The organism is Pseudomonas sp. GW822-FHT02G04 (assembly GCF_058802085.1).
In genome coordinates, this window is the sequence record NZ_JBXANU010000029.1 from 1 (window position 1) to 83,513 (window position 83,513).

General features: G+C 59.2%; 81 protein-coding genes and 1 tRNA gene. 42 read left to right on the top strand and 40 right to left on the bottom strand.

The window, feature by feature from the left end; all coding sequences use genetic code 11:
- Positions 1-256 precede the first annotated feature (256 nt).
- Positions 257-2,149: a penicillin-binding protein 2 gene (gene mrdA / locus AC1RO5_RS25975; protein ID WP_493178423.1), complete on the top strand. Its 1,893-nt coding sequence runs from the start codon at positions 257-259 to the stop codon at positions 2,147-2,149.
- An 11-nt stretch (positions 2,150-2,160) separates the two neighbouring features.
- Here mrdA and AC1RO5_RS25980 read toward each other — a convergent pair whose 3' ends face one another.
- On the bottom strand, positions 2,161-3,120 hold the full coding sequence (locus AC1RO5_RS25980) for a LysR family transcriptional regulator (RefSeq protein ID WP_493178424.1): 960 nt from the start codon (positions 3,118-3,120) through the stop codon (positions 2,161-2,163).
- Between the two features lie 156 nt (positions 3,121-3,276).
- Here AC1RO5_RS25980 and AC1RO5_RS25985 point away from each other — a divergent pair, with 156 nt between their 5' ends.
- The 9 genes from AC1RO5_RS25985 to AC1RO5_RS26025 all read left to right on the top strand — a co-directional run bounded on the left by AC1RO5_RS25985 (position 3,277) and on the right by AC1RO5_RS26025 (position 12,712).
- Positions 3,277-4,578 carry an MFS transporter gene (locus AC1RO5_RS25985; RefSeq protein ID WP_493178425.1) on the top strand — a complete coding sequence of 434 codons (1,302 nt, stop codon included), beginning with the start codon at positions 3,277-3,279 and terminating at the stop codon, positions 4,576-4,578.
- Positions 4,575-5,330, top strand: a complete 756-nt coding sequence (locus AC1RO5_RS25990) for a class II aldolase/adducin family protein (protein ID WP_007940199.1) — start codon at positions 4,575-4,577, stop codon at positions 5,328-5,330. Before AC1RO5_RS25985 ends, AC1RO5_RS25990 begins: the two co-directional genes overlap by 4 nt.
- Positions 5,327-6,268 (top strand): 2-hydroxyacid dehydrogenase, encoded by a 942-nt coding sequence (locus AC1RO5_RS25995; RefSeq protein ID WP_493178427.1) that lies wholly within the window; start codon positions 5,327-5,329, stop codon positions 6,266-6,268. The genes AC1RO5_RS25990 and AC1RO5_RS25995 overlap by 4 nt, the downstream gene beginning before the upstream one ends.
- Before the next feature lie 127 nt (positions 6,269-6,395).
- Positions 6,396-7,775, top strand: coding sequence for an MFS transporter (locus AC1RO5_RS26000; protein WP_493178428.1), 1,380 nt, complete (start codon positions 6,396-6,398; stop codon positions 7,773-7,775).
- An 18-nt stretch (positions 7,776-7,793) separates the two neighbouring features.
- A complete protein-coding gene (locus AC1RO5_RS26005) occupies positions 7,794-8,186 on the top strand; it encodes a RidA family protein (RefSeq protein WP_493178430.1) in 393 nt (130 codons plus the stop codon).
- Entirely contained in the window at positions 8,179-8,799 is a 621-nt protein-coding gene (locus tag AC1RO5_RS26010) for an RraA family protein (protein ID WP_413695812.1), read from the top strand. The genes AC1RO5_RS26005 and AC1RO5_RS26010 overlap by 8 nt, the downstream gene beginning before the upstream one ends.
- Before the next feature lie 46 nt (positions 8,800-8,845).
- A complete protein-coding gene (locus tag AC1RO5_RS26015) occupies positions 8,846-10,156 on the top strand; it encodes an OprD family porin (RefSeq protein ID WP_493178431.1) in 1,311 nt (436 codons plus the stop codon).
- An 85-nt stretch (positions 10,157-10,241) separates the two neighbouring features.
- Positions 10,242-11,471 (top strand): Zn-dependent hydrolase, encoded by a 1,230-nt coding sequence (locus AC1RO5_RS26020; protein ID WP_493178432.1) that lies wholly within the window; start codon positions 10,242-10,244, stop codon positions 11,469-11,471.
- Between the two features lie 215 nt (positions 11,472-11,686).
- Positions 11,687-12,712 (top strand): histone deacetylase family protein, encoded by a 1,026-nt coding sequence (locus AC1RO5_RS26025; RefSeq protein WP_493178435.1) that lies wholly within the window; start codon positions 11,687-11,689, stop codon positions 12,710-12,712.
- A 105-nt stretch (positions 12,713-12,817) separates the two neighbouring features.
- On the opposite strand, the gene AC1RO5_RS26030 is transcribed toward AC1RO5_RS26025, so the two are convergent.
- The 3 genes from AC1RO5_RS26030 to mfd are packed head-to-tail and all read right to left on the bottom strand — an operon-like array spanning position 12,818 to position 19,561.
- Positions 12,818-15,511, bottom strand: coding sequence for an SNF2-related protein (locus tag AC1RO5_RS26030; RefSeq protein ID WP_493178436.1), 2,694 nt, complete (start codon positions 15,509-15,511; stop codon positions 12,818-12,820).
- Between the two features lie 11 nt (positions 15,512-15,522).
- Positions 15,523-16,101 (bottom strand): CsiV family protein, encoded by a 579-nt coding sequence (locus AC1RO5_RS26035; protein ID WP_493178439.1) that lies wholly within the window; start codon positions 16,099-16,101, stop codon positions 15,523-15,525.
- A 10-nt stretch (positions 16,102-16,111) separates the two neighbouring features.
- Positions 16,112-19,561 carry a transcription-repair coupling factor gene (gene mfd / locus AC1RO5_RS26040; protein WP_493178441.1) on the bottom strand — a complete coding sequence of 1,150 codons (3,450 nt, stop codon included), beginning with the start codon at positions 19,559-19,561 and terminating at the stop codon, positions 16,112-16,114.
- A gap of 354 nt (positions 19,562-19,915) precedes the next feature.
- Between mfd and AC1RO5_RS26045 the strand changes: the two genes are divergently transcribed.
- Positions 19,916-21,379, top strand: a complete 1,464-nt coding sequence (locus AC1RO5_RS26045) for a glyceraldehyde-3-phosphate dehydrogenase (protein ID WP_253426155.1) — start codon at positions 19,916-19,918, stop codon at positions 21,377-21,379.
- Between the two features lie 100 nt (positions 21,380-21,479).
- Here AC1RO5_RS26045 and AC1RO5_RS26050 read toward each other — a convergent pair whose 3' ends face one another.
- Both AC1RO5_RS26050 and AC1RO5_RS26055 read right to left on the bottom strand, forming a co-directional pair.
- Complete coding sequence (locus AC1RO5_RS26050) at positions 21,480-22,169, bottom strand: endonuclease (protein ID WP_493178442.1); 690 nt, start codon at positions 22,167-22,169, stop codon at positions 21,480-21,482.
- Positions 22,170-22,173: 4 nt separating this feature from the next.
- Entirely contained in the window at positions 22,174-22,464 is a 291-nt protein-coding gene (locus AC1RO5_RS26055) for a DUF1654 domain-containing protein (protein ID WP_007940214.1), read from the bottom strand.
- Between the two features lie 156 nt (positions 22,465-22,620).
- Here AC1RO5_RS26055 and AC1RO5_RS26060 point away from each other — a divergent pair, with 156 nt between their 5' ends.
- From AC1RO5_RS26060 to AC1RO5_RS26095, 8 genes are all read left to right on the top strand, one after another.
- Positions 22,621-23,073, top strand: coding sequence for a hypothetical protein (locus AC1RO5_RS26060; protein WP_493178443.1), 453 nt, complete (start codon positions 22,621-22,623; stop codon positions 23,071-23,073).
- Positions 23,074-23,248: 175 nt separating this feature from the next.
- Complete coding sequence (locus AC1RO5_RS26065) at positions 23,249-24,205, top strand: sugar ABC transporter substrate-binding protein (RefSeq protein ID WP_007940218.1); 957 nt, start codon at positions 23,249-23,251, stop codon at positions 24,203-24,205.
- Positions 24,206-24,261: 56 nt separating this feature from the next.
- Complete coding sequence (locus AC1RO5_RS26070) at positions 24,262-25,815, top strand: sugar ABC transporter ATP-binding protein (protein ID WP_493178445.1); 1,554 nt, start codon at positions 24,262-24,264, stop codon at positions 25,813-25,815.
- The gene (locus tag AC1RO5_RS26075; protein ID WP_007940220.1) at positions 25,812-26,789 is read left to right on the top strand and encodes an ABC transporter permease; all 978 of its coding nucleotides are present in this window, start codon (positions 25,812-25,814) and stop codon (positions 26,787-26,789) included. The genes AC1RO5_RS26070 and AC1RO5_RS26075 overlap by 4 nt, the downstream gene beginning before the upstream one ends.
- Positions 26,790-26,792: 3 nt before the next feature.
- Positions 26,793-27,812: a LacI family DNA-binding transcriptional regulator gene (locus AC1RO5_RS26080; protein ID WP_493178446.1), complete on the top strand. Its 1,020-nt coding sequence runs from the start codon at positions 26,793-26,795 to the stop codon at positions 27,810-27,812.
- 24 nt (positions 27,813-27,836) lie between these two features.
- The gene (gene rbsK / locus AC1RO5_RS26085) at positions 27,837-28,754 is read left to right on the top strand and encodes a ribokinase (RefSeq protein WP_493178448.1); all 918 of its coding nucleotides are present in this window, start codon (positions 27,837-27,839) and stop codon (positions 28,752-28,754) included.
- A complete protein-coding gene (rbsD, locus tag AC1RO5_RS26090; RefSeq protein WP_019582833.1) occupies positions 28,751-29,155 on the top strand; it encodes a D-ribose pyranase in 405 nt (134 codons plus the stop codon). The genes rbsK and rbsD overlap by 4 nt, the downstream gene beginning before the upstream one ends.
- 33 nt (positions 29,156-29,188) lie before the next feature.
- Positions 29,189-30,217 (top strand): nucleoside hydrolase, encoded by a 1,029-nt coding sequence (locus AC1RO5_RS26095; RefSeq protein ID WP_493178449.1) that lies wholly within the window; start codon positions 29,189-29,191, stop codon positions 30,215-30,217.
- 38 nt (positions 30,218-30,255) lie between these two features.
- Here AC1RO5_RS26095 and AC1RO5_RS26100 read toward each other — a convergent pair whose 3' ends face one another.
- Positions 30,256-30,462 (bottom strand): hypothetical protein, encoded by a 207-nt coding sequence (locus AC1RO5_RS26100; RefSeq protein ID WP_019649603.1) that lies wholly within the window; start codon positions 30,460-30,462, stop codon positions 30,256-30,258.
- A 132-nt stretch (positions 30,463-30,594) separates the two neighbouring features.
- Here AC1RO5_RS26100 and AC1RO5_RS26105 point away from each other — a divergent pair, with 132 nt between their 5' ends.
- A complete protein-coding gene (locus tag AC1RO5_RS26105) occupies positions 30,595-30,900 on the top strand; it encodes a hypothetical protein (RefSeq protein ID WP_493178450.1) in 306 nt (101 codons plus the stop codon).
- 166 nt (positions 30,901-31,066) lie between these two features.
- The gene (locus AC1RO5_RS26110; protein ID WP_493178451.1) at positions 31,067-31,384 is read left to right on the top strand and encodes an I78 family peptidase inhibitor; all 318 of its coding nucleotides are present in this window, start codon (positions 31,067-31,069) and stop codon (positions 31,382-31,384) included.
- A 72-nt stretch (positions 31,385-31,456) separates the two neighbouring features.
- On the opposite strand, the gene AC1RO5_RS26115 is transcribed toward AC1RO5_RS26110, so the two are convergent.
- Positions 31,457-31,669 carry a cold-shock protein gene (locus AC1RO5_RS26115; protein ID WP_003179963.1) on the bottom strand — a complete coding sequence of 71 codons (213 nt, stop codon included), beginning with the start codon at positions 31,667-31,669 and terminating at the stop codon, positions 31,457-31,459.
- Between the two features lie 290 nt (positions 31,670-31,959).
- The gene (locus tag AC1RO5_RS26120; protein ID WP_493178453.1) at positions 31,960-32,262 is read right to left on the bottom strand and encodes a hypothetical protein; all 303 of its coding nucleotides are present in this window, start codon (positions 32,260-32,262) and stop codon (positions 31,960-31,962) included.
- Between the two features lie 373 nt (positions 32,263-32,635).
- On the opposite strand from AC1RO5_RS26120, the gene thrS reads away from it, so the two are divergent.
- The 9 genes from thrS to AC1RO5_RS26165 all read left to right on the top strand — a co-directional run bounded on the left by thrS (position 32,636) and on the right by AC1RO5_RS26165 (position 40,092).
- On the top strand, positions 32,636-34,558 hold the full coding sequence (thrS, locus tag AC1RO5_RS26125) for a threonine--tRNA ligase (RefSeq protein ID WP_007940231.1): 1,923 nt from the start codon (positions 32,636-32,638) through the stop codon (positions 34,556-34,558).
- Positions 34,558-35,109: a translation initiation factor IF-3 gene (infC, locus tag AC1RO5_RS26130; RefSeq protein ID WP_172435341.1), complete on the top strand. Its 552-nt coding sequence runs from the start codon at positions 34,558-34,560 to the stop codon at positions 35,107-35,109. The genes thrS and infC overlap by 1 nt, the downstream gene beginning before the upstream one ends.
- A 60-nt stretch (positions 35,110-35,169) precedes the next feature.
- On the top strand, positions 35,170-35,364 hold the full coding sequence (rpmI, locus tag AC1RO5_RS26135; protein WP_002553160.1) for a 50S ribosomal protein L35: 195 nt from the start codon (positions 35,170-35,172) through the stop codon (positions 35,362-35,364).
- 28 nt (positions 35,365-35,392) lie between these two features.
- Positions 35,393-35,749 (top strand): 50S ribosomal protein L20, encoded by a 357-nt coding sequence (rplT, locus tag AC1RO5_RS26140; protein WP_007905879.1) that lies wholly within the window; start codon positions 35,393-35,395, stop codon positions 35,747-35,749.
- Between the two features lie 109 nt (positions 35,750-35,858).
- Positions 35,859-36,875: a phenylalanine--tRNA ligase subunit alpha gene (pheS, locus tag AC1RO5_RS26145; protein ID WP_007940232.1), complete on the top strand. Its 1,017-nt coding sequence runs from the start codon at positions 35,859-35,861 to the stop codon at positions 36,873-36,875.
- A gap of 26 nt (positions 36,876-36,901) precedes the next feature.
- Positions 36,902-39,283 carry a phenylalanine--tRNA ligase subunit beta gene (gene pheT, locus AC1RO5_RS26150; protein ID WP_493178454.1) on the top strand — a complete coding sequence of 794 codons (2,382 nt, stop codon included), beginning with the start codon at positions 36,902-36,904 and terminating at the stop codon, positions 39,281-39,283.
- 3 nt (positions 39,284-39,286) lie between these two features.
- A complete protein-coding gene (gene ihfA, locus AC1RO5_RS26155; protein WP_493178455.1) occupies positions 39,287-39,589 on the top strand; it encodes an integration host factor subunit alpha in 303 nt (100 codons plus the stop codon).
- The gene (locus tag AC1RO5_RS26160; RefSeq protein WP_003179985.1) at positions 39,570-39,926 is read left to right on the top strand and encodes a MerR family transcriptional regulator; all 357 of its coding nucleotides are present in this window, start codon (positions 39,570-39,572) and stop codon (positions 39,924-39,926) included. Before ihfA ends, AC1RO5_RS26160 begins: the two co-directional genes overlap by 20 nt.
- Positions 39,927-40,015: 89 nt before the next feature.
- A tRNA-Pro gene (locus AC1RO5_RS26165) sits at positions 40,016-40,092 on the top strand.
- A gap of 331 nt (positions 40,093-40,423) precedes the next feature.
- Here AC1RO5_RS26165 and AC1RO5_RS26170 read toward each other — a convergent pair.
- The 3 genes from AC1RO5_RS26170 to AC1RO5_RS26180 all read right to left on the bottom strand — a co-directional run bounded on the left by AC1RO5_RS26170 (position 40,424) and on the right by AC1RO5_RS26180 (position 42,811).
- Positions 40,424-41,653 carry a patatin-like phospholipase family protein gene (locus tag AC1RO5_RS26170; RefSeq protein ID WP_493178457.1) on the bottom strand — a complete coding sequence of 410 codons (1,230 nt, stop codon included), beginning with the start codon at positions 41,651-41,653 and terminating at the stop codon, positions 40,424-40,426.
- Positions 41,654-41,851: 198 nt separating this feature from the next.
- Positions 41,852-42,478 (bottom strand): LysE family translocator, encoded by a 627-nt coding sequence (locus tag AC1RO5_RS26175; RefSeq protein ID WP_026331974.1) that lies wholly within the window; start codon positions 42,476-42,478, stop codon positions 41,852-41,854.
- A 126-nt stretch (positions 42,479-42,604) separates the two neighbouring features.
- Entirely contained in the window at positions 42,605-42,811 is a 207-nt protein-coding gene (locus AC1RO5_RS26180) for a hypothetical protein (protein ID WP_493178459.1), read from the bottom strand.
- A gap of 230 nt (positions 42,812-43,041) precedes the next feature.
- Here AC1RO5_RS26180 and AC1RO5_RS26185 point away from each other — a divergent pair, with 230 nt between their 5' ends.
- Complete coding sequence (locus AC1RO5_RS26185) at positions 43,042-43,521, top strand: sn-glycerol-3-phosphate transporter (RefSeq protein ID WP_493178460.1); 480 nt, start codon at positions 43,042-43,044, stop codon at positions 43,519-43,521.
- A gap of 126 nt (positions 43,522-43,647) precedes the next feature.
- Here AC1RO5_RS26185 and AC1RO5_RS26190 read toward each other — a convergent pair whose 3' ends face one another.
- The 9 genes from AC1RO5_RS26190 to AC1RO5_RS26230 form a co-directional block, all read right to left on the bottom strand.
- Positions 43,648-45,039 carry an aldehyde dehydrogenase family protein gene (locus AC1RO5_RS26190; protein WP_493178462.1) on the bottom strand — a complete coding sequence of 464 codons (1,392 nt, stop codon included), beginning with the start codon at positions 45,037-45,039 and terminating at the stop codon, positions 43,648-43,650.
- Positions 45,040-45,062: 23 nt separating this feature from the next.
- Positions 45,063-45,887, bottom strand: coding sequence for an HpcH/HpaI aldolase/citrate lyase family protein (locus AC1RO5_RS26195; RefSeq protein WP_493178464.1), 825 nt, complete (start codon positions 45,885-45,887; stop codon positions 45,063-45,065).
- The gene (locus AC1RO5_RS26200; RefSeq protein WP_493178465.1) at positions 45,884-46,726 is read right to left on the bottom strand and encodes an HTD2 family dehydratase; all 843 of its coding nucleotides are present in this window, start codon (positions 46,724-46,726) and stop codon (positions 45,884-45,886) included. Before AC1RO5_RS26200 ends, AC1RO5_RS26195 begins: the two co-directional genes overlap by 4 nt.
- Positions 46,727-46,751: 25 nt before the next feature.
- The gene (locus AC1RO5_RS26205) at positions 46,752-47,708 is read right to left on the bottom strand and encodes an electron transfer flavoprotein subunit alpha/FixB family protein (protein ID WP_493178466.1); all 957 of its coding nucleotides are present in this window, start codon (positions 47,706-47,708) and stop codon (positions 46,752-46,754) included.
- Positions 47,709-48,458: an electron transfer flavoprotein subunit beta/FixA family protein gene (locus tag AC1RO5_RS26210; RefSeq protein WP_493178468.1), complete on the bottom strand. Its 750-nt coding sequence runs from the start codon at positions 48,456-48,458 to the stop codon at positions 47,709-47,711.
- 37 nt (positions 48,459-48,495) lie between these two features.
- On the bottom strand, positions 48,496-49,698 hold the full coding sequence (locus tag AC1RO5_RS26215; RefSeq protein WP_493178469.1) for a CaiB/BaiF CoA transferase family protein: 1,203 nt from the start codon (positions 49,696-49,698) through the stop codon (positions 48,496-48,498).
- A gap of 20 nt (positions 49,699-49,718) precedes the next feature.
- Positions 49,719-50,882: an acyl-CoA dehydrogenase family protein gene (locus AC1RO5_RS26220; RefSeq protein ID WP_204124446.1), complete on the bottom strand. Its 1,164-nt coding sequence runs from the start codon at positions 50,880-50,882 to the stop codon at positions 49,719-49,721.
- Positions 50,883-50,948: 66 nt separating this feature from the next.
- Positions 50,949-51,545, bottom strand: coding sequence for a thiamine pyrophosphate-dependent enzyme (locus AC1RO5_RS26225; protein ID WP_493178470.1), 597 nt, complete (start codon positions 51,543-51,545; stop codon positions 50,949-50,951).
- The gene (locus AC1RO5_RS26230; protein ID WP_493178471.1) at positions 51,533-52,072 is read right to left on the bottom strand and encodes a thiamine pyrophosphate-binding protein; all 540 of its coding nucleotides are present in this window, start codon (positions 52,070-52,072) and stop codon (positions 51,533-51,535) included. Before AC1RO5_RS26230 ends, AC1RO5_RS26225 begins: the two co-directional genes overlap by 13 nt.
- Positions 52,073-52,416: 344 nt before the next feature.
- On the opposite strand from AC1RO5_RS26230, the gene AC1RO5_RS26235 reads away from it, so the two are divergent.
- Positions 52,417-53,721: a dicarboxylate/amino acid:cation symporter gene (locus tag AC1RO5_RS26235; RefSeq protein WP_493178472.1), complete on the top strand. Its 1,305-nt coding sequence runs from the start codon at positions 52,417-52,419 to the stop codon at positions 53,719-53,721.
- Positions 53,722-53,792: 71 nt separating this feature from the next.
- Here the strand turns inward: AC1RO5_RS26235 and AC1RO5_RS26240 are convergent, their stop codons facing one another.
- The 8 genes from AC1RO5_RS26240 to AC1RO5_RS26275 form a co-directional block, all read right to left on the bottom strand.
- Entirely contained in the window at positions 53,793-54,455 is a 663-nt protein-coding gene (locus tag AC1RO5_RS26240; RefSeq protein WP_493178473.1) for an RraA family protein, read from the bottom strand.
- 81 nt (positions 54,456-54,536) lie between these two features.
- Positions 54,537-55,883 (bottom strand): MFS transporter, encoded by a 1,347-nt coding sequence (locus tag AC1RO5_RS26245; protein ID WP_493178474.1) that lies wholly within the window; start codon positions 55,881-55,883, stop codon positions 54,537-54,539.
- Positions 55,884-56,282: 399 nt separating this feature from the next.
- Positions 56,283-57,035, bottom strand: coding sequence for an SDR family NAD(P)-dependent oxidoreductase (locus AC1RO5_RS26250; RefSeq protein ID WP_493178476.1), 753 nt, complete (start codon positions 57,033-57,035; stop codon positions 56,283-56,285).
- Positions 57,036-57,182: 147 nt separating this feature from the next.
- Positions 57,183-58,082, bottom strand: a complete 900-nt coding sequence (locus tag AC1RO5_RS26255; RefSeq protein ID WP_493178477.1) for a LysR family transcriptional regulator — start codon at positions 58,080-58,082, stop codon at positions 57,183-57,185.
- Between the two features lie 93 nt (positions 58,083-58,175).
- Positions 58,176-59,390, bottom strand: a complete 1,215-nt coding sequence (locus AC1RO5_RS26260; protein ID WP_493178478.1) for a pyridoxal phosphate-dependent aminotransferase — start codon at positions 59,388-59,390, stop codon at positions 58,176-58,178.
- Positions 59,387-60,025 carry an RraA family protein gene (locus AC1RO5_RS26265; protein ID WP_493178481.1) on the bottom strand — a complete coding sequence of 213 codons (639 nt, stop codon included), beginning with the start codon at positions 60,023-60,025 and terminating at the stop codon, positions 59,387-59,389. Before AC1RO5_RS26265 ends, AC1RO5_RS26260 begins: the two co-directional genes overlap by 4 nt.
- On the bottom strand, positions 60,025-60,687 hold the full coding sequence (locus tag AC1RO5_RS26270) for an RraA family protein (RefSeq protein WP_493178482.1): 663 nt from the start codon (positions 60,685-60,687) through the stop codon (positions 60,025-60,027). Before AC1RO5_RS26270 ends, AC1RO5_RS26265 begins: the two co-directional genes overlap by 1 nt.
- Entirely contained in the window at positions 60,687-61,352 is a 666-nt protein-coding gene (locus AC1RO5_RS26275; protein ID WP_493178510.1) for an RraA family protein, read from the bottom strand. The genes AC1RO5_RS26270 and AC1RO5_RS26275 overlap by 1 nt, the downstream gene beginning before the upstream one ends.
- Before the next feature lie 120 nt (positions 61,353-61,472).
- On the opposite strand from AC1RO5_RS26275, the gene AC1RO5_RS26280 reads away from it, so the two are divergent.
- Positions 61,473-62,366 (top strand): LysR family transcriptional regulator, encoded by an 894-nt coding sequence (locus AC1RO5_RS26280; RefSeq protein ID WP_493178483.1) that lies wholly within the window; start codon positions 61,473-61,475, stop codon positions 62,364-62,366.
- Positions 62,367-62,527: 161 nt separating this feature from the next.
- Positions 62,528-63,343 carry an alpha/beta fold hydrolase gene (locus AC1RO5_RS26285; RefSeq protein ID WP_493178484.1) on the top strand — a complete coding sequence of 272 codons (816 nt, stop codon included), beginning with the start codon at positions 62,528-62,530 and terminating at the stop codon, positions 63,341-63,343.
- Between the two features lie 75 nt (positions 63,344-63,418).
- On the opposite strand, the gene AC1RO5_RS26290 is transcribed toward AC1RO5_RS26285, so the two are convergent.
- On the bottom strand, positions 63,419-64,795 hold the full coding sequence (locus AC1RO5_RS26290) for an MFS family transporter (RefSeq protein ID WP_493178485.1): 1,377 nt from the start codon (positions 64,793-64,795) through the stop codon (positions 63,419-63,421).
- A gap of 497 nt (positions 64,796-65,292) precedes the next feature.
- On the opposite strand from AC1RO5_RS26290, the gene AC1RO5_RS26295 reads away from it, so the two are divergent.
- A complete protein-coding gene (locus tag AC1RO5_RS26295) occupies positions 65,293-66,234 on the top strand; it encodes a LysR family transcriptional regulator (RefSeq protein WP_493178487.1) in 942 nt (313 codons plus the stop codon).
- Positions 66,235-66,370: 136 nt separating this feature from the next.
- Complete coding sequence (locus AC1RO5_RS26300; RefSeq protein WP_493178512.1) at positions 66,371-67,480, top strand: MFS transporter; 1,110 nt, start codon at positions 66,371-66,373, stop codon at positions 67,478-67,480.
- 28 nt (positions 67,481-67,508) lie between these two features.
- Here AC1RO5_RS26300 and AC1RO5_RS26305 read toward each other — a convergent pair whose 3' ends face one another.
- On the bottom strand, positions 67,509-68,411 hold the full coding sequence (locus AC1RO5_RS26305) for a LysR family transcriptional regulator (RefSeq protein ID WP_493178488.1): 903 nt from the start codon (positions 68,409-68,411) through the stop codon (positions 67,509-67,511).
- A gap of 117 nt (positions 68,412-68,528) precedes the next feature.
- On the opposite strand from AC1RO5_RS26305, the gene AC1RO5_RS26310 reads away from it, so the two are divergent.
- The 6 genes from AC1RO5_RS26310 to AC1RO5_RS26335 all read left to right on the top strand — a co-directional run bounded on the left by AC1RO5_RS26310 (position 68,529) and on the right by AC1RO5_RS26335 (position 74,010).
- Entirely contained in the window at positions 68,529-69,719 is a 1,191-nt protein-coding gene (locus tag AC1RO5_RS26310; protein WP_493178490.1) for a CaiB/BaiF CoA transferase family protein, read from the top strand.
- 14 nt (positions 69,720-69,733) lie between these two features.
- Complete coding sequence (locus tag AC1RO5_RS26315; RefSeq protein WP_477759626.1) at positions 69,734-70,702, top strand: hydroxymethylglutaryl-CoA lyase; 969 nt, start codon at positions 69,734-69,736, stop codon at positions 70,700-70,702.
- Positions 70,699-71,094 (top strand): VOC family protein, encoded by a 396-nt coding sequence (locus AC1RO5_RS26320; protein ID WP_007995886.1) that lies wholly within the window; start codon positions 70,699-70,701, stop codon positions 71,092-71,094. The genes AC1RO5_RS26315 and AC1RO5_RS26320 overlap by 4 nt, the downstream gene beginning before the upstream one ends.
- Positions 71,091-72,032 carry a D-2-hydroxyacid dehydrogenase gene (locus AC1RO5_RS26325; protein WP_493178494.1) on the top strand — a complete coding sequence of 314 codons (942 nt, stop codon included), beginning with the start codon at positions 71,091-71,093 and terminating at the stop codon, positions 72,030-72,032. Before AC1RO5_RS26320 ends, AC1RO5_RS26325 begins: the two co-directional genes overlap by 4 nt.
- 166 nt (positions 72,033-72,198) lie before the next feature.
- The gene (locus AC1RO5_RS26330) at positions 72,199-72,582 is read left to right on the top strand and encodes a VOC family protein (protein WP_026345858.1); all 384 of its coding nucleotides are present in this window, start codon (positions 72,199-72,201) and stop codon (positions 72,580-72,582) included.
- Positions 72,583-72,678: 96 nt separating this feature from the next.
- Positions 72,679-74,010, top strand: a complete 1,332-nt coding sequence (locus tag AC1RO5_RS26335; RefSeq protein ID WP_018928331.1) for a dicarboxylate/amino acid:cation symporter — start codon at positions 72,679-72,681, stop codon at positions 74,008-74,010.
- A gap of 96 nt (positions 74,011-74,106) precedes the next feature.
- Here AC1RO5_RS26335 and AC1RO5_RS26340 read toward each other — a convergent pair whose 3' ends face one another.
- The 9 genes from AC1RO5_RS26340 to AC1RO5_RS26380 form a co-directional block, all read right to left on the bottom strand.
- Positions 74,107-75,015 carry a MurR/RpiR family transcriptional regulator gene (locus AC1RO5_RS26340; RefSeq protein WP_493178498.1) on the bottom strand — a complete coding sequence of 303 codons (909 nt, stop codon included), beginning with the start codon at positions 75,013-75,015 and terminating at the stop codon, positions 74,107-74,109.
- Positions 75,016-75,193: 178 nt separating this feature from the next.
- On the bottom strand, positions 75,194-75,958 hold the full coding sequence (locus tag AC1RO5_RS26345; RefSeq protein WP_493178499.1) for an ABC transporter ATP-binding protein: 765 nt from the start codon (positions 75,956-75,958) through the stop codon (positions 75,194-75,196).
- Positions 75,959-75,976: 18 nt separating this feature from the next.
- A complete protein-coding gene (locus tag AC1RO5_RS26350; RefSeq protein ID WP_493178501.1) occupies positions 75,977-77,089 on the bottom strand; it encodes a succinylglutamate desuccinylase/aspartoacylase family protein in 1,113 nt (370 codons plus the stop codon).
- 9 nt (positions 77,090-77,098) lie between these two features.
- Positions 77,099-77,797 carry an ABC transporter permease gene (locus AC1RO5_RS26355; RefSeq protein ID WP_064616839.1) on the bottom strand — a complete coding sequence of 233 codons (699 nt, stop codon included), beginning with the start codon at positions 77,795-77,797 and terminating at the stop codon, positions 77,099-77,101.
- A 14-nt stretch (positions 77,798-77,811) separates the two neighbouring features.
- Complete coding sequence (locus AC1RO5_RS26360) at positions 77,812-78,501, bottom strand: ABC transporter permease (protein ID WP_493178502.1); 690 nt, start codon at positions 78,499-78,501, stop codon at positions 77,812-77,814.
- Between the two features lie 91 nt (positions 78,502-78,592).
- Positions 78,593-79,369 carry an ABC transporter substrate-binding protein gene (locus AC1RO5_RS26365; RefSeq protein ID WP_493178504.1) on the bottom strand — a complete coding sequence of 259 codons (777 nt, stop codon included), beginning with the start codon at positions 79,367-79,369 and terminating at the stop codon, positions 78,593-78,595.
- A gap of 334 nt (positions 79,370-79,703) precedes the next feature.
- Entirely contained in the window at positions 79,704-81,035 is a 1,332-nt protein-coding gene (locus tag AC1RO5_RS26370; protein ID WP_493178505.1) for an OprD family porin, read from the bottom strand.
- A 63-nt stretch (positions 81,036-81,098) separates the two neighbouring features.
- On the bottom strand, positions 81,099-82,643 hold the full coding sequence (locus AC1RO5_RS26375) for an MFS transporter (RefSeq protein ID WP_493178507.1): 1,545 nt from the start codon (positions 82,641-82,643) through the stop codon (positions 81,099-81,101).
- Between the two features lie 9 nt (positions 82,644-82,652).
- Positions 82,653-83,513, bottom strand: an 861-nt coding sequence (locus AC1RO5_RS26380; RefSeq protein WP_493178508.1) for an aminotransferase class I/II-fold pyridoxal phosphate-dependent enzyme, incomplete at its 5' end; no start/stop codon positions are given.

Consider the following 83,513-nt stretch of genomic DNA (forward strand, 5'->3'; position numbering starts at 1 on the left):
AGGTCATCGTCAAGATTAAATTCCGAAACCCCTATCTGCGTATGCAGGTAGGGGTTTTGTTTTGCCCGCAGGAAAGTGCTTTGGCAATAAAGGGCTAGCCGATAGCCATCCCTGGTAACGGTCGCATCGTTCGTGAAACTTCGGCAGAGCGCGCTAAAAACCACGTCGTTTTTGGTATGGTGCAGCTCGTTTCAATGGACTGACTGCAAGCCTACGGATCGGTACTCCCGTTTTTAGTCAAAGAGTTGCTGCAGAAATGCCCGAACCGATACCGATCAAGGACCACGAAAAAGAGACGCGCCTGGTCAACAAAAGACTGATGGCCTGCGCCTTGTTCGTCGCCGCCATTAGTTGCGCGCTGGTGGTGCGCATGTACGTCCTGCAGGTTGTCGAGTTCGACTATCACTCGACGATCTCCGAAAACAACCGCGTCCATGTCCTGCCGATCACTCCAACTCGTGGGCTGATCTACGACCGCAATGGCGTGGTGCTGGCAGACAACCGGCCCAGTTTCAACTTGACCATCACCCGCGAACGCGCTTCTGATGTCAAAAGCGAGCTGGATGAAGTGGTCAACCTCCTGCACCTGCCGGCTGAGGACCGCACGCTGTTTGACAAGGCGATGAAGCAGGCCAGGCACCCCTTCGTCCCGGTCACGCTGTTCTATGAGCTCAGCGAAGAACAGATAGCCGTACTCGCCGTCAACGAGTTCCGTCTGCCCGGAATCGATGTAGAGCCACAGTTCGTTCGCCACTACCCCATGGGCGCGCACTTTGCCCATTCGATCGGCTACGTCGGTCGCATTAACGAAAAAGAATCCAAAGCCCTGGACACGGTGGAATACCGTGGCACCCAATCCATTGGCAAAACCGGTATCGAGAAATTCTACGAATCAGAATTGCACGGCCACGTGGGTTACGAAGAAGTCGAAACCAATGCCCAGGGTCGCGTGTTGCGAGTGCTCAAGCACACCGATCCGATCCCTGGCAAAAACATCGTCCTGAGCCTCGACGTCAAACTTCAGGAAGCCGCCGAGGAGGCGTTGGGCGATCGCCGTGGCTCGGTGGTCGCTCTCGATCCGTCGACCGGCGAAGTATTGGCCATGGTCAGCAAGCCAAGCTTCGACCCGAACCTGTTTGTGACGGGCATCAGCTTCAAGGAATACGCGGCGTTGCACGATTCCATCGACCGGCCGCTGTTCAACCGCGTGCTGCGCGGGCTCTACGCGCCGGGCTCGACCATCAAGCCGGAAGTGGCGATCGCTGGCCTCGACGCCGGGGTGGTCACCCCGCAGACCCGCGTCTTCGATCCGGGCTATTACCAGTTACCGGATTTCGATCATAAGTACCGTAACTGGAACCACAGTGGTGATGGCTGGGTGAACATGGACACGGCGATCATGCGCTCCAACGACACCTACTTCTACGATCTGGCCCACAAGCTGGGCATCGACCGCCTGCACGACTACATGGCGATGTTCGGCCTTGGCGAGAAGGTCTCGCTGGACATGTTCGAAGAGTCTCCCGGTCTGATGCCGTCTCAGGCCTGGAAGCGCGCCACGCGGCGACAGGCATGGTTCCCCGGCGAGACAGTGATCCTCGGCATTGGCCAAGGCTACATGCAGGTCACCCCTCTGCAACTGGCCCAGGCCACCGCGCTGATTGCCAACAAAGGCGTGTGGAATCGTCCGCATTTGGCCAAGACCGTGGACGGTGTCGCGCCGGTGGACGAACATCCGATGCCGAACATCCTGCTCAAGGATCCGCGTGACTGGGAGCAGGTCAACCACGGCATGCAGATGGTCATGCACGACGCCCGCGGGATTGCCCGAGCGGCGGCGGAGGGCGCGCAGTACCGCATTGCCGGCAAAAGTGGCACCGCGCAAGTGGTGGCGATCAAGCAGGGTGAGCGCTACAACCGGGCGAAAACCCTTGAGCGTAACCGCGACAATGCGTTGTTCGTCGGTTTTGCCCCGGCCGAACATCCGAAGATTGTCATCTCGGTGATGATCGAAAACGGCGAGGCCGGTGGTCGCGTTGCCGGCCCTGTGGTGCGGCAGATCATGGATGCCTGGCTACTCGATCAGGGCGGCCACCTGAAGCCGCAATACGCCGCGCCGAGCAAAGCCCCGGGCGACCCTCACGTTTAAGGATCAAGGCTTCACAGCACAGGCTCACGAATGCTGAGCATGTGCTGGAAGCTTTCCAGGAACACGGTTTCGGCCTGACTCATCTTCTGCTCGCGATTCCACAACAGCTGGATATCGAAATCCACCACGCCATCTTCCGGCGGCAAACGCCAGAGCAAACCTTGCTCGACATCCCTGCGCACCAGATGAGTCGGCAGACACCCGATACCAAACCCTGCGCAGATCAAGCGGTAAATCTCTTCGAAACTGGTAGATGACGCAACGATCTTGCCGGTAAAGCCTTGCTGGTCGCGAAACAGGGTCAGGGGGGAAAGGTTGCCGCCGAGCTGATCGCTGGTGAAGCTGACGAAATTCTCTGCAGCGAGCTGTTCCAGGGTCAGATTCTCTTGTCCGAAAAGTCGATGACGCTGCCCGCAAAAGTACGCATAACGCTCGCGAAACAATACCCGCTGTTCCAGTCGCGGCTGCGGTAAACGGCACAATCCGACGCCGATGGTCGCGGTCTTTTGCAGCAGCGAACTGATGATGTTCGAACTGCCCATCACCTCGACTTCCAGCTCGATTTTCGGGTGGGTTTCATGGAAATCGGCGAGGAACTCATCGTAGTGCCGTGCTTGCACGCCGCTGACGGTGAGGATGCGAATCTTGCCCACCACGTCGTCGTGCCGACTCTCCAGCACCGTTCCCAAGCGCGAAATATCGCCGTAAATGTCCGTTGCAATGCGCAGGACTTCTTCCCCGGTTTCCGTCAGATCGAACCGTCGCCCACTGCGGGCGATCAACACACATTCCAGTTGTTCTTCCAGACGCTTCAAAGCCTGGCTGACCGCCGACTGGGTGATGTGCAGCCGCGCGGCAGCCCGACTCATGCTGCCTTCCTGACCGATCACCAGATAAGTGCGCAGCAGGTTCCAGTCGAGACGGTCATTCAGAAAGCGGCGGCCGACCCACGGGTTGGAGGTGGAGGACATAAAAACCCCATGTAGTAGCAGTGCTAATAGTACAGATAAGAATATGAAAATTGACTAATCCTGGCACGGAAGCGATAAAGCCCACAAGCGCCACAGAGTGCAACCGTAACCAGCCTTCAGTACCTGCCCAAAACTATAAATACACAGGGTCCTTGCATGCACACTACTCCCCAACCGCGACGAGCCGCGGCCGCAGCTTTCATTGGCACGACCATTGAGTTCTACGACTTTTACATCTACGCCACGGCGGCGGCGCTGGTGCTCGGGCAAGTGTTCTTTCCCAGCAGCGACCCAGTGATGAGCACGTTGGCAGCCTTCGGCGGTTTCGCCGTTGGCTTCATCGCCCGTCCCATGGCCGGTATGGTTTTCGGACATTTGGGCGATCGTCTGGGCCGCAAGAAAATGTTGCTGGTGACCATGGCCCTGATGGGGCTGGCCACCGCCGGCATCGGCATGTTGCCGAGCTACGCCAGCGCCGGCATCTGGGCTCCGATTGGCCTGATTGTGCTGCGGTTGATCCAGGGTATTTCGGTCGGCGGCGAGTGGGGCGGGGCGGTGTTGATGGCCAGCGAACATGCGCCGGCCAAGCGCAAAACCTTTTACGCCTCGTTCGCCCAGCTCGGCAGTCCGGCCGGTTTGTTGCTGGCTTTGATCGCCTTTCGTCTGGTGACCGCCCTTGAGCCGGAGGACTTCCTCGCCTGGGGCTGGCGTCTGCCGTTTCTCGCCAGCGGTGTGCTGATGATGGTTGGGCTGATGATTCGTTCCGGCGTCCACGAGTCTCCGGAATTCGCCAAGGCGAAGGACAACAACGAAACGGCGAAATACCCGGTGAAGGACGTGATCCGCACCTGCTGGCGGCAGATCCTGTTTGCTGCCGCAGCCGTGACCATCGGTTCGGCCGGGTTCTTCTTCACCAACACCTTCATGATCACTTACGTCACCCAATACCAGGGTATCCCGCGCTCGACGATCCTCGATTGCCTGTTCCTGGTGACTGTCATTCAACTGCTCTCGCAACCGCTTTCCGCACTGCTCGCCGAGCGCATCGGCGAAGGCCGTTTCCTCAAGCTCGTCGCGCTGCTGTGCATGGTCACGCCGTATCCGATGTTCCTGCTGGTGAGTACGCAGAACATTGTGCTGATGACCGTCGGCATTGCCCTGGCGGTGGTGATCCTCTCGGCGCTGTACGCGGTGATTGCCGGTTACATGACCCAGGCGTTCCCGGTGCACCTGCGCTACTCGGGCATTTCCATCGCATACCAGTTGAGTTGCGCGCTCGCCGGCGGCACCACGCCGCTGATCGGCACGCTGCTGGCGAGCAAGTTTTCCGGGCAGTGGCTGCCATTGGCGGTGTTCTTCACGTTGCTGTCGGCCCTGTCCTTGATCGGTGTTTGCGGCCTGGCCCGCCTGCGCGCCAACCCGGTCGTCACCCACGCTGCTAAAGAGGTGTATTCGTGAGTAAACCTGAACACATCGGTCCGGTTGAATGGCAAGCCCGTTGCGAACTGGCCGCGCTGTATCGCCTGGTCGCGCACTTTCGCATGACCGACCTGATCGACACCCACATTACCCTGCGGATTCCAGGGCCTGAGCATCACTTTCTGATCAACCGCTACGGGGTGATTTTCGACCGCATGCGCGCCTCGGATCTGGTGCGTATCGATCAGGAAGGGCGAGTGGTCGATCCGGCCTACGAAGGGCATCGGGTCAATGCCGCAGGCTTTGTGATTCACTCGGCAATCCACATGGCTCGCCCGGATCTCAACTGTGTGATTCACACCCACACCGCCGCCGGCATGGCCGTCGCCGCGCAGAAGCACGGCTTGTTGCCGATCAGTCAGCACGCGCTGAAGTTCTACGGCAAGTTGGCGTATCACACCTATGAAGGCATTGCCCTGTCGCTGGATGAGCGCGAGCGTTTGATTGCCGACCTGGGACCGCACCGGGCGATGATCCTGCGCAATCATGGCCTGCTGGTCGGCGGCTCCGGCGTGGCTCAGGCGTTTCAGGAGATTCACTTCCTGGAACGCGCCTGTCAGGCACAGGTCCAGGCGCTGGCCGGTGGTTCGGCCCTGCATTACCCGTCTCCGGAAGTCTGTGCGCACACCGCCGAACAGTTTGACCGTGATGAACAGGACAACATCATCGACCTGGCCTGGGAGGCCGCTCTGACCTTGATCGAATCCCAGCGCGAGTCCTACTTATCGTGAACACCGTCATCAACACCGTGGTTTTGCTGTCCCGCGACAGTCTGCTGCTCAAGCAATTGCAGGCTGCGTTTGCCCGCAGCGCGCCGCAACTCAAGGCTGTGTTGGCCGATGATCCACAAGCGGTCAACGCGCAGATTGCCGCGTGCTGGTTTCCCTTGCCGGGCAGCCTCGGCGCGTTGCCGAACCTGCAGGTCATTCACTCGGTGGCCGCCGGTATCGATCACCTGGAGCACGACCCGTCGTGCCCGGATTTGCCGGTATGCCGGGTGGTCGATCCCGGTCACCGTCAAGGCATGACCGAATATGTGCGCTGGGCGGTGATTCACTATCACCGTGGTTTTGATCGGGTGCTGGAGCAACAACGGGAGCAGCGCTGGGAGCGCCCGCTGCAACGGGCGGCGGGCCAGTTCAAGGTCGGGGTGATGGGGCTTGGCTCGTTGGGCAGCGCCATTGCCGAGGATCTGGCCGCCGCTGGTTACGACGTACGCGGGTGGGCTCGCCGCAGCAAGGACTTGCCGGGCGTGCAGACCTTCGCCGGGGCCGAGGCATTCAATCCTTTTCTCGACGGTGTGGAGTTGCTGATCAACCTGCTGCCGCTGACCAGCGAAACCCGCGGCATTCTCGGCAATGCAACGTTCGAGCGATTGGCCAACGGCGCCGCGCTGGTCAATTGTGGCCGGGGCGGTCATCTGAACATTGATGACCTCGAACAAGCGCTCAAGCGAGGAAAACTGCGCGGTGCTTTGCTGGATGTTTTCGAACAAGAACCGCTGCCGGTCGATCACCGCCTCTGGAACATGCCCGGCGTCACTATCACACCGCACATGGCGTCGGCCGCCTCCCATGATTGTATTGCCGAACAAGTAGCGGAGAGTTTCCGTCGTTTAAATGCCGGTGAGCCGTTATTGAATTGTGCGGACAGAACACTGGGTTATTAATAAAAAGTGCCTTGCAAACTCGCCCGCTTAGTTGGGCGAGTTATAACAACAATCCCTCACATCAAACGTTTTACTGCCAGTAAAAACAATTAAATAACGAGTTCTTGAAGAATTCCTGGAGACAGTGATGAGCGATCTATCGCCTGTAGAAAAGTCCGGCGCGCCGCCGGAAGTTGCAATCAGCATGAAGAAAGTGGCCGTGGCCAGCGTGATCGGCACCACGGTGGAGTGGTACGACTTGTTCGTTTTCGCCACCGCCTCGGCGCTGGTGTTCAACAAAGTGTTCTTCCCGGACTTCGTGCCATTGATTGGCACGTTACTGGCCTTTGGTACTTTTGCTTCGGCGTACCTGGCGCGGATCGTCGGCGCTGCCTTGTTCGGGCATTTCGGTGACCGTTTGGGCCGCAAGTCGATGTTGCTGATTTCGCTGCTGACCATGGGCGCCGCCACTTTCGCGATCGGGTTACTACCGAACTACGCGGCCATTGGTATCTGGGCGCCGATCCTGTTGTTGCTGTTAAGGGTGATTCAAGGCCTGGCATTGGGCGGCGAGTGGGGCGGGGCGGTGCTGATGGCGGTGGAACATGCGCCGACCAACAAGCGCGGCTTGTACGGTTCATGGGTACAGATCGGCGTTCCGGCCGGGACCATGATTGCCAACCTGGCCTTCCTGCTGATCGCGGCGTGGCTGTCGCCTGAAGACCTGTTGGCCTGGGGCTGGCGCATTCCGTTCCTGGCCAGCGTGCTGCTGATCGCCGTGGGCTTGTACATCCGCCTGAACATCGCTGAAACCCCGGCCTTCAACAAGGTCAAGGAAGCCGAAGTCCAGGTGAAAATGCCGCTGGCTGAAGTCTTCCGCAAGTACTGGAAACAAGTGGTACTGGGCGGGATCGCTACGATGTCGACCGGTGCGTCGTTCAACATCATCGTCGCGTTCGGCTTGACCTACGGCACGCAGAATCTCGGCTTCAGCCGTAGCGTGATGCTCGGCGTGGTGCTGTTGTCCTGCGCCTGGTGCATCGTCATGTTGCCGGTGTTTGGCGCGCTGTCGGACCGCTTCGGACGCAAGCCGATTATTGTCGCCGGCATCGTCGCCGAAGCCTTGGTGGCGTTCCCGATGTTCTGGTTGATGGACACCAAAGAGTTGCCCTTGGTGATCTTCGGCTACTTGCTGTTGATGACCGCGTTCGCCGCCAACTACGGACCGATCGCGACGTTCCTCGCCGAACTGTTCGGCACGCGTGTGCGTTATTCGGGATTGTCCATCAGCTACATGTTGTCCGGCCTGCTTGGCAGCGCCGCGACACCTATTGTCACCACCGCATTGCTTGCGGCGACCGGAAAAGGTTCGTCGGTGGCCTGGTACATGATCGGCGCGGCGTTGATTTCGCTGATAGCGCTGTTGTTGCTGACCGAGACCTTCAAGCGAGACATCAGCGACGTCCCAACGGCAGTGCCGACGGACGAGCCAGCCCTCGGCAAACCGGTCAAATCGGCTGCCGCCTGATTAATGGAGTTCAACAACATGCGCAGAATTCAGTCAGCCCCAGGCTTTATCGGCCCGGTCGGCCCTTACTCCCAGGCGGTGGTCAGCGGTCACCTGGTGTTCACCGCCGGGCAAATTCCGGCCCAGAGCGGGCTCTATGACCAACCCGCCGATTTCTCCGAACAAGTACGGCAAACCTTACGCAATCTGGAGGCGATCCTGATTGAAGCCGGGTCCGACTTCAGCCACGTGATCAAGGTTAACGCCTACCTCACCGATCCCGCGCAACTGGAGCCGTTCAACGCGGTGTATCGCGAGTTCCTCGGCCATGCGCCGCCGGCTCGCACCACGGTCTGCGTGGCCCTTTGGGGCGTGTCGCTGGAAATCGACTGTGTCGCCGAGCTGATTGCGAAGGAGCCGCAGCATGGATGAGTCCCGGCTGATCGAGCAGCTCAACGCGGTGAGCTTTCCAACCCTCGGGCATTTTCTCGAGCAGGGTTTTGCCGACTCACAACTGCGAGCCATGGTGCCCAATGTGAGACTGGTCGGCCGCGCGCTGACCCTGAAACTGGTGGGCGCCGACGCCATCGCGGTCAACCAGGCATTAGCGCTGATCCAGCCCGGCGATGTGTTGGTGATCGACACTGACGGTGACTGGCAACACGCCCCCGTGGGCGCGGTCACCAGTTGCGCGGCGAGTTGTGCGGGTGCGGTGGGCATTGTGGTGGACGGCGCGGTGACCGACTTGCTCGAACTGCGTGAAGCCGGGCTACCGGTCTTCGCTCGCGGCACCAGCCTGCTGACCACCAAGTTGCATGGCCGTGGTGACAGCCAGATCAATCAGCCGATTCACTGCGCCGGTGTCACGGTGCATCCCGGCGATCTGGTGCTGGCGGACGACAACGGTGTGTTGTTTCTCGATCCGGCCACCGCGCAAGACGTCATCGAGCGCGCACTGGCATCGGACCGGGCAGAACCGCAACTGCTGACCCGGCTGATGGCGGGTGAGCCGGTGTCCAGTGTCTTGAGCATAAATCTCTCTTAATGACCGGTCGCCAGCCAGACCGCTGGCGGCTCAGGAACTTCAATCAATGAATAAACAACCGTTGGCACTGATTGCGATCGGCAGTGCTCTTTTCAGTCCGTTGAGCATGGCGGACTTTATTAAAGACAGTAAAGCGACCCTCGGGATGCGCAACTTTTACTTCAATAACGACAATCGCGATGGCGCCGCGAGTCCTTCCAGAACCGAAGAGTGGGCTCAGGGATTCATGCTCAACTATCAGTCGGGATACACCGAAGGCACGGTCGGCTTTGGCGTTGATGCACTCGGCTTGTTGGGTGTTCGGCTGGACAGCGGTGACGGTCGCCATGTCGGCAGTTCGATGATCCCCAGCGATGGCAATGGCGCCGCCGAGCAATGGACGCGTTTCGGTGCGACGGCGAAGATGCGCGTTGCCCAGACTGAAATGCGTTACGGCACCCTGACGCCGAAGTTGCCGATCTTGCAGGCCAACGACGGCCGGTTGCTGCCACAGACGTTCGAAGGTGGGCAGATCGTTTCCAATGACTTCGAACACCTGACCCTGACCGGTGGCCATCTTGAACACGCCACGGGTCGCGGCTCCAGCGACAGCACCGGCCTGGCCGTGGCCGGCGGTACTCGGGAAAGCAACGCGTTCAATTTTGCCGGTGCCGATTACAAGGTCAGCGAAGCGCTTCTGGCGCAGTACTACTACGCCAATCTCGAGGACTATTACCAACAGCATTTCGCCGGCCTGGTTCATAACCTGAAACTGGGGGATTTCGGTGCGCTGAAAACCGATCTGCGCTACTTCAAGACCACCGCCGACGGCGCCAATGACTCGGCCGCCGGGCGGGCCAGCGGCTATCGCACCAGTGGCTATACGCAGAACGGCGACGGCAAGATCGATAACAACACCTGGAGCCTGGCGTTCACCTGGAGCATTGGCGCTCATGCGCTGATGGCCGGTTATCAGCAGGTGTCCAGCGACAGCGGCTTCGTGCAGCTCAATCAGGGTGGTTTGCCGGATAAAGGAGCTGCGGGCGCGAGCGTCTACCTGCTGACCGACCGTTACATCCAGAACTTTACCCGCGCCGGAGAACGTACCGGTTTCGGCCAATACACCTACGATTTCGCCGCCCTCGGCCTACCAGGGCTCAAGGCCTCGGCGATGTACCTGTCGGGGCGCGGGATCCGGACGACGGCCGGGCCTGAGCAAGAGGAGTGGGAACGGGACCTGAGCGTCGATTACGTGATCCAGAGCGGGCCGTTGAAAAACGTTGCCCTGGGTTGGCGCAATGGCGTGTCGCGCAGTGAGGCGTCACGCGATGCGGACCAGAACCGCTTGGTGGTCAGCTACAGCCTGCCGCTGTTCTGATCGGCTTGTCCATTGCCCGTCGCCATGCCAGCGCTCAGCGTTTGGAAATGGCCTGCGTTTGATCAAAAAATTCCAGGAGTGACTCATGTTGAAGATTAATGGTGAACGCCTGTGGGCGAGCCTGATGGCCATGGCTGAAATCGGTGCAACGGCTCGTGGCGGCAGTTGCCGTCTGGCGCTGAGCGATGAAGACAAGGCCGGTCGCGAGCTGTTCTCCCAGTGGTGCCGCGAGGCTGGCATGACCTTGAGCGTGGATGCCATCGGCAACCTGTTCGCCCGCCGCGCCGGCACCGACCCGGATGCCGCGCCGGTGATGATGGGCAGTCACCTCGACACCCAGCCTGAAGGCGGACGTTTTGACGGCGTCTATGGTGTGCTCGCCGGTCTGGAAGTGGTCCGTTGCCTCAACGACCTCGGCATCCAGACCCGTAAACCGCTGGAAGTAGCGGTGTGGACCAACGAAGAAGGTGCGCGTTTTACCCCGGCGATGTTCGGCTCGGCAGTGTTTACCGGGATCATGGAACTGGACGCTGCATTGGCGGTGCGTGACGTGGATGGCATCAGCGTTGCCGAGGCGCTGCAACGCACCGGTTATGCCGGCGAGCGGCCGTTGGGCGGGGCGGTGGATGCGTACTTTGAAGCGCACATCGAACAAGGGCCGATCCTTGAAGACAACGCCAAGAGCATCGGTGTGGTCAGCGGTGGTCAGGCGATTCGCTGGCTCGACGTACGGGTTGAAGGCATGGCCGCCCACGCGGGCACCACGCCGATGCCGTTGCGCAAGGACGCCTTGTACGGCGTGGCGCGGATGATTCAGGCAATTGAAGGTTTGGCCACGGATTTTGCCCCTGAAGGCCTGACCACGGTTGGCGAGCTGAGCATCAACAAGTCGTCGCGCAACACCATTCCGGGCCTGGTGAACTTCACAGTCGACCTGCGTCATCACCGCGACGAAGCCATCGAGGCCATGGAGCAGCAGGTCCGCGCACGGCTCCAGGCGATTGCCGACGGTCGCGGTTTGACGGTGACGATCACCCCGCACTGGATCAGCCCGGCGACCCCGTTCGACGCCGATTGCGTGGCGGCGGTGCAGCACGCGGTGGATGCGCTGGGCTACGCTCAACAATCGATTGTCAGCGGTGCCGGGCACGATGCGATTCACCTGGCGCGGTTCTGCCCGACGGCGATGGTGTTCATTCCTTGTGTTGGCGGATTGAGCCATAACGAAGCGGAAGACGTGCTGCCTGAAGATGTGCGTCAGGGCACTGATGTGTTGCTGAACGCCGTGCTGTCTCGCGCTGGCAAAGCTGAATAAACACGACCCCTGTGGCGGGCGGCGATAGTGTGGCGAGGGGGCTTGCCCCCGTTGGGGTGCGAAGCGCCCCCGGCATTTCAAAGTCAAACCACATGTATAGGGTTTACGACTGCTACGCAGCCGAACGGGGGCAAGCCCCCTCGCCACACAAGCTCGCTCGCCACAGAGTGTTCATCCGGGCAAAAGATCTACATTAACTGACAGGTATTAACCCCATGCGCAGTTTTTTCCATCCCGAACAATTGCTCCACCATCCGCGCAGCTACTACTCCCGCGGGCAGATGCGCACGCCGCAGGAAGTGCCCGAGCGCGCACAACGGCTGGTGCAGGCGTCAAAGGCGTTGGGCTTTACGGTCGAGCAACCGGCCGATGCCGGGCTTGTTCCGCTGCTGGCGGTGCACGGTGCGCCGTACCTGACGTTCTTGCAGGAAGCGCATCAGCGCTGGAAGGAAGTCCCCGAGGATTGGGGCGATGAGGTGATGTCGAACATCTTCGTGCGCGAGCCCAACGCCTTGCGCGGAGTTCTCGCTCAGGCCGCGCGTTATCTGGCGGACGGCAGTTGCCCGGTGGGTGAGCAGACCTGGCGCTCGGCTTATTGGTCGGCGCAAAGCGCGATTGCCGGCGCCCAGGCATTGCTCGATGGCGAGCCGGCCGCGTATGCCTTGTGTCGTCCGCCGGGTCATCACGCTCGGGCCGAAGCGGCGGGTGGTTTCTGTTATGTGAACAATGCGGCGGTGGCCGCTCAGGTGTTGCGTGCCGGGTTTGAGCGAGTCGCGGTGCTCGACACCGACATGCACCATGGGCAGGGAATCCAGGAGATTTTCTACGACCGCGATGACGTGCTGTATGTCTCGGTGCACGGCGATCCGACCAACTTCTATCCGGGGGTTGCCGGGTTCAGCGATGAGCGCGGTGTCGGGGCGGGAGAGGGGTTCAATCTGAACTTGCCGATGGCCCATGGTGCGAGTGAGGCGGACTTTCTGGCACAGCTTGAAGTGGCGTTGGCGGCGGTGCAAGATTTTGGCGCCGAGGTATTAGTGCTGTCCCTGGGGTTCGATATTTTCGAGCTGGACCCGCAAAGCAAAGTGGCAGTAACCCGTGAAGGCTTTGCGCGACTGGGCGAGCGGATTCGCGGTCTTGGGTTGCCGTGCCTGATTGTGCAGGAAGGCGGATATCACCTGGAGAGTCTTGAGGATAATGCCCGGGCGTTTTTTGTCGGACCAGAAGTTTGGCAGCTCTGAGTTCGATGGAGGCCAGAAGGCCGTTTTCGCGAGCAAGTTCCCGCAGGATGGATGCTCACCCTGTGGGGGGCAAGCTTGCTCGCAATGGCGATCTGACTGTCCCTGCTACTTATCAATTTTTTCCGGCAACGGCGCAAACAACGCCTCGATATCATCGCTCTGCAACTTCCAGTCCCCAGTCTTGCGCCCATCCAGCACGCCTGCGGCCAGATCGGACTTTTCCTTCTGCAGATGCTGAATTTTCTCTTCCACCGTGCCCCTGGCAATCATCTTGTAGACGAACACCGGCTTCTCCTGACCAATGCGATATGCGCGGTCGGTCGCCTGATTTTCCGTCGCAGGGTTCCACCAAGGGTCGTAGTGAATCACCGTATCGGCTTCGGTCAGGTTCAGACCCACACCGCCAGCCTTCAGGCTGATCAGAAAGATCTGGCGCTTGCCGCTCTGGAACTCCTTCACCGGCGTGCGTCGGTCACGGGTCTGGCCGGTCAGGATCGCATACGCCACACCGCGTTTGTTCAGTTCGTCCTCGATCAGCGACAGCATTGAAGTGAACTGCGAGAACAGCAAAATCCGCCGCCCTTCCTCGAACAGCTCTTCAAGCATTTCCATCAGGCTATCGAGTTTGCCGGAGGTGCTGCCGCGAGCGGGCAGGGCGGCATCGTTGACCAGACGCAAATCACAGCACACCTGACGCAGCTTCAACAGCGCCTCAAGAATGATGATCTGGCTGCGCGCCACGCCTTTGCGGGTGATCTCGTCGCGGACTTTTTTGTCCATGGCCAGGCGCATGGTTTCGTACACGTCGCGCTGGGCTTCGTTGAGTTCGACCCAATGGACAATCTCGGTTTTCGGCGGCAGTTCGGTGGCCACTTGTTCCTTGGTCCGGCGCAGCAGGAACGGTTTGATCCGACCGTTCAGGTGTTGCAGTCGGACTTCACTGGCACGCTTTTCTATCGGCACGCGGTAATCGCGGTTGAAGCTTTTCACGTCACCGAGCCAGCCCGGCAGCAGGAAGTGGAACAGCGACCACAGCTCGCCCAAGTGGTTTTCCAGCGGCGTGCCACTCAGGCACAAACGCTGGCGAGCATTCAGCTCACGGGCGGCGTGGGCGGCCTTGCTATTAGGGTTCTTGATGTACTGCGCTTCATCCAGCACCAGTACGTGCAACGGCTGTGCGGCCAGGCGTTCGACGTCTTTGGGCAGCAGTGCATAAGTGGTCAGGATCAAGTCGTAATCGGCCAGATTATCGAAATGCTTTTTGCGGCTGATGCCGTACAACGCCAGCACTTTAAGCTGTGGCGTGAAGTGCGCTGCTTCATCGAGCCAGTTGGGAATCAGGCTGGTGGGCATGACCACCATGCACGGCCGATCGAGGCGCCCGGCATTCTTCTCGCTGAGAATGTGCGCCAAGGTTTGTAGGGTTTTGCCCAGGCCCATGTCGTCCGCGAGAATCCCGCCGACTTCCAGTTGTCGCAACGATTGCATCCAGCTCAGGCCTTCCAGCTGATACGGGCGTAAGGTGGCATTCAGGCCTTCCGGCGCGGCCGCGGTGTGGTCCTTGATGTCGCGCAGGCGCTGGGCAAAGGTGCGGATCTGCTCGCCACCTTCCCAGAGCAGTGGCAGGCCTTCCAGCGGGTTCAGTCGCGTGGCGTCGGCCTTGCTCAGACGCAGCGTGGTTTCGCCGGGCTCTTGCAGGTAAAACTCGCCGAGGGTGGCCAGCACCGGTTTCAGGCGGCCGAAGGGCAGGGCGACCTGCAACGGGCCCTGGTCGGTGCTGCGGCGTTGCGGAATGTTCACCAGGATCAGTTCGTCGTCACGACGTCGGGCGAGCCGTTCCGGGTTGAGGATTTCGGTGTGGGAGCGCATCAGGTTCAACAGGATCGGCAGCAGGCTCAGGCGTTCGCCGTTGACGATGATCCCCAGTTCCAGGTCGAACCAGTCGCGTTCCGGTGCCTGCTCGACGGTGGCGTACCAGTCGTCCACGGCGGTCAGGTCGAAGCCGAAATCCTCGTCGATCTGCAACTCCCAGCCTTGGGTGCGCAACTTCGGCAGCTCATTGAGGGTGAAGGTCAGCCAGGCGCTGTCGTTGACCATCTCGTAGAGTTCGCCGGCACTTTCCGGCAAGGCTTTGCTTTGTCGGGTGGCGACTTTGAAACCGAGGATCCGCAGCTGTTCCCTGTAGGTCTGTTCGACTTCCGGGTGACGTTTTATCCGCAGCGTCTGTGTCTCCTGACGAATCAGGATGTCAGCGTTTTTCTGTCCGCTGACGTACTCGTCCAGATAGCTGAAGGACAGCGCCGCGCGATGCTGAATGTAACGCTGCATCTTGCCGTTGCGCGGTTCGAAGGCACTGAATTCGATGCTCGCCAGCCACAGGCGCGGCACCGGTTGCACGTTGTCCACCAGCACTTGCGGCGGCGCTTTCGGGCTACGGTTTTCCAGTACGGCCTGAAGTTTTTCCAGCAGTTCGGCGTCTTTCGCGGCGGCCGGATACGCGAGGGTTTCCTGCACTTGCAGCAACACCGCCGCGCAATGTTTGCAGTTGCTGTGAACCGGGCAGGTGCACGTGGCGTCGATCATCAGCAAGGTGCCTTTGGCCGACTCGCGCAGGCGAATGGTCTGACGGTAAACGTTGCCGCCAGAGCCTTCGCAACTGGCGGTGATGGTGGCGTCGCCGGCTTCGACGATCCTGACGCGGTTCTCCAGTGCGTAGCGACGGCCACGCTCCAGACTCTGTTCCTTGAATCGGCTGACCCAGGATGTTGCCAGGGGTTTGCTCAGGGTCGCGGAGGACATAAGGGCTTCAATCAGTCCGGAATTTCATCGGGGACTGGCCGAGGCGCAGGGGCGGTCAGCGAGGTGATCTTGATCAACAGGCCCAGGTGGCCGTTGTCGAGGAAGTTCAGCAGGCCGTTCTTGGTGTGGCTTTCCTGTTTCAGGCGTTCGCTGGCGGTAACCATGCCATTGGCGTCAATGTTATTGACCCAGAAGTCGGCGTCGACGTCAGTGAAGCGCCCCAGTTTCAGGCCCAACGTGCCTTCGATCGGGAACTGGCCAAACTGTTCCTTGCCTTCGCTGATCGCGATTTTGCTGGCTTCTTCACCCAGGTTCTGTTGCCAGGCCTTGTGCAGCAACACCGTGTATTCGTTGCTCGCGGTGAGTTTTTCCACTTCGGCATTCAGGCTTGGCGTACGAAAGCTGTCGGGGCTGATGCGTTGGGCACCGGCAGCCCAGTCCTCTGGCGCGGCGCGGCTGACGATGGCAGGCACGGCGTTTTGCCGTACCAGAATCATTTCAACCTGATACAGGTCATCGGCAAACGCGGTCGAGGCGAGCAGCGACATCAACAACGTCATCAACAAGGTCAGTGAGCGAAACAGGCGCATGCGGCGTCCTTCAAGCAGTGGTCGGAATGAGGCGCTCGAATAGCGCCTCTACAGTATTAAAGCGTTCTTCCGGGCGTTCCATCGGTACGAGGAATTTGAACATCGTGGCGCCTTCGAACTTGTAGCGTTTGGGTTGGCTCTGAATCAGTTTGATCAGTGTCAGCGGGTCGACCGGGGTCTGTGCCGCGAACTCGATCCGACCGCCTTGCGGGCCGCCGTCGACTTTCTTGATGCCCAGCTGTTCGGCCTGCAATTTCAGCGCCGTGATCCGCACCAGGTTCTTGGTCGGTTCCGGCAACAGGCCGAAGCGGTCGATCATCTCCACTTGCAGATCCTTGAGGCCTTCCTCATCGGTGGCCGAGGCAATGCGTTTGTAGAGAATCAGTCGGGCATGAACGTCCGGCAGGTAGTCTTCGGGAATCAACGCCGGTACACGCAGATTGACTTCCGGACCGCCGCCCAGCGGTTGATCGAGGTTCGGCTGTTCGCCCTTGCGGATCGACTTCACTGCACGCTCGAGCATTTCCATGTACAGCGTGAAACCCACGGCCTGGATCTGCCCGCTCTGGCCGTCGCCCAGCAGTTCGCCGGCGCCACGGATTTCCAGGTCGTTGGTGGCGAGCACGAAGCCCGCGCCGAGATCCTGGGTATTGGCGATCGCTTCCAGGCGTTTTTCCGCGTCGGCAGTGATCTGCTGGCGCGGCGGTGTCAGCAGGTAAGCATACGCCTGGTGGTGACTGCGACCGACCCGGCCGCGCAACTGGTGCAACTGGGCCAGGCCGAACTTGTCGGCGCGCTCGATGATGATGGTGTTGGCGCTCGGTACGTCGATGCCGGTCTCGATGATGGTCGAGGCGATCAGCACGTTGAAACGCTTGTGGTAGAAGTCGCTCATCACCTGTTCGAGCTCACGTTCGCGCATCTGCCCGTGGCCGATGCCGATCCGCGCTTCCGGCACCAGTTCGGCGAGGTCGGCGGCGCATTTCTCGATGGTCTTCACATCGTTGTGCAGGTAGTACACCTGGCCGCCACGCAGCAATTCACGCAGCAGAGCCTCTTTGACCGTGCTCTTGTTCTGCTCCATGACGAAGGTGCGCACCGACAAGCGACGGGCCGGCGGTGTGGCGATGATCGACAGGTCACGCATGCCCGACACCGCCATGTTCAGCGTGCGCGGAATTGGCGTGGCGGTCAGCGTCAGGATGTCGACTTCACTGCGCAGTGCCTTGAGCTGTTCTTTCTGACGGACACCGAAACGGTGTTCTTCGTCGATGATCACCAGCCCCAGGTTTTTGATTTTTACGTCGTCTTGCAGCAGCTTGTGTGTGCCGATGACGATGTCGATCTTGCCTTCGGCCAGGTCCGCAACCGCGGCGTTCACTTCCTTGGCCGACTTGAAGCGGCTCATCACTTCCACGGTCACCGGCCAGTCGGCAAAGCGGTCGCGGAAGCTGTTGTAGTGTTGCTGGGCGAGCAGGGTGGTCGGCACCAGAATCGCCACCTGACGACCGCCGTGTACCGCGATGAACGCCGCACGCATAGCCACTTCGGTCTTGCCGAAACCGACGTCGCCGCAGACCAGGCGATCCATCGGTTTCGGCGCGAGCATGTCTTCGCGCACCGCTTCGATGGTGGTTTGCTGGTCCGGGGTTTCTTCGAACGGGAAACCGGCGCTGAAGGTCGCGTAATCGGCTTTCGGGTCGGCGAAGGCATAACCCTCGCGAGCGGCGCGGCGGGCATAGATGTCGAGCAACTCGGCGGCTACGTCGCGCACCTGTTCGGCGGCTTTGCGCTTGGCTTTCTGCCAGGTCTCGGAGCCGAGGCGGTGCAGCGGCGCGAGGGCATCGTCACTGCCGGTGTAGCGAGCGATCAGGTGCAGGTTGGCCACCGGCACGTACAGCTTGGCGCCTTCGGCGTATTCGAGGGTCAGGAACTCGGCGGCCTGATTGTCGATTTCCAGGATCGTCAGCCCCAGGTAGCGGCCGACACCATGATCGATGTGCACCACCGGCGCGCCTTCGCGCAGCTCGGTGAGGTTTTTGATCACCGCATCGTTGTTGGCGTCGGCGCGTTTCTCGCGGCGACGGCGCTGCATTACGCGCTGACCGAACAATGGGCTTTCGGCAACCAGTGCCAGGGCTGGGGCGTCCAGCAGCAGGCCTTCGTCGAGCGGCGCAATGGTGATCGCCAGGCGCTCTTTGCTGGCGACAAAGTCCGGCCAGCTGTCGACGGTTTTCGGTCGCAGCTTCAAGCGTTCGAGCAATTCCAGCAGCACTTCACGACGGCCCGCGGACTCGGCGGTAAACAGCACGCGGCCGGGGAATTCGTCGAGGAAACTGGCCAGTGCCGCCAACGGCTGAGTGGCCTTGGCTTCGATGGCCAGGTTCGGTAGCGGCTGAGCCGGGAAGCGCTCGCGACCGACACCGGTTTCGACGTCTTGTTGGCTGGCCACCACACGGGGCCAGCTCTTCAGGCGCGCAAAGCAGTCTTCCACCGGCAGGAACAACTCGGCCGGTGGCAATAAAGGACGGGACGGATCGACGCGGCGCTCTTCATAGCGATTGCGCACGTCGTTCCAGAAATTTTCCGCGGCCTGTTCGATGCCCGGCAGGGAAAACACTTGCGTGTCCTGGGGCAGGTAATCGAACAGCGTGGAGGTTTCCTCGAAGAACAGCGGCAAGTAGTACTCGATACCCGCCGGTGTAATCCCGCTGCTCAAATCCTGGAAAATCGGGCAGCGCCGGAAGTCGACATCGAAACGCTCGCGAAACCGCGCCTTGAAGCGGGTCACGGCTTCTTTCTGCAGCGGGAATTCCTTGGCCGGTAACAGCTTGACCGAGTCGACTTTGTCGATGGAACGCTGGTTTTCCGGATCGAAAGTGCGCAGGGTTTCGATTTCGTCGTCGAACAGGTCGATGCGATAAGGCAACTTGCTGCCCATCGGGAACAGATCGATCAGCGAGCCGCGCACGGTGAATTCGCCATGCTCGTAAACGGTATCGACGTAGCGATAACCGGTAGCTTCAAGCCGGGTGCGCATCTGCTCGACATCGAGTTTCTGGCCGACATCCAGCACCAGGCTGCTGCCGAGCAGGAATTTGGTCGGCGCCAGACGGTGCAGGGCGGTGGTGATCGGTACCACCAGCACGCCGTGCACCAGTTCCGGCAGCCGATACAGGCTGGCGATGCGTTGCGAGATGATGTCCTGGTGTGGCGAGAACAGGTCGTAGGGCAGGGTTTCCCAGTCGGGGAAGTGCAGAACAGGCAAATCCGGGGCGAAGAAACTCAGCTCCTGTTCCAGCCGTTCGGCACTCTGGCTGTCGGCGGTCAGTAGCAGGGTAAAGCGCTTGGCAGCGCTGGCGGCCTCGGCGATGGCCAGGCTCAAGGCGGCACCGGGCAGGTTGCCCCAGTGCTGTTTACCTGCCGCGGCAGGGAGAAGCGGTAGACGCAGAACGGGCACGGAAGGTTGAGCTCCAAGCGTTGCGACAAAGTCGGTAATTGTAACGGTCTCGAGTGCCGGCTGTCAGTTGCAGACTGTGTCTATATACACAGTCTGGGCAAAATGTAGTGGTAATGACAAAAACTAGCGCTTTAACAGTGAAAATGTAGTGCCGAAACCGCCCAGTGTTACGGAGGGTTACGGACACTGTGGCGTTATCGTCGAAAATTTGACTGTGCTGAAAGCCCCGTATTTACTGGGCTGGCGCGGGGCGTGATTTTTTTGAACGAAATTTTGTTACCGCTCCTGCGACAGGCGCGCATTGCTACGGGAGGGACTCGGCGGCATAATGTAGCCCCTTTTTTCTGCCCCTACATGTGGAAGGTTCCCGTGACTCAGAAGCCCGACCAGTGTCTTGGTGAATGGATCGACCGTGAAGCACTCGCAGAAGCGATGATTCCGCTTATCGGTCAGCTCTACCGCAATAACAACGTGGTGAGCTCGATCTATGGCCGCAGTCTGATCAACCAGTCTGTCATCGCGATTCTCAAAGCTCACCGCTTTGCTCGCCATCGCCAGTCCGATGACAGCGAATTGTCCGTCCACGAAACATTCCCGCTGCTCAAGGCAATGAGCGAGCTCAAGCTCGGCGCTGCTTCGGTAGATCTGGGCAAGCTGGCTGTCAAATTCAAAGCCGAAGGCAATGGCCGTACCGCCGAAGCGTTCGTCCGTGACGAACTGGCTGATGTGGTCGGCAAGCAGAATGGTTCCGGCCGTACCGGCACCGACGTTGTGCTGTACGGCTTCGGTCGTATCGGTCGTCTGCTGGCGCGCATCCTGATCGAGAAAACCGGTGGTGGCGACGGCCTGCGTCTGCGCGCCATCGTTGTCCGCAAGGGCGCCGAGAACGATCTGGTCAAACGTGCCAGCCTGCTGCGTCGCGACTCGGTGCACGGTTCGTTCAATGGCACCATCACCATCGATGAAGCCAACAACACCATCACCGCCAACGGCAACCTGATCCAGGTTATCTACGCGAAGAACCCGACTGAAGTGGACTACACCCAGTACGGCATCAAAAACGCGCTGCTGGTGGACAACACCGGTGTATGGCGTGACGCCGACGGCCTGGGCCAGCACCTGGCCTGCCCGGGTATCGACCGCGTTGTTCTGACCGCGCCTGGCAAAGGCAAGCTGAAGAACATCGTTCACGGCATCAACCACGGTGAAATCACCGCTGACGACAAGATCGTTTCCGCCGCTTCCTGCACCACCAACGCCATCGTGCCGGTGCTGAAAGCCGTCAACGACAAGTTCGGCATCGTCAACGGTCACGTTGAAACGGTTCACTCGTACACCAACGACCAGAACCTGATCGACAACTTCCACAAAGGCGATCGTCGTGGCCGTAGCGCCGCGTTGAACATGGTTATCACCGAGACCGGTGCTGCCACTGCTGCCGCCAAGGCGCTGCCTGAGCTGGCCGGCAAGCTGACCGGTAACGCGATTCGCGTTCCGACGCCAAACGTGTCGATGGCCATTCTCAACCTGAACCTTGAGAAAGCCACCACCCGCGAAGAGATGAACGAGTACCTGCGCTACATGGCGCTGCACTCCGATCTGCATAAGCAAATCGACTTCGTCAACTCGCAGGAAGTGGTTTCCACTGACTTCGTGGGCTCGCGCCACGCAGGCGTAGTGGACGCTGAAGCGACCATCTGCAACGACAACCGCGTTGTTCTGTACGTCTGGTACGACAACGAATTCGGTTACAGCTGCCAGGTTGTTCGCGTGATGGAAGACATGGCCGGTGTAAACCCGCCAGCATTCCCGCGCTAAGCCTTAGCCGCACATGAAAACGCCCTGACTTCGGTCGGGGCGTTTTTGTTTGTGCGCCCGGCGAGGGCGCAATCTGCCGGGAGAAAGTCCTGGCAGCCGGTTAGCCGCAGGCCTTCATGTCTACGGGCCCGACAAACTCGTTGCCGCGGCCCATCACGCACGCCACGCTCTGGTTGCGCTGACGTTCCCAGGCCTGAACCGGATAGGTCTTGTTCCAGGCTTCGTACAATTGCCGATCCTGTTTCGACAGGCGCAAGCCGTACTGCTTGCTCATGTAGAAATACGTTCGGGCGATCATGCCGCGAATGGAAGGACGGGGCATGACCTTCTTCGCCTTGAAGTCGAGCTGAGTCAGGCACGAGCCATATTGACCCGATTGCACGGGCAGCCAGCCGAAACTGAAATTGCTCCGATCGCCATTCACCTCGCCGATGCTTGGCACCAGGTTGTGCAGGTCGGCCTCGGCTTTTTGATAGGTCGGGTCGTAGCGCGTGCAGTTCTTGCGACCGCCTTGTTGCCAGCACTGACGCTGATGGCCGATCTGCCAGGCCGGGACAATGTGTTCCCACTCGATGCGTGAGGCGCGCTTGGCGTTTTTGCGTGGCACATAACCGCAGGCGGCGAGGTTCACACGGTTGCCGGTGTATTTGCAGCCGCAATAAAACTCGGTGGATTGCGGAGCGTACAGCTTCCAGGCGACTTTCTTGGCTTCGTTGAAGGTGCGTGGGGCGCCAGCCTGGGCGCCAAGGGTGATGAGCAGAAACAGCAAAGCAAGCCAGCGGATGCTCATTGACTCAATCTTCCTTCGGCACAACCCAGAAAATCTGCACACCGCCATCGTCGCGATGGGCGAGGGTGACGTTGTCGTTCTCGTCGATTTCTTCGAGCAAACGCTCCCACTCATCCACGGGTTCGTCTGGAAGACGGAAGATCAGTGCAGCTTTGGCTTTCTGGGCGGTGGGGGAATTGATGATTTTCTGAACGCGCATACCCAGGCGTTCGTAAGCGTCAGGAGAGGCAGAGGTAGTGGCCACGGAGTTATCCTTATTAAGCTGTACGTGCATACAGTATTTAACTGTAGGCATTTTCGCAACTGCTTAAAATTCAAGAAAATCCTCTGACAGTAGTTTTTTCCGTTTGGTGTAGGACGGTGGGGAATTTTTAAATCGAAAATCGGTGCTAAAGAAACCCGCGCACAGGTCGATGTTCCTCCGTAGGGATCTTTTTTTTCAGGAGTTCACATGTCGTTTACTGTCGGTTTTGCAAATGCAGGCGCAATCACTATCGGGGGCAAAACCCCGGCGACCATCAGCGACTTGAGTGAAGCAACATCTGACGCCTCGGCCCAGGCGCTGGGCGAAGAGCAGGGCGACGACAATCAGGTCAGAACCGGTGGCGGTGCGGCGGCTCAGGGTGAAAGCAAATCCGAAAAAACCAGCAATCAGAGTATTGCGGTGCAGGTATTGCTCAAGCGCATGCAGGAACTGCAGCAGCAACTGCGCGAACAGCAGCAACAACTGGCGGCCGCTCAGGCAGCGAATTATCCGACCCCGGAAGCCAAGGCCACCGCTGTCATGACGATCCAGGGGCAAATCGCCGATACCAGTGCTGCGCTCGCGCAAGTGACAGGCAATCTGGTCAAGGAGCTGGCCAAGGATTCCAGCAGTGGCGGTCTGGTCAACACCACGGCGTGATGTAAAACGGGTTGGCTTTTGCCAACCGAGACACAGAACGGGGCGTTGACAAATCTCGGCAGGGTTCGCATAGTTCGGTCTACGCAAACGTTTGCGCGGTCGCCGTCGATGGGCTGATCCATTGATGATCCAGCGCAAGCGTTGCTAAGAATAATCATAAGATCGGAGTGAACCCATGAAGCTGCCATTCGCTGGACGTCTTCTCGCTGTCGCTATGCTGGCTGCCGCATCCGCCGCGTTGCCTGTCTCTTCGGCATTCGCCGCAACCCCTGAAAAACCTAAAGTCGCGCTGGTCATGAAATCCCTGGCCAACGAGTTCTTCCTGACCATGGAAGACGGCGCCAAGGCCTACCAGAAAGACCACTCCGGCGACTTCGAGCTGATCTCCAACGGCATCAAGGACGAAACGGACACGGCCGGCCAGACACGCATCGTCGAGCAAATGATCCTGTCCAAGGTCAACGCACTGGTCATCGCTCCGGCAGACTCCAAGGCCATGGTCCCGGTCATCAAGAAAGCAGTCGATGCCGGCATCACTGTGATCAACATCGATAACCAGCTGGACCCGGCTGTCGTCAAAAGCAAAAACATCACCGTTCCATTCGTAGGTCCGGACAACCGCAAAGGCGCTCGTCTGGTGGGTGAATACCTGGCCAAGGAACTGAAGGCCGGTGACGAAGTCGGCATCATCGAAGGCGTTTCCACCACCACCAACGCCCAGCAGCGCACTGCTGGCTTCAAGGATGCGATGGAGGCGGCACAGATCAAAGTCGTGTCCCTGCAATCCGGCGATTGGGAAATCGACAAGGGCGGCAAGGTGGCCTCTTCGATGCTCAGCGAATACCCGAACATCAAGGCCCTGCTGGCCGGCAACGACAGCATGGCGGTCGGCGCGGTCTCTGCCGTGCGTGCCGCGGGCAAGGCCGGCAAGGTGCAAGTGGTCGGTTACGACAACATCAATGCGATCAAGCCAATGCTCAAGGACGGCCGCGTCCTGGCCACCGCCGACCAGTTTGCTGCCCGGCAAGCGGTGTTCGGCATCGAGACCGCGCTGAAAATCATCAAAGGCGAGAAAGTCGATAGCGGCGCCAACGGCGTCATCGAAACTCCGGTAGAGCTGGTTACCAAGTAGTCTTTCTGGCGACACAACGGTGCTCGCCTCTTGGGGCGAGCACATGGAGAGTTTTTATGTCAGTTTCCGCCCCGAACGCTGTCCTCTCGGTCAGCGGTATCGGTAAGACCTACGCTCAACCTGTCCTGACCGGCATCGACCTGACGCTGATGCGCGGCGAAGTGCTGGCGCTGACCGGCGAGAATGGCGCCGGCAAAAGCACGCTGTCGAAAATCATTGGCGGACTGGTCACACCGACCACCGGCCAGATGCGATTCCAGGGTCAGGACTACTGTCCCGGCAGCCGCAGCCAGGCCGAAGAGCTGGGCATCCGCATGGTCATGCAAGAACTCAATCTGTTGCCGACATTGTCGGTGGCGGAGAACCTGTTCCTCGACAACCTGCCCAGCCTCGGTGGCTGGATCAGCCGCAAGCAACTGCGCAGGGCGGCGATCGAGGCCATGGCTCAGGTCGGCCTCGACGCCATTGACCCGGACACCCTGGTCGGTGAGCTAGGTATCGGCCACCAGCAAATGGTGGAAATCGCCCGCAACCTGATCGGCGATTGCCATGTGCTGATCCTCGACGAGCCGACCGCGATGCTGACGGCCCGTGAAGTCGAAATGCTGTTCGAGCAGATCACTCGCCTGCAGGCGCGCGGTGTGGCGATCATCTACATTTCCCACCGCCTCGAAGAACTGGCGCGGGTGGCCCAGCGCATTGCGGTATTGCGCGACGGCAACCTGGTCTGTGTCGAGCCGATGGCCAATTACAACAGCGAGCAACTGGTCACCCTGATGGTCGGCCGTGAGCTGGGCGAGCACATCGACATGGGCCCGCGCAATATCGGTGCTCCGGCACTGACGGTCAAAGGGCTGACCCGTTCCGATAAGGTTCGCGATGTGTCCTTCGAAGTGCGCGCCGGCGAGATCTTCGGGATCTCCGGTTTGATCGGGGCAGGGCGTACCGAGTTGCTGCGCCTGATCTTCGGTGCCGATGCAGCCGACAGCGGCACCGTCGCGCTGGGTTCGCCGGCTCAGGTGGTGAATATTCGTTCGCCGGCCGACGCGGTCGGTCATGGCATCGCGCTGATCACCGAAGATCGCAAGGGCGAAGGCCTGCTACTCACGCAATCGATCAGTGCCAACATTGCCCTGGGCAATATGCCGGTGATTTCCAGCGGCGGCTTCGTCAACAACGCTGACGAGATGTCGCTGGCCCAGCGCCAGATCGACGCCATGCGCATTCGCAGTTCCAGCCCGACACAATTGGTCTCGGAACTGTCCGGCGGCAATCAGCAGAAAGTCGTGATCGGCCGCTGGCTGGAGCGCGACTGCACGGTGATGCTGTTCGACGAGCCGACCCGAGGCATCGACGTCGGCGCCAAGTTCGACATCTATACCTTGCTCGGTGAGTTGACCCGTCAGGGCAAAGCACTGGTGGTTGTGTCCAGCGATTTGCGCGAACTGATGCTGATCTGCGACCGCATCGGCGTGCTGTCGGCAGGGCGTCTGATCGACACCTTCGAGCGTGACAGCTGGACCCAGGATGATTTGCTTGCCGCCGCGTTCGCCGGCTACCAAAAACGTGATGCGTTGCTCAACGAAGCAGCGCCTAGGGATCTTCCATGAATACTGCAACTCTGGTCGGCAAACGTAGTGGCAATTTTTACGGCCTCGGCACTTACCTGGGCCTGGCCGGTGCCTTGCTGGCGATGGTCGCGCTGTTCTCTGTGTTGAGCAGCCATTTCCTGTCTTACGACACCTTTAGTACCCTGGCCAACCAGATTCCCGATCTGATGGTGCTGGCGGTCGGCATGACCTTCGTATTGATCATCGGCGGAATCGATTTGTCGGTGGGTTCGGTGCTGGCGCTGGCGGCGTCGACGGTCAGCGTGGCGATTCTCGGCTGGGGCTGGAGCGTGCTGCCGGCGGCGTTGCTGGGAATGGGCGCCGCGGCACTGGCGGGCACCATCACCGGTTCGATTACCGTGGCCTGGCGGATTCCGTCATTCATCGTGTCCCTCGGTGTGCTGGAAATGGCGCGTGGCCTGGCGTACCAGATGACCGGTTCGCGCACCGCTTATATCGGTGATGCCTTCGCCTGGCTGTCCAACCCGATCGCGTTCGGCATCTCGCCGTCGTTCATCATTGCCTTGCTGATTATCTTCATCGCTCAGGCTGTGCTGACGCGTACGGTGTTCGGTCGCTACCTGATTGGCATCGGCACCAACGAAGAGGCGGTACGTCTGGCGGGGATCAATCCGAAGCCCTACAAGATTCTGGTGTTCAGCCTGATGGGGCTGTTGGCCGGTATCGCTGCGTTGTTTCAGATTTCTCGCCTGGAAGCGGCGGACCCGAATGCCGGCTCCGGTCTGGAGCTACAAGTGATCGCCGCGGTGGTGATCGGCGGCACCAGTTTGATGGGCGGACGCGGTTCGGTCATCAGCACCTTCTTCGGCGTGCTGATCATCTCCGTACTGGCGGCCGGTCTGGCGCAGATCGGCGCGACCGAGCCAACCAAACGCATCATTACCGGTGCGGTTATCGTGGTGGCGGTGGTACTCGATACCTATCGCAGTCAGCGCGCAAGCCGGCGGACCTGAGTCATGGCAACGATCAAGGATGTAGCGGCACTCGCGGGCATTTCCTACACCACGGTTTCCCACGTGGTGAACAAGACGCGGCCGGTCAGCGAGGAAGTGCGGATCAAGGTCGAGGCGGCGATCAAAAGCCTCGACTACGTGCCCAGCGCCGTGGCCCGCTCGTTGAAAGCGAAAACCACCGCGACCATCGGCCTGTTGGTGCCCAACAGCCTCAACCCGTACTTCGCCGAGCTGGCCCGTGGCATCGAGGATTACTGCGAGCGCAATGGCTATTGCGTCATCCTCTGCAACTCCGACGACAATCTGGACAAACAGCGCAGCTACCTTCGCGTGCTGCTGGAAAAACGCATCGACGGCTTGATCGTTGCGTCTGCCGGTGGTGACAGCGGGCTGGCTGAAGGCCTGACGGGCGTGCGTACGCCGATGGTGATCGTCGACCGTGACCTGGAGGGCTTCGATGCGGACCTGGTGCGCATCGATCACGAATACGGCGCCTATCTGGCGACCCGGCACTTACTGGAGTTGGGGCATCGGGACATCGCCACGATTGGCGGACCGGCGAGTACCAGCGTGGCGCAGATGCGTCTGGCCGGTTATTGCCGGGCGTTGAAAGAGGCGGGCATCGAGGTGCCGCGCGAGCGCATGCTGGAAAGCGACTTCACCAGCACCGGCGGTTACAACGCCGCCGTGACCTTGCTGGAAAAGAACCCGCCCAGCGCGATCTTCGCCGGCAACGACATGATCGGCATCGGTGTGTTGCGCGCCGCTGCCGAGCGCAATATTCGTGTGCCCACCGAGCTGTCGGTGATCGGCTTCGACGATATCCAGATGAGCCGTTACGTCTATCCGGCGCTGACCACCGTGGGTCAGTCAATCCTGCAACTTGGCGAGATGGCGGCCGAGGTGTTGTTGCGCCGGATTGCCGCGCCGGATCTGGCGACCGATCAGCGCATCGTGACGCCCAGTATTGTCCTGCGGGAATCGACCGGGCCGCTGGCCGGTATGTTTGACCAATACCGTTGAAATCGAATTGATGAGTAAAGATGTATGCCAGCAAAAGTAGTGGTAATAGGCAGCCTGAACATGGACCTGGTAACCCGGGCGCCACGGCTGCCCCGTGGTGGTGAAACGCTGATCGGCAAGTCATTTGCCACGGTTTCCGGTGGCAAGGGCGCGAACCAGGCCGTAGCCGCGGCGCGCCTGGGAGCACAGGTGTCGATGGTCGGTTGTGTCGGCAGCGACGCTTATGGCGAAGCGCTGCGCGGGGCACTGTTAGCCGAGCAGATCGATTGCCAGGCAGTCAGTACGGTCGAAGATTCCAGCGGTGTGGCGTTGATCGTGGTCGATGACAACAGTCAGAACGCGATCGTGATTGTTGCCGGTGCCAACGGTGCGCTGACCCCCGAGGTGGTCGACCGTTTCGACAATGTGTTGCAGACGGCGGATGTCATCATCTGTCAGCTGGAAGTGCCGGATGCCACGGTCGGCCATGCGCTGAAGCGCGGACGTGAGTTGGGCAAAACCGTGATCCTCAATCCGGCACCGGCCAGTCGCCCGCTACCGGCGGATTGGTATGCGGCCATCGATTACCTGATCCCCAACGAAAGCGAAGCCTCGGCCTTGAGCGGTTTGCCGGTGGATTCCCTGAGCACTGCCGAAGCCGCCGCGACCCGCTTGATCGCCATGGGCGCCGGTAAGGTGATTATCACCCTTGGCGCTCAGGGATCGCTGTTCGCCAATGGCATCGCCTTCGAGCATTTCCCGGCGTCGACAGTGAAGGCGGTCGATACCACCGCGGCTGGCGACACGTTTGTTGGTGGTTTCGCCGCAGCCCTGGCGGCCGGCAAAAGCGAGGCCGAGGCGATTCGTTTCGGTCAGGTCGCTGCTGCGCTGTCGGTCACCCGGGCTGGCGCGCAACCTTCGATTCCTACCTTGTCCGACGTACAGGCGTTTAAAGCACCATGAAAAAGACACCTTTGCTCAACGTCGCGTTGTCGCGGCTGATCGCATCCCTGGGTCATGGCGACACCGTTGTGATCGGCGATGCCGGCCTGCCGGTACCGCCTGGCGTCGAGTTGATTGACCTGGCATTGACCCACGGCATTCCGGATTTCATCAGTACCTTGAAGGTCGTGCTCAGCGAAATGCAGGTCGAAAGCCATGTGCTGGCCCATGAGATTCTGGACAAAAAGCCGTCGGCCTTGAGCACCCTGGATGAACTGAATGCCGACGGTGCGCTTGGTCGGCGCGAACTGCTCAGTCATGACCAATTCAAGGCGCTCAGCCGACAGGCACGGGCGATTGTTCGTACAGGCGAATGTCAGCCGTACTGCAACATCATTTTGGTGGCTGGCGTAACGTTCTAACTTTCCGTTCTTCCCACGCACAAGGAGTGCGCTATGCACCGCTATGCTCAGAAACTGCATCACCTGCTTCGGAGTCTGCTGCTTTTGTCCCTGATTACCGCAACAAGCGCCCACGCGGCGGAAAAGATCGACTTGATCATCGACACAGATCCGGGTGCCGACGACGTGGTCGCCTTGCTGTTTGCCCTGGCCTCGCCGGAAGAACTGAACATTCGTGCGCTGACCACGGTCGCTGGCAACGTGCGTCTGGACAAAACCTCGCGTAATGCGCGACTGGCCCGCGAATGGGCGGGCCGCGAAGAAGTGCCTGTTTACGCGGGTGCACCGAAACCGCTGATGCGCACGCCGATCTATGCCGAGAACATCCACGGCAAGGAAGGCCTGTCGGGTGTCACCGTGCACGAGCCGAAGAAAGGCCTGGCCAAAGGCAATGCGGTCAACTACCTGATCGATACCCTGAAAACCGCCAAGCCCCACAGCATCACCATCGCCATGCTCGGCCCGCAGACCAACCTGGCCCTGGCGCTGATCCAGGAACCTGAAATCGTTCAGGGCATCAAGGAAGTGGTGATCATGGGCGGTGCGCACTTCAACGGCGGCAACATCACCCCGGTGGCCGAGTTCAACCTGTTCGCCGACCCACAGGCGGCGGAAGTGGTGTTGAAGAGTGGCGTCAAGCTGACTTATCTGCCGCTGGACGTGACCCACAAGATCCTCACCAGTGAAGCGCGCCTGAAGCAGATCGCTGCACTGAACAACAATGCCAGCAAGCTGGTGGGCGATATTCTCAACGAGTACGTCAAGGGTGACATGGAGCACTATGGTATTCCGGGTGGCCCGGTGCATGACGCCACGGTCATCGCTTACCTGCTCAAGCCGGAACTGTTTACCGGTCGTTCGGTAAACGTGGTGGTCGACAGCCGCGAAGGGCCGACCTTCGGTCAGACCATTGTCGACTGGTATGACGGCCTGAAGGCGCCGAAGAATGCCTTCTGGGTTGAAAATGGCGACGCCCAGGGCTTCTTCGACCTGCTGACCCAGCGCCTGGCTCGCTTGAAGTAAGCCATAGACCCGCAGGTGCCAGCCTGCGGGTTTTTCCGCTACTCGGTATCCGTTACGCCCATGTAGTCGGCAGGGTACCTCTCGAGAACCTGGGTAATGAAGGTCTGGGCGGCCTGCGTCCCCAGTTCCTTGACCAGCAAATCGATACCAATGATTGCCAGCTCTTCCGGACTGCCCGGGCTGTAAGAGCTGTGGCCCTGTGGCCACTTGATTGTGATATTGGCGTCGATGCTTACGGTGGTCATGATGGCGCTCGTGAAGTCGGGAAAGTCTGAGTGTCGAGTTAACCATTTTGCAGGACGTTTGGCACTCCGACTTAGGCATCAGGGGAGGGCTATGCGACACTTGGTCTTTGACGAATTTTCAAGGATTGTGCTGTGCAGATCGATTTGAACACTCCTGACGGCTTGACCCTCGAAGCAGTGCGTCAGCTATTGGCTTCTGCCAGTGACGATGAACACACCCAGTTGCGGGTCACCAAGGGCGGCATCGCCTACATTTCGTCGGGTGTCGTGGGCGGCACTGATATCGACGGGCTGCGGTTTCGCCTGGAAACATGGGCCAAGGGCTCGGGTTATGTCGGATTAGTCGCAGCCAGCGATGAGGTCTGGGTCATGCAGATCTTCAACGCGCTGAAAGAGAACTGGCCGAATCCGCCGTACGACTACATCGACGTCTATTGAGCGTTGTTCATATTCAGTCACGATTGCGGGATGAACGGTAGGGCGATGCTCAGGCAAACTCGCCACTCATCCAGACCGAGGGCAGGGTGATAGCGCCCGCCTTGAAACCAAACACCAAAATGGCGGTCGCACGATCTCTGCTTAATTTTTGAAAAAAGGAGGCTTCATGCCTTGGAAGCTCGCGTCATTGGGTACGTTGTTGGCCGCCACTCTGCTGGCCGGTTGCAGCAGTACGTCCACCGAGTCAGCAAAGGACCCTGTGGCGACCGATACCGGACACAGCCGTTGTGAAGCAAAGGCTGCCGAATTCACCCTTGGCAAAAAGGCTTCGCCCCAATTGCTGGAGCAAGCACGTACCCGTGCAGGCGCGCAGAATGCCAGGTTCCTCAAGCCTGATGACATGGTGACCCTGGAATACCGCTCCGACCGTCTGAACCTGAACACCGATAACAGCCTGGTGGTCACTCGCGTCAACTGCGGCTGATTGCTTCAGGCTTTTGCTTCGCCCATAAAAAACCCCGTCACATGGACGGGGTTTTTTTAGTGCGCCAGAAAATTACTCTGGGCGAACTTGTGCAGCTTGCATACCCTTTTGGCCTTTCTCAGCCACGAAGGAAACGGTTTGGCCTTCTTTCAGGCTTTTGAAACCGTCGCTTTCGATAGCTTTGAAGTGTACGAACAGGTCGTCACCGCCACCTTGAGGAGTGATGAAGCCGAAGCCTTTTTCATCGTTGAACCATTTAACGGTGCCGGTTTGGCGATTAGACATGGTGTATCTCCAAGAAACATATATTTTCAGTAGTACTGTGCTGCTCAGGCCAACTGGGCACACCGGAGTATCATAGTCGAAATGTTCGCTTTGGGAGCCCCCCGGACGTGCTGTTTGCCCTACAGTCGTGTTTTCTTTGCCGCTTCATACGGCTGAAAGCCCCGTTTTAAAAGGCTTTCAGCCAAAAGTAAAGACAATAAAAAAAGCTGTAAAACCTGCATAAATCGTACGAAAAAGCTGAAAACCGTCACTTTTTATCAGCGTTGGGCCGAGTCAAAAGGACTTTTTCCTCACTTTTTCGCCGGTGCGCTGGCCTTGCATTTGGCGATCTGGCCCAGTGCCTTCTGTTGCAGTTCCGGGGTGGCCTTGTTGTCCATCAACGACTGAATATCGCTGGCCGGGTACGATTTGATCGCATCGGCACCGCAAGCGCAGTGAGACTTCGCAGCCGCGGCGCCGATCTGCGGGGCGGCCGCCTGGGTGCACTGAGCCATGTACTTCTCACGCTCACCCTTTGGCCAGTCGGCGTGGGCCGCCAGCGGCAGCAACAGGACGACGGGTGCGACTACTGCGAATAAACGATTCAGACGCATGCTGAGATGCTCCTTTCGGGTCAATGTCTTTTATCTGATGGGTGACACGGGGTTCAAGTTCAGCACTCTGGCACAAAAAAGCCTGATTTGCCCCAGCAGAAAACCTCAGTGCATCGATGACCGTTCATCTGTGCTAGCATGCCTGGCTCGGGTGTTTGCAGGCTCCGGATGACCTTCCGTCCCGGCAGCGGCAAATGCGCGAATAACCCTGATTTGAATCCCAGTCACTCTGGTTCGGTTTTCCGGTTGGCCGCAAGGCTCCTGCCGCTGTAAGGCAGGCGTTCATCATTGAATGGCCTGGATCGGATCTTGTACTGGCTCATCCCAACCCACGTGACCTTTGGTAGGGGTCACCACTAGGAGAGGAGGCGCCATGCCAACTATTACTCTTCCCGACGGCAGTCAACGTTCATTCGATCACCCGGTTTCCGTAGCCGAGGTCGCCGCATCCATCGGTGCAGGCCTGGCCAAGGCCACCGTAGCCGGCAAGGTCAATGGCAAGCTGGTCGACGCCAGCGACATCATCGACAGCGATTCTTCGCTGCAAATCATTACGCCAAAGGATGAAGAGGGGCTGGAGATCATTCGCCACTCTTGCGCCCACCTGGTTGGCCACGCGGTCAAGCAGCTGTACCCGACGGCCAAGATGGTCATCGGTCCGGTCATCGAAGAAGGCTTCTATTACGATATCGCCTTCGAGCGTCCTTTCACGCCTGACGACCTGGCCGCCATCGAACAGCGCATGCAGCAGCTGATCGAGAAAGATTACGACGTGATCAAGAAAGTCACTCCGCGCGCCGAAGTGATCGAAGTGTTCAAGGCTCGTGGCGAAGACTACAAACTGCGCCTGGTCGAAGACATGCCGAACGAGCAGGCCATGGGCCTGTACTATCACGAAGAATACGTCGACATGTGCCGTGGTCCGCACGTGCCGAACACGCGCTTCCTGAAATCCTTCAAGCTGACCAAGCTGTCCGGCGCCTACTGGCGTGGCGATGCCAAGAACGAGCAATTGCAGCGCGTTTACGGCACCGCATGGGCGGACAAGAAGCAGCTGGCGGCTTACATCCAGCGCATCGAAGAAGCTGAAAAGCGCGATCACCGCAAGATCGGCAAGCGCCTGGGCCTGTTCCACACCCAGGAAGAGTCGCCGGGCATGGTGTTCTGGCACCCGAACGGCTGGACTCTGTACCAGGTACTCGAGCAGTACATGCGCAAGGTTCAGCGCGACAACGGTTACCTGGAGATCAAGACTCCACAAGTCGTTGACCGCAGCCTGTGGGAGAAATCCGGGCACTGGGCCAACTACGCCGACAACATGTTCACTACTCAGTCGGAAAACCGCGACTACGCCATCAAGCCGATGAACTGCCCGTGCCACGTGCAGGTGTTCAATCAGGGCCTGAAAAGCTACCGCGAGCTGCCGATGCGTCTGGCCGAGTTCGGTGCCTGCCACCGTAACGAGCCGTCGGGTGCGTTGCACGGCATCATGCGCGTTCGCGCCTTCACTCAGGACGATGCTCACATCTTCTGTACTGAAGAGCAGATGCAGGCCGAATCCGCCGCGTTCATCAAGCTGACCATGGACGTCTATGCCGACTTCGGCTTTAAAGAAGTCGAAATGAAACTGTCCACTCGTCCGGAAAAACGCGTCGGTTCCGACGAGTTGTGGGATCGCGCCGAAGCGGCATTGGCCGCAGCCCTTGATAGCGCGGGCCTGCCGTACGATCTGCAGCCGGGCGAGGGTGCGTTCTACGGTCCGAAGATCGAGTTCTCGCTGAAAGATTGCCTCGGTCGCGTCTGGCAGTGTGGTACCCTTCAGCTCGATTTTAACCTGCCTGTCCGTCTGGGAGCCGAATACGTCTCCGAAGACAACAGTCGCAAGCACCCGGTGATGTTGCACCGGGCGATCCTGGGTTCCTTCGAGCGCTTCGTCGGAATTCTGATCGAGCACTACGAGGGTGCATTCCCTGCGTGGCTGGCGCCGACCCAGGCAGTGATTATGAATATCACTGATAAACAAGCCGATTTTGCCGCCGAGGTTGAAAAAACTCTCAACGAAAGCGGATTTCGTGCCAAGTCTGACTTGAGAAATGAAAAGATCGGCTTTAAAATCCGCGAGCATACTTTGCTCAAGGTTCCCTATCTCTTGGTTATCGGAGATCGGGAAGTCGAGATGCAGACTGTCGCTGTGCGTACTCGTGAAGGTGCTGACCTGGGCTCGATGCCCGTCGCCCAGTTCGCTGAGTTTCTCGCGCAAGCGGTTTCCCGGCGTGGTCGCCCAGATTCGGAGTAATTATTATTAAGCGTGAAATGAGACAAGATAAACGAGCTGCACCGAAAGCCCCGATCAACGAGAATATCTCGGCACGCGAGGTTCGGTTAATTGGGGCTGAAGGTGAACAGCTTGGGATTGTGTCAATTGAAGACGCGCTTCTTAAGGCTGAAGAGGCCAAACTGGATTTGGTGGAAATTTCCGCCGATGCAGTACCCCCTGTTTGCAAACTGATGGACTACGGCAAATCGATCTTCGAAAAGAAGAAGCAGATTGCCGCGGCCAAGAAAAACCAGAAGCAGATTCAGGTTAAAGAAATCAAGTTTCGTCCAGGGACGGAGGAAGGGGATTACCAGGTAAAACTGCGCAACCTGGTACGTTTCCTGAGTGACGGGGACAGGGCCAAGGTATCCTTGCGATTCCGCGGCCGTGAGATGGCCCACCAGGAGCTGGGGATGGAACTCCTCAAGCGAGTTGAAGGTGACTTGCTCGAGTACGGTTCGGTCGAACAGCATCCTAAGATGGAAGGACGCCAGCTGATCATGGTCATCGCCCCGAAAAAGAAGAAGTAATCAACAGGGCACGGCAGGCCTTCTGATTATGTTTATCAACTGAATGCGGAGTATCCGAACATGCCAAAAATGAAAACGAAAAGTGGTGCTGCTAAGCGGTTTTTGAAAACTGCTAACGGTATCAAGCACAAGCACGCTTTCAAGAGCCACATCCTGACTAAAATGTCGACCAAGCGTAAGCGTCAACTGCGCGGTAGCAGCTTGCTGCATCCGTCTGACGTGGCAAAAGTCGAGCGCATGCTGCGCCTTCGTTAATTTTAGTCAAGAATAGAGGAAGTAACTCATGGCTCGTGTAAAGCGTGGCGTCATTGCCCGTAAACGTCACAAAAAAATTCTGAAACTTGCTAAAGGCTACTACGGCGCTCGCTCGCGCGTATTCCGTGTTGCCAAGCAAGCGGTAATCAAGGCAGGCCAATACGCCTACCGTGACCGTCGTCAGAAAAAACGTCAGTTCCGCGCTCTGTGGATCGCTCGTATCAACGCTGGTGCACGTATCAACGGTCTGTCCTACAGCCGTTTCATCGCCGGCCTGAAAAAAGCGTCCATCGAGATCGACCGTAAGGTTCTGGCTGATCTGGCAGTGAACGAAAAAGCGGCGTTTGCTGCGATTGTCGAGAAAGCTAAAGCCACCTTGGCTTAAGTACCCCCGACAGTCACCCGGCCTCACCTCTGTGGGGTCAGGTGTTAAACGTCATAAATAGGGGAAGAGCCTTCAAGCTCTTCCCCTATTTTGTATCTGGAGTCTGTACATGGAAAACCTGGATGCGCTCGTCTCTCAAGCACTAGAGGCTGTGCAAAGCGCTGAAGATATCAATGCCCTGGAGCAAATCCGGGTTCACTACCTTGGTAAAAAGGGTGAATTGACTCAGGTGATGAAGACCCTGGGGAATTTGCCGGCAGAAGAGCGTCCGCAAGTCGGTGCGCTGATCAACGTCGCCAAGGAGCGTGTCACAGAGGTTCTCAATGCGCGCAAGGCGTTGTTCGAGGAGGCCGATCTTGCGGCCAAGCTCGCCGCCGAATCCATTGACGTGACCCTGCCTGGCCGCGGCCAGACCTCTGGCGGTCTGCATCCGGTTACCCGGACTCTGGAACGTATCGAGCAGTTCTTCACCCACATCGGCTACGGCATCGCCGAAGGCCCCGAGGTCGAAGACGATTACCACAACTTCGAAGCGCTCAACATCCCAGGCCATCACCCGGCCCGGTCGATGCATGACACCTTCTATTTCAATGCCAACATGTTGCTGCGCACCCATACCTCGCCGGTGCAGGTCCGCACCATGGAATCGAAACAGCCGCCGATCCGCATCGTCTGCCCAGGCCGTGTGTACCGTAGCGACTCCGATATCACCCACTCGCCGATGTTCCACCAGGTCGAAGGCCTGCTGGTCGACCGCGATATCAACTTCGCCGACCTGAAAGGGACCATCGAAGAGTTCCTGCGCGTGTTCTTCGAAAAAGAACTGGCCGTGCGTTTCCGTCCTTCGTACTTCCCGTTCACCGAGCCATCCGCTGAAGTCGACATGGAATGCGTGATGTGCAGCGGTAAAGGCTGCCGTGTCTGCAAGCAGACTGGCTGGCTGGAAGTCATGGGCTGCGGCATGGTTCACCCGAACGTGCTGCGTATGTCCGGGATCGACCCGGAAGAGTTTTCGGGCTTTGCCTTCGGCATGGGCGTTGAGCGTCTGGCCATGCTGCGTTACGGCGTGAACGACTTGCGTCTGTTCTTCGACAACGACTTGCGGTTCCTCGCGCAATTTCGCTAGTCGTAACGAATTCTTAGGAGAGCAGGATGAAATTCAGTGAACAATGGCTGCGTGGCTGGGTAAGCCCGCAGGTAAATCGCGACGAGCTGGTTGCTCGTCTGTCGATGGCCGGTCTTGAGGTCGATAGCGTTACGCCGGCCGCCGGTGAATTCAGTGGCGTGGTGGTGGGCGAGGTGCTGAGCACCGAGCAACACCCGGACGCCGACAAGCTGCGCGTTTGCCAGGTCAGCAGTGGCTCGGAGACCTTCCAGGTTGTGTGCGGTGCGCCAAACGTGCGCCCGGGCCTGAAGATCCCGTTCGCCATGATCGGTGCCGAACTGCCAGGCGATTTCAAAATCAAGAAAGCCAAGCTGCGTGGCGTTGAATCCAACGGCATGCTGTGCTCCCAGGCTGAGCTGCAAATTGGCGAAGGCAACGACGGCCTGATGGAATTGCCGGCCGATGCGCCGGTCGGTCAGGACATTCGTGAATACCTGAACCTGGAAGACGCCAGCATCGAGGTCGACCTGACCCCGAACCGCGGTGACTGCTTGTCACTGGCCGGTCTGGCCCGCGAAGTCGGTGCGCTTTACGCCGCCCCGGTGGTGCGCCCGGCAATTGCCAGCGTTCCTGCCGTGCACGACGAAGTGCGTTCGATCGAAGTGCTGGCGCCAAACGCTTGCCCGCGTTACCTGGGTCGTGTGATCCGTAACGTTGACCTGTCCAAACCTACGCCACTGTGGATGGTTGAGCGCCTGCGTCGCGCCGACGTGCGCAGCATCGACGCTGCCGTCGACATCACCAACTACGTGATGCTGGAACTGGGTCAACCGCTGCACGCATTCGATCTCGCCGAAATCAATGGCGGCATCCGCGTACGCATGGCCGAAGATGGCGAGAAGCTGGTGCTGCTCGACGGTCAGGAAGTCAGCCTGCGTAGCGATACGCTGGTGATCGCCGACCACACCCGCGCCTTGGCTATCGCCGGCGTCATGGGTGGCGAGCACAGCGGCGTCAACACTGCGACCACCCGTGATATTTTCCTGGAAAGCGCGTTCTTCGACCAGATTGCCGTCGCTGGCAAGGCGCGTTCCTACGGCCTGCACACCGACGCTTCGCACCGCTACGAGCGTGGCGTGGACTGGAAGCTGGCCCGTGAAGCCATGGAGCGCGCCACTGGCCTGCTGCTGGACATCACCGGTGGCGAAGCCGGCCCGATCGTTGAAACCGTCAGCGAGCAGCACCTACCGTCGATCGCACCGATCACTCTGCGTGCCCAACGCATCACCCAGATGCTGGGTATGGAAATGGATTCGGCCGAAGTCGAGCGTCTGCTCAGCGCTTTGGGCCTGACCATTACTGCCAATGGGGCAGGGCAGTGGCGCGTTGAAGTGCCAAGCTTCCGTTTCGATATCAGCCTGGAAGTCGACCTGATCGAAGAGCTGGCCCGACTGTACGGTTACAACCGTCTGCCGGTTCGCTACCCGCAAGCCCGTCTCGCACCACAAGCCAAGGCTGAAGCGCGCAGCGATCTGCCTGAGCTGCGTCGTCTGCTGGTGGCCCGTGGTTATCAGGAAGCGATCACCTACAGCTTCATCGATCCGAAACAGTTCGAGTTGTTTAATCCGGGTGTCGAGCCGCTGCTGCTGGCCAACCCGATTTCCAACGACATGGCGGCCATGCGTTCGTCCCTGTGGCCGGGCCTGGTCAAGGCGCTTCAGCACAACCTGAACCGCCAGCAGGATCGCGTCCGTCTGTTCGAAAGCGGCCTGCGTTTCGTCGGTCAGCTGGAAGGCCTGAAGCAAGAGCCGATGCTGGCCGGTGTGGTATGCGGTAGCCGTCTGCCGGAAGGCTGGGCGCAAGGTCGCGATGTCGTGGATTTCTTCGACGTCAAAGCCGACGTGGAAGCGGTGCTGGGCTTCGCCGGTGCACTGGGCGCGTTCACGTTCGTGCCGGGCAAACACCCTGCGTTGCACCCGGGTCAAACCGCGCGCGTCGAGCGTGATGGTCGCCTGGTCGGCTACGTCGGTGCTATCCACCCTGAATTGTCGAAAACCCTCGGTCTCGACCGTCCGGTCTTCGTTTTCGAGCTGGTTCTGGCCGAAGTGGCATCGGGCAAAATGCCTAAATTCCAGGAGTTATCGCGCTTTCCTGAAGTGCGTCGTGACCTTGCACTGCTGGCGGACACAGACGTTGCGGCCACTGCCGTACTGGACGTAATCCGTGAAAATGCAGGCGAATGGCTAACGGACCTCAGGCTATTTGACGTGTATCAGGGTAAAGGCATTGATCCGCATAGAAAAAGCCTTGCAGTTGGCTTGACCTGGCAGCATCCATCGCGCACTCTTAATGACGATGAGGTGAATTCCACGACGCAAAACATCCTCACCTCGCTCGAACAAAGGTTGAACGCCACGTTAAGGAAGTGACGTATGGGGGCTTTGACGAAAGCTGAGATGGCGGAACGTCTGTACGAAGAGTTGGGCCTGAACAAGCGGGAGGCCAAGGAATTGGGCGAACTGTTTTTCGAAGAAATCAGGCACGCGCTCGAAGACAACGAACAAGTCAAATTGTCCGGTTTCGGCAATTTCGACCTTCGGGACAAACGCCAGCGGCCTGGCCGTAATCCGAAAACGGGAGAAGAAATCCCGATCACGGCTCGCCGTGTGGTCACCTTTCGTCCAGGGCAGAAGTTGAAGGCCCGAGTTGAGGCTTATGCTGGAACCAAGTCATAACGACGAGCTACCCGTCATCCCGGGCAAACGCTACTTCACCATTGGTGAAGTCAGCGAGCTGTGTGCGGTAAAACCGCACGTGCTGCGCTACTGGGAGCAGGAGTTTCCTCAACTCAACCCCGTCAAACGCCGCGGAAACCGCCGGTATTATCAGCGCCAGGACGTGCTGATGATCCGGCAGATCCGCGCGCTTCTTTACGACCAGGGGTTCACCATCGGCGGCGCACGCTTGCGTTTGTCCGGCGATGAAGCCAAAGACGACACCACCCAATACAAACAAATGATCCGCCAGATGATCGCCGAGCTGGAAGATGTTCTGGTGGTCCTCAAGAAATAAATTCCTGCTTTTAAATACTTCCAGTTTTCAAAAGCTTGCGATATATTCTTGAGCGTTCCTCGAGATGAGGGACAGAGTCAACGCCTAGTCGGGGCGTAGCGCAGTCCGGTAGCGCACTAGCATGGGGTGCTAGGGGTCGAGTGTTCGAATCACTCCGTCCCGACCATATTTTTCAATGACTTAGGCCAATGTTCACAGCATTGGCCTTTTTCATGCGCGTGACATTTGCGTGACTTCTCGATTTCTCACGCCTGCTTCCTCTTTCCAGATTGGGATCATGGATTCACGGTCTTGTAGATGAGTGCGCTAGCGCCCCAGAAGCAGACACAGACCGTGATTGCTTTGATGGGCATCAGTAATCCCCCAGCGTCCGGCCACCTTTTCTCTGAAGGCTGCATTTCGCATTCTTCCCCAGCAAGCGCGCCAAGAAAGCATCCGAAGGCTCTCGAAGCAGTTACAGATCAAATACATTCGACTGTGGTGATTTTGAAAATGCACTAAGGGGGACCAGGGCAAAGTTTTCTCCACGCTATATTCGCGGCGGCGAATGTAATATGCCCAATCTCACAGTTAAGCGTGCTGGCGTCCATTCGTATAGGCTGGTTTGGGAAATCGCCGGCGATCCAGCCCATTGCTAAACGCTGGATTAGGTTAACTTCTGACTCTTCTACGGCATCCATTTCTAGATCAGCGAGAGCCTTGAAGTCGTCAGCGGTGAATAATTTCGGTGGCTTCCAAGTATTAGGAGGTGTTCCAGGCGCAGGTCTGATTAGAGGATTCATTCGAATCAAGTTGCCCGTGACTGGTTGAGTATCTCCGACCTTCGGAATTGGCTGGTCTAAGGTGACGTGTGCGATAAATGTGGCCGCATCGGGTGGATCATCGACGATGCTAGTGGCAAGTTTTCGAAGGTCATTTTTAACACTTGGTTTCATAATCGGTTGGGTCAGTCTGGAGTCCTCTCCAGGACTAGCGAAAGGGAGAAAACCGGAGGTAGCTGTTCCGATACTCAGTGCACGTATATCTTCTCTCTTATTGTCATTCGCAAGCGCTTCTGTAACAGCAGCAAGAATTGGATTGTTAAGGCCGGCAACACCTCCATCCCAGTACTGTCTTCCGTTAGCTATGGCCGGTGCATCGAAAAAATTTACAGGAGCATTGGTAGACGCATGGATTGCTTCTGCAAGCGTGACACGAAGGGGGCGACTCCCGCTGGCAGCTTTGCTGTTTAGGTTGGATCGGAAATAGCGCGCTCGTTGTGCTTGGTAGTCGAATGTACAGATAACGATGTCCGGGCACTTGCTCGGGCTCTTAAACAAGTTCGAGAGATCTTCCAGCTTCTCTCCTCCAGTCCTCGGAAGGAGGTGTTGCAAGCCAGTTAGTTTTGCAGAGGCCCGATATTTTGCTCCTAAGCCGAAAAGCTTGTGGAGCGTAACGTTGAGCGGATCCTCAAAAAATGATGCTTTGACGAAAATCTGCTCCCGGCTATTTTTTGCGAGAAAATACTGATTCAGGATTTGGTCGAGACTCAGGTTTTCCAGCATCCCTCCGAGGGTGAGAGAGCCCCCAGAGTTTGCTGCTACCAAATGGAAGTGCGAAAGCACGTCGTGCCCTTTCGCGTCAGGGCCATAGATACTCTGAAGGGCCATGACTTGGATAAGTGCCCAAGTCCCGCCTCCATCTAAGGATAAAATTCGATATTCGGACGGATCGGACGATTCGAGCATCGCACCACCTCCTGTAGCTGACGCATCCCATGAATCTCAAGGTTAGCTTAGGCAAAAATGGTGAGGATGTGGAGTTATTGAAGAAGAGTTGAAAACTCACTCAGCCCTGAAAGATAAGTCTTTAAGTCGTCAGCTTCATAATCACAGAGACTCAGCGAGGCTGGAATTTCAGCCCCGCAACACGCCAATACATTGATCCTATTTTTGGCTGAGCGCCGCTATCGATACTCCCGAAGCGACGAAGGTGAGTCCTGCCCCTACGTTCAGGCCATTTACCAGCCGTGGGCTCTGACGCAAAAATCGGGACAGTACAGTGGCAAATACGCCCATAAGTGCGAATCCCACTGCCGTAAGTGCGGCGAACCATATGCCGTACACCAGCATCTGCACGCTCACTGAGCCGCGTTGTGGGTCGACGAACTGCGGGATGAACGCAAGGACGAAAAACCCAGGCTTCGGATTGAGTGCTGCCGAGAGTAATCCCGTGAGAAAAATACTCGGCAGTGATTGCCGAGTCGCTGGCTGGAAGCTGATCAGGCTACGAGAGCGTAGGACTTTTATGCCAAGCCAAAGTAAATAACCGGCGCCGATAAGCTTGACGACCCAGAAGGCAACTGCGGACGTCTGCATCAGCAAAGTCAGTCCTAGCGAAGCGGTTGCCACATGAAAGAGAATTCCCGCCCCGGATGCCATCCCCGACACGATAGCGGCAATCTTGCCCTGGCTGAGTCCTCGGCCTACGGCCAGCAGATTGTCCGGGCCTGGTGCGAGTACCAAAAGCAAGCACGCGGCAGTATAGGCAAGCCAAATATTGATCGGAAACACGGCATTCTCCTTTAGCCTCACCGAGGCATCCATCCTCACGTAGCACCAGAATGTGCCCGTACCAGGCTGGAAAGTCAAAGCCACTGCATTTGAGAATAACTTCAGCCGCCGATTGATTCGTGCGTCTTAATGGAGAGTCGAAATCCTTCGACTCTCTCCAATCCTGATCCGATCAAGCGCCCGGTTTAGTGCATCCAAGGCATCAAGGAGGGCCTTCGCCTCAGCTTCCCGGCCATCACCCCAAAGGCGTTCTGCCATTTTGTTCAGGGCCTGGATGGAGCGCTCAATTTCAGCAGCAGTCGCTACTTTGCTTTCCAGCTGTTTCTTCAGCATTGAGTAACCTTTCTGCAGGGCAGTACTTGCCTTCAGTTGCTAGCTCGGAGTATCGGCCACCAGAACACATATTTGATCTTGTTCGTTGAGCCTATAACGCCACTTCTCGTACCGCCAGCTGGGATGTTCCTTTTAGACCGACTAGGCTAACGTTTCGTCTGCAGGGAGCATACCCAAGATATAGGCACGCCCTTCGGCGTCAGCCCAATTGCCTCCCAGGGGGCCGTTTGATGAAAGAACTATGGATCTGCGGGCTGCTGCTGATGGCTCAAACCGCCCATGCACTGGCTCAGGACGACGCGTCTCAAAAGAACCAGGGTTCCTGGTACTTGCAAGCCAGCGCCTACACCCGCCACTACTCACCGGACCCCGAGCACAATAACAATCAGGATTTGATTGGGCTGGAGAGGGAAGAACCATCCGGCTGGTTGTTTGGCGGGGCGACTTTTCGCAACTCGTTCAGCCAGCGCTCCTATTACGCCTATGCCGGTAAGCGCTACGAAAGTGCGGACTACCCGGTGTATATAAAACTGACCGGCGGTTTAGTTGAGGGCTATCACGGTAAATATCAGGACAAAATCCCGCTCAATCGCTTTGGAGTCGCACCGGCGATCATTCCGTCACTGGGGGTTCATTACGGGCCGGTAGCAGCGGAGCTGGTATTGCTCGGCTTCAACGCGGTCATGGTCACCACGGGCGTGCGATTCTAGGCTCTGAACGAAATCCCTTGAAATCTCACAATGGGCTCTTGGGAGAGCGCAGCTAAACATCTATGAGTAAGGCGAGTCTTTTTCGGACTCGCCCGTCTCTGGGCTCGGCGACTTGCTTGCTGTTCGTTAATGACGATCCAACCACACCGTCTGCGCATTACAAAATTCCCGCACCCCAAAATGCGACAGCTCCCGGCCAAAACCGCTTTTCTTCACACCACCAAACGTGACACGCGGGTCCGTCGCGCAATAGCCATTGATGAACACTCCACCGGTTTCCAGTTCACCAGCCATCTGCTCCGCAAGCTGAACATTGCCTGTGTAGATAGTTGAGGCGAGTCCGAATTCGCTGTCGTTGGCCAACTCCAGCGCATGGGCGGCGTCGCGTGCGGTGATGATCGAGGCTACCGGACCGAACAGTTCCTGTTTGAATGAGGTCATTTGGTCGGTGACGTCAGCGAATACGGTGGGCTCGTAAAAGTTGCCTGGGCCTTCAGCTTTCTTGCCGCCCATCAGCAATGTCGCGCCTTCTTCCAGGGTGTTGCGAACCTGACGATCCAGTTCATCACGCAGGTCGAAGCGGGCCATGGGGCCGATGTAGGTGTCTGGGGCCAGTGGATCGCCGACGACCAGTTGGCGGGTGGCTTCGACGAACTTACGGGTGAATGCCTGGGCAATGCCTTGCTCGACGATCAGGCGTTTGGCGGCTGCGCAGACTTGTCCGGTGTTCTGATAGCGGCCAATGACGGCGGCTTTGACTGCCTTGTCGAGGTCGGCATCGTTGAGCACAATGAACGGATCGGAGCCGCCCAGTTCCAGCACACACTTTTTCAAGGCTGCACCGGCCTGTGCGCCGATGGCAATGCCGGCCCGTACGCTGCCGGTGAGCGTCACCGCGGCGATGCGTGGGTCGGCGATGGCCGTGGAGACGCCGTCCGGCGTGACATTGATGACTTCGAAAACACCTTCGGGAAAGTCAGCGTGCTTGAAGGCATCCCGCAACAGCCAGGCGCAGCCCATCACGTTGGGTGCATGTTTGAGGACGTAGGTGTTGCCGGCGATCAGTGCTGGAACGGCGCCGCGCAGGACTTGCCAGATCGGGAAGTTCCACGGCATCACGGCGAGAATCGGGCCGAGCGGGCGGTATTCAATGCGTGCCTTGCCGCCCTCGACCATTGTCGGTTCGGCACTCAGCATGGCAGGGCCGTGTTCGGCGTACCACTGGCAAAGCTGCGCGCACTTTTCGATTTCACCGCGTGCCTGAGTGATGGGCTTGCCCATTTCAAGGGTGATCATGTTCGCCATCGTGGCGGCGTTGTCGCGCAATACCTGACCCAGGGTGGTCAACAATTGCGAGCGTTGATCAACGGGTTTGCTGCGCCAGACGCGGAACCCGGCAGCGGCGCGCGACAATGCGGCGTCCAGGGTCGATGCGGATTCGTAAGGGTAGTGGCCGATCTGCTCGCCAGTGGCGGGGTTGATCGAAATGGCATGGGTGAGACTGGAAATTGGGGTCATGACACCGTCCTGCTGGGTGAGAATCAAAATGGCTGGTTCGCGCGCGCCAGAATGGCTTGGGCACGTCCAATGACCGGCGCATCGACCATTTGCCCATCCATCACGAACACGCCTTCCCCGGAGCTGGCGGCATCGACGATGCGTCGCGCCCAGTGCAATTCTTCGTCGGTGGGTTGTAATGCCTGATGGATGATCGCCACTTGGCTCGGATGGATGCACAGTGCGCCGCCAAAGCCCATGTCGCGGGCAAATTCAACGGCGGCGTGCAGGCCGGTGGTGTCCTCGATCGAGGGAAAAACACCATCCAGTGCAGGGGCCAGCCCGGCAACCCGGGTCCAGAGCAACACGGCATAACGGGCGTGGCTGAGCACTTCATCAGCCGCACGGCTGCCAGCGGTCAGGTTCAGGTCCAGGCCCAGATCGAGGCTGCCGAACGACAACCGCTCAACGCCTTGGGAGTTGGCAATCGAGCCAATTGCAGCCAGGCCTTTGGCGCTCTCGATGATCGGCCAGACCGGTTTACCGGTGCAGCCTGCGGTGTGCACTTGCGCGCAGGTTTCTGCCTTGGGCAGCAGGATGGCGGTCACGCCGGCATGGCGTCGGCAAAGATCCAGGTCTGCAGCGTGTGCCCAGTGATCCGGGGCATTTACGCGAACCAGAATCCGGGCGTCCGGGTTGTCGCTTAGGAAGCGCTGCAGGTTATCCCTGGCCTGTTCCTTGAGGTTTTCCTGTACGGCATCTTCCAGGTCAACGATGACCCGGTCCGCGCCGGTGGCGATGGCTTTGGAGATGCGCTCTGGACGCGTGGCCGGGACAAACAGGGCGGTGCGAACGATCGATGGATTCATGGGGTTTCTCCCTCGCTGAACTCGACTTCACCGAGTTGTGCGGTGCCGTCCTGATTGCCCGCCCAAACCTGCGCCTTGCCGCTGTCGATCAGACGCCCGCCGACTTCAAAGGGTTGCGGTGAAATCAGCGGCCTGACACCCCGGAAAGCAAAGCGCTTCAAGCGCGCGGTCGGGTGCGCTCTGGTAAAGGCCCGCAAGTTCAGGGTGGCGATCAATGGACCATGCACCACCAGCCCCGGATAGCCTTCGGTCTCTGTGACGTAGGGCCAGTCATAGTGAATCCGGTGGCCATTGAAGGTGACTGCGGAATAGCGGAACAGCAGGGTCGGCGAGGGGTCGACCGGGTCTCGCCATTGGCCTTCAGGGAGCGCTTCGGTGCCGCTCAGTTTGGGCGGTGTCGGTTCCCGGTAGACGATGTCCTGCTCATCTTGCAGGGCGTGTTGGCCGTCCTGGAAATACTCATGGCGTACCGTGACGAACAGCAACGACCCGGTGCGACCGTGCTTCTCTTCGACGTTGAGGATGGTCGATACACAGGTCACATCCGCCTCGACCTTCAGAGGCTGGTAGAACTCGATTCGGCTGCCGGCCCACATGCGATTGCGGTTGTGGGCCGGCGGCAGGAAGCCGCCGAGCGCTGGATGGCCGTCCGGGCCCAGTTCGCTGGCGGCAACCGGCTCCTGAAAGAACGCCCAGTGCCACAGCGGCGGCAGCGCTTCGCCAGGCTGCGGTGCCACTTCGCTCAAGGTTGCGGCAACTCGTTTGACCAGGTTGAAGCTGATCCGGTCCTGGCTTTCCTGACGACGTCCGATCCACGCTGAAAGATCGATAGTGCTCATACATTTCGCTCCTGTCGGTCGGTGATCAGGCCAGGGCGGCCATTTCTGGAATCGCTTCGAACAAATCCGCCACCAGGCCGTAATCGGCCACCTGGAAGATCGGCGCTTCTTCGTCCTTGTTGATCGCCACGATCACCTTGGAGTCTTTCATGCCGGCCAGGTGCTGGATCGCGCCGGAGATACCGACGGCGATGTACAGCTGTGGCGCAACGATTTTGCCGGTCTGACCGACCTGCATGTCGTTGGGGACGAAACCGGCGTCGACCGCCGCGCGCGAAGCACCGACGCCAGCGCCGAGCTTGTCGGCCAGGGCGTACAGGTGTTTGAAGTTGTCACCGTTCTGCATGCCGCGACCGCCGGAAACGACGATCTTGGCAGCGGTCAGTTCCGGACGATCGGACTTGGCCAGTTCTTCGCCAACGAAGCTGGAAGTGCCAGCGTCGTGAGCAGCGGCAACGGCTTCAACGGCGGCCGAACCACCTTCAGCGGCCACCGGGTCGAAACCGGTAGCACGCACGGTGATCACTTTGATCGCCGCGGTCGACTGCACGGTAGCGATGGCGTTACCGGCGTAGATCGGGCGCTTGAAGGTGTCAGCGCTTTCGACCGAGATGATCTCGGAGATCTGATCAACGTCCAGCTGAGCGGCTACGCGCGGCAGGATGTTTTTGCCGTTGGAAGTGGCCGAGGCCAGCACATGGCTGTAAATCGTGCGCTGCTCTATCACCAGACCTGCCACTAACGGGGCAACGTTTTCCGGCAGCTGATGCGCGTAAGCGGCGTTGTCGGCCACCAGCACTTTTGCCACGCCAGCGATTTTCGCAGCGGCGTCAGCCACGGCGCCAACACCTGCACCGGCCACCAGAACATGGATGTCGCCACCGATTTTGGCAGCGACAGCCACGGTGTTCAGCGTGGCTGGGGCCAGCACGTTGTTGTCCTGCTGGTCATTTGAATAGTCAGCAATCACCAGGATCGTCATTCAGATCACCTTCGCTTCGTTTTTCAGTTTCTCGACCAGTTCAGCTACCGACTTGACCTTGATCCCCGCGCTGCGTGCAGCCGGCGCCTCGACTTTCAGGGTCGAGTGGGTGGAGGCGGTGGAAACGCCCAAAGCGTCCGCAGTCACTACGTCGAGAGGCTTCTTCTTGGCTTTCATGATGTTTGGCAGGGACGCGTAGCGCGGCTCGTTCAAGCGCAGGTCGGTGGTGACGATGGCCGGCAGTTTCAGGGAAACCGTCTGCGCGCCGCCGTCGATTTCGCGGGTCACGGCAACGCTGTCGCCGCTGACTTCGACTTTGGAAGCGAACGTGCCCTGACCGTAGCCGCTCAATGCCGCGAGCATCTGGCCAGTCTGGTTGTTGTCGCTGTCGATGGCTTGTTTGCCGAGGATCACCAGCTGTGGCTGCTCCTTGTCGACCACCGCCTTGAGCAGCTTGGCCACGGCCAGGGACGTCAGATCTTCAGCGGATTCGACGAGGATGGCGCGGTCGGCACCCAGAGCCAGCGCGGTGCGCAGTTGCTCTTGAGCGGTGGACGGGCCGATGGAAACGACGACGATTTCAGTCGCAATCCCGCTCTCTTTCAGACGTACCGCTTCTTCCACGGCAATTTCGCAGAACGGGTTTATCGACATCTTGACGTTAGCGAGGTCGACGCCGGAATGGTCCGCTTTCACACGAACTTTCACGTTGTAATCGACCACGCGTTTCACAGATACGAGGATCTTCATTGGGCAGTGTTCTCTCGAAAATCTTTGATCGTTGCAGTCAGATGGCACCGGCGGCGCGCATTTCTTCAATGCGCTCCGCGCCCAGCCCCAGTTCCCTGAGCAGCTGTTCGGTGTGTTGACCAAGGCCCGGTACGGCATCCATGCGTGGCTCGAATGCGCTGCTGCTGCCGGGCGGGATCAGACTTGGAATGGGGCCGGCAGAGGTTTCAACGGCTCGCCAACGGTCACGGGCCTGAAGTTGCGGGTGGTCCCAGACGCCTTGCATGTCATTGACTCGAGCGTTGGCGATTTGCGCATGGTCGAGGCGATCGATCACCGCATCGAAGTTGAGCGTGGAGAACGATTCGATGATCAGTTCCCGTAGCGCGTTGCGGTTCTCGACGCGTTTGAAGTTGGCCGAGAAACGCTCGTCTTTCGCCAGTTCGGGTGCAAGCAGCACCTTCTCGCAAAACAGCTGCCATTCACGCTCGTTCTGCAAACCCAGCATCACGGTGGTGCCGTCACCGATCGGGAAGGGCCCATAGGGATAGATGGTGGCGTGCGCTGCACCGGCGCGAGGGGGCGGAGGCGCGCCGTCGTAGGCGTAGTACAGCGGGTAGTTCATCCATTCGACCAGGCTTTCGAGCATCGACACATCGAGGTGGCTGCCTTCGCCGGTCCGTTCGCGCAACAGCAGCGCGGACATAATCCCGGTGTACGCATACATGCCGGCCGCGATGTCGGCGATGGAGCAACCGGCCTTGGCCATTTCGTCCTCGCCCGGGCTGCCGGTGACCGACAGAAAGCCGCCTTCACTCTGGATCAACAGGTCGTAGGCTTTCTTCTTCTCGTAGGGACCACCGACGCCATAGCCTGAAATGTCACAGACAATCAGGCGCGGAAAGCGCTGGTGCAACACCTCAAATGACAATCCCATCCGCGCAGCGGCACCGGGCGCCAGGTTCTGCACGAGCACGTCGGCAGTGGCGAGCAAACTGTCCAGCACCTCGGTGGCCGAGTCCTGTTTCAGGTCGAGGGTCAGGCTTTCTTTCGAGCGGTTGGTCCAGACGAAGTGCGAAGCCAGGCCGTTGACGCGTTGGTCGTAGCCCCGGGCGAAATCACCTGTGCCTGGACGTTCGACCTTGATCACCCGGGCGCCGAGGTCGGCCAGTTGGCGGGTGCAGAAGGGCGCTGCAATGGCGTGCTCAAGGCTGACGACGGTAATGCCATCGAGCGGACGGAGGCCTTTGGGCTGGCTCATGATGTTTATCTCTCTTGTTATTAGAAAGAGCGCGGCAGTTCGAGCAGGTGTTCGGCAACGTACGACAGGATCAGGTTGGTGGAGATGGGGGCGACCTGATACAGGCGGGTTTCGCGGAACTTGCGCTCGACGTCGTATTCGCAGGCAAAGCCAAATCCGCCGTGGGTTTGCAGGCAAGCATTCGCGGCCTCCCAGGACGCCTTGGCCGCCAAGTACTTGGCCATGTTGGCGCTGGCCCCGGCGTTGAGGCCGCTGTCGTATTCCTCGCAGGCACGCCAGCGCATCAGGTCGGCCGCTTCGATCTCGATGTGGGCTTCGGCGATCGGGAACTGCACGCCCTGGTTCTGCCCGATCGGGCGCCCGAACACCACGCGGTCGCGGGCATAGGCACTGGCCTTTTCGATAAACCAGCGACCGTCACCGATGCACTCGGCGGCGATCAGGGTGCGTTCGGCATTCAGTCCGTCGAGGATGTACCGGAAGCCTTTGCCTTCTTCGCCAATCAGGCTGTCAGCGGGGATTTCCAGGTTGTCGAAGAACAACTCGTTGGTCTCGTGGTTGACCATGTTGGCGATGGGCTGCACGGTCATGCCATTGCCGATGGCCTCGCGCAGGTCGACGAGGAAGATCGACATGCCTTCGGACTTTTTCTTCACGTCGGCCAAGGGCGTGGTGCGCGCCAGCAGGATCATCAGGTCGGAATGCTGGATCCGCGAGATCCACACCTTCTGCCCGTTGATCACGTACTTGTCGCCTTTGCGTACGGCGGTGGTCTTGATTTTGGTGGTGTCGGTGCCGGTGGTGGGCTCGGTCACGCCCATCGATTGAAGGCGCAATTCACCGTTGGCCAGCTTCGGCAGGTAGTAACTTTTCTGCGCCTCGCTGCCGTGACGCAGCAGGGTGAACATGTTGTACATCTGCCCGTGCACCGTCCCGGAATTGCCGCCGCAGCGGTTCACTTCTTCAAGGATCACCGAGGCCTCGGCCAGCCCCAGGCCGGAGCCGCCGTATTCAACCGGGATCATCGCCGCCAACCAGCCCGCGTCGGTCAGGGCCTTGACGAAAGTTTCCGGAAAGCCTTTTTCTTCATCGATTTTGCGCCAGTAAGCCGCATCGAATTCAGCACAAAGAGCGCGTACGCCCTCGCGGATGGCATTGAGTTCTTCAGCGTTGCGATCAGTCATTATTATTCTCCTCAACGCGTCACGCACGGCATCAGCCCTGCGTGACGCGGTCCGGGTAGGGCGTAATCAGATCGGGTTGAAACCCAGCGCAGCACGAAAGCGATTTTTGACGTAGTGACCATCGCGCGGTGGCAACACCCGTGGCGGGTTTTCCGCTTTGATCTTGATCGTTGCGAGCTTGACGCCGTCGCGGGTGGCGAAGCGCTCGCGCAGGTCGTGCACGCCTTGCATGTCACGGATTTCGTCGGTCCAGCTGAAGCCGCAGGTCTTCGCCACCTGGTCCAGGGAAATACCAAAACCCGCGTGGCTGACTTGCATGCCGGTTTCGCCAAAGTGACCGTTATCCAGCACGGCGATGGTCAGGTTGGCGGGTTTTTGCAGCGCGACGGTGGCCAGTGCGCCGAAGCCCATGAGCAACTCGCCGTCACCGGTGACCACCACCACTGATTTGTCCGGCTGGGCATTCGCCAGGCCCAGGCCGACCGTGATGGCGCTGCCCATGGCAGCCCAGAGGTAGTAATTCAGATCATGGTCGCCGGCGGCCATGACGTCATAGGACGCCGAGCCCAGGCCGGTCACGACCAGCACGTCCTTGCGGTCGGCCAGCAAGGCCTTGACCACTTCGCGGCGGCACAGGATGTGGTTGGCGCTTACTTGACCCATTTCTTTTCTCCAATCAGGCGCTGGCCGAGCAGCAGGGCAGTGGACGAATCACCGTTGAAGGCCATGGTCGCGGCACCGTGCAGCAGCGGGGCGACGTCTTCGGGAACGTCGGCGCGCCAGGTCATGACGTTCATCAGGTTCAGGGAGGCTTCGGTGGCCTGGCCCATCGGGTTCTGCCACGCGTTGAACTCGGCCCAGTCACCGCGCATGGTCACCACCATCAACAGCGGGAAACCGGCACAGACCTGCAGTGCCAGGGTGTTGATGCAGTTGCCGACACCGCTGGATTGCATCAAGAGTGCGCCGCGCTCACCGCCCAGCCAGGCGCCGGCGAGGTAGCCGATGCCTTCTTCTTCGGTGGTGAGGACGACGGCCTTGATGTCCGGGTCGGCATACGACATGCGGATGGCCGCCGAGTGGCCTGCATCCGGTACGAAGACCACATGTTTGACGTCGTGGGCCTTGAGCACGCGGAACACGTCCTCCTGCCAATCCTGTCCCACGGTTTGTTCAGCTTCTGTTGACATGCCAGTCTCCCAAGCAGTGCTGCTTTTGTGTTTTCACACATTCTGGGAGTGCTGATTGCTGCCGACGACTACCGTTTTTGTCTTTGAGATATGCCTGTTTTGTATAGCTTGGAGGTGAGTGCGTGGCGCAGCAGGGAACGGCGATAACCACACATTATGGGAAGAGCAAAACCGAGCAGCAGCCTTGCGCAAAGGTCCCGAGCCTGGGCGCCGGGCCATAGCATTCGGGCATATCAGCTAGAGCGTGATCCGCTCTTATTGAGGAGGTGGGGCTAGGGTAGTTTTCCGGCTACGTGGTTACAGCGCGTAACCGACGCAACAACAATAAGAAGGGGTTACACCTAATGAAAAACAGGCTACCGGCTGCGGCAGGCATTCTGATCGCCATGCTATTGGGGGTTCTTATCGGTTACATGATTTTCCTGAACTTCCCGGACAAAGCGATGGCGACCAGGATCGCCGGATATATCTCGATCATCTCTGACATTTTTCTACGCCTGATCAAAATGCTCATCGCTCCTCTGGTGTTCTCGACCCTGGTGGTGGGCATCGCTCATATGGGGGATGCAAGCGCTATCGGCCGGGTATTCGGCAAGGCACTGGGCTGGTTCGTGACAGCCTCATTGATCTCGCTGTCGGTGGGGTTGGTCATGGCGAACATGTTGCAGCCCGGGCACAACCTGGGATTGCCGCTGCCAGAGGTGACCAGTACGACCAACTTGCAAACGTCGGTATTCACCCTCAAGGATTTCATGACCCATCTGGTGCCCAAATCCTTCGCGGAGGCCATGGCCACCAACGAAATTCTTCAAATCGTGGTGTTCTCGATATTTTTCGGCGTTGCGTTGGCCTCCTTGGGCAAGAAAGCCGCTGGCCTGGTGAATGTCATCGAGGACCTGTCCCACGCAATGTTGAAGGTCACCGGTTATGTGATGAAGCTTGCACCACTGGCGGTGATGGCGGCCATGGCCGCGACCGTTGCCATCAACGGCCTGTCCATTCTGGTCAAGTTCGCCGTGTTCATGCGCGACTTCTATCTCGGGCTGATCGTGCTCTGGGGCATGTTGGTGTTTGCCGGCTGGATGTTCCTCGGACGGCGTGTGTTCAAACTGGTGGTGTTGATCAGAGAAGCGTTCCTTCTGTCTTTTGCCACTGCCAGTTCCGAGTCGGCTTACCCGAAGATTCTTCACGCGCTGGATCGTTTTGGGGTCAAACGCAGAATCTCCAGTTTCGTCATGCCCATGGGCTATTCCTTCAATCTGGACGGCTCGATGATGTACTGCACCTTTGCCGTGCTGTTCATCGCCCAGGCGTATGGCATCGAGATGTCTATCGGTACGCAGATCACTATGCTGTTGACGCTGATGCTGACCTCCAAAGGCATGGCCGGCGTGCCGCGTGCTTCGCTGGTGGTCATCGCAGCGACCCTGACTCAGTTCGATATCCCCGAAGCCGGTCTGCTGCTGATTCTAGGGATCGATACCTTTCTGGACATGGGCCGCTCGGCGACTAACGCGGTGGGCAATTCCATCGCAACAGCGGTGGTGGCCAAATGGGAGGGTGAGTTGGTGAGTGAGGACGAAGCTGAGCGTCATGCAATTGCTCTGGATGTTCAGGGTGATACAGGAGAAAAACCGCTGACGGTCTGACCTGTTATCGGTGCATCTTCAAGATCAAAGGGTGAGCATTCACAGAGGTGGTGGCTCGCCCTTTGTCATGATCAGAACTTGCGTTGCAGGGTGTGGTAACCCAACTCTGACCTGGCCTCCCTGAGGGATTTGCCTTCAGCGATCAGGGCGCGGATACGGGCTTCCACCGCTTCGATCGAGCGGGCGCAGGCGGCCACTTCACTGGCACGTTCCCGAGGCACGATGACCACGCCGTTGGCATCGGCGACCACAATGTCTCTGGCGCACACGCGGGCCTGGCCGATGGACACCGGCTGATTGACCGACGCTACTTCGACCCGATCTTTCCCGGTACGCATGAACCGGCCTTTGCTGAACAGTGGATAGCCATCACCGAGTGCCTTGCTGACATCTCGGCAGACACCGTCGATAACGGTCGCTGCAATCCGTTGGCTCCCTGCATATTGGGTCATGATGTCGCCCCAGACGGTGCAATCGGTGCGCCCGTCGTTGTCGATCACTACCACGTCGCCTTCGGCCACATCGTCGATGAAATCTCCGACCGTTCCTGGCGGGCAACTGGTGGTGACGTAGCGCACGGTGAAGGCTGGCCCGACCACCACTTGCCGATAGTTATCCAGTGGCATGATGCCCAGGCACTGGCCAGGCAGGCCCAGTTTATCCAGGGCATCGGACACTCCCGGAGTGTCCAGGCCTTCAAACAGGGCAACCAATTCTTTGTCTTGGGGGGACATGTGTAACGCCTCGCAGTGATGACAGAATCGTTCAGGCATAAGCCGCTCAGATGAGCGGCTCGGCTTTGTTCGCAATGCACTTCAAACCGGGGCGTTCAACCTCGCCCGAGGCTCGGAAATGGTCAGCAAGAGGATGAAGCTGATAAATGAGCCGACTGCCAGCCAGGCGAACACATAGTTCCAGCCATAGTTGTCCAGCAGCAGCCCGGTAATGAAGGGGGTGGCCGCCGCGCCCAACTGACCGATCATGTTCACGATGGCGTTGGAAATGGGGAACGTCTTTTTGGTGGTCAGGCCCATTGGGTAAACCATGTAGGAGGAGAAGCCCAGGCTCAGCACAACGCCGGTCAGCATCAGCAACAAGCCATAGGGCAGGGGTTCGGCGGGCGAATTGATCAGCAGATACATCATCAGCGACGTGCCGAGCGCAGACAGCAGCATGCCGGGTTTGCGCCGCCCGCCCATCAGCCGGTCTGAGCAGAAACCACCCAGCAGGTTGCCGAGCACGGCGCCCACCCATGGCGCAGCCGACACCAGCCCCATGTTCATGATCGAGAACTGTTTGACCGTCATCAGGTAGGTCGGAATCCAGGCCAGCAGTACGCTCGATACGCCCAGTTGGAAGCAATAACTGGTGGCGCAGCCCCAGATGTTCCAGGACTTGAATACCTGCCGGTTGGTTTCCAGGGGCGTTTCATGGCGGGCACGTATGACTCGATCGAGTTTGCCCACCCAGGCTGGAATCTTCCGGGGGCGGGCTTGCTGAGTCGCTTCTGTGCTGCCGGTTTCCTCGATGATGTGGTTGAGCTCGGCTGCGTTGACGAACCGGCTCCGGGAAGGGTGATCGGTGACCATGAAGTACCAGATCACCGCCAGTACGATGCCGGGCAGGGCGAAAAAGTAGAAGATCTCTCGCCAGCCCCATACCGAAATGATCACTGCACAGAGCGGTGGCACGATCACTGGCCCGAACTTGACGGCGGACAGAAATATCCCTGAGGCGGTGCCTTTTTCCCGCGCTGGAAACCAGTTGTTGATGGTCGTGGTCATGCTGATCGGCAGTGGGCCCTCAGCGACGCCAAGTCCCAGGCGATACAGTTTCAATGCCAACAGTGAGCTGGCAGTACCCACCAGGCCGGTCAGCAATGAGGTCAGCACCATGGCGCCAGGCAGGATCCTGCTGACGCCGAAACGGCCGAAAGCAAACCCGGAAGGGATTTGTGCCAGGGCATAGGCCAGCAGAAACAGGCTCATCAAGCCACCGGCCTCGGCATTGCTCATTTCAAACTCTTTACGAATAAACGGCAGCGCGACACCCAGGTTGGCCCGGTCGGCGGCTGCGATGGTGTAAATCAGAAAAATCAGGGCCGCAACCACCCAGCGGTAATTGCTGCGCACAGCAGGTTTTATGACTTCAGGCATAGACATGGGGTGGACCTTGTTTTTGTCGGTGTTGTCCGGCCAAAGTAATGAGTGTGAATCTGCAAAAAAAGCGACAAATATTCCGCTCAACGGATCACTTTTATTGATGAAAGAGCGTGGCCGAATGGCCAAAGTTTTTCGACCGGGTGCGCTTACCTTCGGATTGATTGCACCACTAGAGGGCTATCCGGGAGCTTTCCCATCCACGAGAGCGCCTTTTACGGACCACTGGAGGGCCCGAATGCGCCATTACGCACAGGTCGTGGATTACACGCAGGTCGCAATGCGTTGATCGATTTGTGGGAGCGCCAACGTGAAGAGCCGTTTTCATCTGCATTTCTCCCTCTGCTCAAGGGCAGGGAACCATCCGATCGTGGCGGCGGCCCGAGCCCTGAGACGGGTGAATTAGAACGAGTAGCGACGCATACCGCCATCCACCAGCAATACAGTGCCGGTGATGTAGCTTGCGCGAGGGGAAGCAAGGAAGGTCACTGCGTTAGCCACATCTTCAGGCTGGCCAAAGTCACGCAGTGCAATCTCTCGGTCGGCGAATTTTTTACGCTCTTCGCCCGGATACAGACGGCGGATCTGAGCCGTATCGATCAACCCAGGCTGTACACAGTTCACCGTGATACCGTGCTGGCCAAGCTGTTCAGAAAGACCTTTTGACCATACGACGATACCGGCTTTAGCCACCATTGCCGCGTTGACGACTTCCGGCTCAAGATTGCCGGAGAGGCTGATTATTGCTCCGGACTTACGCTGAAGGAAGTTTGGCAACAGTTTTTGGGTCAGCTGACGATGACGGTCAAAGTTCAGCGTCATGCCTTCGATCCATTGTTCTTCAGGAGCATCAATGTCCATCGGACGGCTGCCGCCCGCGTTGTTGACCAGGATGTCGATGTGACCCATAGCGGCCAGAGCAGCACTTGCAATTCTTTCTGGGCCGTCAGCTGCGACAAAATCCTGAACGAACGTGATCGGTGCTATACCACTCGCTTCGGTGATTTCGCTTGCCAAACTGGCCAACAGCTCTTCGTTTCGCGCAGTAGCAAATACCTTCACACCTTCAGCGGCCAGGCTTTTAACAATGGCTCGTCCGAGCCCTTGGCTAGCACCGGTTACCAAAGCAGTTTTTCCAGCAAGTTGCATATCCATGGCGAGTCCTCGAATAGACAGATTGAAAAATACAGTGGGGACGAACTGAGTGTTCGCCCTGATTCGAGGAGCAATTTAGGCCTTGCTGAATGGGGGATAAACGGTCCGATTAGAACTTGATTAGTACTGTGTCATTACCAATCGCTCTCACTTAAGACCTGCCTCGGAGAACAGTTCCATCAACCACTCCATGAACACACGAACTTTTGGTGAAAGGTGACGACGGTCGGTCAGGAGCATTGATACGGGCTTTGCGACTGTACGCAGTTGCGGAAGGACTTCAATCAGTTCTCCCGAGTCGATATGCCTCTGTAGCGAGGGCCGCAACCCTTGAAGCAATCCGAGCCCGGCCAGGCCGCAAGAGAGAAAAGCTTCGGAGTCGTCAACCACGATCCCGCTTTGGACTTTGACGGAAATGACGCCATCTCCATCCTGAAATTTCCACGGCATGATCTTGCGTCGATGCTCAATGAGGAAGTTGACTGCCAGGTGGTTATCCAGTTCATCCAGGGATTTAGGCGTACCGAATCGCTCAAGATAAGAAGGCGCGGCACAGGTCACCATAGGCACCAACCCGATACGGCGCGCTATCAAACTCGAGTTGTCCAGCTCGCCCAGGCGGACGGCGCAATCTATGCCCTCAGCAATGAGATCAATTTGATGATCAGTCGATCCCAGCGTCAGTTCGACTTGTGGGTAGAGGTCTCGAAATCCGGGAAGCGCAGGAATGATGATCGCTTTTGCCAATACGACAGGAACGTCCACCCGTAGCTTGCCTCGCGGTGGGCGTGTGGGCGAAAACCAGTCGAAGGTATCTGCAAGATCGCCCAATAATTGCTTACATCGGTTGTAAAACTCCTCACCCTCCGGAGTGACGTTGACCCGTCGAGTGGTTCTATGAAGCAGCTGGACGTTCAACTCACTCTCAAGGTTCTGGATAGCCTTCGAGAGTGCAGGGCGGTGCAACTGGAGAGCTTCCGCTGCGCGCGTATAGCTACGTTGCTCAACAACAGCAACGAATATCTCCATCGCCTCGATCATATTCATCTAGAAGCCTCGAAGCTGCCGTTCTCAGCGGGAATCTGCCGATCGCTGCAAGTGTAATCGAGTGCGAAATATTGCACGTTCTTCAACTACGGGTTAACGCAGGGCGCTACAGAACGCCCGGATGGCCTCGCAAGCCTTGCGCAATGAAGCGTCATCCAACGCATAGGCAATGCGAATGTACGGGCCAAGGCCAAAGGCGCTGCCATGCACCACGGCCACATCCGCTTCGTCGAGCAGCGCGTGGGCCACATCTTCGTCGGTGCGCAGAACTCGCCCGCCTGGGGACGTTCGGCCAATCAGTCCGGCGCAGGAGGCGAATGCATAGAACGCACCTGCTGGAGCCGCGCATTCGAGTCCTGGAATGTCGTTTAGCAGCGTCACCATCAAGTCTCGGCGGCGCTGGAACACGACACGGCTTTCGTGGATGAAATCCTTAGGCCCCTCCAGTGCTGCGAGTGCCGCCTGTTGCGAGATCGAACTGGCGCCAGAGGTTTGCTGCCCTTGCAGCTTTTCCATGGCCTCCAGCAACCAGCGCGGCCCGGTGGCAAAACCGATGCGCCAGCCGGTCATGGCGTAGGCCTTGGAGACACCGTTCATGGTCAGGGTTCGCGGAGCCAGCCGTGGCTCTACCTGGGCTAAGGTATGGAACGCTTGATCGTCGAAGATCAGGTGTTCATAGATGTCATCGGCCAGGATCAGTACATGGGGATGATCCAGCAACACCGCCGCCAGAGCGCGAAGTTCAGCCTCGCTGTACACCGCGCCAGTGGGATTGGACGGTGAATTGAGGATCAACCAACGGGTCTGCGGGGTGATCGCGGCGGCCAGTGCCGCGGGCGTCAGCTTGAAACCGGTGTCGGCGTCGCAGGTGACGATCCGTGCTTCACCGCCGCACAGTTGCACCATCTCCGGGTAGCTGACCCAGTACGGCGCCGGCACGATAACCTGGTCGCCCTCGTTGAGTGTCGCAGCCAGAGCGTTGTAGATCACCTGTTTGCCGCCGTTGCAGACGAGGGTGTCTTGCCAGGTGACGTCCAGGCCATTCTCGCGGCGGAACTTGGCGGCCACCGCTTCTCGCAGTGAACGGACCCCGGCGACCTGGGTGTAGCGGGTATGGCCGTGTTCAATGGCATTAATGGCCGCTTCGCGCACATGCTTGGGCGTATCGAAGTCGGGCTCGCCAGCGCACAGCGAAATGATCTTCGCGCCTTGTGCCCGGCGTTCCGCCACACGGTCCATGATCCGGTAGGTCGCGGAAGGCTGCGCGCTGGCCAGGCGCTGGTTCAGCCGTTGGATATCAGCGCTCATGCCCGGGTTCTCCACTCAGTCAGGTTCATCAGTTCCAGGGTCGAGCGGCCTTCGGTCAGTGCCTGCATCATCTGCGCTTCCTTGTTCGCGCGCGCCTCGCCTTCGGCCAGAGTACGTGCCGCATCCGCCTTGGGGATGATGATGACGCCGTCATCGTCTGCCACTACCAGATCACCCTGAGCCACCAAAGCACCGTTGAAATTGAACGGTTGCCCCACCGAAGGAGCGCTGGCCTTGACCGTGCCTTTCACCGAGATACCCCGGGCAAATACCGGGAACTGGCGTTTCTTCAAGGCGGCGATATCGCGTACGCCACCATCGATCACCAGCCCGACCACGCCGGCCGCCTCGGCTGCCACGGTGAGCACTTCGCCCCAGTAACCGGCGATGAAGCCACCCGTGCCCACGACCAGTACGCTGCCACGGGGCACTCGTTCCATCGCAAGGTGCAGGGCCAGGTTGTCGCCCGGAGAACATTCCAGCGGGTAGGCGGGGGCGGCGATGAAGGCGCCGTCCCAGATCGGGCGGATCGCACTGTCGACCGCGCAGGGCAGATGGGACGCTTCATACAGCGTCGAACTGCCCAGTACTTTTGCCCGTTGGTGAAAATCCGCGGGGAAGGGGAGTGTGCTCATCAGGCTTTCCTCTGCAGGCTGTGGTAACCCAGGGCGGCCCGGGCTTCTTTAAGGGTTTTGCCCTGAGCGATCAGGGCGCGAATGTCGGCTTCGACCGATTCGATCTGACGGGCACACGCCGCCACTTCCGCCGCGCGCGCGCGAGGCACGATCACCACGCCATTGGCGTCGGCGACCACAATGTCACGGGCACAGACCCGCACCGTGCCGATCGACACTGGCTGGTTGACCGACTGCACCTGTACGCGGTCCTTGCCGGTGCGCATGAAGCGGCCCTTACTGAAGATCGGATAGCCATCGCCCAGCGCCTTGTTCACGTCACGGCAAACACCGTCGATAACGGTGGCGGCGATCTGCCGGGTGCCGGCGTACTGGGTCATGATGTCGCCCCAGACGGTGCAGTCGGTGCGACCGCTGTTGTCGATGACCACCACGTCGCCGGGCGCCACGTCTTCGATGAAATCGCCCACGGTGCCAGGCGGTACGCTGGCCGAGACGTATTGCACGATGAACGCCGGACCGACGATGACCTTGCTGTAGTTGTCCAGTGGCGCCACACCGAGGCATTGGCCGGGCAGGCCGAGTTTGTCCAGGGCATCGGAGACGCCCGGGGTGTCCAGGCCTTCGAACAAGGCGACCAGTTCTTTGTCTTCGATATTCATCAGGCATGCTCCACGTGGATCGCTTCGAATTGGGTGTCGTGCATCACTTCGGCTACCGAGCGACCGCTGCGGACCGCCTCGACCATGCCGTCCTGGCGGCGGGCGATACGCTCGCCAAGGTCGACCACTTTCTCGATATGGGTTGAGGGCACGAACACGGTGCCGCAGGTATCGGCGATGACATAGTCGTTCTCGCTGACATCGACGCCGGCGACGTTGATCGTCACACCAGCATCAATCTGCACCACCCGATTGCGCGCGCTGATCATGGTCACGCCACGGCCGTAAACCGGGTAACCGATGGCTTCGCTACCGTCGATGTCACGACTGAAACCGTCGATCACCGTGCCGCGCACTTTCTTGCCGGCCGCTGCGTTGGCGAGGATGTCGCCCCAGCAGGAAATGCCTTCGATACCACCGGCGATCACCAGCACACGATCGTCGCTGTCGATCTGTTCAACCACCGGGGTAATCAGGTGCACTGTGGGCGCACTGTCGGATTTCGGCGCCAGCAGCACCGTGCTGGCGCGGCCGACGATCCTTGGGCAGTTCCACAACGGGCGCAGCCCAACGGTGGCACCCGGCAGGCCGAGAAAGTCGAGCGCATCGGAGACCGTGTTGGTATCCAGCGCCGCCAAGCGGTCCAGCACACTCTTGTCAGTTATGCTCTTGTTAGTCATGAGGAAGCCCCTGTGGTGACGGAGGCGCCCAGTGTCTGCGAGAGCATTTGATAGGTATATTACGAATCACAGAAGCGTTGGATACGCTAAACCTATGGATTAATCATGATCAATTTTCGTCTGATTCGTCATCTCTGGTTGTTCCTCGCAGTGGCCGAAGAACAGAATTTCGGCCGCGCAGCCAAGCGGCTGGGCATGTCCCAGCCACCGCTGAGCGAGCAGATCCAGGTGCTGGAGCAGGCGCTCAAGGTCAAGCTGTTCGACCGTTCGCGACGCGGGGCGAAACTGACCCCTGTTGGCGCCGCGATCCTGCCGGCGGTGCGCAAGTTCGCCGACCAACTGGAGCGTCTGGAGCTCGCCGTGGAGGAGGCGGTGGCGGGGCAGTCGGGGATGTTGACCATTGGTGCGATTTCCACGGCGATGTTCGATGTGTTGCCGGGGCTGATTGAGCAACTGAAAAACGATTACCCGCACCTCACTGTGTCCGTGCGCGAGATCGACAGCGTTGAAGCCGTCCCGGCGCTGGAGGCCGGTGACATCGATTTGGCCTTCGCCCGGCTGGACGGTGATCTTGGTGCTTCGATCAATTCACTGCCGCTGCTGGAGGATCGCCTGGTGGTGGCGCTGCCCAGTGATCACCCGTTGGCTTCGCGCACACGAATCAGTCTGTCCAGTCTGTCCAATGAGCCGTTGGTGATGTTTTCCCGCAAGGTCAGCCCGGTGTACTTCGACAATCTGATCGCGACCTGCCGGGCCAGCGGGTTTTCCCCTCGGGTGCTGCATGAAGTGCGTTCCGTCGCTTCGCAGATTGCCTTTGTCAGCTATGGCCAAGGCATCGCACTGGTGCCGGCGTCACTGAAAAAACTGGCGCCGGACAACGTTGTGTTTCGAGCGCTGAGCCAGAAGCTCAATGTTGTAACCACCGCAGTGGCCTGGAATGCCGATCGGCCCAATCCGGTGGTGGAGGACGTCGTTGCCTGGTTCCGGGCCAAGGCGTGAGTTGGCCCAGGGACTGTGTGTGAACACCGATTGATAGGATTGGCCTATGAAAGCCTTCCTCAATCAGGAATTTACAGAACACCCGATTCCCTTGAAATTGCGAGCCTGGCTGCCGGCAACCCAGGCTCGGCGCAACCTTTCCGCTCAAGGAGTCCAACATCGTGCCCTCACCAGAAACGTTCACTCACGTGCAACTCCCTCTGACGGTGGAGGGTGTCCAGCTGAACGTGGCCGCCATCCATCGCGACGGCGTGCTGGCGCCGATTGTGTTCCTGCATGGGTTTGGTTCGACCAAAGAAGACTATGCCGACATCGTGCAGCAGTGCGCATTCGCCGGTCACCCTTTCGTTGCTTACGACGCACCGGGTTGCGGTGAAAGCCAGTGCAGTGACCTTTCCAGGATTTCCATTCCCTTTTTGTTGCAGACGGCGCTGCAGGTGCTGGCGCATTTCGGTATCGAGCGCTTCCATCTGGTCGGCCACTCGATGGGCGGGCTGACCGCGCTGATGCTGGCCCATCAGTTCCCGGATCGGGTGCTCAGCTTCGTCGATATCGAGGGCAATATCGCCCCGGAAGACTGCTTCCTCAGCCGGCAGATAGTCGATTATCCGAGCGACGATCCCGAAACGTTCTTCGCCGCCTTCATCGAACGTGCCCGGCACGCCCCGGCGTATGCCAGCGCACTCTATTCCGCGAGCTTGCGGCACAAGGTGCGTGTCGGTGCGGTGCGAGGGATTTTTCAGTCGATGGTCGACCTCTCCGATAACGCCGACCTGATGAGCAAGTTCCTCGGGTTGAAGTGCCCGCGGATGTTCATGTACGGCGAACAGAACGCGTCATTGTCCTACTTGCCCCATATCCAGGCTGAAGGTGTGCGGTTGGCGTCCATTCCGGAGTGCGGGCATTTCCCGATGTATTCCAACCCGATCGCGATGTGGCAACAGATCGCCAATTTCCAGGCGAGCACTGCGCAGTAACAAAACAGGGCGCAGAATCTGTGGGATCGCGGCACCGCGCGCTCCCACAGGACTTTTGGCGCTCAAATTTCTTGGTCAGACCCCGGCAGCGCTCGGTTTTGAATAACCCTTGAGCCCGGTGCGCTCTTCGACTTCACCCGAGCCGCTGATGTACCCGTAGCGAGACAGATTCGGCATCAGCATCGCGGCGATGAAAGTGATGGTGACTACCGCGGCGACATAGAAAAAGAAATACTCCTCGATCCCCTGCGAACGAAGCGACAAGGCGACGTACTCGGCAGTACCACCGAATGCCGCATTGCCGACGGCATACGGAAAGCCCACGCCTAACGCGCGTACTGCCGGCGGGAACAGTTCGGCTTTGACGATCCCGGCGATCGGGGTGTAGAGCGAGGCAATGGCCAGCCCGCCAAACACCAGCAGAAACGCCATAAACGGGCTGCTGACCGACTGCAATGAATAGAGCAGGGGAATCACCAGCAACATGGCCAACCCGGAAAACATCAGCATGTGCGCCTTGATCCCGATACGGTCGGCGAGCAGACCAAAGAGCGGCTGGCAGAGCATGAAGCCGACCAGGGCGGCGGTCATGATGAAGCTCACCGTTTCCGGGCTGAAGCCTGCGGAGATCACCAGGAATTTCTGCATGTAGGTGGTGAAGGTGTAGAAGTACAGCGATCCGCCGATGGTGAACGCCACTACCAGGGCGACCGCCCGTTTGTGTTTGAACATGCCGCGCAGAGAGCCGGCATCTTTGCGGTTCATGTCTTTTTTGGTCGCGGTTTCATGCATGGCCCGCCGCAGATACACCACCACGATCGAGCTCACGGCGCCGATGAAGAACGGAATCCTCCAGCCCCATTCGCGCAACTCTTCGCCGGTCAGGGTTTGCTGGAGAATGACCACGGTCATCAAGGCCAGCAGCTGACCGGCAATGATGGTGAAGTACTGGAAGGAACCGTAGAAACAGCGACGGCCCGGTGTTGCGATTTCACTGATGTAGGTGGCGCCGGTGCCGTACTCCGCGCCGACGGACAGGCCCTGAATCAACCTGGCCACCACCAGCAGGATCGGTGCCGCGACCCCTATGGTTGCGTAGGTGGGCATGACGGCGATCAGCAGCGAGCCGGCGCACATCATGAACACCGAGATAATCATCGACACCTTGCGGCCACGAGTGTCGGCAATCCAGCCGAATATCCAGCCACCGAGCGGGCGCATGAAAAAGCCGACGGCGAAGACCCCCGCGGTCGCCAATAGTTGACTGGTGGTGTCCCCCTTGGGGAAAAACGAAGCGGCAAAGTAGATGGCGGTGTAGGCGTAAATGAAAAAGTCGTACCACTCCACCAGATTGCCCGAGCAGGCACCCATGATGGCTTTGACGCGGTTCGGCGCTCTCATCGGAGCGGCTGCGGCAGCGTGGTCTTTGGCGTCTGTGATTGATGCGGACATGCTGTTCACCCTTTCTTCAAGGCGAGGCGATACGAGGAGCACGCTGATGCGTGTCCGACGTGACTGGCTCGATGGGTTGTCGGGTTTAACGAAGCGGCGTGAACCCGCTCATGGCCGGGTTTACTGAAGAGAAAGGGGAGGGAGGATGCACGAGCATGGCGAGCTGTACGTGGCCCGGGGAAACCGGGCAGGTCAGGTAAGACGAAGCATTGAACATCATGGCGCGAGCCCTCGAATCTTATTCTTGTAGTGAGTCGGACGCTCTTTGGCGCCGACGTTGATTGCACGCTACCGCAGAGTCAGGAGGCTAATAAGCCGTCAGGCAGGCCTAACTGATATACCTGAATTCTATAGCTTGGCATGCAGCCCCGGCGCGCTGGGGGATACAGCCGACTCGCCAGTCCTGAGGCCCCGCGACACACGGTTGGCGAGGCATTCCAAGGTGCGCAAATGCGATTACACTCACAACACTTTCGACGCATATCGCGCCGAGCCCGATGCTGACTGGCCTGGTAATGGATGTCGTTCAACTCAAGACCCTGATTCATGTGGCCGAGCTGGGCAGTCTCAGCAAGGCCTCGGATCGTCTTCACATTGCGCAACCGGCCCTTAGCCGGCAAATTCGATTGCTGGAAAAGGAGCTCGGCACTTACCTGTTTGATCGGCATGGGCGAGGCATGGAGATTACCGATGCCGGTCGCGAAGTGCTGGCCCATGCCACCCGAATCATGGAAGAAATGGAGTCCATTCGAAGCTCGGTGGTGGGCGGAAAAACCTCTTTTCGGGGAACGGTGGTCATCGGGACAACGCCGACGGTTGCGGAAATCGTCACCGTCCCTCTGGTGCGCAAGATCAAAGAGGCGCATCCGAATCTCAGCATCAGGTTTTCCTCGGCCTTCAGCGGCTACCTGCTGGATTGGGTTCAGCGTGGCGAGTTGGAACTGGCGATTTCCTACGATCCGCAACCCCTGCACACGCTGCGTATCGTGCCGGTGATGATGGAAAACCTGCTGCTGGTCGGCCCTGCCAGCGCCAACCTGCGTCTTGATACGCCGGTGTCGTTCGCGTCTCTGGCCGAGCAGCAATTGGTGTTGCCCAGCGCCCGACATGGCCTTCGGGTGATTCTGGATAACTGTGCGCGTGAAGTCGGGATCAAGCTCAAGACCAGCGTTGAAGCCGACTCCTTTGGCGCGATGATCGACCTGGTCCGCAATGGCTTCGGTTTGACCGCTTTGCCGTTGGCCTCGATTTACGCGCAAATCGAAGCGGGCGTGCTCAGTGCGGCACCGTTGGTCGACCCCGCTCCCATGCGTAAATTGGTCCTGGTCTTTCCCGCGGACAGGCGCGTCAGCCCGGCCGCGAAATTTGTCGGGGAGGCTTTTATCGAGATCGCCGCCGATCTGGTCAATCGCAACATCTGGGCCGGGCACATGCTTTGAGCCATCGGCCAATCTATTAGCCCCTACCCGTTGTTGCGCAGCTGCTCACGACTTCTGCTTTTTTCTCATCACTGATGACACTGCCTTGAACCATCAAACGCGACTGCCTGGCGTATTCGGCATTTTTATATTGGGGATGCTGCAAGTTCTGGTCTGGGGAGGTTCGTTCTTCCTGATGGCCGTCATGGCCGAGCCAATCATGAAAGAGACCGGCTGGGCCAGCCAATGGGTGTATGGCGCGCTGTCTCTTAGCATTCTGGTTTCTGCAATGCTGGCGCCATTGACCAGTCGGCTTATCGCCCGCTACGGCGGCCGCCCCATCCTTGCCAGTAGCGGCCTGGGCGTCGCCATCGGGTTGTTTCTGATGGCGAGCTCGACCTCGTTGCCGATGTTTCTTTTGTCTTGGGCAGTGATTGGCATCGGTATGGCGCTGGGGCTGTATGAAGCGTTGTTCGCCGCTTTAGGTTCTCTGTACGGGGAGCGGGCGGGCAGTGCGATTACCGGGATCACGATTATTTCAGGGTTTGCGACAACGCTGTCATGGCCAGCGGTTGCGTTGGTCATCGAGCACGTTGGCTGGCGCACGACGTGCTTGGCTTACGGGGTGTTATTGGTCATTGCCGTGGCACCGCTTTATCTCTGGGTGCTGGCGCGGGGCGCGGGGCCACTCGCAAAAAGCCGTGCCATGAGTGATGAACGCCTCTCAATCGACCGGCGGATCTACCTGCTGCTCACACTGATTTTTGCGTTGGGTGCAGTGATCATGACGGCGATGTCTGTCCAGCTGATTTCATTGTTGCAGGGGCAGGGCTATTCGCTCGCAGCCGCCATCGGACTGAGCGCCTTGCTGGGCCCAAGTCAGGTAGGTTCACGTGTTCTACAAGTGTTTTCGCGAAAGAGACATCCTATCTGGACGACATTGATCTGCGTGGTATTTGTGGCGATCGGTCTGTTGCTGGTGACCATGGCGCCGGCAATGACTGCGGTGGGACTGGTGATCTACGGCGCGGGTAATGGTTTGCGGGCGATCGTTCGAGGACTACTGCCGCTGGCCCTTATGTCGCCCACCCATTATGTATTGCTGATGGGACGCATGGCTCGGCCTTCGCTCATTGGACAAGCCTTGACCCCCCTCGCTGGCGGCTACCTATTACAGACCTTGGGCGCCGGCGGAGTGCTTGCGGGCTTGAGTTCGTTGGCCGTATTGAATGTGCTGTTGGTCTTGCTGCTCATTAGGCTGGTGTGAAAAGAACAGTGCCGACCCTGCGACAGGGTCAGCCATGCACGCTGCTCAGATACTCGAACAACTTGGCCGCTTCCGGAGTCAGTTGCGCCTGACTCGCAACCCCCACGAACAACGTGCGGTGGGCCCAGTCATCACTCAAGTCGACAGCAATCAGGCGGGTACCGAGCAATTCGGCACGCACGGATGACAACGGCAAGATCCCGATGCCCAAGCCGGCTTCGATCATCCGACAGATGCCGTCGAAGCTGCTGACCTGGATCCGCACCTTGAGGATCTTGCCCGCACTGACGGCGGCATCGGTGATTCTGCGCAGCAACGAGCTGCCCTGGTTGAGCGCTACATAATCGAAGCCAAGCGTGTCGGCAAAGGACACGCTGCGCTCATTGGCCAGTTCATGGCCGACCGGCACCAGGAGCACGAGTTGGTCGTCGCGATAGGGCAGTTTGTACAGGCCCTCAGCCGGTACGTTGTCGGCAAAAATGCCGATATCGGCACGCCCGTTTTCCACGGCTTGAATAATCGGTTCGCTGAGTGCTTCTTCCAGCCCGATACGCACGTTCGGATTGGCGCGCAGGAAAGACGCGAGGTCGTCCGGCAGAAACTGGACGACGGCGGAAGTGTTGGCGAACAACCGTACATGCCCGCGCACCCCGACCGCGTAATCGCTGGCGTCACACGCCATTCGGTTCACGCCTTCCAGAATCGTTCTGGCATGTTCAACGATCCCTTGCCCCGCGGCGGTCAGTTCGAGCCCCCTTGGCAGGCGCACGAACAGCGGGCACTGGGTGGTTCGTTCCAGCTCGGCTAACCGTTTGCTGGCCGCCGAGACCGTCATGTTGGCCTTTTCGGCGGCACGGGTCAGGTTGCCGGATTCGGCGGCGAAGATCAGCAGGCGCAATGACAGCAGATCGAAATGCAGGGGATTGATCATCAAGAGGATCCAAGGTTTTCCATTCTGGAAAGAGTAGTGGCGAAATATGAAATTTTCATCTGCCCGGTTTGTGTCGATTATCCATGCCACAAGTACTCAACAAGAACGGGAAACGTCATGAGGTTACCTCTGCAAGGTGTCAAGGTCGTGGAGCTCGGTCAACTGATTGCCGGGCCATTTGCGGCGAAAATGCTCGGTGAATTTGGCGCCGACGTGATCAAGATCGAGCCTCCGGTCACCGGTGACCCGTTGCGCAAATGGCGCTTGCTGCATGACGGTACTTCCGTCTGGTGGGCCGCGCAATCTCGCAACAAACGCTCGCTGACCCTTGATTTACGCCAGCGTGAAGCCCAGCAGGTCGTGCGCCAGCTGCTGGCCGACGCGGATGTACTAATAGAGAACTTTCGCCCAGGGACTCTGGAAAACTGGGGGCTGGGTTGGGACACGCTGCACGTGCTGAATCCGAAACTGATCATGCTCCGGGTCTCCGGCTACGGCCAGACCGGGCCTTACCGCGACCGTCCTGGCTTTGGCGTGATCGGTGAAGCGATGGGCGGGTTGCGGCATCTATCCGGCGAGCCCGGGCGGACACCGGTCAGGGTTGGCGTTTCCATTGGCGACTCGTTGTCGGCCTTGCACGGGGTGATCGGGATTCTGCTTGCCCTGCGTCATCGCGAGCAGAACGGCGGTGACGGCCAGCAGATCGACGTGGCGCTGTACGAGTCGGTGTTCAACATGATGGAAAGCCTGTTGCCCGAATACTCGGTGTTCAATGCCGTTCGTGAGCCCGCCGGCAGCAGTTTGCCGGGTATCGCGCCGACCAATGCCTATCGCTGCCGTGACGGTGGTTTTGCCTTGATCGCGGGCAATGGCGACAGCATCTATCAACGCCTGATGGAGGTGATTGGTCGCCGTGATCTGGGGGCTGATCCCGAGCTTGCGCAAAACCATGGCCGAGTGCTGCAGGTTGAGCGCATCGATGCCGCCATCTCCGAATGGACCGCGCGGCTTTCCCTCGACGAAGTTTTGTCGATCCTGACCGAGGCACGCATCCCGGCCGGCCGGATTTACAACGCTGCCGACATTGCGCAGGACCCACATTACCGGGCGCGCGACATGTTGCTCGACAGCCAGCTGGACGACGGTACGCCAGTGACCTTGCCCGGCATCGTCCCCAAGCTGGGTACCACGCCTGGCAGTGTGACTCGCTCGGCGCCGACCCTGGGTCAGCACACCGCCGAGATTCTGGGCGAGCTTGGCATCGACGCTGCGCAGCAAGCCGACTGGCGCCAACGCGGCATCATTTGAACCGGAGAATCAACATGCAACGTCTTTTCTTGCAGGAAGTCGCGACCCGTGACGGCTTCCAGAATGAAGCGCGCTTTATCGAAACCGTCGACAAGATCGCCATGATCGATGCCCTCAGCCAGTGTGGTTTCGCCAAGATCGAGGTCACCTCGTTCACCTCGCCCAAGGCCATTACCGCGCTGCGCGATGCCGAGGCGGTGATGCAGGGTATCCGGCGCAATCCGGCGGTGGAGTACACCGTGCTGGTGCCTAACGTGCGCGGTGCCGAACGGGCCCTGGCGTGTAACATCGATGAAGCCAACCTGGTGATGTCGGTCAGCGAGCCGCACAACCGTTCCAATCTGCGCATGAGCCGCGAGCAGTCGTTTGCCCAGCTCAGCGAAGTGGTCAGCGTGATCGGCCAGGGGCCGGTGGCGATCAATGTGTCGTTGTCGACCGTGTTCGGCTGCCCGATGCAGGGCGATGTTCCGGTGGGGGAGGTGTTGCACTGGGTCGAGCGCTTCGCCGACCTGGGGGCGCGCGGCGTGACCTTGTGCGACACCACCGGCATGGCGTACCCGAGTCAGGTCGAGATGCTGTCCCGGGCCGTCCGCGAACGTTTTCCGGCGCTGCAACTGACCCTGCATTTCCACAATACCCGTGGCATGGGCCTGGCCAATGCGCTGGCGGCCATCGAGGCCGGGGTCGATCGTTTCGATTCATCCCTTGGCGGCCTGGGCGGTTGCCCTTATGCACCGGGGGCCAGCGGCAATGTGTGCACCGAAGACCTGTTGCACATGCTGCAGTTGATGGGCTTCAACACCGGGGTTGATCTGGACCGGGTGCTGGCGGTCGCCGCGCAGTTGCCGGGGCTGGTCGGTCACGACATTCCCAGCCAGATCCTCAAGGCCGGCAAACGCCTGGACCTGCACCCGATCCCCGCCCATGTCGCCAGCCTGGAAAAACAGGTGCCGTCGGCCCGAGCCCAGGAGCTGCACTCATGATCGATCATCTCGACCATTTAGTGCTAACCACCATCGACCCTGTGGCTGCCGAGGATTTTTACGTGCGGGTCATGGGCATGCAGGTGCAAACCTTTGCTGGTGGGCGCAAGGCGTTCGCTTTCGGCCAGCAGAAAATCAACCTGCACGTGCGTGGCCACGAGTTCGAGCCCAAGGCGCACTTGCCGGTGCCGGGAGCGCTGGACCTGTGTTTTATCGCCTCGATCCCACTGGACCAAGTGATTGCGCACCTGGCCCGTGTCGACTGGCCCATCATCGAAGGCCCGGTGTTGCGTACCGGTGCCACCGGGCCGATACGTTCGGTGTATGTGCGTGATCCGGACCTGAACCTGATCGAGATTTCCGAACCCGTCCAGCCGGAGCGTGCAGCATGAAAGTGGTATTTCTTGATAGCGATAGCCTGCCCGTAAGTATCGCTCGCCCGGCCTGGGTCACCGACTGGCAGGACCGCCCCGACACGACGCCAGGCCAAGTGGTGGAAGCCGCTCGGGATGCCGATGCGGTGATCACCAACAAGGTGCGCATCGGCCGGGCCGAACTTGAGCAACTGCCGAACCTGCGCTTCATCGGCGTCGCGGCCACCGGTTATGACTGCATTGATCTGGCGGCCTGCCGTGATTTTGCCGTGACGGTGTGTAATGTCCCGGCCTACTCGGCACAAAGCGTCGCCGAGTCGGTGATCGCGTCAATCTTCGCCCTGCGTCGACAGCTGTTCGCTTACCAGGCTGCGGCGCTGCGGGACTGGTCGGATTCGCGGCATTTCTGCGTCCATAGCGCGCCGATCCGTGATGTTCAGGGCTGTGTGTTGGGCATCGTCGGTCGGGGCGGAATCGGTTTGGCTACGGCGCGTCTCGCGAGTGCGCTGGGCATGCAGTTGTTGTTTGCCGAACACCGTGGCGTGGTCCCGGTGCGCAAGGGGTATCAGTCCTTTGAAACGGTGCTGGCGCAAAGCGACGTGATCTCTTTGCACTGTCCATTGACCGAGCGTACCCGACACCTGATCGGGGCCCTGGAACTGGCGCAGATGAAACCCGGCGCGTTGCTGATCAATACCGCTCGCGGACCGCTGGTGGATGAAGCGGCGGTGCTCGATGCGCTGGACAGCGGCCGCCTCGGTGGCGCGGCCCTCGATGTGCTTTGCCAGGAGCCACCACCGGCCAACCACCTTTTGCTCAATAGCCGCCATGCCAACCTGATCGTCACTCCCCACGTGGCCTGGGCCAGCCAGAGCAGCCTGCAACGGCTGGCCGACGGCATCCTTGGCAACCTGCAGGGCTACCACTCGGGGAACCTGATCAACCTCGTGTCGTGAAGGCTTCACCACCCAACAAGAAGGTCCACTCATGAAAACAATAACAATCACACCGGTCCGTCAGTTTGTCTCGTTGTTCATTGCCGCGCTGTCCTTGGGCGCATTGCTGCAGGTAACGCCTGCCGTGGCTGCCGCCATCGTGCCGCCAGGTGCTCCGGTGGTTGGGATGATCGATCACGTCGACCACATCGTCCTGACTGCCACCGACCCGCAAGCGACCATTCATTTCTACACCGAGGTGATGGGCATGCACCTGGAGAAATTCGGCGAGGGCCGGGTGGCTTTCACGTTCGGCAACCAGAAAATCAACATGCACGTGCGCGGTCATGAAATCGAACCCAAGGCCCACGTGCCCGTGCCAGGGGCCCTGGACCTGTGCTTTATCGCCAGCGCGCCACTGGACGAGGTCATCGCCCACCTTAAAACGGTGAACTGGCCGCTGGTGGAAGGTCCAGTGACCCGAACCGGGGCCCGGGGGCCCATTCGCTCGGTGTACCTGCGCGATCCCGATCTCAACCTGATCGAGATTTCCGAGTACATCCAGAAGTAATCATTCCCCCGAACACTCTTTCCCAGGCGATCGGTCGTGCACCGATGTGGCGGTCGGCTACCTGGGGAAATGCATCACGCCTGCGAGGAAGCCATCATGACAACAACAATTACACCCTCGATTGCCGAAAAAAAGCCGAGCCATTCACGCCTGCGCCGAGTGTTCCGCCACCTGTATGTGCAGGTGCTGCTGGCGATTGTGCTGGGCATCATCTTCGGTCATTTCTATCCCAGTCTCGGCGAAGAAATGAAGCCCCTGGGCGATACGTTCATCAAGCTGATCAAGATGCTGATTGCACCGATCATCTTCTGCACCGTGGTCAGTGGCATTGCCAGCATGCAGAGCCTCAAGCGCATCGGCCGGGTCGGCTTCAAGTCGTTGCTGTACTTCGAAGTGCTGACCACCCTGGCGCTGGTGATCGGGCTGATCGGGGTCAACCTGATGCAGCCTGGTACGGGCATGCACATCAACCCGGCGACCCTCGACGGCCATGCCATCGACAGCTACAGCAAGTTGGCCCATGAACAGAGTGTGGTGGGCTTTCTCACCCATATCGTGCCCAGTACTGTGTTTGGTGCCTTTGCCGAAGGCGATATTCTCCAGGTGCTGTTCATTTCCATCCTGTTTGCCTTCGCCTTGCAGATGCTCGGTGCTGCCGGCAAGCCGTTGCTGAACCTGATCGATCTGGTAGCCCAGGCGTTCTTCCGCATGGTCAAGATCGTGATGTATGTCTCGCCGCTGGGGGCCTTCGGCGGCATGGCCTTTACGATCGGCAAGTATGGCGTCGGCTCCCTGGGGGCGTATGGCAACTTGCTGATCTGCTATTACGTGACGGCGCTGTTTTTTGTGTTCGTGATTCTCAACCTGGTCGCGCGCCTGGCCGGTTTCAGCCTGTGGCAGTTTCTCAAGTACATCCGCGATGAGCTGTTTCTGGTGTTGGGCACCTCATCTTCGGAGTCGGCATTGCCTCGGTTGATGGGCAAGCTCGAGCGCCTGGGGTGCGAGAAGTCGGTGGTGGGATTGGTGGTGCCTTCGGGATACTGTTTTAACCTCGATGGCAGCTGCATCAACATGACAGTGTTGGCGATTTTCATCGCCCAGGCGCTGGATATCCCCCTCGACCTGTGGCACCAGGTCACCCTGTTGTTGATTCTGTTGCTGACCTCCAAGGGCGCGGCCAGCGTCACCGGCGGTGCGTTCATTACCCTCGCGGCCACCCTTGGCAGCCTGGATGTGATTCCGGCGGCCGGGTTGGTGTTGGTGCTTGGGGTCTACCGGTTTATTTCCGAAGGCGGGGCGTTGATCAACGTCATCGGCAACGGTGTCGCCACGCTGTTCATTGCCAAGTGGGAAGGGGCGCTGGACGAACAGACGTTGGCATCAGAGTTGCGCAATGGTTGTGCCCGGGAGGTTGAGGCACAGTCCTGAACGAGTTGTCGCAAGACAGCCCCAAGACCGCTCGGTCCACGAAAGCCGGGCGGTTTTGGGTTTCCAGGTTGCCCATGGGGCAAGCCCCGTCAGATATCACTTCTTCGACGACTTGCTGCTGGCAGGAATATGCAAATAAGACATCACGCTTTCGGTCAGTTCGGTCGCCAGCTTGACGGCTTCTTTATTGCGCGCCATCACACCCGCCACCAATCCTTCGATCAAGGCGAGCACGGCGATGTTGGAACTGGTCATTACCGGATGGTCGGCGGGGGCAAACAGCACGTGTTCGGCAATGCTGGTGAGCGGCGAGGCGGGTGAGTCGGTGATCGCCAGCACCGAGGCGCCGCGTTCATTGGCGAAGCGTGCGAGTTGCAGCGTATCGAGGGAATAGCGCGGCAGGGAGATCGCCAGCAACACATCCTGATCGGTGATGGCGGCCAGGCGGTAAGCGGCGTTTTCGTTGCCGCCCTCCATACTGATGGCGGTGGCGTCTGCACAGAAGGGCATCAGGGTCGAGGCGGCGAGGCCGGCGAAGTAGACGCTGTTGCCAAAGCCCAGGATGTAAATTTTGCGCGCTTCGATCAGGCGGGTGACAAACGCTTCAAAGGTGTCGGCGTGGTTGTTGGTGGCTGCCGTGGCGAGGTTGCTGGAGGCGCTCTGGATTTGCTCATGCAGGCCAAATGCACCGCCAGGACGATGCGCCAGTTCGTTGCGCAGTTTGTCGACCGGCGACACCATCTGCTGCAACGTCGCGACCAGCTCGGCCTTCATGCCGGTGTAGCCACCCAGGTTCAGCGCCTTGGCCAGACGATTGACCGCGGCCGGCGAGGTGGATGTTTCATGGGCCATTTCTTCGATGGTCAGCGTCGCGGCCCTTAGCGGGTGACGCAGGATAAAATCCGCCACTTTGCGCAGTGAAGGCTGTAAATCGGAAACGATTTCCGCCAGTTTACGCATCACCGGCGCGGCATAGACCGTGGTGTCTTTCGAAGGGGTCGGCATGTCCGGCTCTACAGTTCCTGAGGGTTGGAGATGGGGCAGGCGCATAACCTGTAGGAGTGAGGCTTGCCCGCGAAGAACGATAACGCGCAATGCCTGAAAAACCGCGGTGTTCGCTTCGCGGGCAAGCCTCGCTCCTACGGGGTTTTGCGCGGGGGCATAAGTTGGCTGGAGTGTATGATTATTTCAAGCTGCCGGCCAGAAACTGCCGAAGCCGCTCGGACTGCGGATTGACCAGCACTTTACGCGGATTGCCGCGCTCTTCGACCAGGCCCTTGTGCAGGAACACCAACTGGTTCGAGACCTCGCGGGCAAAGCCCATTTCGTGGGTCACGACCACCATGGTGCGGCCTTCGAGTGCGAGGTCCTGCATGACTTTAAGCACCTCGCCGACCAGCTCGGGGTCGAGGGCTGAGGTCGGTTCATCGAACAGCATCACTTCCGGCTCCATGGCCAGCGCCCGGGCAATCGCCACGCGCTGCTGCTCACCCCCCGACATATGGGCCGGCCAGGCATTCATGCGGTGCGCCACGCCGACTTTGTTCAGGTAATGCTCGGCCTTTTCCCGCGCTTCTTTCTTGTTCATGCCCAGCACATGCACCGGGGCCTCCATGACGTTTTCAAGGGCGCTCATGTGCGACCAGAGGTTGAAGTGCTGAAACACCATCGACAGTCGCGAACGCATGCGTTGTAACTGTTTGGGCTCGGCAGCCTTGAGCCCGCCGAGTTTGTTGGTCACCAGCTTGAGCTGTTCGCCATTGAGCACGATGCTGCCGGCGTTGGGCTGTTCCAGCAGGTTGATGCAACGCAGGAAGGTGCTTTTGCCGGAACCGCTGGAGCCAATGATGCTGATCACGTCACCGGCCTTCGCCTCCAGGGACACGCCCTTGAGCACTTCGTGGGTGCCGTAGCTTTTGTGGAGATCCTGAATTTCAAGTTTGTACATGGTTTCAACTCTCTGGAATCAGTCGCTGAGCAAGCGGCCTTGGCGAATAGGGCGAGTACCGGCCACTTTGGCCAGCCACAAACCGGGCTGGGCAAAACGCAGGCGTTCGCGGGCATAGAGGATGCCGTCGGTGCTGGCGCGCACGATGCTGTGGCGATCGTTCAGCGGATCAAGCACTTCGAACAGCGGGTCGCCGACCCTGACCCGGGCACCCAGCGGTTGCAGAAAACTCACCACGCCGGGGTGCGGCGCATAGGCGTACTGCGCGCCGGCGAATGGCGTCGCTTCACACTCGGTCGGTGGCGCGGCCGGCCAGTCACCGCTGATCAGGCCTTGCTCGGCGAGATAGCCGAGAATGGCCTGCGCGCTCTCGATGCATTGCTCGCGTTCGGTATCGGCCATGCCGCGCAATTCGATTGTGGTGGCCACACACGCCAGCGGAATGTCGGCTTCAGGAAAGCGCTCGGCCAGGTGCAGCCAAGGGATTGCACAGGCTTCATCAAAGGCACTGCCGCCCGCATCCTCAGCCAGCAATGCGGCGCCGGCACCCAGTCGAGCGGCCAATGAGCGCAGGCGCGGCCAGTGTTGCGGCATGGCGTAAAGCAGCATGATCGACTCGAAATCGCAGTGCAGGTCCAGCACCACATCGGCGTCACAGGCATGTGAAAGCAACAGGCGGCGCAGGCCATCGAGTTCCGAGGTCGGCGGTGGCATGTCGGCGAGAACATCGGCCATGGCGCGGCGGATCAGCCCGGTGTTGACGTCGGCGTGGGCGCCCAGTTGACCTTTCACCAGCGCCGCCACAGCTTCGGCCAGCTCTGGAAAATCACGATTGAAGTTCTTCCCGCTGGAAAACTCAAAACGACCTTGATGGGTGGCCTGGAACATCTGGGCGATACCGATCGGATTGGCCATCGGCACCAACTCGATCACCCCGGTCAGGCGACCTTGCTCTTCCAGTTCCTGCAGACGGCGCTTGAGTTCAACGGCGACGCGCATCCCCGGCAGCTCGTCGGCATGCAGGGAGGCCTGGATGTAAACCTTGCGCGGTCCGCTGCCAAAACGAAACAGCGACAGCCGTCGTTCTGTGCCCGAGGCACCCCACGGCAACAGGTATTCAATGTGCTCCATAACAGCTCCTTAGTGCTTGCGCGGTGCCAGATAGGCCAGCCAGCGGCGCTCGGCCAGCTTGAACAGACGAACCAGGATGAAGGTCAGGGCCAGGTAGATAAGGCCGGCGGTGATGAACGCCTCGAATGGCAGATAGAACCGCGAACTGACCGTACGAGCGGCTCCGGTGATGTCGACCAGGGTGACGATCGACGCCAGGCTGGTGGTCTGCAGCATCATCAGCACTTCGTTGCTGTATTGCGGCAGTGCCCGGCGCAAGGCCGACGGCAGGAGCACGCGGCGGTACAAGGTAAAGCGCGACATGCCCATGGCCTTGGCGGCTTCGATCTCGCCGTGGGCCGTGGCTTTCAAACTGCCAGCCAGCAGTTCCGCGCTATAGGCACTGGTATTGATCGCGAAGGCCAGGCAGGCACAAAAGGTTGCACTGGACAGGTAAGGCCAGAGCGCGCTTTGGCGTACCGCTTCGAACTGCGCCAACCCGTAATAGATCAGGAACAGTTGCACCAGCATCGGGGTGCCGCGAATCACATAGGTGTAGAGCCAGGCCGGGAAGTTGATCAGCGGCGATCGGGAGACACGCATCAGCGCTAAAGGAATCGCCAGCACCAGGCCAACGGCAAGGGAAATCAGCAGAACTTTCAGGGTCAACAAGGCGCCATTGAGGTACAGCGGCAGGTTTTCCCAGATCAGGTTGTAGTCGAGAATCATGAATGTGCTCCCCGTCACAGTTCGGCGGCTTTTATGCCGACCGAGTAGTGTTTTTCCAGATAGCGCAGCACCAGCAAAGACACGCTGGTCAGCATCAGGTAGAGCGCGGCCACCGCGAGGAAAAACGTGAACGGCTCATGGGTGGCGTCCGCTGCGTTTTTGGCTTTGAACATCATGTCCTGCAACCCGATCACCGAGATCAGCGCGGTGGATTTGGTCAGCACCAACCAGTTGTTGGTGAACCCTGGAATGGCGAAACGAATCATCTGCGGCACCAGAATCCGCCAGAACACCTGAGTGCCCCTCATGCCATAAGCCACGCCGGCCTCGGCCTGACCTTTGGGGATTGCCATAAAAGCGCCGCGAAAGGTTTCCGAGAGGTAGGCACCAAAAATGAAACCCATGGTGCAGACGCCGGCGATAAACGGGTTGATGTCGATGTAGCGGGTGTAACCGAGTGCGAGGGCAATGCGGTTCACCAGATCCTGGCCGCCGTAGAAAATCAGCAGGATCAACACCAGGTCAGGAATACCGCGAATCAGGGTCGTATAACCTTCGCCCAGCACCGCCAGCCATTTAAACGGTGACAGACGAAAGGCGGCGCCGATCAGACCCAGGGCAATCGCCATGGTCATGGAAGTCAGGGCCAGATGAATGGTCAGCCAGGCGCCATCGAGAATGCTCGATCCGTAGCCGTGAAGCATGATGAAGTTCCTCAAACGAGCGCCGGGAGGCGCGCGAGACAAGCCAAAAGTGGCACCCGCAAACGCCGGCGCCAGGGTTTCGGGTAACGGCTTATTCGCCGTAGATATCGAAGGCGAAATACTTGGCCATCACTTGCTGGTACTTGCCGTTGGCGCGGATGGCGTCAATCGCTGCGCTCAGGCGTGCAACGTTCGCACTGTCGCCTTTACGCACTGCGATCCCGGCACCTCTGCCGAAGTATTTCGGGTCGTTGATGTCCGGCCCAACCAGTGCGAAACCTTTACCTATTGGCGTTTTGATAAAGCTCTCATCGGTGTTGACGATGTCGGCGAGGGTGGCGTCCAGGCGACCTGATGCCAGATCGAGGAAGGCTTCATTTTGTGAGCCGTAGCGGACTACCTCGGCGCCGGCTTGCGCAAGCTGCTCGGTGGCGAAACGGTCGTAGGTCGAGGCGCGTTGCACGCCGACTTTCTTGCCTTTGAGATCGACCAGCGGGTCGTTGATCACGCTGCCGGTCTTCATCGCGAACTTGCCCGGCGTGTGGTAGTACTTTTTGCTGAAATCGACCGACTTCATGCGGTCTTCAGTGATCGACATCGACGACAGCACTGCATCGATCTTGCGCACTTTCAGCGACGGAATCATGCCGTCGAATTCCTGGATGACCCACTCGCATTTGACCTTCATCTCTGCGCACAGCGCGTTGCCGATGTCGTAATCGAAACCACTGACATTGCCCTCCGGCGTCTTGAAGGAGAAGGGCGGGTAGGCGGCTTCGATGCCGATACGCAGGCTGTCCTCGTCAGCGTGTGCCAGCAAGCTTGCGGCGCACAGTGCCAGAGCACCTAGAAGTTCTGTTTTGTTCATATTGTTGACTCCTTGGATGGGGCGTTGGGGTGATACGGGCTGCCGTCCAGTCTGGCGAGGTGGACTGTCCTGATGATTTGCGAGGATATAAATGACATAAAATATTTCACAAATCAACTGTGTGAAAATAAACATATCAAGACGGGATGCGAATTCATGAACGTACCTGGCCAGGGCGGCGAAGGTATGGCGTCAGCTTTTGGCCCAGAGTGGCGGGGAGAAGAGGCAGATCTTCAGCAAGATCGCGGGGAGGGGAAGCAGGCTAGTCAGTCTTGTCTCTGTCATCTACAACGGCACACTGGGTGACGATGCGCATCACCCAGTGTGTCGGCTTTTACAGAATGTTCAGTGGGTAGCTGATGATCACTCGATGCTCGTCGCTGTCCCGTTGCGTGGACACTTCGGTGCGTAACGAAGCGTGGCGCAGGGCAATGCTCAGGTCTTTAAGCGGCCCTTGCTGGACCACATAACTCACGGTCAGGTTGCGCTCCCATTCGCTTTTGTCGCCCGTGGGAGTACGGATGTTCGAACCGCTTTCGTACATGCCCATGAAACTCAAACCCGGAACCCCGACCTTGGCGAAGTCATAGCCGTAGCGAACCTGCCAGGTGGTTTCGCCGGCGCGCTGGAATTTGCCGATCATCGACTCCGTCATGAAATACGCGGTGGAGCCGTCACCCTGGTTCAGCCAGACCGCGTCGCTGTCGCCGCTGACTTGCTGCAGGCCGGCGGCGATGGTGTGGCCGTTCACCAGGTAGGTGAATTGCGCGCTGCTCAGGCGACTGTCGACTTTGCCTTTGGTGACGCCGTCGCCGTAGTAGCCAAACGTGTAGAAGTCGGGGTCATGACCGTTGGCGCCATCGGAGCGGTTGTCGAAGTAACGCAGGTCGGTGCGCAGGGTGCCGGGGCCGACCTGCCAATCGTATTTGAGACCCAGAAAGTTCTGTTTGTAGAAGTCCTGCAGGTTGCCGTAGTAGTACTGCAAGGTCAGGTCTTTGGTCGCTTTGTAGTCCACGCCACCGTAATAGAACTTGTTGACGAACTCGCCCGTCTGCGCGTTGTTTGCACCGGGAATGGACATGCCCATCTGGTTGCTTGAGCCGCGACCTTTGACATGTTCCAACTGGCCGAGGGTGAAGGTGAAGTTCTCCAGATCCCTGGACTGGATCTGCCCGCCATTGAAGGTTTGTTGCAGCATGCGGTCGGTGGACATCACCACCGGCAACATCGGGACCAGCGTGCCGTATTTCAGTTCAGTGTTGGAGAACTTCGCCTTGGCCGTCAGGCCCAGGCTGCCGAACTCATCCACGGCACGCCCGTCGCTGTCGGTCGGGAAGATGTTGCCGTTGAAGTTTTTGCTTTCGGGGTTGTAGTGCCGGCCCTTGCCGGAGTCCAGCCGGATACCGTACATGCCAATGGCGTCTACGCCGAAACCGACCGTGCCCTGGGTGTAGCCGGACTGAAAGTTGGCGATGAAACCCTGGCCCCATTCCTGGGTGTAGTTGGGGGCGGCGGCGCCGCTGCGGTTATCGGCATTACTGAAAAAGTTGCGGGCCAGCACGCTGAGCTTGCTGTCTTCTACCAAGCCTGCGGCGTAACCCTGTTGAGCGATGATCAGGCCGCAAATGCCGGCCACTACTTTAGGTGCGCGATTGAAAAGCTCCATCGGAGTCATCCCCATGAGTTGTCGAATGTTGTGAGAGGCAGTCAAAAGCGGCAGTAAAGGTTTTTATTGTTTTTCAGGAGCAGCGGTGGCCGGCAAGACGTTCAGTCTCACGGGCGGCAAGCGGTACAGGATGAACAGTGCAAGCACGCCGATGCCGGCACAGAGCAGCAGGCCGACGCCCACCGACTGGGCCAGCGCATCGCGGGCCAGGTTCAGCCATTGCGGGTGTTCGAGCAGGGCGGCGTCGGGGTGCAAAAGGATCTGCGGGTCGGCGTACAACGCCAGTCCGTCGGCGTGCCCTTGGGCGATAAAAAGTCGTTGCAGGTTGGCGCTGTAAAGCAGGTTGACCAGCACGCCCATCGAGGCCGTTCCGAGCAATCCGCCTACCAGGCGCAGCGATTGGGTCAGCGCGGTGGCGATCCCGAGGAACTGGCGCTCGGCGAGGGTTTGAGTGAAGACTGTCAGATTCAGCAGAATGAATCCCAAGCCAAGACCCGCCAGCAGGATTAAGCCGAGCAACACATTGAAGGAGGCGCTACGCCCGGCGAGGGCCAGGCAGAAGCATGCCAGCAGCAGCGCCACAAAACCGCACAGCGGTAACAGGTTTGGATTACGCAAACGGGTCACGATGCGGCTGTTGACGATCGCCCCCAGGGTGATGCTCAGCGCCAGTGGTGTAATCAACAGGCCGGCATCCTGCGGCGAGTAGCCATAGCTGCCTTGCAGCAACAGCGGTAGATAGAACAGCAGCGAAAACATGATCGCGCCGGCCGCCATCGACAGCAGAAACAGCAGGCGTATGCTCGGTAGCCGCAGCAATGCCGAGGGCAGCAGTGCGTGTGTGCAGCGCCGCTCCCAAACGCACAACGCGACAGTCGCCGCCACGCAGATCAACCCCAGCGCCGCACTCAACATCAGGCTGGAATGCCCCAGCCATTCGACGAACAACTGCAGACTGCCCAATGCCAGGGCGATCAGCAGCGCGCCCGGCCAATCGAGGCTGATCTTTGTCAGTTGCTGCGGGCGGTAATAAGGCAGGTAGCGCCAGGCAAAAAACAGCGCCAGGCAACCCAGCGGCAGATTGAGATAGAACACCGAGCGCCAGCCAAACGCCCCGGTCAGATAACCACCTAAACCCGGACCGATGGCGTTGACCACACTGAACAGGGCGCTGAGCAGCATCTGCCAACGCAGGCGTTGTCTGGTATCGGGAAACAGTTCCGGAATGCAGGCGAATGCGGTGCCGATCAACATGCCGCCACCGACGCCCTGCAAGGCGCGACCGATCACCAGCAACAGCATGTCACTGGCCAGTGCGCAGGCCAGTGAAGCCAGGGTGAAAATCAGGGTGGCGGCGATCACGAAGGGCTTGCGCCCGTAGTAATCCCCCAGTCGGCCAAAGATCGAGATGGTGACGATAGATGCCAGCATGTAGCCCGTGGCGACCCACGCGTAAAGTTCAAAGCCCTTGAGTTCGGCGACGATGCTTGGCAAGGCATTGCCGATCACCGTCTGGTCGAGTGCCGAGAGCATCAACACCAGCGAGATGCCCAGCATCGCCAGCAAGGCCTGTTTGAAACTCAGGGGAGGGTGGGTCGCCACGGCCATCGTCGGTCCTCAGCTCAAAGCCGCAACGGCAGCGGCAATCCGTGAGCAACCTTCGTCGAGGGTCTTGATGTCGGTGGCGATCGACATCCGGAAGAACGGCGCCAACCCGTACGCGGTACCGGCCACCACTGCCACACCCTGGCTTTCCAACAGGTACATGACCACGTCGTAATCGGTGTCCAGGCGTTTGGCTTGAGTCGTCGATTTACCCAGCAAACCCGCGCAGTTCACATAGAGATAAAACGCCCCATCGGGTTTGCGGCAACTCAAACCGTCGATGGCGTTGAGTAGGTCCAGGCAACGATCACGGCGTTGCTGATACACCGCCACGCTTTCCTTGACGAAGGCCTGATCGCCGTTGAGCGCTTCGACCGCTGCAGACTGGCTGATCGAGCAGGCATTGCTGGTCGATTGCGATTGCAGGGTTGCCATCGCGCTGATCAAATCGGCCGGGCCGGCGGCGTAGCCGATCCGCCAGCCCGTCATGGCATAAGTCTTGGATACGCCGTTGACTACCACGGTGCGTGCGGTCAGCGCCGGTTCGATGGCGAGGATGTGCGGGTTGTCCAGGCCTTCATAGCGGATGTGTTCGTAAATGTCGTCGGTCATCAGCAACACCTGCGGATAGTCGAGCAGCACATCTGCCAGGGCGCGCAGTTCGGCGGCGCTGTAGCTGGCACCGGTCGGGTTGCTCGGCGAATTGAGCAGCAGCCAGCGAGTGCGTTCGGTGATTGCGCCGCGCAATTGAGCCGGGGTCAGCTTGAAAGCGTTTTCTTCCGGGCAGGCGAGGGTTACGGGTTCACCTTCGCAGGCCAGCACCATGTCGGGGTACGACACCCAGTACGGCGCCGGAATCAGCACTTCATCGCC

Coding starts and splice junctions, on each gene's coding strand:
- AC1RO5_RS26100 (WP_019649603.1), bottom strand. CDS start 30,462: ATGACCACCGTAAGCATCGACGCCAATATCACAATCAAGTGGCCACAG.
- AC1RO5_RS26110 (WP_493178451.1), top strand. CDS start 31,067: ATGCCTTGGAAGCTCGCGTCATTGGGTACGTTGTTGGCCGCCACTCTG.
- AC1RO5_RS26215 (WP_493178469.1), bottom strand. CDS start 49,698: ATGAGCCAGCCCAAAGGCCTCCGTCCGCTCGATGGCATTACCGTCGTC.
- AC1RO5_RS26355 (WP_064616839.1), bottom strand. CDS start 77,797: ATGATTCTCGACTACAACCTGATCTGGGAAAACCTGCCGCTGTACCTC.
- AC1RO5_RS26180 (WP_493178459.1), bottom strand. CDS start 42,811: ATGCTGAAGAAACAGCTGGAAAGCAAAGTAGCGACTGCTGCTGAAATT.
- rpmI (WP_002553160.1), top strand. CDS start 35,170: ATGCCAAAAATGAAAACGAAAAGTGGTGCTGCTAAGCGGTTTTTGAAA.
- pheT (WP_493178454.1), top strand. CDS start 36,902: ATGAAATTCAGTGAACAATGGCTGCGTGGCTGGGTAAGCCCGCAGGTA.
- AC1RO5_RS26340 (WP_493178498.1), bottom strand. CDS start 75,015: ATGCCGACCCCTTCGAAAGACACCACGGTCTATGCCGCGCCGGTGATG.
- AC1RO5_RS26265 (WP_493178481.1), bottom strand. CDS start 60,025: ATGAGCACACTCCCCTTCCCCGCGGATTTTCACCAACGGGCAAAAGTA.
- AC1RO5_RS26260 (WP_493178478.1), bottom strand. CDS start 59,390: ATGAGCGCTGATATCCAACGGCTGAACCAGCGCCTGGCCAGCGCGCAG.
- AC1RO5_RS26070 (WP_493178445.1), top strand. CDS start 24,262: ATGTCAGTTTCCGCCCCGAACGCTGTCCTCTCGGTCAGCGGTATCGGT.
- AC1RO5_RS26160 (WP_003179985.1), top strand. CDS start 39,570: ATGCTGGAACCAAGTCATAACGACGAGCTACCCGTCATCCCGGGCAAA.
- AC1RO5_RS26210 (WP_493178468.1), bottom strand. CDS start 48,458: ATGAAGATCCTCGTATCTGTGAAACGCGTGGTCGATTACAACGTGAAA.
- ihfA (WP_493178455.1), top strand. CDS start 39,287: ATGGGGGCTTTGACGAAAGCTGAGATGGCGGAACGTCTGTACGAAGAG.
- AC1RO5_RS26290 (WP_493178485.1), bottom strand. CDS start 64,795: ATGTCCGCATCAATCACAGACGCCAAAGACCACGCTGCCGCAGCCGCT.
- AC1RO5_RS26295 (WP_493178487.1), top strand. CDS start 65,293: ATGCTGACTGGCCTGGTAATGGATGTCGTTCAACTCAAGACCCTGATT.
- AC1RO5_RS26360 (WP_493178502.1), bottom strand. CDS start 78,501: ATGCTTCACGGCTACGGATCGAGCATTCTCGATGGCGCCTGGCTGACC.
- AC1RO5_RS26350 (WP_493178501.1), bottom strand. CDS start 77,089: ATGGAGCACATTGAATACCTGTTGCCGTGGGGTGCCTCGGGCACAGAA.
- AC1RO5_RS26190 (WP_493178462.1), bottom strand. CDS start 45,039: ATGACCCCAATTTCCAGTCTCACCCATGCCATTTCGATCAACCCCGCC.
- AC1RO5_RS26195 (WP_493178464.1), bottom strand. CDS start 45,887: ATGAATCCATCGATCGTTCGCACCGCCCTGTTTGTCCCGGCCACGCGT.
- AC1RO5_RS26120 (WP_493178453.1), bottom strand. CDS start 32,262: ATGCGTCTGAATCGTTTATTCGCAGTAGTCGCACCCGTCGTCCTGTTG.
- AC1RO5_RS26375 (WP_493178507.1), bottom strand. CDS start 82,643: ATGGCCGTGGCGACCCACCCTCCCCTGAGTTTCAAACAGGCCTTGCTG.
- rplT (WP_007905879.1), top strand. CDS start 35,393: ATGGCTCGTGTAAAGCGTGGCGTCATTGCCCGTAAACGTCACAAAAAA.
- AC1RO5_RS26075 (WP_007940220.1), top strand. CDS start 25,812: ATGAATACTGCAACTCTGGTCGGCAAACGTAGTGGCAATTTTTACGGC.
- AC1RO5_RS26370 (WP_493178505.1), bottom strand. CDS start 81,035: ATGGAGCTTTTCAATCGCGCACCTAAAGTAGTGGCCGGCATTTGCGGC.
- AC1RO5_RS26185 (WP_493178460.1), top strand. CDS start 43,042: ATGAAAGAACTATGGATCTGCGGGCTGCTGCTGATGGCTCAAACCGCC.
- pheS (WP_007940232.1), top strand. CDS start 35,859: ATGGAAAACCTGGATGCGCTCGTCTCTCAAGCACTAGAGGCTGTGCAA.
- AC1RO5_RS26270 (WP_493178482.1), bottom strand. CDS start 60,687: ATGAATATCGAAGACAAAGAACTGGTCGCCTTGTTCGAAGGCCTGGAC.
- AC1RO5_RS26345 (WP_493178499.1), bottom strand. CDS start 75,958: ATGTACAAACTTGAAATTCAGGATCTCCACAAAAGCTACGGCACCCAC.
- AC1RO5_RS26330 (WP_026345858.1), top strand. CDS start 72,199: ATGATCGATCACGTCGACCACATCGTCCTGACTGCCACCGACCCGCAA.
- rbsK (WP_493178448.1), top strand. CDS start 27,837: ATGCCAGCAAAAGTAGTGGTAATAGGCAGCCTGAACATGGACCTGGTA.
- AC1RO5_RS26315 (WP_477759626.1), top strand. CDS start 69,734: ATGCAACGTCTTTTCTTGCAGGAAGTCGCGACCCGTGACGGCTTCCAG.
- AC1RO5_RS26020 (WP_493178432.1), top strand. CDS start 10,242: ATGTTGAAGATTAATGGTGAACGCCTGTGGGCGAGCCTGATGGCCATG.
- AC1RO5_RS26365 (WP_493178504.1), bottom strand. CDS start 79,369: ATGAACAAAACAGAACTTCTAGGTGCTCTGGCACTGTGCGCCGCAAGC.
- AC1RO5_RS26310 (WP_493178490.1), top strand. CDS start 68,529: ATGAGGTTACCTCTGCAAGGTGTCAAGGTCGTGGAGCTCGGTCAACTG.
- thrS (WP_007940231.1), top strand. CDS start 32,636: ATGCCAACTATTACTCTTCCCGACGGCAGTCAACGTTCATTCGATCAC.
- AC1RO5_RS26245 (WP_493178474.1), bottom strand. CDS start 55,883: ATGTCTATGCCTGAAGTCATAAAACCTGCTGTGCGCAGCAATTACCGC.
- AC1RO5_RS26015 (WP_493178431.1), top strand. CDS start 8,846: ATGAATAAACAACCGTTGGCACTGATTGCGATCGGCAGTGCTCTTTTC.
- AC1RO5_RS26280 (WP_493178483.1), top strand. CDS start 61,473: ATGATCAATTTTCGTCTGATTCGTCATCTCTGGTTGTTCCTCGCAGTG.
- AC1RO5_RS26335 (WP_018928331.1), top strand. CDS start 72,679: ATGACAACAACAATTACACCCTCGATTGCCGAAAAAAAGCCGAGCCAT.
- AC1RO5_RS26240 (WP_493178473.1), bottom strand. CDS start 54,455: ATGTCCCCCCAAGACAAAGAATTGGTTGCCCTGTTTGAAGGCCTGGAC.
- AC1RO5_RS26325 (WP_493178494.1), top strand. CDS start 71,091: ATGAAAGTGGTATTTCTTGATAGCGATAGCCTGCCCGTAAGTATCGCT.
- AC1RO5_RS26205 (WP_493178466.1), bottom strand. CDS start 47,708: ATGACGATCCTGGTGATTGCTGACTATTCAAATGACCAGCAGGACAAC.
- AC1RO5_RS26030 (WP_493178436.1), bottom strand. CDS start 15,511: ATGTCCTCCGCGACCCTGAGCAAACCCCTGGCAACATCCTGGGTCAGC.
- AC1RO5_RS26170 (WP_493178457.1), bottom strand. CDS start 41,653: ATGCTCGAATCGTCCGATCCGTCCGAATATCGAATTTTATCCTTAGAT.
- AC1RO5_RS26220 (WP_204124446.1), bottom strand. CDS start 50,882: ATGACTGATCGCAACGCTGAAGAACTCAATGCCATCCGCGAGGGCGTA.
- AC1RO5_RS26300 (WP_493178512.1), top strand. CDS start 66,371: ATGCTGCAAGTTCTGGTCTGGGGAGGTTCGTTCTTCCTGATGGCCGTC.
- AC1RO5_RS26225 (WP_493178470.1), bottom strand. CDS start 51,545: ATGGGTCAAGTAAGCGCCAACCACATCCTGTGCCGCCGCGAAGTGGTC.
- AC1RO5_RS26200 (WP_493178465.1), bottom strand. CDS start 46,726: ATGAGCACTATCGATCTTTCAGCGTGGATCGGACGTCGTCAGGAAAGC.
- AC1RO5_RS26080 (WP_493178446.1), top strand. CDS start 26,793: ATGGCAACGATCAAGGATGTAGCGGCACTCGCGGGCATTTCCTACACC.
- AC1RO5_RS26250 (WP_493178476.1), bottom strand. CDS start 57,035: ATGGATATGCAACTTGCTGGAAAAACTGCTTTGGTAACCGGTGCTAGC.
- AC1RO5_RS26230 (WP_493178471.1), bottom strand. CDS start 52,072: ATGTCAACAGAAGCTGAACAAACCGTGGGACAGGATTGGCAGGAGGAC.
- AC1RO5_RS26065 (WP_007940218.1), top strand. CDS start 23,249: ATGAAGCTGCCATTCGCTGGACGTCTTCTCGCTGTCGCTATGCTGGCT.
- AC1RO5_RS26025 (WP_493178435.1), top strand. CDS start 11,687: ATGCGCAGTTTTTTCCATCCCGAACAATTGCTCCACCATCCGCGCAGC.
- AC1RO5_RS26060 (WP_493178443.1), top strand. CDS start 22,621: ATGTCGTTTACTGTCGGTTTTGCAAATGCAGGCGCAATCACTATCGGG.
- AC1RO5_RS26235 (WP_493178472.1), top strand. CDS start 52,417: ATGAAAAACAGGCTACCGGCTGCGGCAGGCATTCTGATCGCCATGCTA.
- AC1RO5_RS26035 (WP_493178439.1), bottom strand. CDS start 16,101: ATGCGCCTGTTTCGCTCACTGACCTTGTTGATGACGTTGTTGATGTCG.
- AC1RO5_RS26045 (WP_253426155.1), top strand. CDS start 19,916: ATGTGGAAGGTTCCCGTGACTCAGAAGCCCGACCAGTGTCTTGGTGAA.
- mrdA (WP_493178423.1), top strand. CDS start 257: ATGCCCGAACCGATACCGATCAAGGACCACGAAAAAGAGACGCGCCTG.
- AC1RO5_RS26320 (WP_007995886.1), top strand. CDS start 70,699: ATGATCGATCATCTCGACCATTTAGTGCTAACCACCATCGACCCTGTG.
- AC1RO5_RS26005 (WP_493178430.1), top strand. CDS start 7,794: ATGCGCAGAATTCAGTCAGCCCCAGGCTTTATCGGCCCGGTCGGCCCT.
- AC1RO5_RS26095 (WP_493178449.1), top strand. CDS start 29,189: ATGCACCGCTATGCTCAGAAACTGCATCACCTGCTTCGGAGTCTGCTG.
- AC1RO5_RS26255 (WP_493178477.1), bottom strand. CDS start 58,082: ATGAATATGATCGAGGCGATGGAGATATTCGTTGCTGTTGTTGAGCAA.
- AC1RO5_RS26050 (WP_493178442.1), bottom strand. CDS start 22,169: ATGAGCATCCGCTGGCTTGCTTTGCTGTTTCTGCTCATCACCCTTGGC.
- AC1RO5_RS25985 (WP_493178425.1), top strand. CDS start 3,277: ATGCACACTACTCCCCAACCGCGACGAGCCGCGGCCGCAGCTTTCATT.
- AC1RO5_RS26055 (WP_007940214.1), bottom strand. CDS start 22,464: ATGCCTACAGTTAAATACTGTATGCACGTACAGCTTAATAAGGATAAC.
- AC1RO5_RS25980 (WP_493178424.1), bottom strand. CDS start 3,120: ATGTCCTCCACCTCCAACCCGTGGGTCGGCCGCCGCTTTCTGAATGAC.
- AC1RO5_RS26000 (WP_493178428.1), top strand. CDS start 6,396: ATGAGCGATCTATCGCCTGTAGAAAAGTCCGGCGCGCCGCCGGAAGTT.
- AC1RO5_RS26115 (WP_003179963.1), bottom strand. CDS start 31,669: ATGTCTAATCGCCAAACCGGCACCGTTAAATGGTTCAACGATGAAAAA.
- AC1RO5_RS26305 (WP_493178488.1), bottom strand. CDS start 68,411: ATGATCAATCCCCTGCATTTCGATCTGCTGTCATTGCGCCTGCTGATC.
- rbsD (WP_019582833.1), top strand. CDS start 28,751: ATGAAAAAGACACCTTTGCTCAACGTCGCGTTGTCGCGGCTGATCGCA.
- AC1RO5_RS26010 (WP_413695812.1), top strand. CDS start 8,179: ATGGATGAGTCCCGGCTGATCGAGCAGCTCAACGCGGTGAGCTTTCCA.